The organism is Nocardiopsis eucommiae (genome assembly GCF_965344335.1).
In the GTDB taxonomy this organism is placed as follows: Bacteria; Actinomycetota; Actinomycetes; order Streptosporangiales; family Streptosporangiaceae; genus Nocardiopsis; species Nocardiopsis eucommiae.
This window is the reverse complement of sequence record NZ_CBDRIY010000019.1, coordinates 1-106,186: the sequence shown is the minus strand read 5'-3', so window position 1 is coordinate 106,186 and position 106,186 is coordinate 1. Positions and strand designations below refer to the sequence as shown.

Below are 106,186 nucleotides of genomic sequence, written 5' to 3'. Positions count from 1 at the left end.
TCGCGGCTGGCCCACAGGAAGACCGCGAGGACCAGTTGGTGCGCGAGATCGACGAGACCGGCCAGGACTGGAACCGAGCCGCGCAGGAGGGCGAGAAGTGAACCCCCGATCTCCCATTGAGTCAGCCATCATCGACCGTCGCTTGGCTCTACACCTCACATGGATGGACATCGCCGCCGCGTCGTTCATCTCCCACGAGACCCTGCGCCAGCTGCGCATCGGGAAGCCCGTCAGCGACCTGACCAAAGCTGCCGTCGAGCGGACCCTCGGATGGTCCCGAGGGTCCATTGACGCCGTCGCCGCTGGTGGAGAACCGACTCTGGCTCCCGTCACGGATCCGTGGAAGGTCGCGGTCAACGCCGAGGACATCATGACCGTTCTTGGTGGCCCGATCAGAGACCCCGAGGCCTACATGGCCTCAGCGAAGCGCCTTCACCTCGCTTGCCTCGTAGACGCCGAAATCGTCGAGGAGGACGACCAGTGACCGCCATCGACGAGCGCACCCACAAGTCCGTCACCGGCGCCGGGATCTACGCGGACATGCCCGAGGCCGTCTACCACGCCGACCCCGTCCCCGGCGGGTCCCTCTCCTCCAGCGGCGCCCGGAAGCTCCTCGCGCCGTCCTGCCCGGCCCTGTTCAAGTACGACCAGGACCACAAGCAGCCCCACAAGAAGGCGTTCGACCTCGGCCGCGCCGCCCACGAGGAAGTCCTCGGCGTCGGCTCGGGCATCGAGGTCGTCGACGTTCCCGACTTCCGCACCAAGGCCGCCCGTGAGCAGCGGGACGCCGTGTACGCCGAGGGCAAGACCCCTCTCCTGCCCGCTGAGTACCGGCAGGTCCAGGAGATGGCCGCTGCGGTGAAGGCGCACCCGATCGCCAGTCACATCTTCAAGCCGGGCGAGGGGCTCGCGGAGCAGTCGATGTTCTGGAGGGACCCCAGCTCGGGTGTCGTGTGCCGTGCCCGCATGGACTGGCTGCCGACCCCACGTAAGGGCAAGCGGCTGATCGTCGCGGACCTCAAGTCCGCCCGATCGGTGGCCCCGCACGATCTCGCGAAGTCGATCCACGAGTACGGGCTGCACCAGCAGGACGACTTCTACCGGCGAGGTTGCCGGGAGCTGGGGATCGGTGACGAGAAAACGAGCTTCGTGTTCGTGTTCGTCGCCAAGACCCCGCCCTACCTCGTGACCGTGGTCGAGCTGGATCACGAGGCCCGCCGGATCGGCAAGGAGCGCAACGACCGCGCGCTGAAGGTCTACGCCCGCTGCCGCGAGACCGGCGTGTGGCCCGGTTTCTCCGACGACATCACGATGCTCTCCCTGCCCGTGTGGGCGGAACGTGCGCACGACGAACAGGAGTTCATGGCATGACCGAGATCGACACGTACCAGCAGAACACCGACGTCGCGCCGGTGCAGGACCAGAACTCCTTCGAGGGTGACGCCCTCGTTCAGTGGGCGATGGCCGCCGAGCGGGCGTACCAGATCGCGACGAAGCTCGCGAAGACCGCGTTCGTGCCTTCCACGATGAAGGGCAACGCCGACAACATCACCGCCGCGATCCTCGCCGGGTCGGAGCTGGGCCTCCCTCCGATGGCGGCGCTGCGGTCCATCGACGTCATCCACGGAACCCCGGGGTTGCGGGCGCACGCGATGCGTGGGCTGGTGCAGTCCAAGGGGCACCAGGTGCAGCTCATAGAGTCCACGCCGGAGAAGTGCGTGATGCGTGGCCGCCGGAAGGGCGACGAGGAGTGGCAGGAGGTCGTCTGGGAGATCGGGCGTGCGCAGCAGCTCGGGGTGCTCGGTAAGAACGCCGAGTGGAAGAAGCAGCCGCAGACGATGCTGGTCGCCCGCGCGACCGGTGAGATCTGCCGTCTGATCGCCTCGGACGTCCTGCACGCGATGCCTTACGCCTCGGAGGAGCTGGACGGGTTCGGTAACTCGGATGGCGGCGCGCAGGTTCCTCGGGTGACGGTGCGGGAGATCGTTCCGGACGCTCCGGCGGTCGCGGATGACGACCCGTGGAACGCGAAGAACGCGGTCGGCGTCGCCCCGCAGGTCGAGGAGCCCGAGGTCGACGACGAGGACCAGGCGCTGTTCGAGGAGTACGCGGGCGGTGCCGCATGAGCCGCGCGAGGGCTGACCTGATCGCCCGTGTCGGTGTCCGTGAGATCCCGGACTGCCGCGCGGCGCTGGAGGACATCGCTGCTGACGAGGCCGCGCACCACGGCGAGTGGGCACGTGGCCTCACCCCTGATGAGTACCTGCTGTCGCTGGTCGACCGCGCGCAGGCCCGAAAGAACATCGCGAAGGAGCAGACCCATGGCTGAGAACGAGAACGACTTCAGCTACGCGATGAGGGTTGTTGAGCTCGTCGGTGAGGTCGACAGGCTCCGCAAGGACGTCGAGGTGCTCACCGCCGACCGGGACGCTGCCTACGACAAGGGGTTCTCCGACGGCCTCCGCATGGGGGACGCCCGCGCCACGGACGTCGAGTCCCGGCTCGCTGCCTTGGAGAAGCTCACCTCGGACCAGGCGGACGCGATCGAGGCCCAGTCGCGACTGATCGACACCCTCCAAAAGGACGTTCAGGCGCCTAAGGCGGAGGACATCCCGACCCGCCCGTACAACGCGTGGACAGACGGATGACCACCCAGGCGCAGTGCCCCGTGTGCGGTCGGCAGATGACCGTCCGCGCCGACGAGAAGCTGCCCGTGCACTGGTGGTCCGAGCTGGAGAAACGCCACCGCGAGGCCCCCTGCGAAGGGTCGCGGATGGGCACCCGGTACTGGCCTGAGGCCAGCGGCATCCGCCACCAGCGCGACAAGCGCACCTAATCCACCCCCACGGGGCCTCCGCTGCGGGGGCACGGAGGCCCCACCCACACCCCCAGGAGCACACCTCATGGACACCGCCACCGGCAGGACCGTCACCGTCAACCTCCCCCACATGCCCTACCTCAACAGCAACCAGCGTCTGCACTGGGCAACCAAGGCCCGAAAGACCAAGGCCATCCGCGATGCCGCCGCATGGGCCACCAAGGCGCTCAACCAGACCCCCATGGCCGCCGTGGAGATCACCGCCGTCATCCACCCCAAGACCAACCGCCGCTTCGACCCCCACAACTTCCAGCCCACCGTGAAGGCCGCGATCGACGGCATCGTCGACGCCCAGCTCATCGCTGACGACGACGCCACCCGCCTCGTCTCCGTGGCCTTCCGCGCAGGAGAGAAGGACCCGACCGGGACCCGCATCGAACTGATCGTCAAGGAGGTCGCCCGATGAGCCGCTTCATCGTCCGCCCCGGCACCGACTACGAAGCCGTAGGCGACCAAACCTGGCGACGATCCGCCGCGTGCGGAGGCGATGACCTCGCCCTGTTCTACGGACCCGACGGAGAGCGCGCCGCGGACCGTGAAACCCGTGAAGCACGAGCGATCGACCGGTGCTGGTCGTGCCCCGTCCGCACCGAATGCCTCGAAGACGCCCTCATCCCCGCCAACACCAAGCAGTACGGGGTGAGGGGCGGCATGACCGCTGAGGAACGCATCGTCGTCCGCCGCAACAGGATGCGACGCGCGAAAGCACAACTCGGGAGGGCCGCGTGATGAACCCACCAGACATCGTCTCCCAACTCCGACAGGCCCGACGCGCCGCCGGACTCACGCAAGCGCAGGTCGCTGACCAAGCCGGGTACAGCCGGTGGATCCTCCAACGCTGGGAAACCGGGGCGCACAGCCCCAGCGTCGACGCCGTCGCCGCATACGCCGGCGCCCTGGGGCTCGAACTCCACATCGGGTCACCCGAGCACACCGCCGCTCTGGTCTCTAAGTCGCTGCTCAACCTCGACGCGTACATCGAGGCCCGCGCAACCGAACTCGCCAAGGCCCACATCTCTGGCCTCCACCGGAAAGGGGCGGCAGCATGAGCCGATCTCACGGGACCGTGTCCTGCTACAAGCGGGGATGCCGCTGCTCAGACTGCGTCGGTGCGGAGCGCGCCTACTGCAGCGAACGCCGGCGCCGGATCGCCTACGGGCGCCCCACCACCGACCTCATCGACGCCACCCCGGCACGAGCCCACGCTTTCCGGCTCCTGGACCTGGGATGGGGACGACGGGAGATTGAAGCGGTCACCGGTGGTGACATCTCCGCTGTTCTCTACGGCCGCCCCAGCGAGGGTCTTCCTCCGCTGCGCCGCATCAGCGAGCTGACGTCGCGACGCATCCAGCAGATCCCGTTGGAGCTCATCGCCTCCGACAAGCGGATCCCGGCAGACGGGTCCCGGCGTCGCGCACAAGCTCTTTGCCTGCTCGGGCACACGGTGACGTGGCAGGCCGAGGAGGCCGGGGTGCGGCGGATGGTGGTGTCGCTGCTCGTCAACGGCGATTCGGGGTCGATTCAGGCCCGTCATGCGGTGGCGATCAGGGATCTGCACGCGAAGTGGTGGAGCCGTCCTGCGGCGGCTGGGCGTGCAACAACTCGGGTCCGGAATCTTGCGGTGAAGAAGGGGTTCCTGCCGACGCTGGCCTGGGATGACGACCTGATCGATCTCCCGGAAGCCGACCTTGATGCGGAGCTGGGTCGTCGTGTCGAGGCGATGGATCTGGCGGAGCTGTCGCGTTGCTACCGCGCCCACTTTGAACAGGGCGACCGGTCGCCGTTGATCGTCGCGGGCGCGAAGGCGCTCTCTGATCGTCGTCGTGTCCGCGCTCGTGAGCTCGAAGCCGCCGCCTGACCTGTTCTGCCCGCCGTGCGTGTGCGCGGCGGGCCCAACCCCCAGGAGGGGACATGACCACCCAGATGACCCTCGCGGACGCGCTCGCCGTCGACGGCATGGCCCGCGCGACCGCCGCCTCCAGCCCGGACGCCATCACCCAGCTCGACCAGCTCATCGCCCGGTACGCGGCCACGGGGGAGGAGTTCTCCGCGAACACCATCCGCAAAGAGCTCCCCGAGGGCATCCGACCGAACGCGATCGGTGGCCGGTTCCGCAGGGCGGCCGAGCGCGGGCTGATCCGACCGGTCGGCTACGTGGCCTCCACCGACCCCAGGACGCACGGGCACGCCGTGCGGGTGTGGCAGGGGGTCCGGCGATGACCCACGACTACGACGTGTTCACGGCTCCCGCCACCACCGACCAGACCGACCCCGAAAGTGCCCACGACCAGAAGGTCCGCACGCAGTTCGCCCGTGAGCTCGCGGTGATGCTCGACGGCGAAGGCCAGGATCACGCGGCGGACCTAGTGAGGCACGCGCCCACGGACGGCCAGTGGCCATGACGCACGCCGAAAAGCCCGCACGCAGGCGGGCTGATTCACGCAGGTTGACCTACTCGGTGACCTTGCCGTCGCGGATCTTGCCGATGTACTGCGGCGTCCAGTCGACGGACCGCGCGATGACGTTCAGGCCCTTGCCGTCGCGCTCGTTGAGCTCGTCGCGGATGCCCTTCATGAGGGCTTCGCGGGCGCGGTCGAAGTCGTCGCGTAGTGCGCGCAGGTGTGGGATCTCCTTCTCAGCCATGCCTTACATAGTTGCACAACTCGTGAGCGAAACAAAGATGCGAAACAGAGTTGACAGTCTCGCACTGCCCGCCTAGTGTCATCAGTGTTGCGAAACAAAGTTTCACTTCTGGCAAGGAGGACTCGTGGCCATCTACACGCTCACCCGAGAACCCGGAGGCCGTCAGTGGGCAGGCGGGCTCACCATGCCACCCCGGGTGAAGGACGCCGTCCCGGGCGACATGCCCGCCCCCGACTACCCCATCCCCACCCACGCCCGCCGCCTCGTCGAAGCCCTCCAAGGGGCGGGGGAGAAGTGGGAGCTGAAGGTCCTCGAACTCGAAGACCGCGTGACCGTCATCCACTGGCACCCCGACGAGGACCCCATGCACACCCACTGGGAGTGGCAGAACGGACGCCGCCGCACCGGCCCCGCCGTCCGCGACACCCTCACCGCACTCGACGACCGCGCCAGGCCCTGACACACAGGCGGGCCCCGGATGGAGAAAGCACCCGGGGCCCGCGACCACCGTACCGACCAAGGAGCCCCCGTGCACTGCGACCACTGCGGCCTCGAGGGCCACACCCGCGAAGCCCACGACCTGACCGACCTCGAAGGACGCACAGCATGAGCACCCAGAGCGCCATGACCGCCAACCTCGAAGCCATTCGTGAACGCGCCACCAGCTTCGGCCCCGACTCCGTGATGTACGGCCCCGACGACCGCGAGGCACTGCTCGCCATGGTCGACCACCTCATGGCCAAGCACGCCGAGGTTCAGGCCCTGTCCATGCGCCGAGGCGAGGAGATCAGCCGCCTGCACGGCGAGCTGAGCGCCAAGGCCTGAACCTCGCGGCCGTGACCCTGCCGCAGCCCGCCGGATCCAGCCGGACACCGCGTGCAAGGCGCGGGCGGGCGCCAACACCGACCAGACCGAGACCCCCGAAGGAGATCGAGTGAGCAAGCTGGCCCTCTACCGCTTCTACAACGACAGCGGACAGCTCCTCTACACCGGCATCACCAACGACCCCAGCCGACGGTTCACCGAGCACGCCAAAGAAAAGCACTGGTGGACCGACATCCGCGGTATCTCTCTCGACTGGTACGACGACCGCGACAGCGTGCTCGCCGCCGAGAAGCGCGCCATCCGCGTCGAAAGCCCCCAGCACAACATCCGCAACAAGCGCGTCCGCGACGTTGACGAGGACGAATGCACCTACGAGGACCGCGTCCACATGGGAGCGGCCATCGCCGCGTCCGGGGACCGAGAGGTGTCGCGCGAGTTTTTCGAGGACCTTCGCAAGCAGGTCGACGCGGCCATCGAGCGGGGATACAGCTACATCGAGATCGTGGAGGCATCCGAAGGGCTCGGATGGGTTGAGGACTCCACGGTCGCTGACCACCTTCCTGCCGTTCCCGGCCGCATGCATGCGCAAGGCCTCGAAGACCTGAACGACGCGAACGTCTACCTGGCCTCCTTCATCCCCTCCGAGGTCGAGCAGTTCACGTCGAAGGCCCGGTCCGAGCCGGAGATGGCCCGCGCCCACGCCCACGAGATCACCGTCCGCGCGCACCAGCTCGCCAAAGAGCTCATGTCCACCAAGCAGCGCGACCTGGAAGCCCTGACCGACTTTCTGGCGTCCTCCCCGGACGGACAGAAGTGCCTTGCATGGGCTCAGGACAGGTCCGGCATGGACGCGATCTTCCCCCTCCCCGCTGACTGCCGCGAGGTGATCGAGGCCGCCGTTGGGTGGCTGCTCGGCACCTGGACGCCAGCAGAAGCGCCGACCACCGAGTACCGCTGGCGCGAACTCCTTTCCCGCTAACCCATTCGAACGAGCCGACCACCGGGGGGCGCATCAGATGCCGCGCATCCGCACCATCAAGCCTGACTTCTTCACCAGCCTCACCATCGCTGACCTCACCAAGGAGGCCCGGCTGACCTTCATCGGGCTGTGGACCCACGTCGACGACGAGGGGCGGTGCGTTGACGACGCCCGCCTCGTCAAGGCCGCGGTATGGCCGCTCGACGACCGCACCGCGAAGGACGTTGACGTCGACCTGTGGGAGATCAGCGACGCCGGTCTCGTCCTGCGGTACGCGGTCGACGGCAAGAAGTTCATCGCGGTCTCTGGGTGGCAGGAGCACCAGCGGATCAATCGTCCGACGCCGTCGAAGTTCCCGGCGCCGGAGAAGGGGGAGCGGACCCCAAAAGGGCTCACTGATAGCTCAGTGAGTGCTCACGGAGGGCTCACTGAGGGCTCATGCGAGCTTCGCGAGGGGGCGGATGAGGGCTCATTCACGCCTCACATCGCGCCTGAAATGCCCGAATCGGTGAATGAGGAGCCCGAGGATGTCCAGCCTTACCCCGGGGCGGTCGTTCTCCCCATGTTCACCAGCGAAAACACCACCTCAGATGGCACTCACGGAGAGCTCAGTGAGTCCTCACTGAAGGCTCACGACCGGAAAGGAAAGGAACAGGGAACAGGGAAAGGAAAGGAAACTACATCCCCTCGCTCCGCTCGGATGGCTGATCCAGATGCCTCCGAGGCCGAGTTCACCGAGTGGTACAGCAGCTACCCGCTGAAGAAGGAGCCAGGCGCCGCCCGAAACGCCTACAAGAAGGCTCGTAAGAAGGCCACGGCGCAAGAGCTACTCGATGGCCGGGATCGCTACATCGCTTACGACCCCAACGTCGCCCGCGGCTTCGTCAAGTACCCGGCGACGTGGCTGAACAAGGAGTGCTGGCTCGACGAGTACGGCAACCAGCTTCAGCGTGCCTCAGGCGACGGCTACCAGCCTTACCAGAACCCGACCAACCAAGACGTCTACGACGAGGACCTTCTCTGATGGCTGACAACCTCGACCTCATCACCCGAGCGCGGGCCGCGTTCCCCCACATCACCCCTGCGATCCCGGACTTCAACGCCCTCGACGACAAGGGCGGCGACAGCTTCACCGCGATCCGTGACACCGCGTCGATCCTGTCCATGACCAACGACCTCATCCCGCCCCTGTACCAGCGTGCCGACGCCACTGACGAGCGCGTCCTCGCGTGGGTGGATGCCCTCGTGGGGTTGGCGAAGCCCAACCAGTTCTCCCGGGTGCCGTACCTGAAGGGCGGCCCGTCGCTGCTGCTCCTCGGCGCGACGGGGGTCGGAAAGACCCACCAGGCCTACGGGGCGCTCCGGCGACTGTCGATCGTCGGTATCGGGTGTGGCCCGGTGGCGGCGTCGATCACGGACGTGTTCGCGAAGATGCGACCCCGGCCCGGTGTCGACTCTGAGGCGGTGTTCGAGTCCTATGCGTCCGCGCCGCTGGCGTTCATCGACGACCTTGGTGCCGCGAAGGTCACCGAGTGGACCGAAGAGGTCACCTACCGGCTGGTGAACCACCGGTATGAGCACCAGCTCCCGACGATCTTCACGTCGAACGCGGCCCCGAAGGACTTGGGCGAGCGGGTGGGTGAGCGAGTTGCGTCTCGGCTGATGGAGATGGCTCAGCGGGTTGCGATCAAGGGTGACGACCGCCGCCGCCAGGGTCGTGCGGCGTGATGTTCCGTGGCCGGGGGGAGCCCGGCATCCCGCAGGACGTCAAGGTCATGCAGCAGCTGGCCATGCACGCGTCGAAGCGGGGTGTGGAGATCGACGTGACCACCAACAAGGACAGGCAGCGGATCGTGTTCGCGCACCAGGACCTCGCGGACAGGCTCATGGAGCACCCGCTGAACTACCGGTTTCCGTCGCAGTGGACGGGCTACATCCCGCCCGCCATGTGGCAGGGGCTCCCGAACCGGTCGCCGCGCCGGGAAGCCCTGGTCGCCATCTACGAAGAAGCGCTGTCCCGCAGCGCCCACGGGCAGGTGGCGGCATGATCGACGACGAACGCGCCGCGTGCCACGGCCTCGACTCGTCCATGTTCCGCACTACGACCGTGACAGGACGACGGAAAGCTCTGGCCGTGTGCAAGCACTGCCCGATCGTGGATGCCTGCCTCGACGCGGCACTCGCGGACCCCACCGGCTCCTACGGGCGAATCGCCGGACGTGCGACCACGGAGGAGCGGGCGCACATCGCCGCTGTCCGCGACCGCGCCAGCCTCCGCAGTCGGCGCCCGAAGGTCGCCTCCGCGTACCGGGACCTGTGGGACGGCCACATGGGTGAGACCGCGGACCCGGCCCGTCGTCAGGCGGCTCGGCACATGGTCCAGGACCAGGCGGCGGTCAAGGCGTTGGGGGAGCAGCGGTTCCTTGCGGAGTCGGTGCGGTGCTTCGGCACGGCGCTGCGAGCCGCGGTCGCTGACGGGGACCGTGCGGGGGTTAAGCACGTGCTGCGTGGACTCCCTGCCGAGCATCGGGCCGCGCTGCTGGTCGCGTTCGCGACCGAGCTGGGGGTGGCGTGATGTCCCCGGAGATTGCTCGTTGGGACCGCGAGGTCATCCGTGAGCCGGACGGCACGGTGTTCGTGTGCTGTGTCGGTGAGGGCGGACACCCGATCGCGCTGGAGCTCGGGCCGGAGTGCCCGGAAGCGCTCGGGCTGCTGTTGATCGACCCGGACGGCGCATGAGTGCGCCCCGCCTGTTCGTACCAGGCGGGGCGCGCCCCCAATCGTCTCATACGACTTTGAGGAGCCCCATGAAACCCCCGATCGCCTACTACGGCAGCAAGCTGTCGATCGCCTCCGACATCGTCCGCGTGCTCCCGGCGCACGACCACTACGTCGAGCCCTACGCCGGGTCGCTGGCTGTCCTGCTCGCGAAGCCGCGGGCGAAGATGGAGACCGTCAACGACTTGGACGGCAGGTTGATGTCGTTCTGGCGGGTGCTGCGTGACCGCGGCGACGAGCTCGCCCGCGCCTGCGCTCTCACCCCGCACGCCCGCGCCGAACTCGCGGCCGCGCACGAACCCGCGGCCGACGAGTTGGAGGACGCCCGACGCCTGTGGGTCCTGCTCACCCAGTCCCGCACCGGCACGACCCGCAAGGTCGGGTGGCGTCAGTACGTCAACCCCAAAGGTTCCGGCATGGGCATGCCGCGGTACCTGTCCACCTACGTCGACCGCATCGCCCCCGTGGTCGAACGCCTGCACGACGTGAGCCTGGAAGCCCGCCCCGCCCTGGACATCATCGCCTCCTACGGCAAGCACCCCGGCGTGCTCTTGTACGTGGATCCGCCGTACTTCGGGGCTCGTGCGAAGAACTACGGGCTGGAGCAGCAGGGTGAACAGGACCACCGGGAGTTGGCGGCCGCGCTCACCGCGGCTCGCGCGTCTGTTGTCATCAGCGGTTACGACTCCCCGCTCTACGCAGACCTGTACGCGGGGTGGCACCGGTACGAGATCCACGCCCACACCACGCAGGGAACGGGCCCGTCGTCGCGCACGGAGGTGCTGTGGTCCAACCGGCCGCTCGCGTCTCAGGAGGCGTTGTTCGACGGGGAAGTGGCCTAAGCGGCTCTCAGGGTGACGCTGCCGCCCGTTCACGGTTTGTCGGTGGCGTCACCCACACTCAAGAACCATGAGCGTCTGACGCTCACTACAGCCCCAGGAGGGGACATGACCGACACCGACCGGCAGATCGACGCTCTGCACGCAGAGCTCGCCATCGCGGTCAAGGCGCGGCGTCGCGTCGAGGGATACCTGGAAGACGCCGGACGCACCAACGACCAGCTACGCGCCAACAACCGGCGGCTGCGCCAGGAGAACGACCGGCTGCTCACCGAGATCGCTGAACTCAAGAAGGAGTCGACCGATGTCTGACCAGGACCCGCCCCGCAGGGAAGAGCGCAGGACCTGCCCCACCTGCGGACTCAAGCCAGCCGACCAGGAGTACGGCCCCGACGGTAGGTGCCGTCATAGCCGCGCCACCCGGCCCGGTCGCCGCCGCGACAAGTGGACCGTCGGCCCTATCGAACCCGAGGAGAACTGATGGACACCGAGGACATCAGCGGCAAGGTCGCATGGGCTACTCGCATGCACGGTGCCGAGATCACCCTGACCGACGACCAAGCCGATCGCATGGCCAAGGCCATCACCACTGCGCTCCGGCAGTTCGAGGAGGACGTCCCTGCCCCCGACGACCTGGAAGAGCACATCTGGAGTGCTGCCGCTGATGTTGGCGTCAGCGGCCCTGCTCTTGCTCAGCTCATCTCCGACATCCGCGCTGACCTGTAAGGAGCCCCACCATGGCTGGAGAAACCCAGATTTGCCTCGTTGGCAACCTCGTCGACGACCCTGAGCTCAGGTTCACCCCGAGCGGAGCCGCAGTCGCCAACTTCCGTGTGGCCTCGACGCCCCGCACCTTCGACCGCGCGTCGGGGGAGTGGAAGGACGGAGAGTCCATGTTCCTCTCCTGCACCGTCTGGCGTCAGTACGCGGAGAACGCGGCCGAGTCCCTGACACGGGGGATGCGCGTGATCGTGCAGGGCCGGTTGAAGCAGCGGTCGTTCGAGACAAAGGAGGGTGAGAAGCGGACTGTGTTCGAGATCGACGTCGAAGAGGTCGGCCCGGCCCTGCGCAGCGCCACCGCCAAGGTGACGAAGACGCAGCGCCAGGGTGGCGGCGGCTTCGGCGGCGGCCAGCAGCAGGGGTACGCGGCGAACGGCAGCTTCGGCCAGCCGCAGGGTTCCGCGCCCGCTGGCGACCCGTGGGGGCAGGGAGGACGACCGGGCTTCGGTGACGACGCCCCGCCGTTCTGACCGACGACTGCCCGGGGCGGCCCGCTCCCGCCCCACCAACCCCTTGGAGGACACGTGAAGGACCTCGTCCGCGCCGCGCTAGCCCTACTCAGCATCCGAAGCCCAACCGCCGCCCCGTCCGGCGGGCACATTCGTCCGCGCGAGGTCGGAGACGACATCCCCGTGATGCTCTCGCCAGGCGGGCCCGTGCAACCCAACCTCGAAGAGGCGTACATGAGCGTCGGCGCACCTCGACCCGACTGGTGCCCGCGCTGCCTCAAGACCACCCTGTCCCGGTCCAGCATCTACGCGGTTGCGTCCATCGGCCCGATCCGAGTCGGAGAGTGGGCCATCTGCGAGGAATGCGGGCACAGCCCCTATCAGGAGGACCAGTGAACCTGCGAGACGCCATCGTTGATGCGCTGTACACCGTGCCTGCCGATCCCTCCGAGGCCTCTGAACGTGTAGCTCGACGGGCGGCTGGACACGACGCCGACGCTGTTATGCCCGCACTGCACGCTTACCTGCACCGTCTGGAGCGCGCCATCCGTGAATCCGCCCGCCTCGCGGACGACGACGAACGCGCCCTCGGGATGATGGACGCCGCCGACATGATCAAGCAGGCGCGCACGTCGTGACTAGTCGCCGGCCCCGGGCATAATCCACACAACCAAGGAGGTCACGTGACCTACAGACCCCAGACATGAGTGTGGGGCTCGCATCCCCCGATGGCGAGCCCCACGCAACCCCCGTAGAAGCTTCGCTCCCACTGGCAGCACCATACGCCTACCGGGGGAGTGCTCATGACCTTGCTTCACCTGCTGTGCCGCCTCTGCTCCAGCGAGATGGACTCGGGCACCGTCTGCCCGCCTTGCGTCGGCGCTCTAGCCGCCGACATGCGCGCCCTCTGGGCATCGGGGCCGCTTCACGGCCTGGACGTCGACCTCGACATCGCCATCGCGCGCCAGTCCGTGTTCGCCCCCTCGGGTGGCGGTGGACGGCCCACTGAGGCACCGCTCCCGCTCAACTTGGACGCGTCCGACGTCCGCGCTGACCTGCACTCCACCCTCGCCACCTGGTGCCGGATCATCCTCGACACCCACGGCGGCACCACCCCAGCCGACACCATCCCCGCCATGGCCCGCTACCTGCACGGGCAGACCGCCATCATCCGCACCAGCGAGTGGGGCGACGAAGCGGTGGACGAACTCCGGGAAGCTGTCCGACGGACCCGGCGTGCGATCGACCGGCCCGTGGAGCGCGTGTTCGCGGGGACGTGCCCCACCTGCGAGATGCCCGTCTACGGGATGGCCGACCGGGAAAGCGCGAGGTGCCGCACCGCCGACTGCGGGGGAGTCGTCGAGGACATCGCAGAACGGCGTGAAGCGTCCGTCCAGGCCGCCAAGGACGCAGCGCCCGGACGCCAGCTGACCGTGGCGGAAGCCGCGATGGCAGCGCGCGCGCTCGGCAGGGGGATCACCGACCGGGGGATCCGGAAAGCCGTCGCGGAAGGCAGGCTGACGCCGGTCGCGGTCAAGCCGAAGCTCCTCGTCCGCCTGGGGGACGTCCTCGACATGACCGCCCGGAAGACGCAGGTCGCATGAGGAACCCCCGCCACTCGGGCGGGGGCTGAATCTACGGAGCCTTTGCTTCGCTTCTGCATGCCAGCTCGAATTTTCTTACTGCGGCGAGGGCTGACGCTTCTACGCCGAGCTCCATGCGCCTGAAGTGTCCCGCCTTGGCCAAGGCCATCCTGTACATGCGAACAGCAGTTCTGGCTTCCTCGGCTGCTTCGCTCGCACCGGGGGAACCGATGGTCATCACGCGGGAGCAGGAAGACTCCATCGGTGCCATATCTGGCAGGGCAACTTTGCCCGAAGCCGGAGACCTGTCGAATGCGACAAGAGCCTGGAACTCATTGGCGAGATGGGCATAGGCGTTTCTCCGCTCGGCAGAAATCCGGTACTGCTCCTCTCGTTCCTGCCGTCGGCTCTCCACGCAAGCAGTGATGATGCTTCCCAGTAGGCCCCCGACGATGGCTGCGAGTCCGCCAACGACCGCGGCCCAAAGCACCGCGTCGGCGTCAGTCATTTGCCCCCCAAATCGGTCCGGGCGCCCTTGCCGGGGCGCTGGAACTCCAGGATCGTTCTCGGCTTCCAGGCGGGGGTGCGCCCGAACTTCGCGTCCTCGGGGGGAAGTTCGCCGCGCCCCCTCGACCGGTAGGAGCGGATGGTCTGTGGGCTGATCCCCCAGTGTTCCGCTATGTCGGGGATGGTCCAGTACTCGGCGTTGGGGTCTGCCATGGCTCGTCTCGTTGTCCGTTTGGTGTGGACAAAGTCTATCGGTGTCATGTGGCTTCCTTTCGTAGGCAACTTCGCAACTTGGTGTTGACAAGGTTGCTTGACTCTGCCTAACCTTGTCAATGTCAGCAAGGCAAGGTTCTAGGAGGACCCCCGATGCGCCCCACCGTCACCGAAGCCCGGATCAAGCGCCACATGCGCCGCCTCCAGCGCCAGGCCGACACCGCGACCCGCAACGCCGCTCGTGCCGCGCACCGGGCTGAGCGCCACACCATCGCGGCGCACCTGCGGAACATGGGCGTCGACGAGGCCACCGCTACCGGGATGGCGGCGACCCTGCGCAAGAAGGCGACCGGGGGAGTGAAGGGGTTCGTGAAGAAGAACGGCATCCGCCGCGACTGCACCCGTTACACCCGGGGCCAGGTCCTCGCCCTGCTCGACGCCTACAAGCCCCGCAAGGAAGCCTTCAAGGTCGCCCGCCAGAACCTGCTCGCCCTCGCCGCATAGGAGAACCCGATGAACCTCACGACCTGGGACCGCTACCACACGTACTACATGCCGCCCGAGCTGTTCGACGCCGAAGACACCTGCGTGTACGAGGTCGGGGACAGCAACTGCGGAGAGCCCTCACAGGGACTGTTCTGCGACCGGCATGAGGAGGTGGTCAGCGCCGAGGAGAGCAGCGCGTACCAGTGGCACTACGCGGCCGAATGAAGAAGGCCCGCCAGGAGGTGGAAGCTCCGGCGGGCCCGATGGAACCCCAACCCTCAAAGGAAGAAGGAACCATGCTCGACACTATCGCCCCCGCCCCACCCGCACGCGCCGGGACAGGCCACGTCAACCAGGCCCTCGACGAGATCATCGGTGAAGCGTTCTGGCTCACCACCACCCAGCTCGCCGGACTTATCGCGGCTAGGGGCATCATCGGGCACGCCGACAGCGTGGACGCCAGCCCCGTCGGACTGTGGGTCCTCGACCGCCTCCAGGACAGGGGGATCCCTGCGGTCGCGTACTCGTGGGTGACGACCCTCGCCGTGCTCGACCCGGGCAGGGCGCTGATCGGTGAGGTGCGCGTGCCGGTCAAGAACACCCTGTACGACCTGGAGCGGGAAGTGAACGACCTCGACCACCCGGGCATCACGTGGCAGGGAGAGGCGGACCCGCGATGATCCGGCTCGCACTGATCCTGACCGCGCTCATCCCGTGCCGTAAGGGCCACGGCATGTTCGACTCCCGCTTGGGTCCGTGCCCCACCCGCCAGACCCCCGTTTACCAGCCGCGCGCCTAATCAGTTGCGCACAACCAATCGGTTCCGCTATTCTCCTATAAGGTCTTGAATTACCCATAAGCAACTGAGCCCGGAGCGCATGCCGCCCCGGGCTCTTTGCGTGCCTGAAGGCGCCTTGGCAGACGAGTTCGAGACTCCCTGATAGACCGTCCGGCTGCGTGCGCACCCCGGAGGCGACCGTGACTGACACCATCACCCTCTTCTCGTCGGGGCTGCTCTCCAAGTGGGGGTTCGGAGACGGCGCGACACCCGACGAGTGGATGGACTACCTCGAAGAGCACGGCCTCGAAAGCGAAGGCCTGGACTTCCCCCTGGCGGCACTTGTCCGCAAGCACCTGCTTCCCGAGCTGCGCAAGCACCACCAGATCAATCTCGTGGACATCGAGACGAGCCACAATCCGATTCGCGCGGAGTACGTCGACGGCATTGAGATCGACTGGTACGCCGATGGCCAGGTGACGCTTAATCCCGAGTGGGTGGACGTGCCGCTCTCCGAAGCGCTGAAGATCGCGCGCCCCACCCCTTAGACCGTCCAGCCGGGAACACACCCACACGCTTCGGCGCACAGCCCGAGACTGGACAACCTCGTCCCGGCCGCTCCGTCTGGGGTGGCGTAGCAGCGGCCGGGACGCCGTCACCACTCCTTGCAGTCGTCGTACTCCAAGAAGTCCCGCCCCTCGCAGAGCGACTGCATGTACGTCGGCTCGACCGCAGGCTCCGGATCTGACGGCGCCGGATACGGATTCACCTGAGAAGCAGGCAGACGCGCACGCCCCGAAGAGGACGCCTCCTCGTCCTCCTGGACATCGCCCCCTCCCAAGGGACGGACCAGAACCAACACCAGAAGCGCCAAAGTGACAACGAGAGCCCCTGAGGCGCAGACAATCAACGTCTTCTCAGAGGGCATCAGTCGCGCTCCCAGATGACCTGCACGGAGCCCTTCTTCTTCGAAGCAGCCCCCAGGGCGCCACCGATCAGCGCTCCGAATCCGCCCGTCAGGACGCCGCCGACCACGACGCCCGCGCCTACCCGGCCCACCGTCGTATGGTTGTTCTCGTTGTTCGACCCCTGGACGCGCCACCCCTTCGCCAGCATCTTCGGGGCCTCAGCCTCGAACTCAGCGGCGTTCTTGTACGTGACGATCTTCTGCTTCGCTCCCGCAGCCTCGATCTCACCCATGGCGAGCTCGGCGGCCTCCAGCGAACCGTGCTCCGCGACCATCTTGACGAGCTTGCGCCCGGCGATCGCGGTTGCGGCTGTAGCCATCTGGGTCACGGCCGCGGACTCCTTCAGCCCCGGCCTGGCGGTGGGGTTCTCCACGAGTGGCTTCCACTTCACGCCGCCGTGCCACCACTCGCCGTTGTCGGAGACGATGGCGCCGTTTGCTGTCAGACGAGGCATGGGGAGTCCTTCCGGGGGTTCGCGCGGTTGCTCACCTAAGACGCTCGTACACGGGCGCCGGTTGCCTAAGGAGACTGATGTCCACAGACGACGCCATAGCCAACGCCGCCCGCCTCCTGCGAGCAGCTGAGATGGAGATGGACCTCGCGAAGATGAAGGCCTACACGAACCTCGCTGACTCATGGCTCGGGATGGCGTCCCTCCTTATTGAGCAGGGCGCCCCCTAGCCACCCCGGGGTGCACCCACCTCACCCAGTGGCGTGGCCCGCCCCGCAGGCTCTATGCGTCCCCCGCCCTACACCGCCTGCCCCCGGGCTAGCCCGCCCCTAGGCCCACAAGGGCACACGCATGCAGGGGTGCACGCACCCACCACCCACGAGCCACGTGTCGAGCACATGCACAGCGACAGGTGAGCATGCTCCCCGCCATGGGGCGGGCGCTCACGGCTCACGTGCCCACAAGGACACGCTCATGGTCAGCATCACGACGTGCGTGCGCTCATGCGGATGAGGAGCTGATCATCGTGGTTCGTCGCTACAGCAGCGCGTGGACGAACAGCGATCGCAAGTCAAGGCTTCCTCGTGACTGGCAGCAGCGACGCAAGAAGATCATCGCTCGCGCCTCACGAGGACAAGACTTCGCCCGCTGCGAAAACATCGACGACGAACTTCAACGATGCGCGAACATCGGGCGCGACGTGGACCACATCACCGCAGGGGACGACCACAACCTCACCAACCTCAGGCTCCTGTGCGTCGGGTGCCACCGGGCCAAGACCACCCAAGAGGGAGTCCAGGCCAGGGCAGCCCACCGGGCGCGCAGGTACCGTCCGGCCGAACCACACCCCGGTGCACACAAAGAGTCAGATATACCCCCGTACTGATCGCGCAGAGTCACGGGGGGTGGGGGGATGCCCCTCCCCCCGGGGGGAAAGCTCCTCGGTCGGCATAGCAGCTCAAATCCTGTACGGGTTCTGAGGTCCGCGAAAGGGGGTGAATGGGATGCCGGGTCCGATCCCGAAGCGCTCAGATCAACGCAGACGCCGAAACAAAGAGAACGGCGAGGCAACTAAGGCTGCGGGGGGTGCTCGCGTCAGCGCCGCTCCTGAGGCTGATGAGGAGTGGCATCCCATCGCTCGGGAGTGGTTCGAGTCCCTCGCGCAGTCCGGGCAGTCCCAGTTCTACGAACCCTCCGACTGGGCTACCGCCCGCGTGTGGGCGCACCTGCTCTCGCAGACGCTGGAGTCCGGGCGCCCCTCCGCGCAGATGATCCAGTCCTGGTCCAGTGGCGCAACCGAACTCCTCACCACCGAAGGCGCTCGACGGCGGGCACGCGTGGAACTGGAGCAGCAGGCCGAAGAAGACCCTGCCGCCGCGGCGAAGGTCGCCAAGATGAGCGCTTACCGGAAGGCCGCGAAGAGCGGCTGAGGGGGTGGGCATGGGTCCCATTCGCTCGTGGCCAGACACGGTCCCGCCGGATAACCGAACTCTCGGGTGGTCGGTTCTCGAATGGGTGACGGACTACGTTCTCCAGCCCGATGGGCCGGACGCCGGCGATCCGTTCACGTTCACCCCTGAGCAGGTCAGGATCGTGCTCCGCTGGTTCGAGATCGACGACCGCGGCGCCTTCAAGCGACGGTCGGGGACGGTGCGCCGCCTGAAGGGCTGGGGCAAGGACCCCTTCTTGGCTGTGCTCTCCCTCGTGGAGTTCGTCGGACCGTGCCGGTTCGGCGGGTGGGACGCAGATGGCGAGCCGATCGCGGTCCCGCACAAGTCGCCGTGGGTGCAGATCGCTGCGGTGTCCTTGACTCAAACCCGGAACACGATGCGCCTGATGCCGGGTCTGATGTCGGCGCGGATGATCGAGGAGTTCGGGATCGACCCGGGCAAGGAGATCATCTACAGCCGCGCCGGCGGCGTCCTCGAAGCGGTTACTTCGTCGCCGCGTGCTCTTGAGGGCGGCCGCGCCACGTTCGTCGTCATGAACGAAACCCAGCACTGGCTGGCGAACAACTCCGGCCATGACATGGCGATGACGATCGCGGGCAACATCGGCAAGTCCCGCGGTGGTGGCGCCAGGAGCATGCAGATCACCAACGCCCCACTGCCCGGCGAGGACTCCGTCGCGGAGCAGACGTGGGATGCGTGGGCGAAGGTCCAGGCGGGCGAGCTCGTCGACGCGGGCATGTACTACGACTCCATCGAGGCTCCGGCGACGGTCGACCTCGGAGACGAAGCGTCCCTCCGTGAGGGGATTCTGGCGGCGCGCGGGGACGCGACGTGGTTGGACATCGACTGGATCATCTCGACGATCTACCAGGGCACGTACCCGCCGTGGCAGTCCCGCCGCATGTTCCTCAACCAGCTCACGGCGCCGGACGATGCTCTCGTCGCGGTGCACGAGTGGGACGCGTGCGCGACCGCTGACCGTTTGGAGCCCGGTGACGACATCGTGCTTGGCTTCGACGGTGGGCGTCGCGATGACGCGACAGCGCTGGTCGCGATCCGTATCAACGACCGCCTGGTGCAGCCCCTCGGTATCTGGGAGGCCCCGGACGGCCCGGCCGGTCAGGACTGGGAAGTCGACCGGGAAGCCGTCGACGGCATGGTCCGGCACGCGTTCGAGGTGTACAAGGTGCGTGCGTTCTTCGCGGACGTCGCCTTGTGGGAGTCCTACGTCGACCAGTGGTCGCAGGACTTCCGTCGCAAGCTCAAGATCAAAGCGTCCGCCCGGTCGGCGGTCGGTAGGGACATGCGTGGTGGCCTCAAGGAGCTCACCGAAGCCAACGAGCGCCTTGTCGCCGCGATCGTCGACGGCAAGCTCAAGCAGACCGGCCACCCCGCCCTGCGCCGCCACGTGCTGAACGCGCGCCGCCGCCTGAACGCCTACGGGGTCAGCTTCGGCAAGGAGCACCGTGAGTCCAAGCGCAAGGTCGATGGCTACGCCGCGACGATGCTCGCTGACTTGGCCCGTCGGGTGCTGCTGGAGTCCCCGAAGTACCGGAAGCGCCGCATGGACGGCAAGAGCGCGAGGGCGGTGGTGCTGGGATGACGCAGATTTCCGCGACCGGGCTCACCAACTCTGAGCAGGCGACGCTGACCACGATCGTGGATCAGATCGAGTCCCACCGCGAGTACAACGAGCGCCGCGAGGCGTATTACGAAGGGTCGAAGCGGGTCCGCCAGCTGGGGATCGCGATTCCGCCGAAGCTCGCGGACGTAGCGACTGTCGTGGGCTGGCCGGGCATGGCCGTGGACGTCCTGGAGGAGCGCCTCGACCTCGAAAGCTTCTCTCTCCCGGATGGTGATGTCGCTGATCTCGGCCTCGACCAGGTGTGGTCTGACAACCATCTGGAGACCGAGTCCGGGCAGGCTCATCTGCCGACGCTGATGCACGGCATCAGCTTCGTTACCGTGTCGGCTGGCGTAGAGGCTGACGGCGAACCTCCGGTGTTGGTGACCGTGGAGCCCCCGACGCGCATGTCCGGGGTCTGGGACACGCGCGCTCGCCGCCTGTCCTCGGCCGCGTCGGTCCAGTGGGACAAAGAGGCAGGTCGATACACCGCCGCGACGCTCTACCTCGCGGACCAGACGATCTTCCTGGAGGCCCCGGCTGGTGGCGGCATGCTGCGGGTGGTGCACAGGGCTCGGCACGGCCTGGGGCGCCCGCTCGTGGTGCCCTTGGTGAACCGGCCGCGCGTCGGCCGCCCGTGGGGGCGTTCGGAGATCTCGCGGGCGATCATGTCCTACACCGACTCTGCGGTGCGGACCCTGCTGGGCATGGAGATCCACCGCGAGTACTACTCGTCTCCGCAGTTGGCTCTGATGGGTGTCGCTGAGGAAGCGTTCGTCAACTCGGATGGTTCCGCGAAGACGGCGTGGGAGGTGTACCTCGGTCGTGTGCTCGCGCTGACGCGTGACGAGGACGGTGAGCTTCCGCAGGTGCAGCAGCTCTCGGCTGGGTCTCCGGCCCCGTATCTGGAGCAGGTGCGCGGGCTGGCGAACCTCGTCGCTGGTGAAGCCGCGATCCCCGCGTCCTACCTCGGGTTCGTCACTGACAACCCCAGCTCGGCGGACGCCATCCGCGTATCCGAGGCGCGGCTCGTGAAGCGTGCCGAACGCCGACAGCGGATTTTCGGGTCCGCGTGGTGCGAGGTTATGCGCATGGCCCTGCTCGTCCGCGACGGCACCGTCCCGCCCGAGGCCCGTTCCTTGGTGGCCCGGTGGCGCGACGCCGCCACACCGACCCGCGCCGCTCAGGCCGACGCCGTCATGAAACTCGTGTCCGCTGGCGTCCTGCCCGCGAACAGCGAGGTCACCTACGAACTGCTCGGCTACGACCGCACCACCATCAACCGACTCTCGGCCGAGGCCCGCAAGATCCGCACAGAGCAGATGCTCAACGGCCTCCTGTCCCAGCCGGGCCCGGATGGCCAGGTGTCGGCCCTGACCGCGCGGGGTGCTGCTGATGTCGACGACGCTGAATAGGCAGCACCTGCAACTGCTGGACCGCACTGCGGAGCTCGCTGTCGCTGACCTCACCCGGCTGTGGCGGGCTCTACCGCGCACGGACATCGACCGGCTCGTCGATGCCCTGGTGGAACTTGTTCCCGGGCTTGCTGCCAGGTGGGGGGACGTCGCGTCGGTGGGCGCCAGCGACTACTTCGACGCCGTCCGGGAGTTCTACAACCCGGGCGGCTCCTACTTGGCTCGCCCGGGTGCGCCCGCGCCCGTGGAGCAGGTGCAGGCGTCCACCCGGTGGGCCGTCGGGCCCCTGTTCCAAGCGTCCCCGGACGAGGCTGCGACGTTGGCTCGTCTGGCTTCGTCGCTGGACCGGCTGGTGCGTGGCGCCGACCGGGACACCATCGCGGGCAATGCCACCCGAGACCGTCGCGCGCTCGGGTATCGACGTGTGGCGCGTCCGGGTGCGTGCGCGTTCTGTCTGATGCTCGCCACCCGCGACGACTACTCCTCCCAGGCCGCCGCCAGCGCGGTCGGCGCGGGGCAGCGTGGCCGCATCCGAGGCAACCAGTCCGCAGGCAGCCGCTACCACGACAACTGTCGGTGCTTCGCGGCCCCGGTGTACGCCGGGTGGGAGCCCGACGCTGACGTGCAACGCGCCCTCGACCTCTACGACCGCGCTGGCGGCGACATCAAGCAGATGCGTCGCCTTCTCGCTGAGACCTGATCTTCCCCGACCCGCACGGAGTCGGGGTTTCGCGTGTGCCGCATGGCCTCGCACCTCCACCTGACCATCCCGCCTCTTCGCCGCATGGCCGCAGGGGCTATCCCGCACGGGAGATCCACATGTCTGAGAGCAGCACCGAGACCAGCACCGCTGAGGCCGCCGTCGTAGCGGACCCGCTCGCGGATACCAGCGTCCAGTTCCAGGAAGCGCCCGAGCGCGACGACCAGGAGCAGGGCATCGACTGGAAGTCCAAGTCCCGCGAGTGGGAGAAGCGCGCGAAGGCCAACGCGAGCGCGGCCAAGAAGCTCGAAGAGCTCGAAGACGCCAAGAAATCCGAGGTCGAACGCGTCACCGGCCGCCTCACGAAGGCCGAGGCCGAGCGCGACGACGCCGTAGCCAAGCTGCTGCGCTACGAGGTTGCCGCTGCCACGGGGATTCCCCCGACGGCGGCTCACCGCCTTCAGGGGTCCTCTCGCGAGGAGCTGGAGGCCGACGCGCGCGAGCTGGCGAAGCTGCTCGCCGACAAGAAGGAAGCCGAGCGCAAGGAGAACCTTGTCGACCCGTCCGCGGGCCGAGGATCCAGCGCTGGCAGCTCTACCGCGGAGCAGTTCGCGGCCATGTTCAGCAAGTAGACCAACCTGAGGAGTCGCCGCTATGGCGGGTATCGACATCAACAGGACGACCGACGGTGTGTACCTTCCGCCTGCGGTGTCCTCCGAGATCTGGGCCGATGCCCAGGAGCAGTCCATCGTCATGCAGCTGGCTCGGCAGATCAACCTGCCCGCCAGTGGGATGACGATCCCGATGATCACTGGGGACCCGGAGGCTGAGTGGGTCGCGGAGACCGACGAGAAGCCCATCAGCCGTGGGACGTTCGACCACCGGACCCTGACCCCGTACAAGCTCGCGGTGATCGAGCCGTTCTCCATGGAGTTCCGGCGTGACATCCCGGCCCTGTACAGCGCGGTGCGGTCCCGTCTGGCGAACGCCATTGCGAGGAAGTTCGACGAGGCGGTCCTGTTCGGCCCCAGCCCGGGTACCGGGTTCGACAACCTGTCCGACGCCCCGACGGTGGACATCGTCAACACCGACGACGCCACCATGTACGACGGTTTGGTCGAGGCGATCTCCGTGGTGTCGGACGCCGACGGTGAGCTGTCTTCGTGGGTGTTCAACGGCTCCGGGGAGGCGCTCGCCCTCCAGGCCAAGGACGGCATGGGTCGGCCGCTGTTCATCAACAACCTCCAGACCGAAGGCCGCTCCATCGGCACGTTCCTGGGGCGCCCGGCCTACAAGTCCAAGCACGTCCGCCGCGACGACGACACCATCGGTTTCGCTGGTGACTGGTCGACGGCCATGTACGGCGTGGTCGCTGGGATCAGCGTGACCGAGTCGGACCAGGCCACCCTGACTGACGGCGACACCACGCTCAACCTGTGGCAGCGCAACATGTTCGCCTTGAGGTGTGAGGCCGAGATCGGGTTCGCGGTGCGCCACAGCGACCGGTTCGTGCGTCTCACCAACGGCTCGGGCTCCTGATGTCGTGGGCCGACCCGCAGGACGTCATCGACCGGTGGGTCGGCCCCGGAGCGCCCACCGACGAGGACATGATCCAGCGGTGGATCGACGACGCTGAGACCGTTCTCCGCTACGAGGTGCCCGACATCGAGTCCCGTCTCGACGAGGGCACTCTCACCATGGACACCGTCGTGTTCGTGGTGTGCCGCATGGTCATCCGGGTCCTGCGCAACCCGCGCGGGGTCCGACAGGAGGGCGTCGGCCCGTTCAACGTCACCTACACCGGAGACAAGCCGGGCGACTTGTGGCTGACCGACGACGAGCGCGCCATGCTCGAAGGCCAACCCCGCAGGCGACAGACGGCGTTCACGATCGACCCCACGCCTGCGGGTTCGTGGACGCCGCGTCCGCCGGACCCGTGGGGGTCACCTCATGGATAACGCCACCGTGGTACTGCTACGCAGGGTCGGCGGGGGCCGTGACCAGTACGGCGACCCGATCCCTGTCACATGGGAGCGGGTTGCTCTTCCGTCTTCGGCAGTAGCCCCGCGCATGGCCTCGAACGACGTCAGCGCGGACGTGGACTACTCCTACGGGCGCATCAGCCTCGTCACCGGCCTGATCCTGTACGTCGCCTCCCAGGAAACGATCCGCCCGGTGGACCGTGTCGAGGTCAACGGGATCGAGTACTCGATCGAGGGCGAGATCGGCCAATGGGTCAGCCCGTTCTCGACGTGGGCTCCTGGCCAGCAGATGGCTCTTCGCAGATCGGAGGCGCTATGAGCGGTTTTGGTCGTGTCCGCCTGGATCACCGGGGAGTCAGCGAGGTCATGCGCTCCGAACCGGTGCGCACCGCCGTGACCTTCGCGGCCGAGCAGGTCGGGGCAGCCGTGCGCGTCTCGGGGCGCCCGGTGGAGGTGCTGGTCGAACCAGCCGCGTCCGGGTCGGGCATTCGGGACGCTCGCCCGGTCGGGCGGGTCACCGTCATGTCCGTGGACGCACTCCCTCGCGAGCTCAAGCACGGCCACATGGCGCGTGCTGCCGCTGCCCTCGGACTGGAGGTGGGGGAGGGGTGATCGGCCCGGAGTACTCCGACCTGGAACGCGACATGGTCGACTACCTCACCGCCCTCCGCTCGGAGTTCCCAGAGCAGTACCGCCAGGCCACCATCGGCGTGGGCCTGCCGGAGGGGTGGACACCTTCGGGTGAGCACCTGTCCGTGAGGGAGGACGGATCCTCGGAGCTGCGCGCCTGGTCGGAGGCCGGGGCGCTGCTGGAGACAGCGACGGTGCGGGTGGTGGCGTGGGCCTCCACCTACACGCGGGTGAAGGAGCTCGCCAGGGTGGCTCGCGCTGCTGCGCTGAGGTACCCGTCGTCCCCTGCTCTGGGGGTGCGTGCGTCGATCGACGACGACACCCGCTCGCCGATCGCGTCCTTCACCGTCACGGTGCGGCGACGCCCCATCTAGCTCTCCTGAACCGCGCGAACCATCTTTCACTCAGGAGAAACAGGAGGTCAGCTGATGGCTGGCAACCCGAATAACGCCTCTGTGTGGGCGTATGCCGATGTGCTCATCGGTGGCCTCGACGCTGAAATCCCCTCTGATGGCGATGACTTCGGCCCGGACTGGGACTACGTCGGCCTTCTCAACGGAGACGACGGCTTCTCGGAGACCATGGACGTCGACAGCTCCGACCACTTCGCGTGGGGCGGCATCCTCGTCGCGACGACCCGGTCGAACTTCAAGCTGACCAGGAGTTTCACGGCGTTCGAGGACAACGAGACCGTGTACGACCTCGTCTACGCGGGCCACGACGTGTCCTTCGCGGGCGACGGCACCTACTCCGGGGATGTGCACGTCCCCGACCTCCAGGCTCGGTTCAAGATCGCGTTCGTGACCCGTTCCGGGACCGGCGCTGACGCGCAGGTCAAGCGCGTCATCTCGAAGAACTACGCGCAGGTCGAGGAGCGCGGCGACGCCCAGGAGTCCGAGACCGAGATCAGCTCCCGCGCGATCACCGTGGCGATCTACCCGACCGAGGAAGACCCCGACACCGGAAAGAGCACGCTCTTCTCCGTCTACAAGGGCCCACTCACCAACGGCTCCTGACCCAGACCCCGGGCCGGGGTCGTTCGCGCGGTTCAGCCCCGGCCCGGCCCACACCTGAACCGCGAGGAGGTGCGTGTGCAGATCCCCAGCCGCGACGAGATCGCAGACAAGATCGAGCAACTCGGTCTCGACCCGCTCGAACCCTCGTCACGAGCTCAGGCTGTCAACGCGATCCTCACTGATCGCGCGCCCACCCCTCCACCCTTCGGGACACTGCTGTCCCGCACCACGGTCGCTGTCGCTGACGGCTACCTGGAAATCACCGTCACCCACCACACGAGCGAAGGAACCGCGCCATGACCGCTCCCAAGAAGACCACCACCCGCAAGACCACCCCGAAGACCGACAAGCCCAAGGTCATCAGCTTCCGAGGTGAACGCTTCCGCCTCCCCGAACTGGAAGGCGGAAGCCTCGACATCGACGTCATCGAAGCGTTCGAGGACGGCAAGGTCGTCACCGCCGTCCGTAGCCTCCTCGGCATGCAGCAGTGGGCCACCGTCAAGGCCATGACCCCCAAGCCGACCATGGCCGACCTCGAAGACATCGCGGACAAGATCGCCAAGGTGTACGGGATGGGGTCGGCGGGGGAATCCGACGCCTCCTCCGACTGATCCGCGACCACGCGGACGCGGTGGAGGCCGACCTGGCCCGCTACTACCACTCCAGCATCTACGACTACTGGGACGGCCAGCTGTCCATGTGGCAGCTGGCTGCTCGCATCCGACACCTGCCCGTGGAGTCGGCCTGCAACGCGGCGCTTGGCGGGGACGAGCTCACCGTTGGCGAGTACCTGCTGTACGACCTGGTGCACATCCACACCGAGAAGCCCCACCCGCAGGACCCGCGTGTTAAGCGCGCGGAGAAGGTCAAGAACGCGCAGCTCAAGGCTGCCCACGAGCGGGCGCGTGATCGTCGTGACCGGCTCGGCATGAGGGGCTCCGTGCTCCGCAAATGAACCTGAGGGGGTGAACCCCCTTGGCTTCAGTCGGGTACGCGACCCTGTCCATCGTTCCGTCCATTCGCGGCCTCGCGGGTGAGCTGAACAGGCAGCTCGGCGCATCGGCCCGTCCGGCGCAGCGCGCGGGCGAGCAGATCGGCACGTCCGTGTCCGCGGGCGCTTCCAAGGGGCTGGGGCGCCTCCAGCGTTCCATCGAGACGGTCACCTCAGGTGCCGGACGGGCGTTCTCCGGCGTCGCCACGACCGTGGGACGCCTGGCCCCCGCCCTGAACAACGCGAACCGGGGCACGTCCCAGCTGGGGCAGGGATTCCGTGGCGTGTACACGCAGGCGTCCGGCCTCGGTGGAGCCCTCAACAACATCGGCCTCGCCGCGAACACAGCATTCACGGTGGGGCGTGACGGTGCTGGCCTGCTCGCCGCTGGCATGCAGCGGACCGGTGTGTCCGCGTCCGCCGCGAACTCCATCTTCTACCGGATGGGTGGCACCCTCAGCTCGATCGGCAGCACCGCAGGCAGTGCCCTGTCCACCGTCGGAGCTGCGGCCACTTCGGCCGCGACGTCCCTGCGCACGAGCTTCTCGAACGCAGCAGAATCCGCTGGTGAGACCATCCGCAACACCCTTGGTGGTGCGGTCGCGAGGGTCGGTGCGCTCATCGCTGGCCTCGGCCTGGGCGCGTTCGCCGCTGAGGTCGCTCGGGTGGCGTCCGGGGCGTCCACCACCCAGGCGCAGATCGAGGCCCTGTACGGGGCGGCCGGTGGTGGCGCTGCTGAGGTCGCCGCCCTCATGGACGGCATGGCCGAGCGCTTCCGTGGGCTGGACATGGCCGCGATGCGCGAAGGCGCCGTCTCCCTGGCCTACATGGGCTTGCAGGGCGAAGAAGCCGTCGGTGTCCTGGAGCGCCTGGAGAAGGCCACCACGGTCACCGGATCCGGCACCGTGGGGCTCCAGCGCGCCATGGCTGGCCTCACCAAAGGCGTGAACGCGGGCAAGTTCATGATGGGCGAGCTCAACCAGATCTCGGATGCAGGCATCCCGATCTATGACTCGCTCGCTGACGTCCTCGGGGTGTCCATCCCCGAAGCCCAAGCGATGGCATCGGCTGGTGCCATCGGCCTGTCCGACGTCCTCGACGCGCTGTCCGGTGACTACGGAACCTGGTTCCCGGCCCTTCTTGAAGGCGCGGACAACGTCGGCAAAACCTTCTCCGGCGCGTGGTCGACCGTCAAGAACACCCTGGTCAACGGGTTCGCGGAGCAGCTTGTCCCGCTCATCGACCGAGCCGCGCCGCTCATGCTCGGACTGGCCACCAGCGTCGAATCCGGGTTCTCGGCCCTTCCCGGTGTCCTCGGGCGTCTCCGCGACGCGCTCAGTGGCACGGGGATCGTCGACGGCATCAAGACCATGGTCCAGGGCGTCAAGGACTTCGGCGCTTCAGCGATGCCCGCGCTCGCGCCCTTCGTTGACGCCGTCAAGTACGGGCTCGCGGTGTCGCTGGAGATCGCCCGCCAAGCCATCGACCGTGTCGGTGCCGCTTTCTCTGCCATGGGCGCGTGGATGCGTGAGAACCGTGGCGCGGTGGAGCTCCTCGGAGCGGTGATCGGGTCGATGGTCGCCGGCCTCACGATCTACGCGACCGTCAGCGGCATCGCGCGGATCGCCACGATGACGTGGGCTGCCGCTCAGTGGGCGCTGAACACGGCTCTTTCTGCGAATCCGATCGGCCTGATCGTCGCCGCGGTCGCCGCCCTCGTGGGTGGCGTCATCTACGCGTACCGGAACTTCGAAGGGTTCCGCAAGGTCGTCGACTCGGTGTGGAAGACCATCAAGACCGCTGCCCTGTGGATCTGGGACAAGGGCCTGAAGCCCGCCTTCGACGGCATCATGGCCGGCGTCCGTTGGGTTGGCGACGCCGTCATGTGGCTGTGGAACAGCGCCATCAAGCCAGCGTGGAACGCCATCGTCGGCGCTTTCAACGCCAGCAAGAACACCGCTGGTGGCGTCCTCGATGGCATCTCGAATGCGTTCACCTCTCTCGGTCAGGCCGCGATGGGCCTGTGGACCGACTACATCAAGCCCGCCTTCGATTGGATCTGGGGCCTCCTCAAGAACGTCGCGACACTCATCATCGTGGTCGTGATCGCCCCGCTCGTGATCGCTTTCAAGACGATGGGCGCCATCGTCACGTGGCTGTGGTCTGCGGCCATCAAGCCCGCATTCAACTTCATCGCCGCCGGAGCGCTGTGGCTGTGGCAGAACGCTCTGAAACCGGCCTGGGATGGGATCATCGGCGGCCTCAAAACCGTCGCGACCTGGTTCGCGTGGCTGTGGGCGAGCGCCATCAAACCCGCCATCGACCTCATCGCTGCGGGCGCCCTGTGGCTGTGGAACCAGGGCATCAAACCCGCGTGGGACATGGTCGTCGCGGGCGCGAAATGGGTCGCCAGCGGCTTCACGTGGCTATGGAACCGCATCAAAGCGATCTTCAACTTCATCGCCGGCCACGTCAGGGCATGGTGGACCCGAACCCGAGCCATCTTCGCGCTCGTGGTCTTCTACGTGCGCTCGACCCTGGGGGCCGCGTTCACGTGGTTCCGCGACAAGGTCATCAAGCCGGTGTGGGACTGGATCTCCGGGCACATCAACCGGATCTGGAACAACGGCATCAAGCCAGCGTTCGACAAGGTCAAAGAGGGCGTCCAAGCGATGCGGGACGCCTTCGACGCTGGGAAGAAAGCGATCGGGAAAGCCTGGGAAGGCATCCGCGATTCCGCGAAGAAGCCCGTCAATTTCCTCATCGACACGGTCTACAACCGCGGCATCATGCCCTTGTGGAACAAGGTCGCTGGGGTTGTCGGAGCGACGAAGCTCAAGGAAGTCAAGGCGTTCGCGACCGGCGGCTCGGTGTACGGGCCGGGAACCGGCACTTCTGACTCCATCCCCGCGCTGCTGTCCCACGGGGAGCATGTGTGGACGGCACGAGAGGTGCGGTCCGCGGGCGGGCACGGTGCGGTGGAGCAGATCCGAGCCCAGGCCCTCGCAGGGGGCACGACCTACGCCCGTGGTGGCGCGGTGGGTTTCCCGAACGCGCCGCGCATCCCTTCAGGGAAGCGCATGCTGGACGCCCTCGCGGACTTCGTGTCGCCTTCGGGCCTGTTCGGCGCGGGCGTTGACCTGATCACGGGCAACTACAAGGCCGCGATCGACAAGGTCCTCAAGCCCGCGCGGGACATCACGGCTGAGATCGGCACCAAGGGTTTCCCTGGGGTGCCGCACCAGATCGTGAAGACCGGCGGCGACAAGATCAAGGACAAGATCACGTCCCTGGTCGAGTCGTACAACTCCGCGCTGTCTGCCGCTGGCGGTGGCGCGGACTCGTGGGTGGGCCTCGGGTCGGCTTCGGAGCGTCTCCAGAGGGCCGCGTCGTGGGCTCGCACCCAGCATGGCCTGCCGTACCAGTGGGGTGGCGCGGGCAACCCGTCGTGGGACTGCTCGGGGTTCATGGCGGCGATCGAGAACGTGATTCGAGGCCTGCGCCCTGGACGCCGGTACACGACTCACAGCTTCGCGGGGACTCCGCCTGCCGGTTGGCAGAAGGGCCTCAAGAGCCCGTTCACGGTCGGTGTACAGCACGGCGGTCGCGGCGGAGGCCACATGGCCGGAACGCTCATGGGCGTCAACGTCGAATCCGGCGGCCGTGGTGTTCAGGTCGGCTCCGGAGCCCGCGGCACGCGTTCGTTCCCGCACCAGTTCGGGTTCAAGCCCGTCGCGGGTGACCGGGTCGCTGGGTCGATCACTGCTGACGAACCGATGCTGTACGACCAGGGAGGCATGCTCAAGCCGGGCCTCCAGTTGGTCTACAACGGCACCGGCAAGCCCGAGACAGTGCGCACGGCTGCTCAGGAGGCACGCGTGGAGCGTCTCCTGGAGGCCATGGAGCGCGGTGGGACTGGGAACGTCATCCACATCCAACCACCCCCGGCAACGGTGTCCGAGCTGGTCGACGGAGTCTCCTACGCGCTGCGCCGGTCTCGGCGCGGCGGTGTGCATGCGGGGGTGAGGTGATGCCCTTGCGGGAACAGCGGTGGGAACTCGACGGCGTAGCCTTCGGCCGTGGCACTGGCATCGAAGTCCGTGAGTTCGAGGTCGGCCCGCCCGACATCGAAACCGGGGACCTCCAGCTCCCAGGGCAGGATGGGACGGTGTTCGGCCGTGACACCCACAGCGGCCGGACGCTGACTTGGGAGTTGTTCACGGCCCGCCAGTGGTCCGCGGCGGAGGCTCGGGATCGCTGGTCGGAACTCCAGGCGAAGTGGATCAACCCTGCTCGACGCCTGCGTCCGCGCACGGTCATGCCGTTGCGGATGCGACTCCCTGGGGGTCGGGCGGTGGTTGTCTACGGGCGGCCGCGTCGCTTCGAGGCCCCGGACGCCGGGATGATCCGGCAAGGCCACGTGGAGATGATCGCGGACTTCAAGTGCGCCGACGGCCTGTTCTACAGCGACAACGGCGACGAGGGCGGGGCGCGCAGTATCACGCTCACCCTCGTCGCTTCTGCTGGCAGCGGGATCGTGTGGCCGGTCACCTGGCCCCTCACGTGGGGCGCTCAGGGTGTCCGCCAGGACGCGGTCGTCAACTCCGGCGACTCGCCGTCATGGCCGGTGATCACGTTCCACGGGCCGGTCGCGAACCCGTCGATCGAGCTCGTGGGGACCGGGAGGCGTCTGACTCTGGACACCACGCTGGCGTTCGACAGGTCGATCACCATCGACACCCGCCCGTGGGCACGCACGATCCTGCGTGACGACGGAGCATCGTTCGCCGGTGTGGCGCGCGGCGCCGCGCTCTCCGAATTCGTGTTGCCGGTCGGTCAGACGGTGCTCGCTTATCGGGGCACGGACCTGTCCGGCCAGTCCCGGTGCGTCATCTCCTGGCGCGACGCCTACAGCACTCCTTAGGAGGACATTGTGGCTCTTGAAATGGACTCTTGGGCGGTCACTGGCGCTCAGTCGTCGGCTCGTATTGCGCGGCTGATGCACCAGTCGGGTACGTCGTCTGGGAACGGAGTGGTGGATGTCGGGCACCTCCAGGTGCTGCCGCTGGAGGTGCCGGGCGGGGGTGTCCGCATCCTCGCGGGCGGCGCGACGATCCTCGGCCGCGAGCAGCAGTTCCAGGGCTCCTACTTCGCATACAACGTCGGTACCGACACCATCGACATCTCACCGACCGGGTCGGGCAGCGGCCGGTCCGACATGGTCGTCCTCCAGGTTGAGGACCCCAACATCGACGGCACCCCGTGGTCGCATGACGTCACCACCGACCCTGTCTACTACTTCCGGGTCATTGAGGGTGTCAGTAGCACTGCCACCGAGCCTCCCGCAGGCCTGACAGCGATCCCGCTCGCGCGCATCACCCTGCCCGCTTCCACGGGCACGGTCACGGCCGCGCGCATCACGGACCTTCGCCGGTCCGCGAACCCCAAGTCGCAACGGGTCCTGCGGGTGCAGCGTGGTGGCACCCAGACGGACGGGTCGTGGGACGAAGCCGGGAACATCCAGAACCCGAACTTCGAGCGATGGCCGCAGCACGACTGGACAGTGACGATCCCCGAGTGGGCGACGCAGGTGCAGGTGCTCGCGGACTGGACGAACGTGTTCCTCAAGCCCTTGACCCCGAGTGGCGCGAACGACGCGATCGGGCAGCTGTTCGTGGGCCTGGTGGGCGGTCCAGACGGGCCGCTGTACACCACCTCCTCGGCGTACAACTTCAACCAGTTCAGCGCCACCAACGGATACAGGTGCTCGGCCGCGAACAAGGACCAGATCCCGATCCCGCCCGCATGGCGTGGCCTGACGGTCCAGGTGCGCATGTACGTCATGGGTAGCGCCGGACAGAACGGCCGCCTGGTCGCGGACAACTGGGCGAACTTCTCCTGCGACCTGGAGTTCCTGGAGATCCCGGCGCCCGAGGCTCAGCTGTGAGCTGGCGGTACTACGCGCTCCGGTGGACCGGCACGTGGGTGCACCGCGAGCTCCCTCTGCGAGACGTGTCGATCACGCACACCCTGTCCGGGCCAGGTGACCTGACCGCGAGCATCGAACCCACCTACGCCGACCTGGTCGGCCCGGACGGGCAGCTGGTGCTGCGGGAGTGGGACACGATCATCGTCGCGGAGGCGTCCGGCCAGCTGCGAGGCGGCGGCATCCTGGTGTCCACCGAGATCACCGGGGACAGCCTCAGCCTCGACTGCGTCGGCTTCTCCGGGTACGCGGCGGGCATGCCGCTCACGTCGACCCTGTCCTGGGGCGGATCCAGCGCCGGCACGACCGGGCAGGGCGTGGACGCGGCGACCGTGGTCCGTGCCCTGTGGGGGCACCTCCAAGGCCAACCAGACGGGAACCTCGGCGTGAACGTCGACAACCTGGCGACGCCGTACCGGCTGGGGGCGTGGCACAACGCCCGCAAGCTCCCCACCGACGACCAGCCGAATCCGCCTGCCACTGAGGTCGAGGACCCACCGATCCCGATCGACCGGGTGTGGACCAACGCCGACCGCAAACCGGCCGCAGCCACCGGGAAAACGGTCTACTGGCAGTACAGCCTGCCCTGGTACGAGGACGTCGAGGTGGGCGCGAAGGTCGACGAGATCTGCCAGCAAGCCCGGATCGAGTACCGGGAGCAGTGGTCATGGGGGCCCGGTCGTGAGTCCGTCGTGATGCGGCTCCAGCTCGGCTACCCGCGCCTCGGGCGACGCGCCAGCGACTTGCGCTTCGTCGAGGGCGAGAACATCTCGGAACTCGTCACCCTCCAACGCTCCGGAGATGACTTCGCGAACGTCGTCGCAGCCTACGGAGCAGGGGAGGGATCCAAGCAACGGCGCGCGACCGCCAGCCAGCGAGACGGCCGTCTACGGCGGGTGCAGATCGTGGACGCCGAAGACGTTGACAACGCCGCGTCTCTGGCGACGATCGCACGTGACCACCTAGCACGCACGAGGCAGATCACCGACATCACGTCGTTCGTCGTGCGCGACCACCCCAATGCTGAGCTCGGCAGCTTCAGTGCGGGTGATGACGTGCTGGTGCAGACCACTATCGGGTGGCAGCCCACCTCCATGTGGGTGCGCATCCTCAGCTACACGTACTCCCCGGACGGCGACACCGTCTCCGTGACGTGCACCCGATCCGATTCCTTCGACTACTCCGGGAGGTAGATGTGGACGCAGCCACGAGGCGCGCCATCGAGGGGCTCACTCGGGAGCTTCAGCGCACTCAGGCGGAGCTGGCCACTGTGAAGCGCGCGTCGCGCCGACCGCAGCTGGGGTTCTCTTCGATAGAGTCCGGCAGCCTCGACGTGGTCGACCCCGAGACCGGACGTGTACGGCTTCGTCTCGGCTACCAGCCGGACGGCAGCGTGGGTGTGGTCCCCGAGGGCGGCGATCCACCTCCGGCCCCATCCGCTCCGATCGTCGCCCCGGCCCCTGTGGGTTTGATGGTGCAGTGGGACGGCCGACTCGCGCATGATCTCGCGCTCCCTGCTGACTTCGACCACGTGTCAGCGCACGTCAGCGCCACCTCGGGGTTCACTCCGGGCGCGGCCACGTTCCAGGGCACGATCCCGCGCGCAGGTGGCCTCTTCCCCGTGGTGCCGCTGGAGGTTGGTACGACCTACTACGTCCAGCTCGTCGGGGTCGGTACTGGCGGGGTCGAGGGTGCCCCGTCCGTGGAGGCTTCCGGGATCCCGGAAGCTGTCGGTGGGGTTCCCGCCCCCGGTTCGATCACGGAGACGGAAATCGCGGATGACGCGGTCACGTCACCGAAGATCCGCGCGCTCGCGGTTGAAGCCCACCACATCGTTGCTGAAGCCATCGAGGCTGGCCACATCACCGCTGGCGCCGTCACCGCATCCAAGCTGGCCGCTGAGATCGTCCTCGCGTCCCGACTGATCGCGGGCAACCCTGGCGCTGACCGGGCGGAGATCGACAACCACGGCATCAAGGTCTACAACGCCGATGGCGAGCTGATCCTCACCACGGAGGGCGGCAACCTCACCCTGACCGGCAACATCGTTGGCTCGGAGATCACGGGTTCCCGTTTCACCATCGGGGCGGCACCCGGAAATGTGGGCTCGATCGAGGACGCCTCAGGGGTGGTCCGCACCCGGGTCATCTCCTCTACCGGGCAGCGAGCGCAGCTCGCAGCGACTACCGGGCAGGCGGAGTTCACGGCATGGGCCAACCCCGCGACGCCTTCGCCGATCGGCGGGGTGGTCGCGCAGGACGGCCTGGTCGGCCTCACCCTGCAGTCGGTGTCGGGTGACGGTTCAGCGCCCCTATCCCAGCAGATGGTCTCTGATGGCCAAGCCACGGGCCTGTGGCGAGCAGGGAACGGCTCTGACATCTCCATCCAGGCAAGCCAAGGGTGGTCAGCGATCGGAGCGATGCCGCCACCGCCCACCGCAGGGGAGCCCGAGGCGCTGGGTGGCGCGATCTACGCGCTTCGGCGCACGGCATCGGATGCGCCGGCCTTGTCGATCCAGTCACCGATGTCCGCTGACGGTCCCGGGGCGACCCGCAGGTCGTACATGCACGTGGAGGGCGCGGTCACGTCTCGGCCGACCACGATCATCACTCAGGCGGCTCAGCGGTTTTACATCCAGGGCGAGCTTGTGGGGTCGTCCACGGACGCCACCACAGACGGTGTTGTGCAGCTAGCGGGCACTCACACTCTCCTCGTTCCTCGGCACGCCCCCGTGACCGGTGAGCTCCAGGCCCAGTTGACGGGCTACTCCACGGGCACGGACTTCTACGACTTCCCGGCCGGGACGTTCGCGCCGTTCACCTTCAAAACCGGTTGGTCGGGGCGGGTGCGCTTCACCATCAACATGTGCGGCCTGAACCCGGCGTCCGCGGCGTCATCGCTCGCGCTCGGCTTCCGCCTGACCGGCGCTGGGACGCTCGGCGCTCACTTGTCTCGGTGCGCGTTCGTGCGGTCTATCGGGGCGGCCACAGGCTCCACGCGCCAGTCCCATTGGTCCAAGCCCGTGAGTCTGCTCGGCAACGCCGAGTACACGCTCACGCCGTGCTACCGCATCACTTCAGGGACCACATCGACCTTCGACCTGGCCCTGGACAACTCCATCACCGTCGAACCACTCATGTGAGGACTTGTATGACTGACCCGACCCAGGCCCCGACGCAGGACGAGGACCACACGGACACCCCGCTCACGCCGGTCCCTGTGGAACCTCCGGGGTACACCCCTCCGCCGGGAACAGACCCTGACGAGCTTCTGCCCCCTGGGGTTCCGGGCGACTACCCGGAGGACCCCCCTCCTCCACTGGCGGATGACGAGTAGGAGGAACCTGTGCCCGACGAGCCCACCATGTGGGAGCTCAAGCGTGCGATTGAGTCGGGCTACCGGGAGCTCAGCGGCGACATCGCGCAACTGGATCAGCGCCTGTCCATGTACGTCCTCAAAGAGGTGTACGAGGCGCACAGGGCCAGCGATCAACAGCGCATCGGCAGACTCGAAGCGCAGGTCGTTGACCTGCGGGAGCAGATCCGTAGGGCGGTTTGGACAGCGGTCTCTTCGTTCTTGTCTCCGATCGTGGTGGGCGTGGTGCTCGCGCTGATTCTTCGGGGCGGGTGAGCGGCCGTGGCCATGCAGAGACCCAGTGTCCGCGGTACGGCTTTTGTCTTCGTGCTCCTCGCTATCGCTGCTGCGGTCGCGATCCTCATCGGGTCGGTAGCCCGCCAAGGGGAACGCCTTTCGGACGCTGAGCAGCACCGCGAGGAGCTGTCCCGCCAGGTCGAGGAACTCGGGGGCACTCCGGTGCCACCACCAACAGGGAGCCCGCACCCAGGCCCGCCTGGACCATCCGGAGCCCCAGGACGCCCTGGCCCCGAAGGTCCCCACGGACAGACCGGCAGTCCCGGTCCGCCTGGCGAGGACGGGAGCTCGGGAGACCGTGGCGAACCAGGATCCGACGGTGCTGATGGCGTCGACGGCGAGCAAGGACCGCAGGGACCCACAGGAGAGCAGGGCGAACGTGGCTCTCCGGGTCCTGCTGGCCCCTCCGGCCCTCCGGGTCCTCCAGGTCCACCGGGGCCCGTTGTGACGCTCCCACCAGACCCACAATGACCCGCCACGCGTGGCGGGTTTTCTCATGCCAGGAGGCGCCCATGACCATGCCTGACCCCGTGCCCGCGCACGACCCCGCCGAGGACATCGAAGTGACCCCTGTAGGCGACGAGGACCAGCCCGTAGACGACCCCGGCACCGATCCGGCCGACACCTATGTTGAAGGGGTGGACCGTGAAGCTTGAGCGACGCAGCGTCTTCGGATGGGGCGCCACCGCAGCCGGATCCGCGCCCTGCGCGAGCGGACTCGTCATCCACTACGACTCCGGGAACCTGGGCCTGCACACCAAGGCCCACAGTGCGTGCCGCACCTACTGGAAGAACACCCGCTCGTTCCACATGGGCCCTCGGCGCAGATGGGCGGACATCGGCTACTCCTTCGGGGTGTGCCCGCACGGCATCGTCATGGAGGGCCGTGGCGCACGCCGAGCGCAGGCCGCGCAACCGGGCGGCAACACCACCTGGACCAGCTGCACGCTGATGACCGGCCCAGCGGAGTCCATCACCCCCGCCGCGATCGAGGGTGTTCGGCAGCTGCGGGCATGGCTGCGCAAGAACCATGGCTTGGGCGCCGGGATCCGTGGCCACCGCGACTTCGTCGCCACGTCCTGCCCCGGCGACCGCGCCTTTGCGCTGGTGCGGAACGGCACCTTCACGGGCGCCCCTTCGAGCGGCACCACGCCCACCACTCCGCCTCCCTCCTCGGGCGGCGGTAGCACCTCACCCACAGGAGCGGAGACAGACATGGTCGGACTCAAGCAGGGAGACAAGGGCGAGCGCGTCAAGTACCTCCAGGAGCTCCTGGTGGGCGGCGGGTTCTCTGTCGGAAGCCACGGGATCGATGGTGACTACGGCCCCGCCACGTCGCGTGCGGTGCTCGCTGCCCGCAAGTCGCAGGGGTCCAAGCAGGACTTCGGTGACCGAATCACTGGAGCCGCCGGAAAGCAGATCCTGACCGCGTTCATCCAGAAGGTCGCGAAGTGACTCCCCGACACCGAAGAGAAGAGGTCCCCATGTCCAAGATCGAAACGAAGGTCACCGTGGCGTCGCTGGGCAGTCTCGCCGCGGGTGTGGCGCTCGCTGTCATCACTGCGTTCCTCGCGGAACCCGGAGCGTTCGGCCCGCTCCCCGAACCGGTTGTGTTCCTGCTCGTCGCTGCGCTACCCCCGGTGGCGGCGTTCCTCGCCGGGTACACGGCCCCGCACACCGACCGGCCCGCTCCCGGTGACGGGGCCTGAGCACGACTGGCGGCACCCGGTCCGCGCGCACGTAGAGGTACTGCCGGACCGGGTGATCAAGCGCTACCCGCCCGGTGGCGAAGCCGCGCTGGCGCGTGAGGTGGCCGCCTACGAGCGCCTGCCGTGGGCGGCCCCCGCGCTCCTCGCCGTGGACGCGCACACGCTGGAGATCGAGCGGTGCACACCCATCCTCGACACGCCACCCGACCCCGCCCACGCCGGACGACTCCGGGCCCTGCTGGAGCGTGTGCACGACGCGGGGTGGGTGCACGGCGACGTGTCCCTCATCAACGTTGTGCTCCACGAAGAGCGCGGCCCGTTGCTCATCGACTGGGAAACCTCCGGCCCTGCCCACCCTGGCCTGCCGTCCTACGACCTGTTCGGCGGCGAAGCCTCCCACTGCCCACCCGAGCGAATCCCGCCCCACCAGCGCCCCCACGGCGTGTGGTGGGGCGGCCCCTCACTCCAAGCGCCCGCCCACCACTGGAGAACCATGCGCATCGTCGCCCTGGTGCACTACTACGTGCCGCACTACATGGCCGGGTCCGAGACGATGCTGCACGCCATGCTCCGCGCCCTCGCGGCCCGCGGGCACCACGTCGAAGTCATCGTCACCAGCCACGAACGGGGGCCATCTGAGTACCAGCATGAGGGCATCCGGGTTCGGTGCGCAGGCCGGAAGGCGGTGGTGGAGATGCTGGATGAGGTGGGCGCGGACGTGATCGTGTCCCACCACCAGGAGGCACCGAACGCCTCCCACTACGCGGCTGGGTGCTCACGCCGAAAGATGAAGAAGCCCCGCGTGGTGGACATCTTCCACAACACGTTCCCGGGGGCCATGCAGGTGTGCCGCCGGTGGAAACCGGACCTGGCGGTTTTCAACACGGCGTGGGTGGAGGAGCACTACCGGCGTCGGCGCATGATCATGCCGCGCACCCGAACCCTGGTGGTGCATCCGCCGATCGACGGGGCCCGCCACCGCACTCGCCCGGGTAAGCACGTCACCCTCGTGAACCTCAACCGGGACAAGGGCGGCGAGATCCTCTACGAGCTCGCGGAGAGGATGCCGGATGTGCAGTTCCTCGGGGTGGTCGGTGGGCACGGGGAGCAGATCATCCGCACCGATGTGCCGAACGTGCGCATCCAGCAGCACACCGCGAACCCGCGGAGGGACATCTGGGGCAAGACCCGGGTCCTGCTGATGCCGAGTGTCTACGAGTCCTACGGGATGGTGTCGATCGAGGCGGCGCATTCGGGGATCCCCACGATCGCGAACCCCACGCCGGGGCTCAAGGAGGCGTTGGGGGATGCGGGGGTGTGGGCTGATCGGAGGCGCCTCGACGAGTGGGAAGCCCATATCCGGCGCCTGATGGAAACTGCTGAGTGGCGCCTGGCTGCGAAGAAGGCACGCGCACGCGCGGCCGAGTTGGACCCGGGGGAGGAGCTGTCAGCGTGGGTGGACGCGATCGAGTCTCTGTGATCATCCCGTGGTCGCCCGACACCGCATGCCGGCACCGTGAAGCAGCTTTGGCGTGGACGGTGTCACGGTGGGCGGCCACCGGACACGAAGTCGTGGTCGGAGAACGCGAGGGCCCGTGGTGCAAAGCTTTGGCTGTGGAAGACGGTCTCGCGCGTGCCCGCGGTGACGTCTTGGTCGTGGCGGACGCTGACGTGTGGTCACCGGGCTGGGAGACCGCCGTCGACCAGGTGCAGGCGGGTGTGGCGTGGGCGATGCCGCACGGCCCGGTCTGGCGGCTCACGCATGCCGCCACGCAGGATGTCCTCGACGGGCACGACCCGCATGTCGGCATGGATCTGACCCAGCGCCCGTATGAGGGGTGGCCGGGCGGCGGCATGGTCGTACTTCGACGTGAGACCTACGAGGAAGCACCGCTCGATCCCCGGTTCGTCGGATGGTCCGGGGAGGACGAGTCGTGGGCGCACGCCCTCCGGGCCCTGGCCGGGGAGGGGTGGCGCGGGTCGGCGCCGCTGTGGCATCTGTGGCATCCACCGCAGGAGCGGATGTCGCGTCGGTGGGGGAGTGCTGCGGCGCGTGCCCTGGCGTTCCGGTACGCGCGAGCGCGCAGCCCTGAGCGGATGAGCGCCCTGCTTGATGAAGCACGTCAGACTGCATGAAGCCCCGCCCGGTTAAGGGCGGGGCTTCATTCGTGTCTAGACCCCGTGTTGGTCTCCTGCCGAGCTGGTGCCGGGTAGGGGCCGATCGTGGAACCGATGCTCGCAACCGCCGTCGATCAACTCCCCACAGGGGAGAGCCTGCTCTACGAACCCAAGTGGGACGGCTTCCGGTGCCTGGCTGAGACGGGGCCCGTGAGGATGTCGTCCAAGCAGGACCGGCCGCTCCGCCAGAAGTTCCCGGAGATCGCTGACGCCCTGGCGACGCTCCCGGAGGGCGTCCTCCTAGACGGGGAGATCATCCGGTGGGCGGACGACGGAAGGTTGGACTTCGGGGCACTCCTGAGGCGGAACAGTGCGGCGGTCCGCCGCGCCCGAGCGCTGTCGCGTTCCGACCCGTGTCACCTCGTGGTGTTCGATCTGTTGAGGATCGGTGGCCGCGACCTCACACACCGGGCGCTCGCCCACCGGCGCGGGGAACTGGAGCGTCTGATGGGCCTGGTCGAACAGCCCTCACCGCTCACGCTCGGCTGGCAGACCGACAACCCCGACGTCGCCATGCAGTGGTGGGAGGAGATGCCCGCCGTGGGTGTGGAAGGGGTGATGATCAAGGACGGCCGCCGTTCGTACAGGCCCGGGAGCCGGGGGTGGCGGAAGTGGAAGCACCGGGTCACCACCGAGGCGATCGTGGGCGGGGTGGTGGGTCACGCGCGTGCACCCCGGGCTCTGATCCTGGGGCGGGTGGATTCGGTGACCGGGGAGTTGCGGGTGGCGGGCCGGACGACGGACCTGTCCCCGGACGAGTCTGAGGAGTTGGCGGGGCACATGGTGAAGACGGATGACCACCCCTGGCCCCGCACCCTCGCCGCGACGTGGGGGAGCGAAGGCCGCCAGCACTACACCCAGGTGGAGCCGCACGTCGTGGTCGAGGTGTCGCCCGACTCGGCGGAGGTGGCGGGCCGGTGGCGGCACGTCGTCCGGTACGTCCGCGTGCGCCCCGACCTGACACCTGAGGACGTCCCGAAGGATCTGGACACCGAGACGTAGCCCTACCTCGGAACCTCGACAGGCAGGTCCGGCCCGACCGCCCGCAGGTACTCAAGCCGTTCTTCGAGAACGAAGTCCGGCGCGGTCATCTTCGACAGCGCCTGGAGCCCGCGCACGTGCCGGATCGTGTCCAGCCTCAGCAGGCCCTCCACGTCCTCGAACGGGATCGTCCAGCTGAGCGCGAGCGGCGCCGGTTCCCCACCTCGGCTTCGCGCCCGCAGCATGGCCACGGCGATCCGCCAACCGATCCTCGCGGCAGCGCGCGGCCGGTCCCTCAGCTCCGGAACGGCCGTGAGGAGCCACGGGTCGAGGGCCCTCTCGACGTCCCACTCAGGTGTGCGCATACACCCATGGTGCCTGACGTGCGCAAACGCCTTCCGGGAAAGAAAGTTCAAAAGAATCGCGGTTGCACGCCGCATACGCCCGATAGTGTGCCCGTGAACTCCCGAAGCACCCGCTCCCTCTGGTGGACCGCGCCTCGTCTAGTACGGGTTCCGGTCCACCAGAGGGAGAGGCGTCATCCCTTTGGTCCGTGTACCCGACGGGCGCCAGGAGGCGAAGTTGAAGGAGTTCGAAAGCGGAGGGGACCGCCCGCTCTGGCACGAGATCGTGATGATCAGTCTCGTGTCAGGCGCCTCAAGCGGCGCTGGGCAGGCGATCCTCACCGCGATCATCCAGTGGATGTCCTGAGCAGCTAAAGCTTTGCAGGGCCGCTAGCTGCTCGATCTGGCTCGCTCCTCGGTCGGGGGGCGGGCCAGCACACACAACAGTACATCGCCATCTGTTGTGTGCGCAGAAGTTGTGCAGTACTGCGCAACCCTTTTTACTCGGAGTGAAACGCTCTACCTTGCGCACACTGGAGTCTCTGGCTCCTCAAAGGCCCGTATCGCCGTCCAGGTCGATGCCCAGAAGCTCTGCGACCTTGTATGCGCCTTCGGGTCCGACTTCGTCGAGCAGGCCTGCGAGCCACGCGCGCTCTTCGCTCGTGAGCGGGGGCTCTTCGGGCTCCGGGGGCAAGGGAGTGTCCATGCAGGTGGTGTACCCGCGTGGCCGGTCTGGGCCACCTCCTGCGCCTGTCGGTGTGGGGTGGGATCCTCGGCTCATGAACGACATGGTGAATGTTCAGTTGGTCGGCGGGCCGATGGATGGAGGGGTGCTGCCGGTGGACCGTGAAGCACTCGACGACCCGGAGCCCGGGATGGACTTCGTCCCGGAGGACTCCAGTGGCGCCCCGGACGATGATCAGGGGCTCCCGCTGAGCAGGGTGCTGTACACGGCTGCTCCGGGCGGTCCGCCGGATGTGTGGCACTGGCGGTCGTGGGTGCCTTGACGCGAGAAAACCCCACCCGTAGGTGGGGTTCTCGATCCCCGCGTGCGCGGGGAGCACTCATCGCGGTTGAGTGGACCACCCCCGCAATAGCGGGGAGCAGGAGACCAATCTAGCGCGACGCGGTTGCTGTGTCTGGGAGTTGCTGCTCGACACGCGAAAACCCCCGCCACCTGGATTGGTAGCGGGGGCCGGTCCGGCTCACCTTTGCGGCGCTCTTCCCCGCCGGACCGTCCTGCTGCGCGTATCACCTAATGCGGCGGAGGGGGCGCGCTGTCCCCTGTGGTGTCGCCGGGCGTCACCCCGGGGTCCGGTCACCACCCGGACCACCAGCCCGAAGGCCGGAAGCGAAGCTTGGTGGGGTCGGGAGTTGCACCTCCCGACCCCCGCCGCCACTCCCCCTCATGGATGTCGTGTCGGCGTCTGGTCCCGCACGCCCGCCTCGGGGCCCGGACGTGCGGAAGTCTCTACTGGTCGTCGGGGTGAGTGAGGCCCGTGGAACCGAACGGTCCGCCGCCGAGATGGGGAGCAGGCCCGAGCTTCTCTTCCTCCGCGAGCTCCTGCTTGACGCGCACGCCCTGGAGGCGGTGCAGCTCCTCCTCGCGAGGGGTGAGATCGTCGGTCACAGCGGCCTCCTCGGGCCGGGCAACCGGCCACCCCACAGGCGAGGGTTCGCCATCGCGGCCTCCAGCTCCTCAGCGGTGTCCCGGACGAGGGTCGGCTCGGTGCCGTCGTCCTGGCGGAGCGTCGCCATCCACAACGCCCCGACCCGGCTGATGAAGTACCGGTCGCCGTGCGCCGCCCTCAACGCGACCACCTCGGGGTCGTCGGTGACCTGCTCGTCCGTCATCATCTGCTCACCTCGCGTGTCTCAGTGATCACGAAGGTACGGACAGCAGAAGGGCCTGATGTTCCAAGATTTGGAACAATCAGGCCCCACGAGCTTCGCGCTACCCAGTCAGGCGGTCGCCTTCGCGACAGCCTCCGCCACCTCTCCCCACGACGGCAGACTTCCCGTCTCACTACGCAGCACCGACACCGAAGGCATAGCCTCCAGCTCCCGCAGACTCCGCCCGAAAGCTGGATGACCCGCGAGCGCGTCACCGGCCTTGGGCACGACCACCGTGGGCACGCCGCGGCCGATCATCTCGCAGGCAAGGGCGATCGCGAAGTTGTCGGCCAGGCCGAGCGCGGTCTTGTTCGTGGAGTTGAACGACCATGGGCACGCCACCACGGCCGCGCCAGGCGGCATGCTGCGCCCCGTGCCGGGCAGCCGGAACTCGGTCCGCACAGGTTCTCCCGTGAGGTCAGCGATGGCGTCCAGGTCGTGGAACCTCGTCCCCGCAGGGGTGGAGAGAACCGTGACGGTGCTGGCCTGCTCCTGGAGGAGCTTCACGAGACCCGTGACGGGTCCGCTGCTGCTGGTGGACGCTCCGGACAGGAGCAGGTAGAGAGGACGCTGATCAGTCATGGGGACAGTCTCGGGGGTCACAGGTGCATCCTCGACATCAGCCCCCGCAGAGGCTCGGGCAGGTCCCGGTACAGGGGCACGAGACGGGCCGCGACCATGCGCGCGCTGGGGTGGAACCGGGTCATCTGCGGTGCTCCTCGCTCTGCGCGCACGAGCTTCTCCAGGGCCTTCTGCTTCTGCCCGGTCTCCAGGTGAACACGCGACATGTCAATGCTGTGGTGGGCTTGGCGTTCCGCGAGCAGTGTCTGGAGGTCGTGGCTGGGGATCATCTCGTCGCGGCGGACAGCTTCGTCGTAGTCTCCGAGCTCTGTTGCGACGGCGGCTCCGTGGATGGCGACGTTCGCGCCGACGAAGTAGGTGCTGTACGTGTCCAGCTTCCTACCGTCGACCCGGTCAGAGACTTCCCGAGCTTCCCCGTAGTGGCCCCACGCCCGGCTGGCCTGCCCGGACCTGCCGGAGATGATCGCTGCCCGCAGGTGCAGCGCCCCGATGACCTCGTCCGCTCCGGGGTGGTCACGGTCGACGCGGGAGATCGCGTGCTCCAGGAGCTTGGTCCCCGCCCCGAGCGCGCTGTGCTGAATGAGAACGAGAGACCGCCGCCACGTGATGATCAACGGCAAGTGCGGATCTTCCGACAGGCCGGCCGCCCGCCCGGCCTCCTTGAACATCGAGTCCGCGAGGTCCGTGTACCCGAGCCTCCTCGTGAGCTCGCCAGCCGCAGCGTAGGCGTCAGTGAGGAGCTCCCACGCCTGCGGGGTGTCGCTGGTGTGGGCGTGGTGGGACAGCTCCTCGATGACGGCGGGAAGCATTCCACCGAGCTGACCGTGTCGGGCGATCCTGCGTAGGTGCTGGGCTCTGACGAGCTCGGTAGCGAGGGTGTCGAGTGGCCGGGGTGGGCCGTCGAGGTCGGGTGGGAGGTCCGACCACGCGAGTGCGCGGCGCAGGTGCGGGATGGAGGTGTGCATTCGGTCGCTGGTGTCGGTGACGCTGGGGGAGGGGGCGGAGAGCGCGTCGGGGTCTTCGCGGAGTGTGTTGGCCACGGCCACTACGAAAGCGGGCGTGGGTTCTTTGTGGCCTTTTTCGACTTGGGCGATATGTGACCTGCTGTACCGGGTGCGGTCGGCAAGTCCTTGTTGGGTGAGCCCTCGTTGTTTTCTCGCTCGGGCGATTCGTTGACCGGTGGTGTCGGGGGTATCGTGGGTCATGGTGGCCCTGCCGTTCCTGATGCTTAGACACCCTCAGGATATGGTGGGGCCTTTTCGTTTTTCAGGCCCGTGCCTGACCTGTGACAACGGGCCCCGCCGTGTGGTGGGGCCCGAAGTGTTCAGGGCCGGACTGGTCCAGCGTGGCCATGGCCATCCCACGCCATGGTGCCGTCGGTGTGCCATCCGTCGTGCCCGTGGGGTTCGCGGCATCGCCGGGGTTCGGTGGCGGTGCTGGGGAGTGCGTTCCAGGCGGTGCTGTCGCAGGGGTCGGTGTTCACGGTGTCTCCTCGGTAGTCTTCTGTCGGGCCGCCCCTGATTGGTGCAGGGGCGGCCTTCTGCGTGCAGGGGTCAGAATCGCTCCGCCATCTGCATGAGCCGCTCAGGGTCCGTGGTGCGGATCTCCTCCACCCGGGCCTGGGCCTGCCGGATCTCCAGGTCGCGGACACGCTCGACTGCGGTGGGGGTGCCGGACACGCCGATCGTCCCGCCTCCGTGCGACGTGACCGTGTATCCGAAGTCCTCCATGTGGCGGGCCAGCAGGTCACCGTTGGGTCCGGCGTACATGAGCCATTCGGTGGGGTGGGTGTCGCCGTGCGGGGTGTACGGGGCTCCGACGAGGTCGTGGCCGAGAAAGTCGCGGGCGACGTACTTCATGTAGTTGACGGTGTTGTGGGCGAGCATCGGGGGCTCCTTCGTTCAGCTGGTGATGCTGGCGGGCCTGTGCTCCAGGCGGAGCGGGCCCCATTGGGTGGCCACGGTCTTGATGGGCTGTCCGGTCTGCCCGGGGTCGTAGCTGGCGTTGATGCCGTAGAGGTGGGTGGGGTGCGCCTCGGACGCGTAGACGAACCAGATCTCGTCGTCGGCGTCGCGGACGAGGTCGCCAGCGCGCGGGGTGTAGGTGGGCACGGGGGTTCCTCGGGGGTTCGTTGTTCCTATTTTACCCGATCACAGGTGGTTAACCACCTGTGACTTGACCTCAGTATGCCCCAGCTAGACAAGGTGGTCAACCACCCTCACAATGGGCCCATGGCCAACCAGCACAAGCACAAACTCCGGGGAGTCCGGAACACCCCCGACTACCTGTGGGACGACCTCGACACAGGCGCGAAGTCCATCGGGGAAGACCGCAGCTCGATCACCCGGCAGCTCTGGGAAGCATGGCTCGGGTACCCCGGCGCGCAGTGGCCGCCAGCGCCCTCGAAGGGCGGGGAGAGAGAAGAGAAGTAGCCCCGGAAGCCCCTGCTCGCACCGTTTTCTGGTCCTCTGGAACTGGTGCGAAGCAGGTAAACTGGGGGCACATTTACATAAAGCGAGCCCGCCGGGTGCTGGTAACACCACGACGGGCTCTGACCACCTCACCTGTTCAGACCAGGAAAGGCGGCTAGGCATGAAGCTTAGCTACATGGTAGCTCGTACCCGAAACCGGGTCGCTACCCCGCGAGTCACAACGTCGTACCTCCCCCACGGAGGTGCGCGATGAGCACCGACGCCTTCGAGATCGAAGCGCTCGACCAGCCCACCTTCACACAGGTCGGCCACTGGGTCGCCTTCCGATCCGACCTCTCACCAACCGCTCGGCACCTCTACACCGTGCTCGCCACGTTCGTGAACCAAGGCCGCCGCGCCAACGGTGACACCAGCGTGTGGCCATCCCTCAACCTCCTCGCCGTCACCCTCGGGGTATCCAAGGGCGACTCGGTCACGCCCTACATCGACGAACTGATCCAGGCGAACATCGTCGTGAAGACCTCCAACACGATCGGCGGCATGAAGTCCCGCAACACCTACGCGATCCGCTTCAACCCGCCGCCCGAAACCAAGGTCGTCACGAGCTTCGTGGAACTCCTCGAACCCCTCAAAGCCATCGCCGGCGACCCCAAGGCCATGAGCAAGGCCGCGAAGGCCACCCGAGCCCTCATCAAGGAGCGCCGCGAGCGGGAAAGCGCCCCTCGGTCGACAGGGAAAACCGAGGCCGGCCCCGTACCCCGCAATACCGGGGTACGTGCCCCCGAATCCCGGGGTGCGCACCCCGCAATACCGGGGTCTAACAAGACGCAGGGCGAACTAGATGGAGGTCGAACTACACCTTCTTCCTCTTCCGCTGGCGCTCCCGCTGAGCCCCGACAGGGTGAAGGCGCACCGAAGAAGACGAGGAAGACTGAGTCTCCAGAACAGATCATCGAACGCCGTCTCGGCTGCACCCCCGAGGAAGCCGGCAAGGTCGCGACCCTCATTAACCAGCAAGGCGACGGGAAGGGCGGCCGTATCCGCTCGCTGTCGTGGTGGGTGGAGAACCGGGATCTTCACACCCTCCGCCAGGACCTCGCCATCGTGCGCGGCTCCCAGAGCCCCGCAGGCGTACCGAAACCCCTCGACGAAGGGGAACGCATCAGGCGCATGCAGAAGGGCGGCTACCAGCCGTACAAGAACCCCGTGGACCAGGACGTGTACGACGAACCGTTGCTGCCCGTCCCCGAGAAGGCCCACACCGGAGCGCGCGCACCCGTCCCCGACAACGAGTACTGGGACACCGTCAGCGACGAAGACCTGAAAAACAGCTTCCTCTGACCCAACCGGGCGTCGACCGCTAAAGTCGGCGCCCAACCCCCGAAAGGACCCCCATGACCGACCTCATCCGCCAGCACATCCGAGCCGCACACGAACACGAACGAGACTTCGACCGCCGCCGCGAAGAACTCCTCGCAAGTTATGAAGCCAAAGGCCACCGCATCATCGACGGTGGACAAACCCACCGATTCCACGAGAAGCACGGCTACGTCGACGCGTGGGAGATCATCGACTACCGCACCGGCAAGATCATGTTCGAAGGACTCGGTGGCTTCGAGGGATACGGCGAGGCTGTGGAGAAGCACGGCTCCATGTGGCTGCACGTCGACCCTCTCGAAGACGAACTGCTGACCGAAGACGATCCGTTCACTGAGGGGCTCCCCGAGTCGTTGTGCGAGGCACTGATGGCGTGGGTGCGCGAAGCCGACGATGAGGACATCGACCAGGTACTGAGCGAAGACTGATCTCGCGCGGTTGCCCCAGGGGCGTACCCGCTGGCGCCCCCACATCATGGCTGACCCCATCCCCTAGGAGAGTTCATGCAAGACCTCATCACTTGGCTCCGCAGTGTCCTGCGCGAAGACGAAATCATGGCGCGAGCAGTCCCGGTCAACGCGCGATGTGTGCCGCCAGCCCACTGGTCAGTGAGCACCTACGGCCCAGATAAAGGCCGCGTGGTCATGGGAACCGCAGACGACTTCGCGCTTCCCACCCCAGAGCACGCGCAGTACGTGGCGCGATTCGACCCGGCGACGGTCCTAGCAGACGTGAGGGCGAAGGGAGAGCTGCTTTCCGTCTACGAGATGTGGTTCATGGGGTCGTCCATGCCTGACTCTGGCGAGCGCTACAAGGGAGCAGTGGAAGGGATGGAGAAAGCGATCCGTACCTTCGCGTCCGCGTACCGGCACAGGCCCGGGTGGAACACGGACTGGGAGAAGTGACAGGGCGCCCGACATGCGCGGGCGCCAACACAGAAGGCCCCGCACGAGGTGGGGCCATAGCTCAGAACAACGAGAGCCTCTGCCCACGCTTCGGCGCCACCACATCAGGGTTCAGCCTCTGCAGCTCTTCCAGAGCAGGCGCCAGAGGAGGAACACCGAGCGACGCAAACAACTCCCGCGTGGCAGCGTCCGTCGAATACAACACCATGCCGTCCCTACCGCGAGTCGCTAGCACCCGGTAGATGTTGCGCACCATGGCGTGGAGCTTCTCCCCCCAGATGGTACTGTCATTGCCCTTCTGCGCCTTCCAGCCGGAGCCAGTCCAGGTGAAATCACGGCCCATGATGACGCCGGAGTACCCCCATTCGAGGCCCTGGGCCGTGTAGATGCACCCCACCTGGTCCAATCCGCGAGAGTCAGTCGCCCACATGGCAGTACCCGGGATGCCGTTGCGGGTATCGGCGAAGGGGGAATTCCAGGCGCATGCCCAGTCACCGATCTGGACATCCTCGATGAGGCCCCCGCCAGGAGCGGTCTTCTTCGTCCAAGGCCAGCAGTACCCCGCCGTCAGGCGTGCAGTGCTGCCCAACGCTGCCTGGAGGCGGAGGTAGGTCTCCATCTCGGCGGGGTTCGCAGCCGCTAGAAGCTGGTAGGGGCCCTGGTAGGTCCATGGTTGCGGCTGGGCATCCCGGTAACCGAGTAGAGCCTCAAGCCAATCAAGATAATCGGGACAAGAATACTGTCGGAACTGCGTTTTGAGGTCGATCTCGTGGATGTTCTCCGGACGAATACCCAGGTCGATCGCCGCATCACGGATGTTCTCCGGGGTGCCGACTTCATCGCGCCGGACCACCTGGTACGGATCTAGGAAAAACACCGGAACGCGTGCCGCGTCGATGAGTTCGTGCACTTGTGGCGTGTCCTGGCGGTGCTCCTTGGGCATGTACTGGCGGTTGGAGTTCTTGCGCAACCGGTGGGCCTCATCGCACAACAACACGTTGAGTTGATTTCGCGCTCGATGCCGGTGCTGGTCGAAGTAGGTGAACATCTCCTCAACATCCTCCGGATCACCTACGACATGGTGACGGAGGGCCTTCGCGAAAGATGTGCTTCCCGAGGCGTGCACCGCAGTACTGCCGATCCCGCCGCAATTACCGTAGAGCTCCAGGGCAAGGACGCTCTTCCCCGTGCCTGGACCACCGACGATGATGAAGACGTTCTTGTCGTTCTCGGAGAACTTCTGGTCCAGGGCATGGGAGATCTTCCGAAAGGCCGTCCGCTGCTCCTCGAGCAAGGGAAAGAAGCTTCCCCTCTCACGCACGCACTTGTTGACAGCGCGCATCACCTCATCAGAAGGCCGGACGTGGGCGGCGTTCAGCAGCCGCAGATGGGCGGGCGCTCCTTCAGCCGAGAGCACCGTCGTCAGGAACTCCGCGAAGTCCTGCCTCTCCTCACGCCCAGCCCCGAACAACTTGGCCCGTTCTGGGTCGACCATGGTCGGCAAAGAGGCTGGATGTTCGACCTGGTCGGAGGCCGCGTTGTGGAGGTTGGCAACACACGCCCAGTTCCCTCCAAGCATGGGAAGGTTCTTCTCAAGAGTCCGACCGTAACCCCATGCTTGGTCGAGGGGGTGCAGGCTGCCCTCGTTGGGAGCGCCCGGATGATCCACGAGCTCTGTTCCAGCGATTGGTCGCATGTACGACCACTGCTTGTTCTCCACGATCACCATCGACATGTCCCCAGTCGCCGGGTGAGAACCGAGCAAGACCATGTCGATGCGCTTGTTGCTGACCAGTGTGCTCATCTCCAGCAGCACCAGTACGTCGCCCAAGCCAGCATTCATCAGCACGGCGGTGACCGTCTTGATGCTGGCCGCCCACGACTTCCGTTCGGCGCTGCCCGAGTTGGTCTGATACAGGGTCTTCGCTCGGTACTCAAGGGTCATGACCAAGTCGTGGGTATCCATGGCGTGGAGATCGGAAGCCTTCTCAACCAGGAGATACCGCGGCCTCTGTTTAGCCACTGCTGGGATCCCGCTGCGATCGCCTGTGGCTGGGGGAGTGCGGGGGAGGTTGCCGTCGGCTGAATCAAGCATGGGCTCACTCTGCCACGGGGTGCTGACGCTTCGGAGTTCGCGCGGTGCTCACGGACTTCACTGCTCGAGGTCGGTGTACTTCGCAGCCGTGCCGTAGGCCTTCTCGACTGGGTACTTCTCCGCGTTGAGAGCGATCTTGTCCTCGAGTGCCTGCTCGAGGTCTACCCCCAGGACGTCCGCCAGGCGTAGTAGGTAGGCGAACACATCAGCCATCTCTTGGCGCACGGCCTCAGCCTTGAGTGGGTCGTCCATGACTGCTTGGGACTGCTCCGCGGACAGCCATTGGAACTCAGCGGTGAGCTCGCCAGCCTCGCCCGCTAGGGCCATGACGAGGTTTTTCGGGTTGTGGAACTGCTCCCAATCCCGCTGGTGAGCGAAGGCGGCCAAGGCTGACTGAAGTGAGGTGATGGGCATGGTTGTTGGATATCACGGGCGACCAGGAGCTTCGTCCGCTTCACTGATCAAGTAGTCGGCGCGCTCCCGACCCGCCTCAGTCAAACCGCCCACACTCACCACCATCTCCGACGAACCCATTCGCGGCGGCGAAACCAGCCCCTGAACGTGCAGGTCCACCAGTGTGTCCACCACGAGGTCACGTGCGAGCACCGTGCCGCCGAAGTCGTACACCCGCATCAGAACCGTGGCAGGAGTGATCCGAGGAACCTCACCGGGCCGAAGGCTGCGCTCGTGCAGGCGGGTGCCTACCAGCACAAGCTCCTCGATGGTCATGGCTCATTCTCCCGTGCCTAGGTGAACATGCACGCACGACGTTGGCCAGAAGCGGACACCTCCACCCACGGGCCTGCTGCGCACCCCTACGCTCCCCGCGTGGACCTCACCCTCATCGAAGCCTGGAACCTCTGGTGGTCCGGCAAGCAGCTCACCGACCACTCGATCCACGGGATGCCCGTGCTCTGGGCATCCCGTCTTGGAAAGATTATGGCTTTCCTCGCTGGCACGACGATCGTCATCGATGTATTGGGGGTAGATCGCATTAATCGCTGGGCATCAAGGAGGGGGGAGTTCCCTGAAATCCAAAGCGACCACGCTTGGGTGAGGTCCCTTAGGTTTATCCTTTCAGTCGTTATTGGGTGCTCGGTAGTTATACTTCTCGCAAAGCCCCTGGTGGTTTGGCTGGGGTCACTCTGGTGGGGAAAGGTTCTTCTGGGCGGAGCCTGTATGGTGGTGCTTGTCCAGTCGCCGTATTGGGCTGCCACCTTCTACCTCCCAGCGGGGAGGTTCGAATCCCCAATTTGGATGAAGTTATTCAAACTCATTGGCGTGCTGGCGGCGTCATCGGCTTTGGTCTATTTTCTCATTTCCGGACTGCCGGGCAGTGACTGGTCCGTGCTATTTGTGGCAGCATTGGTCGCGTTCGTTCCGGGCCTCATAGTGGGCGGGATTATCATGTCTCCGATTGTGGTTGTTGAATATTTTGCCTATGCACTATTTTCCAGCCCTCGAGTGGAGAAGGTTATTCGGGGCATCGCAATCCCTGCGTTCTTTGCTGGCTTTGGTCTTGACTACCTGGCGTCCTGAAGTGCAAACCTGAACGGCGGTTCCATGTCGCTCAAACCATGGCCTGAGGCCCGAGACGCCGCTGCCCGCGCGTGGCGTGCCGGGCGCATCGCTCGCGACTCCATGTCGCCCCGTGCCGCCGCAGAGGCCGCATACTCACCGGGTGGACTCTCCGTCGACGCCCTAGAGCAGCCAATCATCCAGGAAAGGAAGGAGGCGCGAGCGGAGTTGCAAGCGAAGCGGGCAGACTAGGTCCACCGCCCCATCGCGGGCCATTCCTCGTCGGGGTCGACCACCGCCTCGAACCCGTCCAACAGCATGCGACCGGCCCCCAGACGCCGCCACGCCGGGTCCACCACGATCCCCAGCACGTACCCGTGCGGCGGGGGAGTCGGCGCCCCAGGGCCCGTGTACGCCCCATCCAGGACACCCTCAACCCAGCCCACAAGATGCCCGTCCGAGATGGCCACCAGGACCTCGATACCGTCCGGCCACAACCCGAGCGGATAGTCCTTCACCTCAAACCGGGCCGCGGCACGCATCAGCAGCCCCGCGATCGCGGGGCCATCATCAGCGACAGCGCGACGGACGAACATGGCAGCAACTTACCCACTGGCCAGGTTCGGCCACCGCGGGAACACCGGGAGCGGGTACGAAGCAAGGATGAGCGAACCCCACTTCTTCAAGTCCAGTTACAGCAACGCCGCAGAGAACTGCGTCGAGGTCGCGTTCCGCAAGAGCAGCTACAGCGGAGGCAACGGCGGCGACTGCGTCGAGGTCGCTGGCACCCCCACTGCCACCCTCATCCGCGACACCCAGAACCGGGACGCCGGGCACATCGACATCACCCCCGGCGAATGGGCAGCGCTCATCCGCACCTGCTGACACAACAAAGGCCCCACCCGAAGGTGGGGCCAAGGACTCAGTCCCACTCAGGCTCAGGCACATGCCCCGGGCACAGCACCTCGTCGCCCTTCACGTGCCAACCCTCCATTGAAGCCCAGTTCCTCAGGGCGTCCACAGCATCGTCATCCGCGATCTCCGAGCGCTCCTTCTTGAACACCACCGGGCAGGCGACCGGCTCGTAGTGCCCGTTCACCTTCGTCTCAGCGGACCAGGTGCATTCGATCTCGACCGTAGGGGGTTGGGTCATGTCTCCTCCGTTTCGTAGAGGTCCATGATGCCGAGGGAGGGTGTGCGGCGGGCGTAAAGTCCCCCGGGACGTGCCCGGGACGGCTCACCGTCCCCTCTCGCGTCCCCCTGCGTCCCGCCCCCGTCCCGCCTACCATCGAAAGGGAACCCCAAGCCCCCCGAGGAGGAGCCATGGCCGACAAGATCCGCTGGGACTATCGCATCGAAGAGATCATCGGAGGACCGCACGCCGGCCAGCTCCACAACTGGGGCGCCGACGGGTGGGAACTCGTCTCCGAGGTCGTGCTGTCCGAAGACCGCGGGCAGAAGACAATCCGGTCGGTTTTCAAGCGACCACGGGACTAGACGACCAAAGCCGTCCCGGGGACGTCCCCGGGACGGCTTCGTGCTTTCTGTTCGGGTCACAGCCTTGGCTGCTTCGGTTCCCATGGCATGTCCGAGCCGGTGCACGACCACACGTGGGCGTGCAGGTGCGAGACGGGCTGGCCGGCGGCGGCGCCGATGTTCAAGGACGCGTGCTGGCCGAGGGATGCGAACTCGGCGGGCCGCCGCATGGTCACCGCGGACACCTCGGGGTCGGTCGTGAAGTCGGAGGCGTGGTCGCGCACCCGAGCGTCGAGGCCCGTCAGTTCGATCATGCGAGGGTCATCGGCAGGGTTCCGGAGGGCGACCGTGAGGTCGACGCGGACAGAGTTCGGGGCGGCCGGCGGAGAGCCGCGCAGGATGCCGTGAGTGGTGATGTTGATGGCCATGAGGGGGAGCTCCTTTGGTTGCTGAGAGTGAGAAGACGCGGATAGACGCCTGCGAGCGTCTGAGGTGTCGCCTGCGGGCAGAAAGTGCGTCTGATCTGGGAAGGTTGCTCTAGTGACGCTCGCCCGCCAGGAGGCGTCTAGGGCGCCTAGGAAACGTCGAAACCCTTACAGGGGCGGGGTTTGAGCGTGTCTAGAGGGGGTGTCTGCACTCCGACAGCGCAGACACCCCCAAGACACTCACACCGAGTAACGAGACGCCGCTTCCTCAAGGGCCACGCGCTCGTACCCGCGCACCTGCGTACCCGACCCGTTCGTGAACCGGCCAGCCTTCACCCCAGCAGCACGGAGCGCCTTCTGGGTGTCCAGCAAGTCCAACCCGCACGCCGCCGCGACGTCATGCCCAGTGACCCCGTCAGCCCCCTCCGACAGCAGCAGCGCCGCAGCGAGAACCGGCGGCAACTCACCCTCAGGAGCCTGTCCCTGCTCCACCTCGGGCGCCTGCGGGTCAGGCGCGTAAGCCCACGCCGGACGCACTGGCAGTGCCGTCACCTGGTCGTCATCAGAGAGGTCCCACACCTGCACTGGAGCCTGCTCCTCACCCCGGCCCGTGCCCTTCACATACGCGTGCCCGAACTCCGGCAACTCGTGGGCGGTCCACTTGGACGCCAACACCTGCCTCGTCTCGGTAGCACCCGCCGTCCGCAACACCGCGCGCACGTCCATGACCCCGTTGATCTGCGAGTCGATACCCGCGCCGATCGTCGGCTTCTGGGTTGCCCACACCAGATCGATGCACCTTGACCGGCCCGTCCGGCCCAAGGAACGCAGCGGCGCCATGATGTCCAGGCCGTCCTCCGGGTCGTCCAAGGCCATGACCTCCGCGCCCTCGTCGACCACCACCACGATCCGCGGCCGAGACTTGGTCGGCACCCACGTCGCGATCTGCTTGTCCTGCATGATCCGGCGGCGGTCCAGGGACTCTCGGGCCAGCTCAGATAGCACCTGGTGAATGTCCTCTGGCTCCACGGCGATGCGCATCTTGCCTCGCCACAGCGCCGACTCTTCACCCTTGCCGTCGATGTAGATGACCACGGTCGGCTCCCCGGAGTGCAGCGCGTTGGCCATCACTACGCGCAGCAGCACCGACTTACCGGACCCGCTCGTGCCTGCGATCAGCTTTCGGCCCTTCGGAAGGACAACCGGCTGGCCGGTGTCCGAGTCCACGCCGATTCCGGCTCGCCGGGGGGACCACGTCAGGTCACGCTCGGGGGACCGGGTCCGGATCCGGAGCACTGCCTGGTCGCCGACCTCGCCCGAGGACAAGTCTGTGCGCACGTCCCGGGGGACGGAAAGGGCAGCCCGGATCGCAGGGAGCTTCTTCTTCAGGGACTCGGGCGTGTGCTTGCCCGACACCTTGAGCACCACCCGGATTCCGAGGGCGTCCACCGTCGGCGTCCCGGGGACGACCCCCTCCAGCCCCCGGCCCTCGGTGCGCGTCTCCCACTCGGCGAGATGCTTGAGAATCAGGTTCTCCGACTCCGTCGCACCCACCATGACCGTGGAAGCGGTGGCCTCCGGGGCGTCCCCCGGGACGCTGGACTGTCCGGCCAGCTCACGAGCCCTCTCGGTAGGGACCTCGGACACGGTCACCGTCCCGTCCGAGACGGCCATGGCGTGCCCCTGTGCAGCCAGCCACCCCCATGCGATCGGGTAGGCGAGCAGCGCCCACCATGCCCCCACACCAACCCCAGCCGCGATCGGACCGACCAGCACAGCCACAGGTACTGCCAGCTGACGGGCCAGGCGACCACCGCGGGCCTTCAGGGTGAGCGCGTCCATCTTCATCGCCGATGGGGCGCGCTTCTTCAGCTCGTCCAGCTCCTCGGACAGCACCTCGATCTGAGCGTGGTCCTTGCGGATCTTCGCCTTGTCGAGTCGCTTCGCCACCGCGGCCTTCTCGCGGCGGATCTCCGCGCGCGCTTCGGTGACGATCTCCTCGTACAGGTCGGGGTCCTGGACGTAGGCCTCGATGGTCTGCCACCGCTTGTGACAGGCCAGCAGCGCGTAGGTGTGCCACGCGGCCAGGCTCGCGCCGAGCTTGGTGTTGACGTCCTGGAGGAGGGCCTTCTTCGGGGACACGGCATCGTCCCGAGTGCCCTTGGGGACGATGACACCCTCGGTGGGCATCCCCTCCGTCTCGCCCTCTGGCCTGCTGGTGTTCTCCTCGGGCTGCTCGCCTGCGTCCCGGGGGACGGCACTGTGGGTCTCGTGTGTGGTCCCCTGCGTCCCGGGGTCGTCCCTCTCCCACACGGCCCCCATGGGGATACCGTCGGTATGTGGGTCCATCTCGTCAACCTGCTTCTTCTGTGCCATGCTCTTCTCGTCTCTCCTTGTTCGGCAAACAGCATTGAGGGGCAGGGCCGCCCGGGGTCGCAGTCCCCGAGGCGGCCCAACTGCGTTCAGCCGACCGCGCCACCCACAGCCCACGCGGCCACGCCGGCGCCCATGGTGTGGATCCAGTCGATGAATCCAGTGATGACACCGCCCGCCGAGCCACGTGCGGCGATCGGGGTGATGATCAGCGCGACGATCGCGACGGGGTTGTAGTTGTGGTCGTAGCGCAGGTCGATACAGGTCGCGATGAATCCTCCGATGCACACCACCGACCAGACCGTCGCCACGGGCAGGGACTCTCCGGTCCAAGACCCCCACGTCGCGGCCAGCGGCCCCATGAACGTCGAGTTCGCCCACTGGACGGCCGCCATGGACGCCCCGGACCGGTACAGCAGCATCGACCCGGCCAAACCCACCACGAGAGCGATGAGGCCCTTCTTCGTGTGCCGTAGCTTTTTGGTGAGGTACGAGGCGAGCAGGAACATGCACAAGGCGAGGAACCCGAACACGTCAGGCCTCCTTGCGCATGTGGTTGCGGATGACGGCGAACCCGACCCACCCGACGGTGAACACCGAGATCGGGATCGTGATCAGGTCAGGGGCGCCGAACAGGGCCAGCAGAGCGACAACGACGCTCGCGAACCCGATCGACACCAGCTCACTGGTGGACAGGAACGGCTTCTTCTCGGACATTGGTCCTTCTTCCTGGAGTAGCGGTAGGGGAGTGGCGGGCTTCGGCACGCTCACCTTGCGGTGCTCGTCGGCCTGTCCCGGCCTTGGCTGGTGTGCGCACCCACCCCGCAAGGTCAAGGCGGGGGAGGCGGGCACACCCCCCAAGGGGGCGGCCCCGGGACGCGCACGGCGTCCCGGGGATCGGGACTACTTCGACCGGCGGCGCAGAGCAGACATGTCCAGGCCCTGCCCCTCGGCCTTCTCGCGCCAGCGGCGGATCGTCGGCGGGGTAACGTTCAGCTCAGCGGCGGCTCCTCGCACGGAAGCCTTCTCGCCAGCGGACGCGATGTACGTCATCAGCTCCCGCAACTCCGGGTCGATCCCAGACGGGACGCTCCCGGGACGTCCCCGGGACGTGCCCAGGTCAGCGGTCATCACGGACCCGAACCCCATCAACGACGCAGAGGGGGACGCGACTGCGGGATTCCTGGCGTCCCCGCCTGAGCCGATCGCGAGACCCCGGCCCGCCTCAATCTCCCGGACGAGCGCGACCCGCTGCTTGATGGTCTCGGCGTCCTCGCGCTCCATCTCCCGGGCCTCCTGCGCAGCCCGACGGATCGCGGCGAGCTTCAGCTTGTGGTCCCGCTCCGCGCGGGCGTTGTCGAAATCAACCTCGGCCTCAGCGAGCTCCCTCTCATGCGCGGCGTCACGGCGCTTCTGCGCAACAAGACGCTTCTGCTCGTGGCTCGGGTCCGTGGACAGCTCCGCCTCGCGGTCCAACTTCTCGGCGGCCTCCTTGAGGGCGGCCTCCTTCTCAGCTTCTTCAGCGGCGGCGCGCGCCAGCCGGGTGTTCAGCGCGATGTGCCACAAGCCCTTCGCGACCAGCGGGACAATACCCAGGACCGCGAGGACCGGGAGCATCTCGAACGCGTGCCACCCCACCAGGACAGCCGCGATGGAAGCGACGAACCAACCGAACTTCTTCGCGCCGCGGGCGGAGCCGGGGTTGATCCACGCGATCGCGACCGCGGACACCAGGGCGATGTCCAGGACCACGCCGACCGCGAGACCAACCGGCCACGGGGTCGGGAGCATGTCCATGAGCGACCACGCGGTCCACACGAGGGACGCGATGGACGGTACTGCGGCGATCGCAACCGTGGCTTTCGCTGACTGGGGGGACGCGGCCAGCGGGACGGGGGGGACGTCCCGGGGGGCCTCCGACTCCGCCGCCGCGGCGACAACAGGCTGGGCCGGACTAGCGGGCGTGGACGCGGCGAGCCGCTGGATCAGCAAGTCGCGGGCCCATGCCACAACGGCCCTGGCGGCCCGCTGTGGCACACCGGTCCGGAGCAGGGGAGGAAGGCCCCACCAAGCCGCAGCCGCGATCAGGGCCACGCCAACGGCCCACGGGGCCCAAGACGGGACCCAGGAAAGGATCATGCCGAGGGTGCTGACCTCGGGTTCCTGCGTTGGTACGGTGTTCATTGCCGGTCTCCTAGGGATCGGATGTCCCGCCAGCGCTCGATTCGCTGAGCGGGACGCTTCATGTCTGGGGTCAGCTGGCCCGGTGCCCGGACCAGGCGAGGTACACGCCGAGGGGCAGAAGGACGAAAACGGCGATCAAGGCGAACATGGGGTCTCCTCTGGGGTGGGGCAGTAGCTTGTATGGCTATGACGATAGGCCTACGATGATAGTCATGTCAACGCACCTCCTCCACCTGCGCCCACACCGCAGGCACAATGAACACATGAACCCCGACACCCTGCGCGCCGCCATCACCCAGTACGAACAGGCACTCGACGACGCCAAAGACAAACGCGACGCCGCGATCCGCCAAGCCAAAACCGACGGCATGTCGCAAAAGGAGATCGTCGAAGCCACCGGGTACACCCGCGAAACCATCCGCCGGATCCTGAACCCGGACGCTGCAGAGGCCGTCAAGCAGGCAGCCGCGGAACGACGACAGCAACGTCGGCAAGCTTCCTGACGGCACGCAGAAACGCCCCCATCCACTGGGATGGGGGCTTTGTTGTCTTGCTGCTGCCGCCGGCGCGGTAGCCATGCGGGGCTCCTTGGTCTGTGAACCGTGTGGTCCCGGCACCGCCCCGAAGGGCGGCACCGCCATCACACGGCGCTGAGTGGGGATTAGGGGTAGTAGGTGTGGCAGACGTGCGCGTCCAGCGCCTCCTGGGAGCGGAACTTGTAGTTGCACTTACTGCAGAAGTACTTATCGGAGTACGCGGTGATCAGCGCGGCGATGAACGACTTCATGTGAGACCTTTCGTTGATTCGTGTTGGTCCCCTTGCCGCCCGATCTCTCGGGCGACGCGGGCACCACACGGTGCGGTCAGGAGCAACCTTCGGAGTCGAGCAGTAGAGCCTCGGGCGCCACCGACACCTGGCCCGACGACCACGCATCCACCAGCACCGACGCCACCCGAGCCACCTGCTCCCACTGAGTCACGACAATCTCGTCAGCGCGAGCACACAGCCACATCCAGTCGCTCGGCTCCAAGCTCTGGCCGAACGTGAGGGGAGTTCCGAAGCACTGGCGGATCACCTCGTCCGCGGCTACCCGGTCACCATCGGAGTGCATCTCCGCCGCCCACTCCCGGGTGGGAGTGAGCAGGCCGGTGCGGCGCATCCACTCGATCTCGGCACGGTGTCCAGCCGCTGCGCCGATCGCGTACCCCTCCCACGGCCCGGATGACTGGGGCAGGTGCAGGCTGGCCCGTCCAGGACCCTGGGGGCCGTGCCCGTGAAACGTGATCGGGCCGATTGTGAGTCCGTGGTGGGCGTAGGCAACGGCGTGCCCAGCCTCGTGGTGCGCGGACCCGTGGAGTTGCTGCTCGTGGGTCATGTCGAGAGCGGTCCGGGTGTCGGTCCACTCGGCCGGAGCGGGGACACGCGTGTAGGGGTCAACCGGGCCAGAGGCGCTCATCGCCGGACCCCCGCTTCGAGCTGGTCGCACAGAGAGTCGATGCTGCCGGGGAGGCTGCGCTGCATCGTCACGATGATCTGCGCGGTCTGCACCAGCATCCCCATCGTCTGCTCAGGGGAGAGGGTGCCGAGGATGTGCGCGGCCTCGATCTCGTCACCCGTGCCCAGAGCACGCACAAGAGCGATGGACTTCAGCGACAGGTCAATGGTCGGGGCGCTCATCGCTGAACCTCCACGCTCGTGTCAGCGACGTGCGTGTCGAGGGTCGTGATCGGGGTGCGCTGCCGGGTCAGACGCGCAGCCACCGCCAGGACGACGACGGCGAGAGCCACCCACATCCACGACTCGTGGGGAAGGGCGGCCAAGAGGCTCAGGACGTTCGGGGGTGCCGCCAGCGGGGCGGCGAGGGATACGCTGTTCACAGCTCGACTCCTGCTCAGATCAGTGAGGCGGGTCAGCCCTCGGAGTGGTGGTGCAACACCGCCCGGGGGCGTTTTTCGTTTTCGACCCTGGAGCCATCTGGAGTGGATCTGGAGCGGACTACCTCCACTCGCCTACATCCGACTCCATCCAGTGACACTCAAGAGTGCCTCTGAACTGGGGTTTCGCTGATTAGCTGGGGTGTGCTGTCTGTCAATCTCTTCTTCGGCCAGAGTGAGATCGGTCCGCTGGCCACGGTGCTGCGCCCCGAGGACCACGCCGACCGGCCCGCGTCGGCCGGACGCTCCACCCTGTTCGTCGAGCTCCGTGTGGTGGACGAGCACGGCGCGCAGGTCGCGCCGGGCGAGCTCGGTGAGGTGGTCTACCGGTCGCCGCAGCTGTGCCTCGGGTACTGGGACAAGCCCGAGGAGACCGAGGAGGCCTTCCGTGACGGGTGGTTCCACTCCGGCGACCTGGTGCGTGCGGACGCCGAGGGGTACATCGAGGTCGTGGACCGGATCAAGGACGTCATCAACACCGGCGGGGTGCTGGTGGCCTCGCGCGAGATCGAGGACGTGCTGTTCGCGCACCCGGGGGTGGCCGAGGCCGCCGTGGTCGGTGTGGCCGACGCGAAGTGGATCGAGGCGGTGACGGCCTACGTCGTGCCCTCGGCGGACACAGACAGCGAGGCACTGCCCGATCTCCTGGTGAAGCACGTGCGCGAGCATCTGGCACCGTTCAAGGTGCCCAAAGCGGTGCGCCTGGTGGAGGAGCTGCCGCGCAACGCCTCGGGCAAGATCCTCAAGCGCGAACTCCGCGACCGCCCGGCCTCGACCGCCTAGGCCCCCGGTCACCGCACTCCGGGTCTCGGGCGATCGACACGGCGGCGACCCTCGGACACCACTCACGTCGCCCGAGCAGTAAAGGAGGACGCGGTCTCCAGGGGCGTGTTCGCCGGTGCGGGGGGCGCGGTGCGCGTCGGAACCTCCGGGGGCCGCGGGGCCAGGGGGACGGAACCGGGCACCCGCGGCCCCGCGGTCACCCCTCCGTGACCGCTCCCTGGAGGGCCTTCCACGCCTCGACCACGTGGTGGTCGCGGGTGAACGTCCCTCCCGTCGCGAACCGGAGGAACACGCGCCCGTCCGCTTCGGAGTGGGTCAGGAACGTCGTCCCCTCGGCGTTGACGGTCTCCATGAGCCGGTGCTGCGCCTCGCTGGTCCCGCCGTCCGCCGTCAGACGGAAGCACACGAGCCCCAGGCACGGATCCCGGGTCAGCTCGAACCGGTCGTCGGCGCGGACCAGGTCCGCGAACAGCCGGGCGTGCTCGACGCCGACGCGCACGTGGTCGCGCAGGCCCGCGACGCCGTACCAGCGCAGGACCGACCACAGCTTCAGGGCGCGGAAGCGCCGCCCCAGCGGGATCTGCCAGTGCCGGAAGTCGGTCACCCTCCCGGAATCGGACGCGCTGTTGCGCAGGTACTCGGGCAGCACGCTCAGCGCTCCCGTGAGGGCCTCGCGGTCGGCCACCCAGAACAGGTCGCAGTCGAAGTTGGTCAGCAGCCACTTGTGCGGGTTCGTACAGTACGAGTCCGCGTACCCGACCCCGTCGTTGACCCAGCGCAGTTCCTCGCACACCGCGGCCACACCGGCGTACGCGGCGTCGACGTGCAGCCACACGCCGTGGCTCCGGCAGACGGCTCCGACCTCCTCCAGCGGGTCGAAGGCCAGGGCGGAGGTCGTCCCGCGTGTGGCCACGACCATCAGTGGCGTGACGCCGTCGCCCCGGTCCGCCTCGATCCGGGCGCGCAGCTCCTCCGGGAGCATGGAGCCGTCCGACCCGGTGGCGACGGTGCGGACCGACCCCAGGCCCAGTCCCGCGATGACGGCGGCCTTCGTGGCGGCGGAGTGGGTCTCGCTGGTGAGGTACACCGCGTAGCGCCGACCGCCGGTCCCGGTCTCGCGGCTGCGCCCCTCGGTGGCCCTCTGCAACGCGGCCAGGACCGCCACCAGGACGGCGCTGGAGGCGGTGTCCTGGATGACGCCGCCGTCGCGGAACCGTTCCGGCAGTCCGAGGGCCCGCCGCGTCCACTCCAGCATCTGCTGCTCGACCTCGGTGCACGCCGGGCTGGTGTTCCAGTTCATGCCCTGGACACCGAGCCCCGAGGCGAGGAGGTCCCCCAGGACGGCGGGGCCGGAGGCGTTGGCCGGGAAGTAGCCGAAGAAGCGCGGGTGCTGCCAGTGCAGGAGCGCCGGGGCGACCACGTCCTCCATGTCCTGGAGGAGACGTTCGAAGGGCTCGCCGGACTCCGGTGGGTCCTGGGGAAGCCGCGCGCGCACGGAACCCGGCTCCACCGGACCGGCGACGGGACGGCTCTCCAGGCTCTCCCAGTAGTCGGCGATCCAGTCGATCGTCCGGTACCCGTGCTCCCGGAACTCCTGCGGGCTCATGTGGGTGTCGTTCACAGCAGCGGCTCCTTGAGATGGCGGGCGAGGTAGCGCACCCCGTCGGTGCCTCCCGTACCGGGCACGTCACCGATGATCCTCTTAGCGACTCCGTAGTGGGTGTGCTTCCACCTGGCCCACTGCTCGTTGACGGCCTCGACGCCGCGTCGCCTCCGTTCGTCGGGCGGGGCCGCGCGGAGTGTGTCCCCCAGGGAGGGTGCGGGTGCCGGGACCGTGTCCAGACCGACCGCACCGACGGTCTCCGCGCGCACTCCGGCCGTGCCCCGGCAACGGCGCTCCAGGCGGGCGAACCCCTCCGACTGCAACGCGCCGGTACCGGCGGTGGCCGCGCGGATGGCCGCGAACTGGCCGGGGTCGATCAGCGCGACCAGGCGGAAGCAGCGACGGGCGTGGGCGAGGGCGTCGGTGATTCCCGCGAGCGATGCCTCCAGGGCGTGAGGATCCGGCTCGCTCGCCAGCGCCGCCTCGTGGGCCGCTGCGGCGTACTCGGCAGCCAGGACGGCGAGCAGCTCCATGACCTGGACCGAGCGGAGGAACAGCGGCTCGTCCGGCTCCAGGGTCGCCACCGGAACGGTCCCCTCCACCAGGAGGGCGAGCGTGGGCGGCAGGCCCGCACCGTCGCCGGACAACAACCGGTTGCACCGCCGCACGGCCTCCGGGGGCGACTCCGGGGACACGTCGTCGCGGGCACCGGTCCAGCCGGGGGCCGGGGTGAGCCCCCGCGCGAACCTCGTCGCGGCGACCAGGAGCGAACGCCGTCGGCCGTCGTCGCCCTCGCGCAGGCCGCGCCGCAGTTCGTGACGGATCATGTCCGCGGCCAGCAACGCGGAGATCCTGGTCAGGCGGTCGGGAAGGTCGCCCAGACGGCACCACCGCTCGAGCAGGGTCGTCATCGTGTAGGTGCCGTAGGAGGGTGCCCCGCGTGCCCGGCTGGTCAGGCACTCCAGCCACAGGGTGGTCACCCACTCCGCGCCACCCGGCTCGGGGTCCCTCTTGCGTGCCTGCTCCCAGGTGTGGACCAGCAGGTCGTTCAGTGCGTGGGGGAGTCGGTTGATCCCGTGTGCGCGGACCGCCCCGACGACGGCCCGGTGGGGGAACTCGTACGACGCGGACGGGCGGTCCCGGAGCACCCAGGCCTCCAGGGCACGCCGCGCGCTCTCACTGACGGTGGTCATGGTTGGGGATCTCTCCAGCCGGGGTGCGGCTCCGGTTCCTCCGGAGGCCGCACCCGATCACGTGGTCGGAATCCGTGACGGAGCCGCACGCCCCGCCACGTACTGGCTTCGGCGTCGCCGCCCGGTCCCGGTGCCGTCGTCGCTCACGCCGGTTGGTAGAGGCGGCCGTCGGACCAGATCGCCCCGACACCGCCCCACGCGGCCGCCGAGGCCACGTCGGGGAAGAAGCCCCGCCCCTTGTGGTTGGCGCTGGTGTTGCAGAGCAGGGGGATGCCCGACAGGCGCTCGTACGCGGTCAGCAACCGGTGCACCAGCGGAGACTGCCGCTCGTTGACGGTCTGAAGGCGGGCGGTGCCGTCCAGGTGCACGATCGCGGGGACCTTGTCCGCCCAGCCGGGGCGGGTGCCGTGGTCGAAGATCATGTACGGGTCCGGTGTCCCGGGCGAGAACACCTCCGGCGCCCGGTGCTCCAGGCAGACGGGGGCGACGGGTCGGTAGTCCTCACGGTCCTTGATCCGGTTGAGCACCTTCTTCATCGACGCGTCCGTGGCGGGGGCGAGGATGCTGCGGTGCCCCAGGGCCCGGGGGCCCAGCTCGGCCCGTCCGCTGAGCACGATCACCGGGTCACCGTGTTCGTGCAGGATCCGGGCGAGCTCGTCGACGTCGCAGGGGCGGGAGACGTATCCCGGGGGGTCGGCCTCCGCAGGTCGCACACGTGGCCCCTGGTAGACGCCCCACTCCAGGGCCGGGCGGCCGCTGTGCAGCGCCCACTCCACGCTCGCGGCCCCCAGGGCCGCGCCGGAGTCGTTGGGGAAGGGTGGGACCCACACGTGCTCGAACAGGCCGCAGGAGCGCAACAGGCTGTTCCACTTGATGTTCAGCGCGCACCCTCCGGCCAGGACGAGGCGCGGCGGCAGGGCGGCCCCGTCCATCCTGGCGGTGAGCGCCCCGCGGAGCCGACGCCCGAGGTAGCCCTGGAAGGTGGCGATCAGGTCGGCGTCGCTCGCGCCGTTCCAACGCGCGCCGCCCTCCCGTGTGAGGGCTCGGGCCAGGTCGTCCCCGTTGGTGAAGGACAGGTCGAGTCCGCCGAGGATCCGGTCCAGCACGGCGTCGTACCCGGGTTCGTCGGTGCCGAGGGCGGCGTAGGCCATGGCCTTCCCGGCCACGTCCAGGTTGCGGGGCATGGCGTGCCGTGCCGCGTCGGTGCGGTCGTCGGGCGAGTGGAACGGCGGCAGGGCGGCGCAGAAGTCCGCGAACGCGGAACCGTAGAGCGGGAACAGCTCGCCCAGGCGGGTGACGCGCAGGGGAACGGGCTCCACGTGGTAGAGCACCGGGGTCATACCGCCGTCCCAGACCAGCACCAGGGAGTCCTCCCCCCGGCCGGGGAAGGGGCTCGCGGCGTAGGCGCCCATGAGGTGCTGCGCCGAGTGGTGGTAGCTGGTGTAGTCGTGCTCGCGTCCGCCCAGGGGCAGGCCCCGGAACCGGTGGACGTCGAGCACGTGCGTGTCGGGACCCTCGATGTAGGGGGCGACGGGCAGTCGCAGGGCGCGGCCGTGGTCGGTCACGTGCTCCAGGACGGGGGAGTCCTGGTCCTGGCCGAGGGGGGCGAACCAGCCGTCCACGACGAACCGGTCGACGTCCGTGACGGCCACGCCCTCCGCGGCGAGGACGTCCGCCACCGTCTCCAGCCGGTCCAGGGGCTGGAAGCGCCGGTTGTTGTCCAGCTTCTCGGCCTCCACCGACGTGACGAGCCTGCCGTCCTCGATCAGCGCCAGACCGCCGTCGTGGGTGAGTTTCAGTCCGCAGACGAGCATCGGATCACTCCTCTCCCGCGCGGGTGAGCACCCAGGTCGCGTAGCGGGTGGACTCGCTGACCGGTCGGGGCGAGTAGTTCTCGTAGACCCGGGCGTCGGGGAACCCGGCGGCGTGGGCCTGGGCGCGGATGTCGTCGTCCTCGATCGCGTAGAGCCGGTGCACCTCACGGGTCCCCGTGTAGGTGCCGTCGCCCTCCCGGGTGAACTGCGTGTAGTGTAGATCGCAGTAGGTGGTGTCGGGCTCGCTGGTGAAGTCCCAGATGAACGCCAGGTCACCCTGGTCCCCGGCCCACATGCGGTTGCCCCAGTGCCCCTTGAGGAGGGCGGCGGTCTCGATGTCGAAGACGAAGACCCCGCCGGGCGGCAGCACCGCCGCCACGGCGCGGAAGGTCGCGCCGAGGGTCTCCGGGTCGGGCTGGTAGTTGAAGGCCGCGGCGGTGCACACCACCGCGTCGGCCCCCTCGGGCAGCGCGTCCGGCAGTTCGATCCGCCGGAAGTCGGCCCGGTCGCCCAGGCGCTCCCTGGCCAGGGCCAGCATGGTCTCGGACCGGTCCACGGCGGTCACCTCGTAGCCGCGCTCGACGAGCTGCCGTGTCATGAGACCCGTGCCGCAGCACAGCTCCAGCACGCGGCGGACCCTCTGCGCGCGTTCGACCCACACGTCCTCGACGAAGTCGGCCATCTGCTGCCGGGGTGACTCGCCCCACTGCGTGATGGCGTAGTCGACGAGACGGTCGTACACGTCGGCCGTCGCCGCGTACGGCTCCGGAAGGTCCAGTTGCGGTTGTCCCTGCATCACATAACTCCCCTGGTGTCCGGTCAGTCGCGGAGGAAGGCCCACGTCTCGTACAGAGTCCGTTCGTGCGCGGGCGCGTTGGTGTAGTTGTCCAACGTGCCCGTGTGGGTGAGGCCCGCCCGCCGTGCGCTGCGGCGCACCACGTCCGGGTCGAGCACGTACAGACGGTGTCTCTCCCGGGTGCGCACGTAGGTGTCGGACCCGGGGCCGCCCTGGCGCAGGAACTGGGTGTAGTAGGCGTCGCTGTACTCGTCGGTGGGGTTGGTGAACTCCCAGACGAAGGCGAAGTCGTCCTGGTCCTCCGCCCAGACCTGCCGCCCGGCGTGCTCGGTGATCATGTGTCGGGAGAGGATGTCGAAGACGAAGGTGCCGCCCGGGCGCAGCACTCGGTGGACCCCCGCGAAGACGGCGCTCAGGTCCTCCTCGCTGGCCGTGTAGTTGAGGGCCGCCCCCGTGGAGCAGACCGCGTCCATGCTGGCGGGCCGCAGCGGGATGTCCGGCAGCGCGGCCCGCACCAGCTGGGCCTCGTCCGCCAGCCGCTGGCGCGCGTAGCCGAGCATCTCGGGGGACTGGTCGAGCCCGGTGACCGTGTGGCCCGCGCGGGCGAGCTCGGCGAGGACGCTGCCGGTACCGCAGCAGAGGTCGAGGACGTGTCGGACCTCTCCTCCCTGCTTCGCCCACCAGTCCCGGAGGAAGTCCACCCGTTGGGTGACCGGTTTCTCGTGCCAGTTGTCGACGATCCAGTCGTCCAGGCGGTCGTAGATGTCGGCGATGGACCCGTACATGGGTGCGTGGTCGTGTGGTGGAGTCATGAGGTGTGGTCCTCTCTGCGTGCTCAGACGAAGGCCGCCTGGAGCGCGCGAACGGCGTGGCCCCGCAGGTCAGCGGCGCGTGGAGCGATCCCGTCCAGGTGCATGGCGCAGTGGATCAGGCCCGGACAGCGAACGAGCGTGGTCGGCACCCCGGCGGCGGCCGTGCGCGCCGCGAACTGCTCGCCCTCGTCCCTGAGCGGGTCGTACTCGACGGTGATGACTGTGGTCGGCGGTGCCCCGGACAGATCGTCGGCGAACGCGGGGGCGGCCTGCCAGGGCACCTCGTGCAGGGAGCCCTCCGGCCGGTCGAGGTAGGTGCGCCAGCAGCGCTCCATCATCGAGGCGGTGTTCTGGTGGCCCACGGAGAACTCCCGATAGGACGCGCTGTCCATCCGGGGGTCGATCGCCGGGTTGATCAGCAACTGGTGCCCGACCCGCGTACCGGAGCTCCGGAGGGTCAGGGCGACGACCGCGGCGAGGTTGGCCCCCGCGCTGTCACCCGCGACCACCAGCCGATCCCGGTCCGCGCCGAGCGCCGTGGCGTTCTCGTACATCCAGGTGGTCACGGCCTCGGCGTCGCGAGGGGCCGCGGGGTAGGGGTGCTCCGGGGCGAGCCGGTAGCCCACGTTCGCCACCACGACACCCGCTTCGACGGCGAGGGAGCGCAGTGGGGGCTCCATGTAGTCGATGCCGCCCGACATCCAGCCGCCCCCGTGGAAGTACACCACCAGCGGCAGGGGGGTCCCGGGTTCCGGGTGGTAGGCGCGGAAGGGCACCGGTCCCTGGGAGGAGGGGGCGGCTCCGTCCCGAGTGTGGAGGACCCGCTTGTCCGGAGCGCAGAAGGAGGTCATGGCCTCCACCGCCGCTCGGAACTCCGCCAGGGAGAGGTCGTCGGGCGGCGGGGAGTCGTTGACGGGGTCGAGAAAGAACTGTTTCACCTGGGGGTCGAGCGCCACCGATCCCTCTTTTCCTGTTTCGGGTGAAAGAATGGGACGCACGTCACCTGGGCGGACGCGGAAATCGCGTCAGAAGGTTGCCGCGCACGCGCCGCGTGGGTTTGTCCCAACTGTTTCCGCGTCCCGCCAGGACCCGGAATCCGGTGGGCCGCAGGGACAGTTCCACGGCGCGTGCCCGCTCCGCGATCGGAAGGCCCGAGATTCGTCGGCGCAGCTCCGGGTCGTCGAAGAGTTCCTCGGGCCGTACCGTCTCGACCCGACCGGCGGGTATATCGTTCGTGCCGTCGAGGTCCAGGTACGGGGCTCCGCGTGGACCGTAAACACGATCAGCGGCCACCCATTCCATTCCGAGTCCGTCGAGGAGTTCCGGAAGGTCGCCGAAACGCAGGGTGTGCACCACGGGATTGAGATAGGCGTCCGCGTCGAAGACGTCCTGTTCCTCGGGGTCCAGGGCGGCACCCGCCCACGCCCCCGGCATGCCGTAGGCGTCGAGGGACAGCGAGAGGCCGAGGGCGCGCACCACCCTCAGTCCCAAGGCGGCCCCTTCGTCGGCGGGGGAGAGGAGCTGGACGAGCTCGCGGTCCCGCATGCGCCGCGCCTCACCGACGTCGTTGTACAACCACAGGTGCAGCAGCCCGTCCTCGGCGAGGTGGCGGCACAGCCACTCCAGGCCCGCGCGGGGGTCGGGCAGGTGGTGGACGACACCGTAGCTGTAGACGAGGTCGAAGCGCTGGTCGAGCTCGGTGTGGGGCATGGCTCCGTCGACGATGTCGAGGTTGGTCACGCCGTGGTCGTCGGCCAGGCGGCGGGCGATGGCGCGCGAGGCCCCGGAGGGCTCCAGACCCACGAAGCGCACCTTCGGATGGGCCTTGGCGAGGCCGACGAGCGTGTGCCCCGTGCCGCAGCCGGCGTCGAGGACGCGCCATCCGTCCCGGAGTCCGCCCTCGACCACGAGGGGGAGCTCGTCCGCGACGACACTGATCAGGGGCCGGTCCGCCCCCGGTGAGGGGAAGGGGAAGTCTTCGTAAAGGCGCTGCGTCGCACTCGTCACCACAAAGTTCTCCTGGAATAGACGGCAACAAACACCCGCACGTCCTGTGTGGGGACGGCGGGGACGAACTCATTGCGCAGCTCCGTGGGCCTTCCCGGTGGCCTGGAGTGGGAAACTCGTTGAGTGTCCTTTGTTGAAATCACCCGAGGGCGCGGTGCCCCCGAAGAGTCATTCACGAGCCTCGCGAGGGAAGGGGTGTACGCGAACGACTTTCGTCGAAAGTGAACTCCCACTGTGCGCGGTGTGACACTCGGTGAGTGGTCTTCAGTTAAACCAACTACTCAGCGCGTGTCAAGGTGCTCACGGAAAGTGCCAGTTGAAGGCGTCAATGGAGTCATGATTTGCGGATCCACGGAAGTGATCAAGGGGTCGGGGTCGAGAATGTGCGCTTCTTGCAGGGGAAATGTGACGCGGGTTCCTGTTCATTTCGGGGCCCGTGTTGCTGGGGGTGAGAATGATTGGGGAATGTGTGCGAGTTCGGTTCTGATTCGTGAGCGGGAATTGGGGTGAATATCGATCAGTGAGGAGAGTGGTGATGGTGTGACGGAGCCGCGTCCGGTGCCGTCAGAACCGAGCGGTGGGCGCGGGACGTGGAACCACGGGGAGCACATACCTCTCATACGCCCCTACGAGGCGATGTCCCCTAGGGTTGGGACGAACGGCCTCCGGCTGGGAGCGATCGCCGTCCCGAGACGGTCGGAGACCGCCCGGCCCCACGGCGCGACCCCCTGCTTGTAGAGGTAGATGCCCCATGTCCGACGCACCCTCCCCGTCCACCTCCGACGGCTTCGGCAGCCCTTCCCCCATCGACACCACCCGGACCCACTCGGCCCGGATCTGGAACTACTGGATGGGAGGCAAGGACCACTACCCGATCGACCGTGTCGCGGGCGACCAGGTGGCCGAGTCCTTCCCGGAGATCGTGGACCTGGCCCGTACCAGCCGGGAGTTCCTCAACCGCGTGGTCACCCACCTGACGGAGGAGGCGGGGATCCGCCAGTTCCTCGACATCGGTACCGGGATGCCCACCGCCAACAACACCCACGAGGTCGCCCAGGGGATCGCCCCCGAGTGCCGCGTCGTGTACGTGGACAACGACCCCCTCGTGCTCGCGCACGCGCGCGCCCTCCTCGTGGGCACCCCCGAGGGCGCCACCGACTACGTCGACGCCGACCTGCGCGACCCGGAGGCGATCCTGGAACGGGCCGCCGCCACCCTCGACTTCGACCGGCCCGTCGCGCTCATGCTGATGGGCGTGCTCGGCCACATCCCGGACGAGGACCTCCAGCCGATCGTCCGGACACTGGTGGACGCGCTGCCCTCCGGCAGCTACCTGGCCAGCTACGACGGCACCAACACCAGCGAGGCCTACAACCAGGCCATCGAGGAGGGCAACAAGCACGGGGACGACCCCTACCTCCTGCGCAGCCCGGAGGAGCTCGCCGCCCGGTTCGAGGGGCTGGACCTGCTGGAGCCCGGTGTGGTCCCGTGCCCCCGCTGGCGTCCGCTGGAGGGAGAACTCAGCGCGCGCCGCGGCCTGGACCAGTACGGCGGAGTGGCCCGCAAGCCCTGAGGGGCCGCGTGGGTCCCCGAGTCCGGCGCCCCCGGGGCCGCCCTCCTCGGGGCGGCCCCGGGCCGGGGTCAGCGGTCCAGGTGCCGCCAGCGGACCGGGTCGTGCTGGTCGCGGGAGCCCGCCCTCCGGGGCAGGTCCCCGCGGTCGGCGCACTCCAGGACCAGCATCTCCTCGTCCCCGGGGTCGAACGCGTACTCCACCCGCTCCACCCGCGAGGGCACCCCGCAGTCGGCCAGGAACTCCCGTGTCCGGTCCAGCCACGGGTAACGCGTGAAGTCGGTGTGCTGGAACAGCGGATACAGCCGCACCTCCCGGCGGGACAGCCGCACCAGTTCCAGCAGCGCCTCCCGGTGGAACTCCTCGTCCAGCTGTCGTCCGTAGGAGAACAGCAGGTGCGAGCTGAGCACGAGGTCGAAGGAACGGTCAGGAAAGGGCAGGTCGGGCAGGGAGCCCTCGACGTAGCGCTCGGGGCGCGCGGTGAGGTCCGCGCCGAACCGGCGGGCCGACTCCGACCGCAGCCGCGTGAACTGCCCGGGATCCTCGAACCACGTCCACACGAAGTCCGACGCGCGTTCGACGAGGTTCGCGTGTTTGTGTTCGTTCTCCGACAGGGCCAGCTCGGCCAGTTTCCCCCGGTCGACGCCGTACTCGGGGTCCACCGCCGTGACGTCGAAGCCCCGGGCCCCGGCCTCGGCCGTGAAGCTCGCGGCGCCGCCCGGACAGTCGAGGATCCGCGACGTCAGATCGTGGTCCGAGAGCGCGAACATGGAACGGTACTCGGCGAAGCTCCGCGCGCTGACGAACACCGCTCACCCCCGCCCGACGAAGGGCATCGACGTGGGCAGGACCGTCAGGTACTGCACGTTGGTCCCCGGGGGCATCGACGCCATGAGGAGCACCGCCTCCACGAAGCGCTCCAGGGGGATCGTCCGCTCCACCGCCGTACTACCGTCGGCCTGCCTGGCGGGGGGCTGGGCGCCTCCGTCCGCTGGCTCCACGTTGCCCACGTCGATCTGCCCGCAGGCGATGTCGTACTCGCGCCCGTCCAGGGACAGCGACTTGGTCAGACCGAGGACCGCGTGCTTGGCCGTGGTGTAGGCGACGGCGTTGGGCCGGGGCGCGTGCGCGGATGGAGCCCCGTTGTTGATGATCCGCCCGCCTCGCGGCGACTGCTCCCGCATCACGCGGAACGCCTCCTGGGCACACAGGAACGTGCCGGTCACAGTGGTGTCCATGATCCGGGTCCAGTCCTCGAACCGGACGTCCGCCACCGGCACCCGGGGGACGGCCGCGCCCGCGTTGTTGAACAGCAGGTCCACCCGGCCGAACCGCTCCCGCACGGCGGCGAACAGCGCGGTCACCTCCTGCGGTCGCCCGATGTCGGTGGGCACGGCCAGCATGCGGTGCCCGTTCTCCCCGGCCTGGGAGACCGTCTCCTTCAACGCCTCCTCGCGGCGACCCGCGATCGCCACGGACCAGCCGTCCGAGAGCAGGGCGAGGGCCGCCGCGCGGCCCAGCCCGCTGCCGCCGCCGGTGACCACGGCGACCCCGCGCTCCGTCCTCCCCCCGCTCACCGGGCACCCGTGCTCATCCAGGCGCGCAGCACGCGACGGCTGCCCGGGCCGGGCACGTCCACGTAGGGCGACCGCCCGTGCAGGACCCGCGAGTTGCGGATGACCAGGAGGTCACCGGCGTCGAGCAGGAGCTGGAAGGCGATCTCCGGCCGGTACAGGACCTCGTCGAGGACGTCCAGCGCCTCCCACTGGCGGTCACTCAGCGGCGGCCCGCCCCGTTCCGGCGAGGTGCGCACTGTGCGGGTCTGGTAGTAGCAGCCCGTGCTTCCGTCCTCCTGGGTGAACAGGATGGGGGAGACGATCACCTGCTGTCCGGCCCGGCCGGTGCGGTCGAAGGTCCAGTCCTCCTCCAGCGTGGCGAGCACGTCCGGGCGCTCCTGGCCGATGATGCTCCGCACGTGGCGGGCGCTGGCGAGCTTCGTGTACCCGCCGCCCCGGACAGCGGGCTGGAGACACAACAGCACCAGGAGGTCACAGGTGTCGCAGTGGAACCCGAGCTCGGTGTTCCCGTCACCGTCCTGGTCCCGCAGCACCCGCCACAGGGCGCCCTCGGCGTTCTGCGGGATGATCTCACCGAAGTCCCGCAGCACGAAGGAGAGGGCACCGATGATGTCGTCCTCGTCCGCCGACGGGTCGATCAGGTTCGGCACGTGGGTGAAACCCACCGAGCGGACGCTCTCCGCGCTGAACGAGCGCAGCCGCTCGCGCAGCGGGGAGGCCGCCTCCCACCGCTCCGCCCGGGCGTCCCGCCACAGCAGGTCGCGCTCCTCGTCGGTGATCGCCATCGACCACAGGTCGCGACGGGTGTCCAGGGTGGTGCTTCCCCAACCGATCTCGGTCGTGGTGTTCTCGGTCATCTGGTGGTCCGTTCCCTTCGTCGTGGGATTCACTGGGGCGGTGCGGGGAGGAAGCCGACCTCCGTGGCCCAGGCCATGGCCGCCGCCCACCACTCGCGGGTCGGCGGCGCGAAGCGCACGCCGACGCGGTCGAGCGCGGACGTCGTGTGTGAGCTGTCGACCACCACGTTGCGCGATCCCAGCCCGGACCAGGCGGAGGCCAGCCGCGCGGCGGTCGGATGCCTCCGCTCCACCCGGGACAGCGCCGCGCCGAACGCGTGGTCGTCGGTGAGGTCGACGGGGTGACCGAGGGAGACCAGCCAGGCCACCAGTTCGTCGTGCGGCACCGTGTACGGGGACTCCACGTGGTACACGCCCGGTGCCGCGTGCGCGTGGGTCACCATCGCCGCGATCCCCGCCGCCACCGTGTCCACGTGGGAGAAGGCGAACGACTCCGAGGGGCGGCTCGGCGCGGCCCCGGCCAGCACGTAGCCGCGCACGAGCTGGTAGATCCGGTTGTCCTCCACGTTGCGCTGGAAGACCCCCGTCCGGCTGTGCGCCGCGACGTGGCCGCTGCGGTGGACGTAGCACTGGCGCCCCGAGGCGGCCCAGGCGCGGACCTCCTCCTCCGCCGCGAACTTCGTCCGCTCGTAGGGGGTGCGGAAGCGCTGACCGATCCGCAGATCGGCCTCGCTGAACCGGCGCGGGACCCCGTCGACGCCCCCCGCGACCGCGAGCGTCGACAGGTGGTGCAGGCGGGCGCCGGGCACCTCCGCGTCGATCCACCCGAGCAGGCGGCGGACCCCCGCGACGTTGGTGCGTTCCAGGTCGGCGGGGGGAGCGACCAACCGGACGTCCGCCGCCGCGTGCACCACCGCCTGGGTGTCCCGGACCCGTTCCAGGCCCGCCGGTGTCAGCCCCAGACCGTCGCGGTCGATGTCTCCGGCGACCACGTCGAACCCGCCGACCCGAGGGTCCGGGCCGTCGGTCGCCGAGACCAGCCGTCGGGCCGCGTGGGCGTCGTCGTCCCCCCTCACCAGGCACGTCACCCGGGCGTCGCGTTCCAGTAGCGCGGTCAGCAGGTGTCGGCCGAGGTAACCGGTGGCACCGGTGAGCAGGACACGGACCGGCTCCCGCACGCTCAGGCTGGCGGTCCGGGGCGCCGGAGCGCCGGTGAGCAGCAGTTGACCCGAGGTGGAGACGGCGCTCCTGACCGGCGGAGGGGGAGCGCTCCCGACCTCGGCGGCGACCGCACCGGCGAAGGCGGAGACGACGGCGTCGGCGTCCTCGTGGGACGGCCACGGCCGGGCGTGCACGAGGTCGGCCACCAGCCTGCCCTCGACGATGCGGGTGGTGAGCCTCAGGGGGTGGTGCGGGTCCGCGCTCGGACAGCGCGCCGCCCCGCCCGTCTCCGGGGCGACGGACCAGGCCAGGGACGGCTCGTCCGGCAGCTCGAAGGTGCCCAGGAAGTTGAATCCGGCCTCGGGACGCGGCAGGTCGGCGTCCATCGGCAGCTGAGGGGCCTCCCGAACCAGGCGCTCGACCCGCGCGGTGGTCTCGGCGGAGGCGGAGCGGACCACGGTCCGCACGTCCACGCCGCCTCCGGAGTCGGTGGCGGACTCCGTGTCGGTGCCGGGAGCCGCCACGGTGACGTGCTTGACCGCCGTGAACCAGCCGACGGTGTCCATGTACGCGTCGCCCCGGCTCGTCGTGTCGCGGCCGTGGGTCTCCACCTCGACGGTGATCCGGGGCCGACCGTTCCAGCGCAGGACCGCCTCGGTGAAGGCCGACAGGAGGAAGGCCTCCAGCCGCTGGGAACGACCGTGACGGCGGACCAGCCGGGCGGTGGAGTCCTCGTCCAGGGCCCAGGTCAGGGCGGCCGGTTCCAGGGCGGGGTCGGTCGGCGTCCACGTGGGGGGCGGTGTCGGGCGTTCCGGTGCGGGCGGTGCGGCGGTCGCCGCCCACCGGTAGAAGTCGGCGGTCACGGGCATGGGGCCCGGGCTCCCCGTGAGCGCGGCCCGGTAGGCGTGGGCGAGGTCGTCGAAGAGGACGCGCCAGGAGAGGCCGTCGATGGCCAGGTGGTGCACGATCACCGCGAGCCGGTCGTCGGTCCCGGCCCCGCCGGAGAACAGGTGGACGCGGACCAGGCGGCCGGACTCCGGGTCCAGCGACCGGTGCAGCTCCGAGCAGGTGGCCTCGACCGTCTCCGACACCGCCCCGGGGTCGTCGGGCAGCCGGGAGAAGGTCACGGCGCCCACCTCTCCGGAGGGGCGCGGGGCTCCCGGCCCGCCCGCCGCCACGGGCTGGCGCAGGGCGGTGTGGCGGTGCAGCACCCCCACGACGGCGGACGAGAGGGCGACCGGGTCCACCGGCACCCCGCACCGCAGGACCGCCGACTGGTTCCAGTGCCGGGGGTCGCGCACCCGCTGCCGGAAGAGCCAGCGCTGGGCCGGTGCGAGCCTCCCGGTCCCGGCCGCGTCCGCGTCCCCGCTGAGGAGCGGGCCGGTGGTCTCCTCCGTCCACGGAGCGGCGGCCGCCGCCAGGAGTACGGGGGTGGGGTTCAGGTAGAAGTCCTCGAACGTGATCCGGTACCCGGACCGGCGCAGCGCCGTGACCGTGCGCATGGCCAGGATCGAGTCGCCGCCCAGCTCCAGCACGTCGGCGTGCGGGGCGACCAGGGGCAGGCCGAGAGCGCCCGCCCACAGGTCCGCGATGGTCGTCACGAGCGGGTCCGGGGCCCGGCCGTCGCCCCTGTCCGGGGGAGCGGCACCGTCACCGCCGGGGTGCCTCCCGTCGTGTTCCAGGACCCGGTCCACCAGGGCGGAGAGGGCCTCTCGGTCGAGCTTGCCATTCGGTCCGGTCGGGAACTCCGGCACCACGACCACCGGTTGGGGCACCGCGTACGCGGGCAGCCGGTCCAGCAGGTGGGAGCGCAGGGAGGCCGCGAGGGCGGCCCCGTCACCGGGGTCGCCACCCGCCGGTCGCACCGCCGCCAGGATCTGGGCGCCCGCCGGGTTGTGGCGCACGACGACCGAGGAGCGCGCCACTCCGGGGAAGTCGTCCATCACGCGTTCCACGTCGTCCGGATCGACCCGGTAGCCCCGGATCTTGACCTGTCGGTCGGTCCGTCCCGTGAAGACCAGGGCACCGTCCGGCCGGCGGCGGCACCGGTCGCCGGTCCGGTACCTCGGACCGTCGTCGTGCGGGACGAAGCGGCGGGCGGTCTCCTCGGGGCGCCCGAAGTACCCGGCCGCCACGCCGGGGCCACCGATCAGCAGTTCGCCGTCCGCGCCGTCCGGCACCGGACCCCCCTCCGCGTCGGTCAGGTGGAGGGTGTTCCGGCCGATCGCCGTGCCGATGGGCACCGTGGCCTCGTCCTCGGGCAGGTCGGCGGGGGAGGAGGCGACGAAGCAGCTCGCGCCGATGGTGGCCTCGGTCGGGCCGTAGTGGTTGACCACCCGACCGGCGACACCGGAGTCGAGGAGCGTAGTGGCCAGGGGACGGGGCAGCGCCTCGCCTCCCAGCAGCAGGGTGTGCAGCCTCGGAGCCCGCGGCGGCCGCCCCTCCAACAGGGCGGTCAGGTGGGAGGGGGTCGTCTTCAGTACCGACACCCCCGCCTCGGCCAGGCAGGACCAGAAGGCCTCCGGGTCGCGGGTCCGCTCGTCGGGCACCACGTGGACCGACCCGCCCGTCGCGAGCGCGAGCAGCCAGGAGGTGTGGCCCAGGTCGGCGGCGAGCGTGGTGACGTGCGCGACGCAGGGCGCGTCGGCGCGGGTGAGGCCGAGGCGATCGCGGAGGGAGAGGGCGTAGTGCACGGTGTTGGCGTGGGTGACCGTGACCGCCTTGGGTTCGCCGCTGGACCCCGAGGTGAAGGAGAGGTAGGCGGGGTCCGAGGCGCGCACCCGTGGCGGGAACGCTCCGGACGGGACGGGGTCACCGGCCCACGCGGTCGGGTCCACCACCTCGGTGTGTCGGTCCCCGGGCGCGGTGTGACCGGCGTCGGAGCTCAGCACGTGGCGCACGTCGACCGCCTCCAGGCGCCTGCGTACGTCGGGGCCGCTCCACGCGGGGTCGACGACCACGGCGGCCGCCCCCGAGCGCAGCACCCCGTACATCAGGGCGCACACCCGGATGTCGCGCGGACCCAGCACCGCGACCCGGTCACCCCGTCCGACGCCGCGTGCGCCGAGCCGGGCCGCCACCCGGTCGGCGGCGGCGAGCAACCCGGCGTGGTCCAGGGAGCGGGCCCCGTCGGAGAGCGCGGGGCGGTCCGGGTGGGAGCGCGCGCCGCGCGCCAACAGGTCGGAGAGCGAGAGTTCCGGGATCGTCGTACCTGTCAAGGGGATGGGTCTCCAGTTCAGGCGGTGTCTGCTTGGGACGGCCCGGCACCTGTCCCCCCGGGGCCGGAGGACAGGACCCGTTTCACCCGGCCGGTGCGGTGTCCGGGGTGCCCGCCACGAACGCCTCGGTCTCCTCATCGAGGGAGAGGCGCCCGGACACGGCCCAGGCGACGGTCCGGTGCAGGCCGTCCAGGTGGATGAGCCCGGTCCGTACCCTCAGGTCCGCGTAGTCGGAGTGGGGCACCGGGACGGTGCTCAGGTAGACGGGGGTCAGGGGTGCCTCCCGGAACAGGTCCAGCTTCCGTGAGCAGACCGGGTTGGCCTCGGCCATCTCCGCGCCGCCCGAGCGCACCAGGTCCGCCGCCTCGCCCACCGTCCGGCCCGACCGGGGGACGAGCTCACGCCCGCCGCCCTCGCTGAGGTGCCAGGGCAGGACGACGCCGAGGACCTCGTCCCTGGACAGCAGGACACGGTGCCAGACGCCGAGGAGGTCGTCGGCCATGTGCAGGACGTCCTCCCCGTCCTGGTTGGTGTTGGACTCGTGGGGGCGGTCGACAGGGTGATCGGCCCGGTAGACCTCCAGGACCCGTGAGAACGGCACCGTGCCGATCAGTTTCATGTGATGGAGCCTCGTCCCGTCGTCGTGTACTCGGTGAAGTGCCGCTCCGCGAACAGCTCCGGCCAGCGTCCGCCGCCGAGGTCGAGCTCGCGTGCCCGGGAGAGCATATGCCGCCAGTACGGCTTCACCGGGTGCCACCGGGCGCTGGTCTGACAGTAGGAGGCGTCCACGAAGTAGCGGGGGCCCGGGTCGTCCACCCCTTCGGACGCGGGCCTGCGTGCGTGGAACAGGGCGGAGTTCATCAGGACGGTCGAGCCCGGGGGGAGCCGGTCGATGACGGCCTCGCCGGGGAGTTCCTTGGTGCCCAGGTGCGCGCGGGCCTGCTTGGCGGCGTGCTCCAGGTGGGATCCGGGCAGGACCGCGAGGTGTCCGACGCTCGGATCGAGGCCGCCGAGGTAGTGCAGCGCGTGGACCATGAGGAGGCTCGGGTCCTCACGGTCGTTCGGCTCGTGGTCGTGGTGCCAGGCCTTGCCGCCGGTCGCCTCGCCGTGTCGGTCGCTGTGCAGGTGGTGGAAGACGAAGGAGGGCCCCATGAGGTCGGAGATCATCGCCAACAGGGGCTCGTGGGTGAGGAGTTCGCCGTGCGCGGGCAGCTCCAGCTCCAGGACCGGGGGCGTGCCGTGTGCCTCCGGCTCGAGGCAGGCGGCGATGGAGCGCTCACGCAGCCCCTCGTCCACCCAGCGGTCCACCTCGGGCAGGAGGCGGCCGACGAGGGGTGCGGGCAGGAAACCGGGGAGGACCAGGTAGCCGGACTCCGTGAACTGTCTCCGCCGCTCGGTGGCGTCGTCGATTTCCGGGGGAATCGTGTGCGTCAAGTCTTCGCCCCTTGCTCGTGCTCGGGTGTCGGTCGTTCTCCGGGGCGTGACGGATTCCCTCCCGGGGGAATCCGTCGGGGAAAAGGCGGGGGACCCGGGTGCGGAGGGCCGTGCGCTGGACAGGAGGTGTGGGGCCATTGGTGTGGCTGTCCGTGGCCCCGTGTGGTGGAGGTGCCCGGAGGGTCGACAGTATTAGTTTCACTTTGTCCGGATCGTTGTCAAGGGAATCGGAAGAACACGATGCTGGCCTGGAACTACGCTCGGGGCGGTCCGGGATCGGTGAATGCGTGGCAAGTGCGGAGTATGAATTCGACGGAGGCGGGGTAAGGGAGGGTGCGGTGGCCATGTGCCCGGTGGGGGTCGTGTTCTGCCAGCTCAGGGCGCATGTGATGCCCGAGTTCCCTTCGTGCACCCGAAGCCGGGGTGCGTCGTCGAACCCGTGGGACCCGGGGTGTTTGAGGGGCGGGTTCCGCTTTTCGCAGGTCAATTCGGGCATTTGGGGCGTACGATGAATGCGGTCACAGATATGGGACGCGGTCTCTCCGTGGCGTGCTGAAGATCGTTACTCCGTTTCTGCGCGTGGCCGATTCCGGACGCCTGAATGGTCCCGGCGGGTGCTGCCCCCGAGCGTTCCCGCGTGATATCGAGAACGCTCCGCTTTATCCGAGTGCTCCGAGAGAACGGGTCTGGTCCCGTGGTCACCGGTCTCAGTCGACGGGCAGCGGTGAACTGGGCTTGGTGACGCTGATGGCGAAGGTCGTCTCGATCGAGGAGACGGCCGGGATGGCGCGCAGCTTGGCGCGCATCAGCTCCTCGTAGGCGGGGAAGGAACGGGCCGCCACCTTGAGCAGGTAGTCGTGGTCTCCCGCCAGGAGGAAGGCCTCGGTGACCTCCGGGATCCTCCGGATGGCCTCCTCCACCCGCTCCACCACGCCCGTGCCGTGGGAGTCCAGGCGCAGCCGCACGAACGCCGTGATGTCCAGCCCCACCGACGCCGGGTCGACCATCGCCGTGTATCCGGCGACCACGCCGGACTCCTCCAGCCTGCGCACCCTGCGCAGGCAGGGGGAGGGGGACAACCCCACCCGGTCGGCCAGCTCCTGGTTGCTGATCCGCCCGTCCACCTGGAGTTCGTGCAGGATGCGCAGATCGATCTCGTCCAAGCGATGCATAAGGCAGATTCTGCCAAAACGACGCCTATTCGGGCAATAATGCGCAATCGGTGGTCCCGTCGATCGCCGTACCTTCACTCCCATGAACAGACCTACCGGTGCGACCCCCTCGCTCACCGTCGGCCTGGCCGCGATGGCCGCGACCGTGGTGCTGTGGGCGGGGTTCGCCCTGAGCATCCGTGGGATCGGCGCCTCCGACCTGACCGCCCTGGACGCCGCCCTCCTCCGGTTCCTCACCCCGCTGGTGGTGCTGGCGCCGTGGATCCCCCGGGCCGTGCGGCGCGTGCGGCACGAACGCCCCGGTGTCCTGCTGGCGCTCTGCGCCGGCGCCGGACTCCCGTACTTCCTCCTCGCCGCCTGGGGCGGCTCCCTCACCAGCGCCGCCCTCGTGGGGATCGTGATCCCCGGGACCGTGCCCCTGTTCGTCACCGTGCTCGCGTTCGCGCTCTGGCGCACCCGGGCCCGGCCCGCGCAGCTCGGCGCGCTCGTGCTCATCGTCCTGGGCGCGGCGGTGTCCGTGACAGCCGCCGTCACACCGGACCAGGCCGCCGGGGTCGTGATCCTGCTCTGCGCCGGACTGGTGTGGTCGGTGTACACGCTCGCGCTCCGGGAGACCACGCTCGACCCGGTCAGCGCCGCGCTCGTGCTCTGCGCCCCCTCCGCCCTGCTGGCCGGGGTGCCCGTGCTGCTGGGCCTGGCCCCCTCCGCGCTGGTCGGGGGCGCAGCGCCCGGAGACGTCCTGGTCTACGTCGCCGTCCAGGGCGTCGGCGTGGGTGTGCTCGCCGCCCTGTGCTACGCGACCGCCATCCGCGGCCTCGGCGGCCCGGTCGCCGCCACGCTGGGAGCGCTCAGCCCGGTCGTCACCCTGGTCGTGGCGGTCCCGCTGTTCGGCGAACCGGTCACCCCCGCGACGACGGTCACGCTGTTGCTGGTCCTCACCGGCGTGGTCGCCTTCAACCTCCTCGGCGTCCGGCGGCCCCGGCCCGCCGAGCCCAGCCCTGCCGAGCCGGGCCCCGCTGTTCCTCGCCCTGCCGAGCCGACTCCCACCGAAGCCGGGAACCGCCGTCCCGAACTGGAGACCTCATGCTGATGCCGACCATGCTCCCGCCGCGCACCGATCCCCTCTGGCGGCTCACCGCGGCCTGTGACACCGACCCGCGCCCCGAGCGGCTCGACCTCCTCGTCGGCGTCTACCGCGACGACACCGGCTCCTCCCCGGTCCTCGGCGCCGTGGCCGAGGCCGAACGGAACCTCGCCGCGCGCTCAGAATCCAAGGAGTACCTGGGCCCCGCCGGGAACCGCGACTTCACCGACGCGCTCACCCGCATGCTGTTCCCCTCGGACGACGTCCGCTCCCGCACTCTGGCGGTGCAGTCGGTCGCGGGGACCGGGGCGCTGCGGCTCCTGTCCGAGCTCCTCGCCGCCACCGGACCCGACCGGACCGTGCACCTGGGCACGCCGGCCTACCTCAACCACCGCACCATCCTCAGCACCGCCGGGCTGCGCGTGCGCGAGTACCCGATGCTGCTCCCGGACGGGCCCCCGGACCCGGACGCCGCCCTCGCGGCCGTCGCCACGGCCGCACCCGGCGACGTGCTCCTGCTCCAGGGGTGCTGCCACAACCCCACCGGCGCCGCGATGCCCACCCGGGACTGGGACGCGCTCGCCCACGCGATGGCCGAGCGAGGTGTGGTGCCCTTCGTCGACCACGCCTACTTCGGTCTGGGAGACGGGCTCGACGCGGACCTGGAGGGCATGCGCCGCATGCTGGAGGTCCTGCCCGAGGCGGTGGTCGCGGTCAGCGCCTCCAAGGCGTGGGGTCTGTACAACGAACGCACCGGATGCGCGATCGTGGTCTCCGACGACCCCGCCCGCCGCGCCCTCGCCTACGGCGTCCTGGAGACCACCGCCCGCGCCGGGTACTCGCAGCCGCCGGACCACGGAGCCCGGATCGTCCACGAGATCCTCACCCGGGACGAACTGCGCACGCGCTGGACGGACGAACTCGACTCCATGCGCCGACGCCTGGGGCTCCTCCGCGACGGGCTCACCGACGCCCTGGACCTGCGGGCCCCCGCCCCGGAGTTCGCGGCGCTTCGGGAGCAGAGGGGCATGTTCCTGCGTCTGCCCCTCACCGCGGACCAGATGGGGCGGCTCCGCGACGAGCACGCGATCCACGGCCTGCCCTCGGGACGGATCAACCTCGCCGGGGTCCCCGTCCACCTCCTCGACCGCGTCGCCGACGCGATCGCCCGGGTCCACGGCGGGACCGCGTCGGCTCGGCCGGAGCGCCTGGCGGCCCGGGGGTGAGAGCGGGGTGTCAGGAGGTGGACCCGGCTTCCCCGGAACCGTCGTGCGCGGGCTCCGCCTCCGCCACGGAGGGCTCGGGGGAGGCCGCCCGGTTGCGCAGCAGCGCCGCGAGGACCGCCGCGATCGGGGTGGCCAGGAACAGGCCCGCGATCCCGCCGAGGATGCCGCCGACCGTGACCACGATCAGGACCACGGCGGAGGGCAGCTCCAACGCGCGGCCGTAGATGCGCGGCGCGAACACGTTGCTCTCCAACTGCTGCACGAGGATCACCGCGCCGAGCACGATCAGCGCCACCACCCAGTTCTCCGTCACCAGGGCCACGAGGACCGCCAGCAGCCCGCTCAGGAACGCGCCGATGATCGGCAGGAACGCACCCACGAAGGTGAGCACGATCAGCGGGATGGCCAGGCTCGTGTCGATGAGCAGGAGCAGCGCGATACCGATGCCGATCGCGTCGATCACGCCCACCAGCGCCACCCCGCGCACGTAGTTGCCCATCACGTCGTAGGAGACCCGGGCCGAGTGGCGCAGGACCGGGCGGGACCTGACCGGCAGCAGGCTGGCGATCCAGTCCATCAGCTTGTCACCCGAGTGCACGAAGTAGATGGTCAGGACGATGACCAGCACGATCCCCAGAACGACCCGCGTCACGGCGGTGGTCGCCGTCCACGCGCCGCTCAGGACCTGGTTGCTGTTCTCGGTGATCAGCGACTGGACCTGCACCCAGGCGTTGTCGATCGCCTCCGTGAGCAGCGCCGGGTCCAGGCCGAAGGGCAGGGCCATGTTCTGGAGTTGGACGACGGCGCTGTTGACGCTGGCCACGAGGTCGTCGAAGCTCGCGATGGCGGGGGTCACGATCAGGGTGACCACACCGCTGTAGACCGCGACCGCGATCAGCATGGTGATCGTCGTGGACGCCCCCCGGCCGAACCCCCGCCGTCTGACCGGGTTGGGACGGCGCAGCCAGTTCGCCAGGGGCATCAGCAGCGCCGTGAGGAACACCGCGATGATCAGCGGGAGCGTGACCACGGACAGGCGGGTGAGGGCGTAGATCAGCAGACCCGCCACCACACCGATCACCAGGACGCGCCAGGAGGCGTCGGCGGCCACCCGCAGGAGGTCGCCGGCGCGCCTGCCGTCGTCCGGGTCCTGGGGGCCGGAATCCGCGTCCTCGGCCTCGAACCGCTCCCGTTCCCGCTCGATACGGGCCCTGCGAGTGGCGTTCCACTTGTTCACGAGGGCCCCGACGCCCGGCCACTGGGCTTGCACATGCGCTCCGTTCTCCGGTCGGCGCGGACCGTCGTCACGCGCCACGAACCGCGTCGACCAGCCCTCCGGAACCAGCCATGAGTGCGATGTGACGCGGGGTGACACCGAGTCTGGCCTCCGCACGCGTCACGGGCGGGGAGGCGCGTACCGGATCACCGGATGGGCGTGTCGCCCGGAGTGCCCCACTCACCCGCACCGGGAGTACGTGGGGACGTCGGCCGCCGCCGTTCAGCTCAGGGACACCCCCGGCCGGGTCCGGAACGGCCGCCTGCCACTCCGGACCGGGCCCGTGACGGTGGGTTCCGGGTCACTCGGAGGGTTCGGGCAGCTCCGGGCACTCGATGATCGGGTTGACGCCGACGTAGTTCAGGGGGCCGACGAAGATGGTGACCGCGACACTGCCCAGGGAGGAACAGGACGCCTCCGAGGTGCTGAAGTAGCCGCGTTGCACGGCCGCCGTCACTCCGATGGCGAGCCAGACGAGAACGAGTACCGCGAGGGTCGAGCTGATGCGCACTGCTGCCTCCAAGGGGGGTGGGGCCAACGGCTCCCTCACGGACCTACCCGCACCAGGTGCCCCTCCACCCCACCCGGGCCCCGATTCCGCGAGGAAAACCCGTGGCGGCGCCGTCTCCCGCTCAGTAGGCTTCGCGTCCATGACAGACACATCCCCCACCACCACGCGCCTGGTGGAGATCACCGACGACAACCTCGACGCCGCCACGGGGATCAAGGTGAGCGAGGCGCAGGAGCGGTTCGTCGCCCCGGTCCTGTACTCCCTGGCCCAGGCGTACACGAACCGCGACACCGCCTGGCCCCGACTGCTCATGGACGGAGACGAGGCGGTCGGCTTCGTCATGGCGAGCTTCGCCCCCGAGGACGAGGACCCCGACTGCCGTGCCGACCTCTGGCGCCTCAACGTCGGGGAGAAGCAGCAGGGCCAGGGGTACGGCCGCGTGGCGGTGGAGGGTGTGTTCGACGAGGCACGGCGGCGCGGCTTCTCCCGGGTCACGGTCTCCTGGGTGCCGGGAGAGGGGAGCCCGGAGGGCTTCTACCTGCGTCTGGGCTTCCGTCCGACCGGACGGGTGGAGGACGGGGAGATCGTCGCCGCAATCGAGCTCGACTGACCCCGGCTCCGGAGCCCCGAGTGAGGCGGGATTTCCCCGGGGACAACAGAACCAGACACGGGTGTCGGCGCATCCGAAGAAGCATGGCCCGGACCGTGCCCGGGTGCGTTGACGCCCTCCCCCTTGTCTGATTTCGTTCAGATGCCCGAGTCCCCAAGCCCCCCACATCCAGCGACCCCTGGTCCCACCTCCCCTCCCGCCGGAGGCCGGACACGTCCGCGGTAGCCGAAGGAGTACGTGGATAGTGAGCCGCAAGACGGCGCCCACCGACGCCACCCCCCAGGAGCGGGGACGATCCCGGCGCCTGCTCGGCACCCTTGCCGAACGCACCCGAGCCGGGTCCTCCGGACTGGTGCTCAGCCTCATGGCCACCGCGCTGGTGAGCACCGCCTTCGGAGTCGGCGCCCTGGGCCGGTCCGACGACATGTCCGACGGCGCCGCCTGGCTGTGGAACGCCGTCACCAAGGAAGCGGTCCACGTCAACGGCGGCAACGCCGAGATCGACCTGGTGGCCTCCCTGCCCGAGGCGGGTGACGGCCCCGTCGAGGTCGAGCAGAACGACGACCACCTCCTGCTCACCGACCCCCGGACCGGCAAGGTCACCTCCGTCGACCTCAACGACCTCGGGTTCTCCGGCAGACTCGAACTGGGCTCCGGAGACTACGGTGTGGTGCTCGGACGTGAGAGCGCCGTGGTCATCGACCGCGCGGGCGGCGAGATCAAGGCCGTCGACCCCGCCACCCTCCAGGCCACCGGACCCGCCCTCACCCTGGAGGGGCCGCTGGTCGGAGGCGCCTTCGACGACTCCGACACCCTGTGGGTGGGCGCGCCCACCCAGGGCCACGCTGTCGGGGTCCAGGTGTCCGAGGGCGAGGCGACCGTCACACAGACCGTCGCGGTCTCCTCCCCAGGCGCCGACATCGGCGTCACCGTCTTCGACGACGGTGCGCTCGCCGTCGACCGGGGCGGAGATCAGGTCGTGGCGATGCGCGAGGGTGACGACCCCGTGATGGTCACCATGCCCGCGCCGATGGCGGACTCCGCCATGCCCGCGCGCACGCGCGGCGAGATGGCCGCCGTCACCAAGACCGAGGACGACGAGATCGTCACCCTGCTGCACCCCTACGGCGCGGCCGAGACCACCCTCTTCCCGGTGGGTAGACCCGGCAGCGGCCTGGCCGTCCCGTTCGCCGGACGCGTCTACGTCCCCTTCGACGACGAGGGCGTCGTCCGCTCCTACGCCCCGAACGGGCGCGAACTGGACACCGTCACCCTGCCCGGCGCCGAGGGGGCCCTGGAACTCCAGGTCCGCGAGGGCAGCCTGTTCGTCAACGCCCCGGAGACCGGGGTGGCCGCCGTGGTGGACGACACCGGCCAGGCCACCCTGGTGGACACCGACGAGGCCCCGCCGGGCCCCGGGGAGGTCCGGGGCGACACTCCCGCCCCCGACCCCGTGGCGCCCGCGCCACCCGCTCCGCCCACCACCCCCGCGACCGAGGAGGGCACCGGTGGCCCCGGGGAGGCGGCCAGTCCCGAGGGCGGGGGCACACCGGAGAACGAGGCCACCAGCGAACCCTCCACCGGTCCGCCCGGTGCGCCCACCCCCGTCACGGCCGAGGCCGGGGACGCCAGTGTCGAACTGAGCTGGCCCGGGGCCTACTCGCCGGACGCCCCCGTGGAGTCCTACGACATCACCTGGGAGGGCGGCCAGACCACCGTCGAGGGCTCGGAGCTGCACACCGTCGTCACCGGCCTGGAGAACGGCACGGCCTACCGGTTCCGGGTGAGCGCCACCAACGCGCACGGCACCGGGCCAGCGGCACAGTCGCCGCAGGTCACGCCGGGCGGGGAGCCCCCGGGGTCGCCGGGGGACGTCTCCGCCGAGGTGACCGGCAACGAGACCGTGACCGTGTCCTGGACCGGCGCGGAGAACGCCGTGGACTACCTGGTGTCCGCGGCGGCCGAGGGCGGAGCCGCCGCCCCGAGCAACCGCACCACTGGGGAGACCTCGCTGGAGTTCGCCGGTCTGGAGCCGGGAGCCACCTACACGTTCACGGTCACCTCACGGGGCGAGGGCGGGGTCACGGGAGAGGCCGCCACCAGCCCGTCGGTGACCATGCCGGAGATCCAGGTGGGAACCCCGGGCGAGGTCGCGCACAGTGTCTCGGGCACCACGGTGACCGTCACCTGGACGGCGGCGGAGAACGCCGAGGGATACCGGATCACCCCGCACGGCGACGGTGTGGAGATCGGCTCGGAGACCTCGGTGGAGGGCGGGGCCACCTCGCACACCTTCACCCGAGCCGGTCAGCGGTGCTTCTCGTTCACGGTCGCCGCCCTCGGGTCGGGGACCACGGAGGGCGGCTCCGCCCGGAGCACCCCCGCGTGTCTGGCCCCGTTCCAGTGACCGACAGCGACCAGCCCAGGAAGGGACCGAAGCGATGACCGCGAGGACGAGTCCGCGGAGGTGGACGGTGTGGTCCGCCGCCTGCGCGCTGGGTGTGACCGGCCTGCTCCTCAGCGGAGCCACCGCCGCGCAGAGCCAGACCCCCCAGGAGGCGTGCAGCGACGCCCACCCCAACGTCGGGGAGGCCCCTCGTTACACCCGGAACGTGGAGGGCGGTTGGCCGAAGACGATCCCGGGGAGCCCGGGGGGACAGGTCCACCTCTTCTACGAGCGCACGTTCGGATACAACTGCGCCGTGGTGGTCTCCAACGGCGGCGACACCTACCTGGACGTCGGTATCCGCACCGAGGACGGCACTCCGCAGACGACGATCGTGCGGTCCGGACGGGCCACGCAACCGGTCCTGATCGAAGCGCAGGGGGTGTGCGTCCAGGTCACGGCGGCCGCCGGAGAGCGCTCGATGATCTCGGAGTACGCGAACTGCGGCTCCTGACCGCCAGACGTCCCGGCCGGGCCCGGCACGAGTCGGCACGACGGCGTCGTGCGCTCGGCCCCGGCCGGAGGGGCGCCGACGGCGGGGCGCGCCGCCCTGACGGCGTGCCCGTGGCCCGCGAACGGACCACGGGTCCAGCGGGGCCCGCCGGACCAGACGGGCCCCACGTTCCCGGACCTCACTCCACCGGTTCGGACCAGGCCACCTGTACCTGCTCCGGCGGGCGCCCACGGTGGGCCAGCAGGGCGCGGCCCTGGGGCAGACGACGGGAGACCACCCCGTTGGCCAGGCGCCCCTCCATCCGGTCCCCGGAGAACAGCACCCCGGGGGTGGCCATGTCCGTGAGGGTTTGCGAGACCGCGTCGAACATGGACCTGGACGCGCCGCCGGTCCGTCTGGCCGTCACCAGGTGCAGTCCCAGGTCGGCCCCCTGGGTGAGCAGGTCGGCCAGCGGGGTCAGGGGGTTGGTCCGTCCCGCCACCAAGTCGAGGTCGTCCACGAAGACGAATACCTCCAGCCCCTCCCACCAGCTGCGCTCACGGAGCTGCCTGGGTGTGACGTCCGGCCCCGGCAGACGCTTGCGTACCAGCCCGGCCAGCTCTCCGGCGACCCCCTCGGTCTGCTGCGGGCTGGTGCTGTAGGCCAGCAGGTAATCCTCGGGAACCAGCCCCAGGTGCGCGCGCCGGTAGTCGACCATCACCACGCCCACCTCACTGGCCGGGCGCGCGATCACCTGCCGGGCCAGGGCCCGGATCAGCGTGCTCTTGCCGGTCTGCGGGTCTCCGAAGACCATCAGGTGCGGGTCCTCGCGCGGACGGTACAGCGCCGGTCCCAGGTCGCTCTCGGCCATGCCCAGGACCAGGTCCGTCCCCACCCGCCCGGGCAGGAGCTCCTCCAAGGTGACCTTGGCAGGCAGTACCCGCACCCGGCGCACGGGGAGGTCGGGCCATCGGTCCGAGAGCCGGGCCACCGCGTCACGCACCCCGACCCCGAGATCCGTGTCGTCGGCGACCCCGTCCAGACGCGGTAGCGGCACCTGCACGAACGACTCGTCCGATCTCAGGCCCCGCCCAGGCAGGTCCTTGGGCAGGCGTTCGGCCACCTTGCGTCCCAGCTGGGAGTCGAAGGGGTCGGTCAGGCGCAGCTCGAAGCGCCCGCCGAACAGCGACTGCAACTTCGTACGGACCTGGTTGGACGCGGAACTGGTCAGCACCGTGTGCACGCCCAGGGAGGGCCCGCGCGAGACGATGTCGGTGAGGACGTCGTCCACGTCCGGGTAGGCCTCACGCAGCCCCGCCCAGCCGTCGATGAACAGGAACACGTCCCCGTGGGTACCGGCGGGGACGTTCCCCTCGGTCCGCGCCCGGCGCAGCGCGGCGGGCGAGTCCAACCGGCCCTGGCGGAAGACCCGCTCCCGCTGGTCCAGCTGGCCGCGCACCTCCGCGAGGATGCGCTGGGCGAGCTCCAGCTCGGAGCGGCCCGCCACACCGGCCACGTGCGGCAGCTCGGCGAACGGTCCGAGCGAGCCCCCGCCGAAGTCGATGGCGTACATCGCGACCCGGCCGGGCGGGTACCGCCAGGCCAGACTGGAGATCAGGGTTCTGATCAGGGTCGACTTCCCGGTCTGGGGGCCGCCCAGGACCACGATGTTGCTCTCCCCGCCGGTGAAGTCGAGGTCGGCGGAGCACTGGCGCTGCTCGCGGGGCAGGTCGGCCAGCCCGATGATCGCCCGGACCTCCTCGGGTGCGGGCTCGACCGGGGTCCCGTCCGGTCGCGTCCCGGTCTCGCCCAGGCGTTCCAGCAGCTGGTCGAGGGTGAGGACGTCGGGGAGCGGCGGGACCCACACTGGGCGGACGCGCTCTCGTCCGGAGCCCACGATCCGGTCCACCGCCACCTGGAGCGTGGTGGGTGCTTCCTCCACCGGAGCGTCCTCGTCTCTCGCCCCCCGCTCGGCGGGCCGCACCAGCGACGCCAGCCCGTTGAACGAGATCAGCGGGAGGACCTGGGGCACCTCACGCGCGTCCTGCCGGGTGGGCGGCGCGTACGGCTGCGAGACCATGGCCGCCTTGAAGCGCTCGAACACCGTGGTGTCGACCTTCAGATAGCCGGAACCGGGCTCGGGCGGCAGGTGGTAGGCGTCTCCGACACCGATCGCCTCACGGCTCTCCGCTTCGGAGAAGGTCCGCAGCCCGATCCGGTAGGACAGGTGCGACTCCAGCCCCTTGATTCGGCCCGAGTCCAGCCGTTGCGTGGCCAGCAGCAGGTGGACGCCGATGGACCGGCCGATCCTGCCGATGGCCACGAACAGCTCCGCGAAGTCCGGGTGCGCGGTGAGTAGCTCGGAGAACTCGTCGATGATCACCAGGAGGTGGGGGAGCGGCTCCAGCTCGGGGCGGCGGGCACGCGCCGCCTCGTAGGCGTGCAGGTTGGGCAGGTTGCCCGCGTCCTTGAGTACCTGCTGGCGCCGGTTCAGCTCACCGAACATCGCCTCGCGGAAGCGCTCCACCAGACCGTCGTCGTCGGCGAGGTTGGTGATGAGCCCGGCGCTGTGCGGGAGCCGGTCGGTGTCGGCGAAGGTCGCGCCGCCCTTGAAGTCCACCAGCAGCAGGGCGAGCTGGTCCGGCGGGTGGTTGATCACCAGGGAGGCCACCAGGGTGCGGAGCATCTCCGACTTGCCCGAACCGGTGGCGCCCACCACCAGCCCGTGGGGGCCCATACCGCCGAACGCCGACTCCTTGAGGTCCAGCAGGACGGTGTTGGCCTCGGGGCCCACCCCGATCGGCACCCGCAGGAAGTCCCCGGTGCCCCGGGGGCGCCAGGCGCGCTCGGTGTCCAGCCGGGCGACGTCGTGCACTCCCAGGATCTCGGGCAGGCCCACCGTGGCGTGCATGGAGTCCGAGCTGTCGCTGGCCGCCAGCCGCAGCGGGGCCAGGCCGCGGGCCAGCGTGGTGAGCAGTTCCGTGCCGACCCGGTCGAACGTGCCCGCCAGGGGCGGGTCGTCCTCCGGTTCGGGGCCCTGACCGGGCCGCGCCGATCTCGGCTCGCGGTCCTCCCGCAGGGACCCGTCGGCCGATACGTACAGCCGGGTGTCCACGTGTCCGGGCTCCTCCCGGCGGTCACCGACCAGGAAGACCAGGTGGACGCCGATGTCGGCCAGCGAGGTGACCGGCGGCTCGGCGGCCAGACCGGACAGGGTCGCCTGGAACTCGCCGTCCACCAGCACCACCAGCCGCTGTGTGCCCGGTCCGGGAGGCGCTCCCCGGCGGCGCTGCATGTCGATGGTGCGCTGCTCGATCTCGGCCGTCAGCAGCTCGGTCATCTCCACGGTGCTGGCCGCCACCAGCCGCGCGGGCAGCGGACCGTCCCGGAACCCGTCGAACGCGTTGTGGGGCAGCCACTTGGTCCAGTCCCACTCGGCCGTCAGCCGCTGGTGCCGCACCACACCCAGCCGCACGTCCTCGGCGGCGGAGAAGGTCACCAGCTGGGCCGCCAGCGCCCGGGCCACCTCCCGGCCCGCCGCCCGGTCACCGACCACCGACACCACCCCGCACTCACGCAGGCGCAGGACGAGTGGCTGCTCGGACACGTCCGAGTACAGGTCGACGATCTGCTCGGCGATGCCCTGGCAGACCGGGTCGTAGACGATCAGCGGGTTGGTGCGGTCGATGTTCAGGTGGAGACGTCGGGCCAGCGGCCGCGACCCCTCGCCGATCCTCAGGTCAAGGAAGTCGGGATCCGCGGGCCGACGCTCCCAGCGCCGCGCGGTGAGCCGGGCGGTCTCCTCCAGCAGGTACGGCTCCGGATGCCGGAACAGCGACGCGGCGCGTTGCAGCCCCGCCACCTCCCGCACCGTCTCGCGCAGGTGGTCCAGGTAGTCCAGGTACCGTTCGCGCTGTTCCCGGATGCGCTTGCGCGGTCCGTTGCGCTGGGCGACGAACATGACGATGCCGACCGCGACGCTGGCCAGCATGATCATGGCCCCGGCCACCGCGAACAGCGGGCGGTTGCCCAGGGTGATGGTCATCATCAGCGAACCGGAGCCGGTGATGATCGGCATGATGATCATCGCGGAGGAACTGGCGGCCGGGGGGTTCTCCGGCAGCTGTGGCGGGGTCGCGATCACCAGGGGTGCCCTGCCGGGGTCGGGGACCGCGGTGCGCGCGGGTCGATGAACCAGTGTCGTTGTCACTGGCGCCTCTCCTGTCGCGTGCGCCCGGATCGCCCGGTACGCACTCTTGCTACCTTGATGATCCCGCGACCCGGCCGTGCCGGACAAGCGGTGACCACGGGCCTGTGGACAACCGGACCACTGACCGGTGTGATCCTCGCTCGGGTCCATCGGTTCGCGCTCGCCCGGACGGTCGTGCGCCCTCCACAACTGACGACGAACACGGGGAGCCCCAGTGAGCGGATACTGCCGGGTCACGGTGACCGGACCGGATCGGTGGGCCGACCTCCTCCTGCCCGGCGGCGTGTCGGTGGCGGCGCTGATGCCGCAGGTCGTGCGCGTGTGCTCCCCGTCCGACGACGGGCTCCAGTCCGCCCGCTGGAACCTGGTCGCGGTGGACGGCACCCCGATCCCCTCCGCCGGTTCCCTGACCGACGCCGGAGTCCGCGACGGGGACGTCCTGCTCTTGGACCGGGTCACCGGCCCGGACCGCCCGTCCTTCGTGGACGACGTGCGAGGCACGGTCGAGGACCGCGTCGACGAGCGCGCCTGGTTGTGGAAGCCCTCCACCACGTTCGGGTTCGGCCTGGCCCTGGCCGCGCTGGGCCCGCTGGCGCTCATGGTGGCCATGGTCCTGGTCCGCACGTCCGCCCTCGACCTCGCCGTGTCGGTACTGGGGCTCCTGACCGCGCTCGGAGTCCTGTGGCTCGCGGGGAGCAGGTCCCTCACCGGGGTGGCCCACGCCGCGCAGGTCGCCGCCTGCGGCTGGGGCGCCCTGACCACCGTGCTCGCCGTCCTGGGGGTGGGCGCCGTCGCGCCCGCGCCCATCGTGCTGGTGCTGTTCGCCTGTTTCGGGGCACTGGCCGCGTCGGTCGGCGGCTGGGCGCTGGCCCACTTCCTGCTGCCCCACCTGGCCGGGCTCGCCGTGGTCACGGCGGCCATGGTGCTGCTCGTCGGCTTCGGCCTGTTCACGGACGGACCCATGGCGGTACGCCTCCTCGCCGTCCTGCTGGCCCTGGGCATCGGCGCCGTGCCGAGGATGGCCCTGGCCCTGGGCGGACTGTCCGGCCTGGACTACGAGGTGCGCCAGGTGGGCCGCACCGACAACGAGCGTTTCGAGGAGAGCCTGGCCAACAGCGACCGCATGCTCACGGGCACCATCCTGGGGGTCTCGGCCACCGTGACGATATCCGTCGGCCTGCTGGCGTTCACCGGCGACGCGCGCCGCGACCTGGTCCTGGCCGCCCTGGTCTCGCTCGCCCTGCTGATGCGGTCCCGCCTGTTCGACCGCGTCTCCCACGTGCTGCCGGTTCGTCTGACCGGTGCGCTGGGCCTGGCCGTGACCGGGGTGGCGGCCGCCGACGCCCATCCCTGGCTGTCGGAAGCGCTTCCGGCCCTGGCACTGGTGCTGTGCGTGGCCGTGGCGGCCCTGAGCGCGATCCGCCTGACCGACGTGCCCCGGGCCTCGCTGCGCCGCGTCCTCAACGGGGTGGAGATCGCTGTCGTCGCCGGTATGTGCGTGGCCGCCGTCTGGGCCCTGGGTGTGTACGAGGTGGTCTCCACCATCCGGATCGGCGGCTGAATCGGCCCCCGGGTTCGCTCCGCAGGGGAACCGGTGACCTGTGGGACGCGCGCCGGAGCCGTTTGGATCCGTCCGGATCGGAAGATGTCCTGCTTCGGCCAATCGGCGGCCCCGGTGCCCCCAACGCGTTGACAGCGCACCCCGTCTTCACTACTTTCCGGTTCGAGTCGTCATCTGTGGCCGCTAACAGAGCTCCCCCGAACTCACAGACCGAACGCGCCCCTGAGGCCGGCGTCGAGTGCTGGCCAAGGGGAGAACGAGGGGAGAGGACGGGACACATGAGCAACAACGAGGTCGGGACCCAGAACAACGCCATGGCGCGGGGCGGAAACCGCCTTGACGAGCAGAGCCGTGGCCTCAGTGACCGCATGCAGTCCCTGATCGACGTCCTGGAACAGGACGGTCGGGCCCTCCAGGGCAACGCACTTCGGGCCTACCGCGAAGGGCAGGCCCAGATGGTGGCTGGATTCGAGACCCTGATCCAGTGGTGCAGTGACAACGGCGTCAAGCTCAATCTCGGCCAGGAGAAGATCAACGCGGCCGACGCCGACAGCGAAGAGGACTTCGCCAAGGCCCAGAGCGAACTCAACTACCTGAGTCGGAAGATCTGAACGGGCGCTCCGGTCCGAAAACGAGAACGATCGCGGGGGAGTGGTAGGTCATGGCCGTGCACGAGCACGACGTCGGTGGGGACATCGACGCGCTTGATCAGTTGAGTCTCGACCAGCGGCAGTACCTGGCCTATTTCAGGGCCATCATGCAGGAGCTCGACAACCAGACCAGGGACACTCTCGACAGGTTCAAGGGTGGTGACGACGAACTCAGGTCCAGTGCCGCCGATTTCCAGCAGGCCTTCCAGATGACCAACGATGGCTTCTCCAAGATCATCAACGCCGTCGAGAACACGAGGGACAGCTACGCGGACACGAGGAGCTACCTCAGAACGCTGTTCGAGTGAGCCACCCCCACGGGGCACAGGGTGGTGCGGGGGCCCCACCACAACAACAGTGGCCCCCGGCCCCGGGCCCGGGGAGCCCCGAACCGCCTGGCCCCACCCCGCTCCCCGAAGCGTTCCAGACCACGCCGCACACCGAGCGCTACGTCCTCCAGGCCGACGCCCTGCGGCGTCAGCAGCTGCGTGCCGCCCTCCTGTACGGTTCCAGCCGCTACTGGCGCCAGCGCCACCACGTGTGGCCCTCGGTCGTCGTCGGTCTGATCGCCGCCGCCGTGCTGGCCGCCGGCATCGTGGTCTGGGGCGCCTTCCAGACACAGCGCGAGATCAACGAGGAACGCCGGCAGGAGACCCAGACCCAGGAACCGACCACCCCGCTCGTCCCCCAGGAGCGGAACCCGGCGAGTCCGGGCCAGACGCCCTGACCCGGCTTTGGTAACCCGAAGGACACCCCCGTGACCCTGCACGCTCCCTCCGTGCCGCTCTCGACGGACGAGGCGGCGGTCCATACGGACGCCTTCGACGCGATGGCCTCCTCCGTCGAGTCGGCGCTCCTGGGCAAGACCGAGGTGGTGCGGCTCGCCCTGGTCGCCCTGCTCTCCCAGGGACACCTCCTGTTGGAGGACGTCCCCGGAACCGGCAAGACGACCCTGGCGCGCGCCATCGCCTCCACCGTGGACGGAATCTGGCGGAGGGTGCAGTTCACCCCCGACCTCCTACCCTCCGACGTGAGCGGCGTGACCGTCTTCAACCAGGCCACGCGCGAGTTCGAGTTCCACCCCGGACCGGTCTTCGCCAACGTCGTCATCGCCGACGAGATCAACCGGGCCTCGCCCAAGACCCAGTCGGCGCTGCTGGAGGTCATGGAGGAAGGCGCTGTCACGGTGGACGGGGTCCGCCACACGGTCCCCGCCCCCTTCCTGGTGGTCGCCACCCAGAACCCTGTGGAGATGTCGGGCACCTATCGGCTCCCCGAGGCCCAGCTGGACCGGTTCCTGATGCGCCTGACCGTGGGCTACGCGGACCCGGCCGCCGAGCTGGCCATCATCCGGGGGGACCGCCTCGTCTCCCCGGAGGCGCTGCCACCGTCCACCGACGCCACCCGGATGGAGCAGGTCCGGCAGGCGGCCCGCCGCGTGTACGTCGACGACGCCGTGTACGAGTACGTGCTGCGGGTGGCCCGCGCCACCCGCGACCACCCGGCGCTCAGCGTGGGACTGTCCACCCGCGCGACCGTCGCCATGGCCCACACGGCGCGCACGCTCGCCCTGGTCTCCGGGCGCCCCTACGCCACCCCGGAGGACGTCAAGACCCTCGCCCAGCCGGTGTGGGCGCACCGCCTGGTGCTCTCCCCGGAGGCCTCCGTCGGCGGCCGTACCGGCGTGGACGTGCTCGCGGAGATCCTGTCGGCCACCCCGGCCCCCCAACCGGGACACCCAGGGGCGACGGCGACTCGCTGATGCCGACCACGAGGGGATGGCTGGTGGCCGTCACGGGGGCGCTGCTGCTCACCGCGGGCACCCTGTCCCAGTACCAGGAACTCGCCCTGCTCGGCGCGCTGGCGGTACTCGCGGTGGCCGCGTCCGCCGTGTTCGTGGGCGGTCCCGCCGACGTGATCATGACCCGCTCCCTGCCCGGCGGCACCCGCACCACCCCCGGACACTCGGTGCGGGTGCACATGAGCGCGCGCAACACCGGGCGCCGGGGCCTGCGGATCAGCGAACGCGTGGTGGGCCCCGACGGCGAACACGACGTGCCCCTGGCCCCGCTGCCCGGTGGCGGCACGGGAGGATCGGACTACTGGCTGCAACCGCTGCGGCGCGGACTCATCGAACTCGGCCCCCTGCGCGCGGGCCGCTCCGACCCCCTGGGCCTGGCCAGGAGCGGCCGTGAGCACGGCGCCACCGACCGTGTGTGGGTCCACCCGCCCTGGCAGTACCTGCGGGCCATCCCCGTGGGCAACGTGGCCGACCCGGACGGCGAGGTTGACGGCGCCAGGGCCGGAACGCTCACCTTCCACACACTGCGGGACTACGCGCCCGGCGACGACCTGCGCCACGTCCACTGGCGCAGCTCCGCCCGCCTGGACCGCCTGGTGGTACGCGAGTACGTGGACACCTCCCAGACCCGCGTGTGCGTGATCGTCGACGACCGCGACACCGCCTCCGCGCACCTGGACGACGCCGCCGGCGCGGCCGCCTCACTGCTCGCCACCGGGGTGCGGGCCGCGCTCCACTGCGAACTGCGGCTCGTCAGCGGACGCGGCAGGGACAGCGGCGGCGGTTTGCCGTCCCTGCTCGACCTGCTGGCCGAGGCGGCGCCCACCGCCGGACCCGGCCTGGCCGACGCCCTCCACCTCGCCCGCACCCAGAGCCAGGGAGACACCGCCATCCTGGTCAGCGGGGCTCTGGACGCCACCGACCTGCGCCTGTTCGGCCAGCTCGCCGACCGCTACTCCGGACTCATCGCCGTGGTCGTCGGCCAGCAGGAGCCGCCCACGGCGCCCGACTCCGTCACGCTCATCGCCGCGGGGGACGCCGCGTCGTTCGCGGACCGCTGGAACGAGGCACCATGGCCACGATGACGGCGCCCGCCCCCGAACGGTCCGAGCCCGCCCGCCCGGCGGGGCCCGGCCCCAGCGCGCTTCCGGCCCGCGCGGGGCTGGTCCTGTCCACGGCGGCGGGCGGGGTCGTGGTGTCGGCCTCCTACGCGTCGACCGGCACCCTCCTCGCGGTCCTCGCCGCCTGCTCCGTGGTGTCCGTCGCGGTCGCGCTGCTCCTGCGCTCCCGGTACGACGCACTGCGGGCAGTGCTCACCGGTGTCCCGCTGCCGCTCGTCTGCGTGGTGGCCGCCTCCGCGTGGGTGCCGGGCCAGGGGGACGGTGTACTGCTCGGCGCGGGTGAGGCCCTGCTCCACTCCGGGGCGCGCATCCTCACCAGCACGGCGCCCACACCGCTCACCGTCGACACTCTCGCCCTGCCGCTCCTGGCGACCTGGCTCACGGGCACCGCCACGGCGCTGGCCTGGCGCGCCGAACGCCGCGCGTTGGCGCTGCTCCCCGGCCTCGTGCTGCTCGTGGGAGCCGTCGTCCTCAACGGCCCGGTCGCCCCGCCCGGTTTCACCGCGATCGGCCTGCTCGGTGTGGCCGCCGTCCTCGTCATGTCCGGGCGCGCGGCCACGGGGGCCCCGAGCACCACCGGGTCCCCGTCGCTGGGCATCCAGGTGGACCATCGCCCCTCGGGGCCCTCCCCGGTCCGAGACGCGGTCGTCACCGGACTCATCTGCGTCATCACCGCGACCCTGGCCGTGCTCGGCGGCCCGGCGCTGCTCGCTGGCTGGACCACCGAACCGGGTGATCCCCGGGCCGTGCTGACCCCGCCGATGGACCCGCAGCAGGCCCTCAACCCGCTCAGCCACCTGCCCGCGTGGGCGGCCGAACCAGAGGAGCACCTGCTCACCGTGGAGTCCGACCGGCCCCTGGAACTGCGCTGGGTCGCCCTCGCCGACTTCACCGGCACCACCTGGCTGCCCGAGAGCGGGTACCGCAACGCGGACCAGGTCCTGCCCGCGCCGGTCCCGCCGCCCCCCGGGGCCGACGGCGACGTCACCGCCCGGATCAGCGTGAGCGAGGATCTCCCGGGCAGTTGGGCGCCGGTCGTGGGGGCGCCCCGCCGGGTGGGCCTGGACTCCCTCGGCTACGACGCGCTCACCGGCACCGTCGTCACCAGGGACGGCGCCGTGGCCGGACGAGACTACGAGGTGGTCGGCACGGTCGCCGACTGGTCCGGAGTCGACCTGTCTCGGTCGGCCCCGCCGGTGGGGGACGTGTACGAGCTCTACCGGGAGCTCCCGCCGGGCGCGCCGCCCATCCTCGACGAGGTCGTCGCCGCCATCGCCGCCGAGGGCGACTACCACCACCGGGCCAGGGCCATCGCGGACTACCTGCGCGACTCCCACACCTTCGACCCCGAGACCCCCGGCGGACACGGATACGCACAGGTCGACGCGCTCCTGGCCGCACCCGGGGGCCAGGGCGGCTCGGGCACCTCGGAACAGTTCGCCAGCGCCTTCGCCCTGCTCGCGCGCGCCGCCGGTCTGCCCAGCCGGGTGGCCGTGGGGTTCGCCCCCGGAACCGAGCGGGGCGAGGGAGAGTACGAGGTCCGCACCGGCGACGCCCACGCCTGGGGCGAGGTGTATTTCGACGGAGTGGGCTGGGTGCCCTACCACGTCACCCCCGGAGGGCAGGACGACGGCGGTGCCGACGACAGCCCGGAGAACGAGGACGCCCCTGAGGAACCCGAGGCCGGGGACCTCGACGCCACCTCCGAACCCGAGGACGAGGGGCGGCCCTCGGACGACCGGGAGGGAACCGGCGCGGGTCTCTGGGCGGCTGCCGCCGCCGGGGGACTGCTCGCCGTGATCCTCCTGGTCCCCGCCGCGCGCCTCGCTCGCAGGGCCCGACGCCTGGGTGCGGGAACCCCCGCCGAGCGTGTTCTGGGGGCCTGGCGCGAACTGCGCGACGCCCTCCGGATGGGCGCCGCCGACGTGAACGCGGGCGCCACCGTCACCGAGACCGTGGCGGTCGCCCGCGCGCTCGTGCCCGCTGCCGCTCCGGAGAGCCTGGACCGCGTGGCCCGGGCCGTCAACAGCACCGGGTTCGGCGGCGGGATCGACGTCGACGCCCCAGCGGCCGACGCGGTCGCCCGAGCGGTACGCGACCACCAACGCGCCGTGCGCAGGGCACGCCCCCGGTTCAGGAGGTTGACCTGGTGGTTCGACCCCCGACCCCTGTTCTGGCGGAACGGTCCGGTCCGCCAACCGAGAGGACGCCGATGAGCGGCGAGAAACAACGAGACCGACTCGCCCCGGGGTTCCACTCCCCGGAGGTCCTGCACCGGGGGACGGCCTCGACCGTCTACCGGGCCCGGCGCGACGGGGACGACACCCCGGTCGCGCTCAAGGTCATGCGCGACGACGCGGGCGCCGCCGAGGTGGACCGGATGGTCGAGCTCGCCGGTGTCCCGGGCCTGGTCCACGTCGTCGGCGGCGGCCGCACCTCGTCCGGCCGTTCCTTCGTCGCCATGGAGCTGCACCCGGGGGACTACGCGTCCGCGCTGGAGGATGGGGGACCGCTGCCGCTCGGGGAGGTCCTGGCCGTGGGCCGGGCCGTCGCCGGGGCGCTCGACGCCCTGCACGGTCGCGGTCTGCTCCACCACCGGATCGAACCCGGCAACATCCTGCGCGCCCCGGAGGGTGCCGTCCTCGCGGACATGGGCGGCGTGACCCCCGTGGAAGGACGGCCCGCACCGGTGGGCCTGGACCCGCTGGCGGTCGCGTACGCCTCGCCGGAGGCGCTGAGCGGCCAGCACCCGTTGACCCCCGCGTCCGACGTCTATCGGCTCGCGACGGTGCTCTGGGCACTCCTGGCCGGGTATCCGCCCTTCGCGCGGGGACCCGGCGCGATCGGGGACCCGTTCACCTACCGGGAACGGGCCCTCTCCGAGAACCCGCCCCGGCTGCCCCGCGCCGACCTGCCCGTCCGGCTGCGTGCGGTCCTCGACCGGGCGCTGTCCAGGGAACCCGGCCGTCGCCAGGACGCCGCCGAGTTCGCCCGCGACCTCGCCCCGGGCGAGGCCCCTGCGGGCGCGCTGGAGCCCGTTCCCGGCGCCAACGACGCCTGGGGGGTCCCCGGCGCGGCGCCCGGGCTCGACGGGCGGGCCGTGGACGCCTGGCGTGCCCCCGACGCCGCCCGGGACCCTGTGGGGTCTGGGTCTTCTGGACCCGGGGTGACTCCGGATGCGGCGAATCCTTGGGGAGTGCCCGGCGCGGTTCCTGGGCCCGGTCAGGGTGCAGGGCCGCGGTTCGCTCCCGGAGGCGGTGTGTCTGACCAGCGGGTCTCGGGAGCCGCGCATCGTCGGGAATCCGGACCGGGTCGTGCCGGAGCCTCCCCTGAGCCCGTTCGGGAGCCCGCGAACCCGCGTGCGCCTGGGCCGGGTCAGGGCATCGAAGGGGAGCGATCCATCCCTGGAGACGGAGGTTCGGGTTCACGGACCCCCGAGCAGGGGAGTTCGGAGACGGCGGCTGCCCCCGGTACGAACGGCTGGGGAGCGCTCGGTGGCGCGGAGGCCTCCGCCGAGCCCGGGGTCTCCGACGCCGGAGGGGTTCCGGGGGCCGCCGAGCCGCAGGGCGCGGGGGAGAGCGGGGGTAACGCACCGGCTTCGGCGGCGGGCATCCTGGCCGACCACCCCGAGACCGCCTGGGCCGCCTTGCCTGGGTGGGCGGGGACCGCCACCCCCGAACGACCGGCGACCGATCCGGGGCCGCCGGATCAGGCGCCGACGCCTCCCGAACCTCCCCAGCCTCCCGAGGGACGACCCCAGGGGCCGAGCACCCGGCGGCCGCTGTTCATCGGTGTCACCGTCGTGGCCATCGCCTTCGTCGCCATCACCCTCGGCGCGGTGGCGATCCTGCGCCCCGGGGCCGGTAGCGATCTCCTGGGGCAGCTCCGCCCGGAGACGGTGGCCTCGCCCGAACCGCAGGTGGAGAAGGCGGGACCTTCCGACGAACCGGTACCCACGGCGGGACTGGTCGAGGACTCCGCGCCCGGAGACGTCACCCTGGAGGACGCGGGGCACACGGTGACGGTGAGCTGGACGGACCACACCGACCCCGCCGCCGCCCACCAGGTGATCGGCGGCCCCGAGGGGGAGACCCCGGGCAACCTCGCCGACGCGGAGCCGGGCTCCGCGTCGGCGAGGGTCAGCGGACTCGAACCGGGCCGGGAGTACTGCTTCGTCGTCATCGCCGTGCTCAGCGTCGACGAGATCGCTCCGTCGGAACAGGTGTGCACGGAGCGGGGCACCGCCTCCTGACGTGGTGCCCCGCCCCCCGAGCCGCTCAGTGGCCCCGGTCCAGCCACTCCTGGAGGTGTGGCGCCTCCGCGCCGATGGTCGTGGAGTCACCGTGCCCGGTGTTGACGACCGTTTCCTCGGGCAGCGCCAGGAGGCGGGTGCGGATCGAGTCCACGATGGTCGGGAAGTCCGAGTAGGACCTCCCTGTCGCCCCCGGGCCGCCCTGGAACAGGGTGTCGCCACTGAACAGGACGCTCAGTTCCGGGGCGTACAGGCACACCGCCCCCGGAGCGTGGCCCGGGGTGTGCAGCACGATGAGGTCGGCGCCCGCGACTCTGATGGAGTCGCCGTCGGCCAGGTCCCCGTCCGGGGCCCGGTCCGGGTGGGTCATGTCCCACAGCACCCGGTCGTCGGGGTGCAGCAGGATCGGCGCCCCGGTCGCGTCGGCCACCGCGGGGGCGGCGTTCACGTGGTCGTTGTGGCCGTGCGTGCACAGCACCGCCACGACCCGGCGCCCGCCCACCGCCTCGATGATCGCCTCGGCGTCGTGCGGGGCGTCGACGACCACGACCTCCTCGTCGTCACCCACCAGCCAGACGTTGTTGTCCACCTCCCAGGAACCGCCGTCCAGGGTGAAGACCCCGGACGTGGTCAGGTGTTCCACTCGCGCTTCACTCACAGTCGCACCACCGATCGCAGTACCTCGCCGCGCTCCATGCGGGCGAACGCCTCCTCGACGTCACCGAGCCCGATCTCCTCGGTGACGAATCCGTCCAGGTCCAGCCTGCCCTGTGTGTACAGGTCGACGAGCATCGGGAAGTCCCGCGAGGGCAGGCAGTCCCCGTACCAGCTGGACTTCAGGGCCCCGCCCCGGCCGAACACGTCCAGCAGGGGCAGGTCCAGACGCATGTCCGGGGTGGGCACGCCCACCAGCACCACGGTGCCCGCCAGGTCGCGGGCGTAGAAGGCCTGTTCGTAGGTCTGGGGGACCCCCACCGCGTCGATGACCACGTCGGCGCCGAAGCCGTCGGTCAGCGCGCGGATCGCCTCGACCGTGTCGGCCTCCCGGGCGTTCACGGTGTGCGTGGCGCCGAACCCCCGGGCCCACTCCAGCTTGCGGTCCTCCAGGTCCACGGCGATGATCCGACCGGCACCGGCCAGACGGGCTCCGGCGACGGCGGCGCTGCCGACCCCTCCGCAGCCGATCACCGCGACGGAGTCGCCCCGGGAGACCCCTCCGGTGTTGATGGCGGCGCCGATCCCGGCCATGATCCCGCACCCGAGCAGTCCGGCGGCGGCGGGCGAGGCGGCCGGATCGACCTTGGTGCACTGTCCCGCCGCGACCAGCGTCTTCTCGGCGAACGCTCCGATGCCCAGGGCGGGGGAGAGTTCCGTGCCGTCCTCCAGGGTCATTTTCTGGTCGGCGTTGTGGGTGTCGAAACAGTACTGGGGCCGTCCGCGCCGACAGGCGCGACAGGCGCCGCACACCGCCCGCCAGTTGAGGATCACGTAGTCGCCCGGTTCGAGGTGGGTGACGTCCGCGCCGACGGACTCGACCACGCCCGCTGCCTCGTGACCGAGCAGGAAGGGGTACTCGTCGTTGATCCCGCCCTCGCGGTAGTGCAGGTCCGTGTGGCAGACCCCGCACGCCTGGACCCGGACCACGGCCTCGCCGGGGCCGGGGTCCGGGACGACGATGGTGGTGAGTTCCACGGGTGCGCCCTTCGCACGCGAGATCACACCCTGCACCTGTTGGGACATGAGAAGACTCCCTGCACTTCGTGGCCGTCAGTACCGGTGGGCACCGTCAGGGGTCACCCTGCCGCACCGCCCGGACACGTGTCCATCATCCGGGCGCGGCTTTGGGGGTTGACAGTCCGCGATTGTGAGTGTGTACTCACATACATTAAGCGTAGGGATGCTTAGACGTCCTCTGGGCGGCGCTCAACTGGGCTGTTTCTCGGGGATAATGCATCTCTGTGGCCGTGGATGTGAGTGAGTGCTCACAAATCTGAGGAGTCTGTCATGCGTCAGTACGAACCGAGCGGGTCCACCGCCCAGGACATCACCGAGGTCCTGCTCCCCGGGCCCGTCGCCCCCGAGGGGCTGGTGGTCCGCCGCCGTAGCCTCGATCCGCCGGGGCCCGGCCGGGTCACGCTCCGGATGGAGGCCACCGGGGTCTCCTTCGCGGAACAGCAGATGCGCCGGGACAAGTACTTCGACCAGCCGCCCTACCCGTTCGTGCCCGGCTACGACCTCGTCGGCACCGTCACTCGGGTCGGCCCCGGGGCGGACCCCGCCATGGTGGGCCACCGCTACGCCGCCCTCACCAAGGTGGGCGCCTGGAGCAGCCACGTGGACCTGCCCGCCGCCGCCCTCGTCCCCGTCCCCGAGGGGATCGATCCCGGGGCGGCCGAGGCCCTGGTGGTCAACGGGGTGACCGCCCACCGCATGCTCCACCGGCTCGCCCGGGTCCGGCCGGGCGACACGGTGCTGGTCCACGGCGCCAACGGCGGGATCGGCTCACTGCTGGTCCAGCTGGCCCGCCACGTCGGGGCCACGGTCATCGGCACGGCCTCGGCCCGCAACGCCGAGGCCGTCCGCGCGCTCGGCGCCCTCCCCCTCGACTACCGGGCACCGGACCTCCCCGGCCGGGTCCGCGCCCTGGCCCCGGGCGGCGTGAACGCGGTCTTCGACCACGTCGGAGGCGCCGGACTGACCGACTCCTTCCGTCTCCTCGCCCGCGGGGGGACCCTGGTCTCCTACGGCACCGCCGCCACCCGGGACGTGGACGGCGACGCGATGCTCCCCGTCCTGCTGCTGTTCGCCCGGCTCCTGTGGTGGAACGCGCTGCCCAACGGGCGCGGCGCGCACTTCTTCAACCTCTGGAGCGGTCACCGCAGGGCGACGGACTTCCGCCGGAGGTTCGCGCGCGACCTCGGAGAGGTCCTCTCCCTGCACGCCGAGGGGGTCCTCATCCCGCCCGTGGCCGCCCGGGTGCCTCTCTCCGAGGCGGCCTCGGCACTGGCGCTCGCGGAGTCGGGCACGGTGGTCGGCAAGGTCCTCCTGGTCCCCGACCACCCCTGACGGGCGCTCACCCCTGGAGGAAGGGCACCAGAGCGGCGGTCAGCTGGGCGGGGGCGTCCAGCTGGACGAGGTGCCCGGCGCCCTCGATCGGGTGGGTGGCCAGGCCGGGGATCAGCGCCGCCAGGGCCCGGGTGCGCTCCGGTGGAATCCAGGCGTCCTGCTCGCCCCAGGCCAGCAGCACCGGGAGATCGATCCCCGGATACAGGTCCTGGACCTCGTCGGTGTACGCCTGGTCGGCCTGCTGGATCTGGCGGTAGAACGCCGCCTGACCCTCCGCACCGGTCCACGGCTCCACCAGTCGGTCCAGGACCGGGGGCAGCAGTCCCGGTGCGCTGGCCGAACGCACGTACTCGGCCACCAGGGCCCGGTGCAGTGCCGGAGGCAGCCGCTCGAACACCTCGGCGTGCTCGCCCACCAACCGGAAGAACGGCGAACCCCACGGCGCCATCGCCACGGGGGAGACCAGGGCCAGCCGCGCGTAGGAGGCCCCGTGCAGGAGGTGCGCCCGCAGCGCCACCGCGCCGCCGAAGTCGTGCGCCACCACGCTCGGGGACTCCAGGCCCCAGTGCGCGAGGAGTTCGGTGAACACCCGCCCCTGGGCGGCCAGGGACACGTCCTGGCCCGCCCTCATCTCGGACGTCCCGTACCCCGGCATGTCCCAGAAGTACACGCGGTGGCGGGGGGCCAGCGCGGCGGCCACGTCCCGCCACACGTAGGACGAGAAGGGCGTTCCGTGCAGCAGGACCACCGGATCCCCCGCACCGACGGCGCCCCAGCGCACCGTGCCCGCGCTCGACGCGTACGTCTCCGTCGTCGCCTGGTCGCCCATGCTCGTCCCTCCGTCTTGGTCCCGTGGCCCCGGCCGAAGCCGCGGCGATCCTATCCGGAGGGTCGGACGGTCCGGAGCGGACGAGCTCGGGGAAAGCGGGAGGGGGGGGGGGGGGGGGGGGGGGGGGGGGGGGGGGGGGGGGGGGGGGGGGGGGGGGGGGGGG

General features: G+C 69.4%; 131 protein-coding genes and 1 pseudogene (1 of these 132 cut by a window edge). 85 read left to right on the top strand and 47 right to left on the bottom strand.

Translation table 11 applies throughout. The features are described 5' to 3' along the window. The 13 genes from ACRWK8_RS14615 to ACRWK8_RS14555 form a co-directional block, all read left to right on the top strand. Positions 1 to 101: the 3' end of a hypothetical protein gene (locus ACRWK8_RS14615; protein ID WP_431870894.1), read on the top strand. It extends 259 nt beyond the left edge of the window; 101 of the gene's 360 nt are visible here — the last part of the coding sequence; its start codon lies beyond the left edge, outside the window; its stop codon occupies positions 99 to 101. A 62-nt stretch (positions 102 to 163) separates the two neighbouring features. Further along, entirely contained in the window at positions 164 to 484 is a 321-nt protein-coding gene (locus ACRWK8_RS14610) for a hypothetical protein (protein ID WP_431870892.1), read from the top strand. Then, a complete protein-coding gene (locus tag ACRWK8_RS14605; RefSeq protein WP_431870890.1) occupies positions 481 to 1,371 on the top strand; it encodes a PD-(D/E)XK nuclease-like domain-containing protein in 891 nt (296 codons plus the stop codon). Before ACRWK8_RS14610 ends, ACRWK8_RS14605 begins: the two co-directional genes overlap by 4 nt. Continuing rightward, positions 1,368 to 2,126 (top strand): hypothetical protein, encoded by a 759-nt coding sequence (locus ACRWK8_RS14600; RefSeq protein WP_431870888.1) that lies wholly within the window; start codon positions 1,368 to 1,370, stop codon positions 2,124 to 2,126. The genes ACRWK8_RS14605 and ACRWK8_RS14600 overlap by 4 nt, the downstream gene beginning before the upstream one ends. Next, on the top strand, positions 2,123 to 2,329 hold the full coding sequence (locus tag ACRWK8_RS14595) for a hypothetical protein (protein WP_431870886.1): 207 nt from the start codon (positions 2,123 to 2,125) through the stop codon (positions 2,327 to 2,329). The genes ACRWK8_RS14600 and ACRWK8_RS14595 overlap by 4 nt, the downstream gene beginning before the upstream one ends. Further along, positions 2,322 to 2,648, top strand: coding sequence for a hypothetical protein (locus tag ACRWK8_RS14590; RefSeq protein WP_431870884.1), 327 nt, complete (start codon positions 2,322 to 2,324; stop codon positions 2,646 to 2,648). Before ACRWK8_RS14595 ends, ACRWK8_RS14590 begins: the two co-directional genes overlap by 8 nt. Continuing rightward, on the top strand, positions 2,645 to 2,836 hold the full coding sequence (locus ACRWK8_RS14585) for a hypothetical protein (RefSeq protein ID WP_431870882.1): 192 nt from the start codon (positions 2,645 to 2,647) through the stop codon (positions 2,834 to 2,836). Before ACRWK8_RS14590 ends, ACRWK8_RS14585 begins: the two co-directional genes overlap by 4 nt. A gap of 67 nt (positions 2,837 to 2,903) precedes the next feature. Further along, a complete protein-coding gene (locus tag ACRWK8_RS14580) occupies positions 2,904 to 3,284 on the top strand; it encodes a hypothetical protein (RefSeq protein ID WP_431870880.1) in 381 nt (126 codons plus the stop codon). Continuing rightward, on the top strand, positions 3,281 to 3,607 hold the full coding sequence (locus tag ACRWK8_RS14575) for a WhiB family transcriptional regulator (RefSeq protein WP_431870878.1): 327 nt from the start codon (positions 3,281 to 3,283) through the stop codon (positions 3,605 to 3,607). The genes ACRWK8_RS14580 and ACRWK8_RS14575 overlap by 4 nt, the downstream gene beginning before the upstream one ends. Continuing rightward, positions 3,607 to 3,927 carry a helix-turn-helix transcriptional regulator gene (locus tag ACRWK8_RS14570; RefSeq protein WP_431870876.1) on the top strand — a complete coding sequence of 107 codons (321 nt, stop codon included), beginning with the start codon at positions 3,607 to 3,609 and terminating at the stop codon, positions 3,925 to 3,927. Before ACRWK8_RS14575 ends, ACRWK8_RS14570 begins: the two co-directional genes overlap by 1 nt. After that, entirely contained in the window at positions 3,924 to 4,736 is an 813-nt protein-coding gene (locus ACRWK8_RS14565; protein ID WP_431870874.1) for a hypothetical protein, read from the top strand. The genes ACRWK8_RS14570 and ACRWK8_RS14565 overlap by 4 nt, the downstream gene beginning before the upstream one ends. 53 nt (positions 4,737 to 4,789) lie before the next feature. Then, complete coding sequence (locus tag ACRWK8_RS14560) at positions 4,790 to 5,098, top strand: hypothetical protein (protein WP_431870872.1); 309 nt, start codon at positions 4,790 to 4,792, stop codon at positions 5,096 to 5,098. After that, positions 5,095 to 5,280, top strand: coding sequence for a hypothetical protein (locus ACRWK8_RS14555; RefSeq protein WP_431870870.1), 186 nt, complete (start codon positions 5,095 to 5,097; stop codon positions 5,278 to 5,280). The genes ACRWK8_RS14560 and ACRWK8_RS14555 overlap by 4 nt, the downstream gene beginning before the upstream one ends. 49 nt (positions 5,281 to 5,329) lie before the next feature. On the opposite strand, the gene ACRWK8_RS14550 is transcribed toward ACRWK8_RS14555, so the two are convergent. Further along, the gene (locus ACRWK8_RS14550; protein WP_431870868.1) at positions 5,330 to 5,521 is read right to left on the bottom strand and encodes a hypothetical protein; all 192 of its coding nucleotides are present in this window, start codon (positions 5,519 to 5,521) and stop codon (positions 5,330 to 5,332) included. A gap of 124 nt (positions 5,522 to 5,645) precedes the next feature. On the opposite strand from ACRWK8_RS14550, the gene ACRWK8_RS14545 reads away from it, so the two are divergent. The 14 genes from ACRWK8_RS14545 (at position 5,646) to ACRWK8_RS14480 (ending at position 13,775) form a co-directional block, all read left to right on the top strand. Continuing rightward, on the top strand, positions 5,646 to 5,981 hold the full coding sequence (locus tag ACRWK8_RS14545; RefSeq protein ID WP_431870866.1) for a hypothetical protein: 336 nt from the start codon (positions 5,646 to 5,648) through the stop codon (positions 5,979 to 5,981). 146 nt (positions 5,982 to 6,127) lie between these two features. Then, entirely contained in the window at positions 6,128 to 6,346 is a 219-nt protein-coding gene (locus ACRWK8_RS14540) for a hypothetical protein (RefSeq protein ID WP_431870864.1), read from the top strand. A gap of 109 nt (positions 6,347 to 6,455) precedes the next feature. Further along, positions 6,456 to 7,325 carry a GIY-YIG nuclease family protein gene (locus ACRWK8_RS14535; RefSeq protein ID WP_431870862.1) on the top strand — a complete coding sequence of 290 codons (870 nt, stop codon included), beginning with the start codon at positions 6,456 to 6,458 and terminating at the stop codon, positions 7,323 to 7,325. A 37-nt stretch (positions 7,326 to 7,362) separates the two neighbouring features. Continuing rightward, entirely contained in the window at positions 7,363 to 8,349 is a 987-nt protein-coding gene (locus tag ACRWK8_RS14530) for an LvrA C-terminal domain-related protein (RefSeq protein ID WP_431870860.1), read from the top strand. Further along, the gene (locus ACRWK8_RS14525) at positions 8,349 to 9,053 is read left to right on the top strand and encodes an ATP-binding protein (protein WP_431870859.1); all 705 of its coding nucleotides are present in this window, start codon (positions 8,349 to 8,351) and stop codon (positions 9,051 to 9,053) included. The genes ACRWK8_RS14530 and ACRWK8_RS14525 overlap by 1 nt, the downstream gene beginning before the upstream one ends. Next, complete coding sequence (locus ACRWK8_RS14520; protein WP_431870912.1) at positions 9,053 to 9,373, top strand: hypothetical protein; 321 nt, start codon at positions 9,053 to 9,055, stop codon at positions 9,371 to 9,373. Before ACRWK8_RS14525 ends, ACRWK8_RS14520 begins: the two co-directional genes overlap by 1 nt. Beyond that, on the top strand, positions 9,370 to 9,900 hold the full coding sequence (locus ACRWK8_RS14515) for a WhiB family transcriptional regulator (protein WP_431870857.1): 531 nt from the start codon (positions 9,370 to 9,372) through the stop codon (positions 9,898 to 9,900). The genes ACRWK8_RS14520 and ACRWK8_RS14515 overlap by 4 nt, the downstream gene beginning before the upstream one ends. Further along, entirely contained in the window at positions 9,900 to 10,064 is a 165-nt protein-coding gene (locus ACRWK8_RS14510) for a hypothetical protein (protein ID WP_431870855.1), read from the top strand. Before ACRWK8_RS14515 ends, ACRWK8_RS14510 begins: the two co-directional genes overlap by 1 nt. Positions 10,065 to 10,132: 68 nt before the next feature. Then, complete coding sequence (locus tag ACRWK8_RS14505) at positions 10,133 to 10,945, top strand: DNA adenine methylase (RefSeq protein WP_431870853.1); 813 nt, start codon at positions 10,133 to 10,135, stop codon at positions 10,943 to 10,945. 105 nt (positions 10,946 to 11,050) lie between these two features. After that, complete coding sequence (locus tag ACRWK8_RS14500) at positions 11,051 to 11,254, top strand: hypothetical protein (protein ID WP_431870851.1); 204 nt, start codon at positions 11,051 to 11,053, stop codon at positions 11,252 to 11,254. Positions 11,255 to 11,422: 168 nt separating this feature from the next. After that, entirely contained in the window at positions 11,423 to 11,668 is a 246-nt protein-coding gene (locus ACRWK8_RS14495; protein ID WP_431870849.1) for a hypothetical protein, read from the top strand. Between the two features lie 11 nt (positions 11,669 to 11,679). Beyond that, positions 11,680 to 12,192 (top strand): single-stranded DNA-binding protein, encoded by a 513-nt coding sequence (locus tag ACRWK8_RS14490; RefSeq protein ID WP_431870847.1) that lies wholly within the window; start codon positions 11,680 to 11,682, stop codon positions 12,190 to 12,192. Between the two features lie 371 nt (positions 12,193 to 12,563). Beyond that, complete coding sequence (locus tag ACRWK8_RS14485) at positions 12,564 to 12,809, top strand: hypothetical protein (protein WP_431870845.1); 246 nt, start codon at positions 12,564 to 12,566, stop codon at positions 12,807 to 12,809. A 165-nt stretch (positions 12,810 to 12,974) separates the two neighbouring features. Next, positions 12,975 to 13,775 carry a hypothetical protein gene (locus tag ACRWK8_RS14480; protein WP_431870843.1) on the top strand — a complete coding sequence of 267 codons (801 nt, stop codon included), beginning with the start codon at positions 12,975 to 12,977 and terminating at the stop codon, positions 13,773 to 13,775. 31 nt (positions 13,776 to 13,806) lie between these two features. Here the strand turns inward: ACRWK8_RS14480 and ACRWK8_RS14475 are convergent, their stop codons facing one another. Together ACRWK8_RS14475 and ACRWK8_RS14470 are read right to left on the bottom strand one after the other, a co-directional pair. Further along, a complete protein-coding gene (locus ACRWK8_RS14475; protein ID WP_431870841.1) occupies positions 13,807 to 14,262 on the bottom strand; it encodes a hypothetical protein in 456 nt (151 codons plus the stop codon). Continuing rightward, complete coding sequence (locus ACRWK8_RS14470; RefSeq protein WP_431870839.1) at positions 14,259 to 14,474, bottom strand: helix-turn-helix transcriptional regulator; 216 nt, start codon at positions 14,472 to 14,474, stop codon at positions 14,259 to 14,261. Before ACRWK8_RS14470 ends, ACRWK8_RS14475 begins: the two co-directional genes overlap by 4 nt. A gap of 153 nt (positions 14,475 to 14,627) precedes the next feature. Here ACRWK8_RS14470 and ACRWK8_RS14465 point away from each other — a divergent pair, with 153 nt between their 5' ends. The 4 genes from ACRWK8_RS14465 to ACRWK8_RS14450 all read left to right on the top strand — a co-directional run bounded on the left by ACRWK8_RS14465 (position 14,628) and on the right by ACRWK8_RS14450 (position 16,286). Beyond that, positions 14,628 to 14,978 carry a hypothetical protein gene (locus ACRWK8_RS14465; protein WP_431870837.1) on the top strand — a complete coding sequence of 117 codons (351 nt, stop codon included), beginning with the start codon at positions 14,628 to 14,630 and terminating at the stop codon, positions 14,976 to 14,978. 9 nt (positions 14,979 to 14,987) lie between these two features. Next, positions 14,988 to 15,185, top strand: a complete 198-nt coding sequence (locus ACRWK8_RS14460; protein ID WP_431870835.1) for a hypothetical protein — start codon at positions 14,988 to 14,990, stop codon at positions 15,183 to 15,185. Between the two features lie 71 nt (positions 15,186 to 15,256). Continuing rightward, positions 15,257 to 15,640 carry a hypothetical protein gene (locus ACRWK8_RS14455; RefSeq protein ID WP_431870833.1) on the top strand — a complete coding sequence of 128 codons (384 nt, stop codon included), beginning with the start codon at positions 15,257 to 15,259 and terminating at the stop codon, positions 15,638 to 15,640. A 298-nt stretch (positions 15,641 to 15,938) separates the two neighbouring features. After that, positions 15,939 to 16,286 (top strand): hypothetical protein, encoded by a 348-nt coding sequence (locus ACRWK8_RS14450; RefSeq protein WP_431870831.1) that lies wholly within the window; start codon positions 15,939 to 15,941, stop codon positions 16,284 to 16,286. 107 nt (positions 16,287 to 16,393) lie between these two features. Here the strand turns inward: ACRWK8_RS14450 and ACRWK8_RS14445 are convergent, their stop codons facing one another. Together ACRWK8_RS14445 and ACRWK8_RS14440 are read right to left on the bottom strand one after the other, a co-directional pair. Then, the gene (locus ACRWK8_RS14445; protein ID WP_431870829.1) at positions 16,394 to 16,666 is read right to left on the bottom strand and encodes a hypothetical protein; all 273 of its coding nucleotides are present in this window, start codon (positions 16,664 to 16,666) and stop codon (positions 16,394 to 16,396) included. Further along, positions 16,666 to 17,160 carry a hypothetical protein gene (locus ACRWK8_RS14440; RefSeq protein WP_378746709.1) on the bottom strand — a complete coding sequence of 165 codons (495 nt, stop codon included), beginning with the start codon at positions 17,158 to 17,160 and terminating at the stop codon, positions 16,666 to 16,668. The genes ACRWK8_RS14445 and ACRWK8_RS14440 overlap by 1 nt, the downstream gene beginning before the upstream one ends. Before the next feature lie 77 nt (positions 17,161 to 17,237). Between ACRWK8_RS14440 and ACRWK8_RS14435 the strand changes: the two genes are divergently transcribed. The 28 genes from ACRWK8_RS14435 (at position 17,238) to ACRWK8_RS14300 (ending at position 41,492) form a co-directional block, all read left to right on the top strand. Beyond that, on the top strand, positions 17,238 to 17,387 hold the full coding sequence (locus ACRWK8_RS14435) for a hypothetical protein (RefSeq protein ID WP_431870827.1): 150 nt from the start codon (positions 17,238 to 17,240) through the stop codon (positions 17,385 to 17,387). 774 nt (positions 17,388 to 18,161) lie between these two features. Beyond that, positions 18,162 to 18,587, top strand: coding sequence for a phage terminase small subunit (locus ACRWK8_RS14430; RefSeq protein WP_431870825.1), 426 nt, complete (start codon positions 18,162 to 18,164; stop codon positions 18,585 to 18,587). An 85-nt stretch (positions 18,588 to 18,672) separates the two neighbouring features. Then, the gene (locus tag ACRWK8_RS14425; RefSeq protein ID WP_431870823.1) at positions 18,673 to 20,211 is read left to right on the top strand and encodes a terminase; all 1,539 of its coding nucleotides are present in this window, start codon (positions 18,673 to 18,675) and stop codon (positions 20,209 to 20,211) included. After that, the gene (locus ACRWK8_RS14420) at positions 20,208 to 21,647 is read left to right on the top strand and encodes a phage portal protein (protein WP_431870821.1); all 1,440 of its coding nucleotides are present in this window, start codon (positions 20,208 to 20,210) and stop codon (positions 21,645 to 21,647) included. The genes ACRWK8_RS14425 and ACRWK8_RS14420 overlap by 4 nt, the downstream gene beginning before the upstream one ends. Further along, positions 21,628 to 22,347 (top strand): VG15 protein, encoded by a 720-nt coding sequence (locus ACRWK8_RS14415; RefSeq protein WP_431870819.1) that lies wholly within the window; start codon positions 21,628 to 21,630, stop codon positions 22,345 to 22,347. The genes ACRWK8_RS14420 and ACRWK8_RS14415 overlap by 20 nt, the downstream gene beginning before the upstream one ends. A 119-nt stretch (positions 22,348 to 22,466) precedes the next feature. Then, complete coding sequence (locus ACRWK8_RS14410; RefSeq protein ID WP_431870817.1) at positions 22,467 to 22,979, top strand: hypothetical protein; 513 nt, start codon at positions 22,467 to 22,469, stop codon at positions 22,977 to 22,979. Between the two features lie 22 nt (positions 22,980 to 23,001). Next, a complete protein-coding gene (locus ACRWK8_RS14405; protein ID WP_431870815.1) occupies positions 23,002 to 23,886 on the top strand; it encodes a phage major capsid protein in 885 nt (294 codons plus the stop codon). Beyond that, positions 23,886 to 24,305 (top strand): hypothetical protein, encoded by a 420-nt coding sequence (locus ACRWK8_RS14400; RefSeq protein ID WP_431870813.1) that lies wholly within the window; start codon positions 23,886 to 23,888, stop codon positions 24,303 to 24,305. The genes ACRWK8_RS14405 and ACRWK8_RS14400 overlap by 1 nt, the downstream gene beginning before the upstream one ends. A gap of 112 nt (positions 24,306 to 24,417) precedes the next feature. Further along, entirely contained in the window at positions 24,418 to 24,648 is a 231-nt protein-coding gene (locus tag ACRWK8_RS14395; protein ID WP_431870811.1) for a hypothetical protein, read from the top strand. Continuing rightward, positions 24,645 to 24,941 (top strand): hypothetical protein, encoded by a 297-nt coding sequence (locus tag ACRWK8_RS14390; RefSeq protein ID WP_431870809.1) that lies wholly within the window; start codon positions 24,645 to 24,647, stop codon positions 24,939 to 24,941. Before ACRWK8_RS14395 ends, ACRWK8_RS14390 begins: the two co-directional genes overlap by 4 nt. Then, the gene (locus tag ACRWK8_RS14385; RefSeq protein ID WP_431870807.1) at positions 24,938 to 25,333 is read left to right on the top strand and encodes a hypothetical protein; all 396 of its coding nucleotides are present in this window, start codon (positions 24,938 to 24,940) and stop codon (positions 25,331 to 25,333) included. The genes ACRWK8_RS14390 and ACRWK8_RS14385 overlap by 4 nt, the downstream gene beginning before the upstream one ends. A gap of 54 nt (positions 25,334 to 25,387) precedes the next feature. Beyond that, positions 25,388 to 25,975 carry a hypothetical protein gene (locus ACRWK8_RS14380; protein ID WP_431870805.1) on the top strand — a complete coding sequence of 196 codons (588 nt, stop codon included), beginning with the start codon at positions 25,388 to 25,390 and terminating at the stop codon, positions 25,973 to 25,975. Between the two features lie 75 nt (positions 25,976 to 26,050). Then, complete coding sequence (locus ACRWK8_RS14375; RefSeq protein WP_431870803.1) at positions 26,051 to 26,275, top strand: hypothetical protein; 225 nt, start codon at positions 26,051 to 26,053, stop codon at positions 26,273 to 26,275. Next, positions 26,272 to 26,586 (top strand): hypothetical protein, encoded by a 315-nt coding sequence (locus ACRWK8_RS14370; protein WP_431870801.1) that lies wholly within the window; start codon positions 26,272 to 26,274, stop codon positions 26,584 to 26,586. Before ACRWK8_RS14375 ends, ACRWK8_RS14370 begins: the two co-directional genes overlap by 4 nt. 20 nt (positions 26,587 to 26,606) lie before the next feature. Continuing rightward, complete coding sequence (locus ACRWK8_RS14365) at positions 26,607 to 26,930, top strand: hypothetical protein (protein ID WP_378746782.1); 324 nt, start codon at positions 26,607 to 26,609, stop codon at positions 26,928 to 26,930. A gap of 20 nt (positions 26,931 to 26,950) precedes the next feature. Beyond that, positions 26,951 to 30,997 carry a tape measure protein gene (locus ACRWK8_RS14360; protein ID WP_431870799.1) on the top strand — a complete coding sequence of 1,349 codons (4,047 nt, stop codon included), beginning with the start codon at positions 26,951 to 26,953 and terminating at the stop codon, positions 30,995 to 30,997. Between the two features lie 137 nt (positions 30,998 to 31,134). After that, positions 31,135 to 31,890 (top strand): phage tail family protein, encoded by a 756-nt coding sequence (locus ACRWK8_RS14355; protein WP_431870797.1) that lies wholly within the window; start codon positions 31,135 to 31,137, stop codon positions 31,888 to 31,890. A gap of 111 nt (positions 31,891 to 32,001) precedes the next feature. After that, positions 32,002 to 32,913: a hypothetical protein gene (locus tag ACRWK8_RS14350; RefSeq protein ID WP_431870795.1), complete on the top strand. Its 912-nt coding sequence runs from the start codon at positions 32,002 to 32,004 to the stop codon at positions 32,911 to 32,913. A 65-nt stretch (positions 32,914 to 32,978) separates the two neighbouring features. Then, positions 32,979 to 34,145: a Gp37-like protein gene (locus tag ACRWK8_RS14345; protein WP_431870793.1), complete on the top strand. Its 1,167-nt coding sequence runs from the start codon at positions 32,979 to 32,981 to the stop codon at positions 34,143 to 34,145. A gap of 2 nt (positions 34,146 to 34,147) precedes the next feature. After that, positions 34,148 to 36,094 (top strand): DUF4097 family beta strand repeat-containing protein, encoded by a 1,947-nt coding sequence (locus ACRWK8_RS14340; RefSeq protein WP_431870791.1) that lies wholly within the window; start codon positions 34,148 to 34,150, stop codon positions 36,092 to 36,094. Between the two features lie 203 nt (positions 36,095 to 36,297). Further along, entirely contained in the window at positions 36,298 to 36,582 is a 285-nt protein-coding gene (locus tag ACRWK8_RS14335) for a hypothetical protein (protein WP_378746809.1), read from the top strand. A 319-nt stretch (positions 36,583 to 36,901) separates the two neighbouring features. After that, on the top strand, positions 36,902 to 37,051 hold the full coding sequence (locus ACRWK8_RS14330) for a hypothetical protein (RefSeq protein ID WP_431870789.1): 150 nt from the start codon (positions 36,902 to 36,904) through the stop codon (positions 37,049 to 37,051). A gap of 64 nt (positions 37,052 to 37,115) precedes the next feature. Continuing rightward, positions 37,116 to 37,259 carry a hypothetical protein gene (locus tag ACRWK8_RS14325; RefSeq protein WP_378746811.1) on the top strand — a complete coding sequence of 48 codons (144 nt, stop codon included), beginning with the start codon at positions 37,116 to 37,118 and terminating at the stop codon, positions 37,257 to 37,259. Further along, positions 37,249 to 38,058, top strand: a complete 810-nt coding sequence (locus ACRWK8_RS14320; RefSeq protein ID WP_431870787.1) for a peptidoglycan recognition protein family protein — start codon at positions 37,249 to 37,251, stop codon at positions 38,056 to 38,058. Before ACRWK8_RS14325 ends, ACRWK8_RS14320 begins: the two co-directional genes overlap by 11 nt. A 29-nt stretch (positions 38,059 to 38,087) precedes the next feature. Next, entirely contained in the window at positions 38,088 to 38,312 is a 225-nt protein-coding gene (locus ACRWK8_RS14315) for a hypothetical protein (protein WP_431870785.1), read from the top strand. Further along, a complete protein-coding gene (locus ACRWK8_RS14310; RefSeq protein ID WP_431870783.1) occupies positions 38,299 to 39,792 on the top strand; it encodes a glycosyltransferase in 1,494 nt (497 codons plus the stop codon). Before ACRWK8_RS14315 ends, ACRWK8_RS14310 begins: the two co-directional genes overlap by 14 nt. Positions 39,793 to 39,968: 176 nt before the next feature. Continuing rightward, entirely contained in the window at positions 39,969 to 40,448 is a 480-nt protein-coding gene (locus tag ACRWK8_RS14305) for a hypothetical protein (protein ID WP_431870781.1), read from the top strand. A gap of 96 nt (positions 40,449 to 40,544) precedes the next feature. Continuing rightward, complete coding sequence (locus ACRWK8_RS14300; RefSeq protein WP_431870779.1) at positions 40,545 to 41,492, top strand: ATP-dependent DNA ligase; 948 nt, start codon at positions 40,545 to 40,547, stop codon at positions 41,490 to 41,492. Between the two features lie 2 nt (positions 41,493 to 41,494). On the opposite strand, the gene ACRWK8_RS14295 is transcribed toward ACRWK8_RS14300, so the two are convergent. Further along, positions 41,495 to 41,836, bottom strand: coding sequence for a hypothetical protein (locus ACRWK8_RS14295; RefSeq protein ID WP_431870777.1), 342 nt, complete (start codon positions 41,834 to 41,836; stop codon positions 41,495 to 41,497). 217 nt (positions 41,837 to 42,053) lie between these two features. Between ACRWK8_RS14295 and ACRWK8_RS14290 the strand changes: the two genes are divergently transcribed. After that, a complete protein-coding gene (locus tag ACRWK8_RS14290) occupies positions 42,054 to 42,182 on the top strand; it encodes a hypothetical protein (protein WP_431870775.1) in 129 nt (42 codons plus the stop codon). 183 nt (positions 42,183 to 42,365) lie between these two features. On the opposite strand, the gene ACRWK8_RS14285 is transcribed toward ACRWK8_RS14290, so the two are convergent. Then, positions 42,366 to 42,521: a hypothetical protein gene (locus ACRWK8_RS14285; protein WP_431870773.1), complete on the bottom strand. Its 156-nt coding sequence runs from the start codon at positions 42,519 to 42,521 to the stop codon at positions 42,366 to 42,368. Positions 42,522 to 42,594: 73 nt separating this feature from the next. Between ACRWK8_RS14285 and ACRWK8_RS14280 the strand changes: the two genes are divergently transcribed. Next, positions 42,595 to 42,822: a hypothetical protein gene (locus tag ACRWK8_RS14280; RefSeq protein WP_431870771.1), complete on the top strand. Its 228-nt coding sequence runs from the start codon at positions 42,595 to 42,597 to the stop codon at positions 42,820 to 42,822. A 464-nt stretch (positions 42,823 to 43,286) separates the two neighbouring features. On the opposite strand, the gene ACRWK8_RS14275 is transcribed toward ACRWK8_RS14280, so the two are convergent. The 6 genes from ACRWK8_RS14275 to ACRWK8_RS14250 all read right to left on the bottom strand — a co-directional run bounded on the left by ACRWK8_RS14275 (position 43,287) and on the right by ACRWK8_RS14250 (position 46,401). After that, complete coding sequence (locus tag ACRWK8_RS14275; RefSeq protein WP_431870769.1) at positions 43,287 to 43,445, bottom strand: hypothetical protein; 159 nt, start codon at positions 43,443 to 43,445, stop codon at positions 43,287 to 43,289. Continuing rightward, positions 43,442 to 43,672, bottom strand: coding sequence for a hypothetical protein (locus tag ACRWK8_RS14270; RefSeq protein ID WP_431870767.1), 231 nt, complete (start codon positions 43,670 to 43,672; stop codon positions 43,442 to 43,444). Before ACRWK8_RS14270 ends, ACRWK8_RS14275 begins: the two co-directional genes overlap by 4 nt. A 105-nt stretch (positions 43,673 to 43,777) precedes the next feature. Beyond that, positions 43,778 to 44,290 carry a flavoprotein gene (locus ACRWK8_RS14265; RefSeq protein ID WP_431870765.1) on the bottom strand — a complete coding sequence of 171 codons (513 nt, stop codon included), beginning with the start codon at positions 44,288 to 44,290 and terminating at the stop codon, positions 43,778 to 43,780. A 17-nt stretch (positions 44,291 to 44,307) separates the two neighbouring features. Further along, positions 44,308 to 45,495, bottom strand: coding sequence for a helix-turn-helix domain-containing protein (locus ACRWK8_RS14260; protein WP_431870763.1), 1,188 nt, complete (start codon positions 45,493 to 45,495; stop codon positions 44,308 to 44,310). Between the two features lie 348 nt (positions 45,496 to 45,843). Next, positions 45,844 to 46,176 carry a hypothetical protein gene (locus ACRWK8_RS14255; RefSeq protein WP_431870761.1) on the bottom strand — a complete coding sequence of 111 codons (333 nt, stop codon included), beginning with the start codon at positions 46,174 to 46,176 and terminating at the stop codon, positions 45,844 to 45,846. 15 nt (positions 46,177 to 46,191) lie between these two features. Then, on the bottom strand, positions 46,192 to 46,401 hold the full coding sequence (locus ACRWK8_RS14250; RefSeq protein ID WP_431870759.1) for a hypothetical protein: 210 nt from the start codon (positions 46,399 to 46,401) through the stop codon (positions 46,192 to 46,194). A gap of 120 nt (positions 46,402 to 46,521) precedes the next feature. Here ACRWK8_RS14250 and ACRWK8_RS14245 point away from each other — a divergent pair, with 120 nt between their 5' ends. The 4 genes from ACRWK8_RS14245 (at position 46,522) to ACRWK8_RS14230 (ending at position 49,004) form a co-directional block, all read left to right on the top strand. Continuing rightward, positions 46,522 to 46,722 (top strand): hypothetical protein, encoded by a 201-nt coding sequence (locus tag ACRWK8_RS14245; protein ID WP_431870757.1) that lies wholly within the window; start codon positions 46,522 to 46,524, stop codon positions 46,720 to 46,722. A 249-nt stretch (positions 46,723 to 46,971) separates the two neighbouring features. Continuing rightward, positions 46,972 to 48,063, top strand: a complete 1,092-nt coding sequence (locus ACRWK8_RS14240; RefSeq protein WP_431870755.1) for a hypothetical protein — start codon at positions 46,972 to 46,974, stop codon at positions 48,061 to 48,063. A gap of 53 nt (positions 48,064 to 48,116) precedes the next feature. Beyond that, positions 48,117 to 48,527 carry a hypothetical protein gene (locus tag ACRWK8_RS14235; RefSeq protein WP_431870753.1) on the top strand — a complete coding sequence of 137 codons (411 nt, stop codon included), beginning with the start codon at positions 48,117 to 48,119 and terminating at the stop codon, positions 48,525 to 48,527. A gap of 75 nt (positions 48,528 to 48,602) precedes the next feature. Further along, a complete protein-coding gene (locus ACRWK8_RS14230) occupies positions 48,603 to 49,004 on the top strand; it encodes a DUF6221 family protein (RefSeq protein WP_431870751.1) in 402 nt (133 codons plus the stop codon). A gap of 61 nt (positions 49,005 to 49,065) precedes the next feature. Here ACRWK8_RS14230 and ACRWK8_RS14225 read toward each other — a convergent pair whose 3' ends face one another. Genes ACRWK8_RS14225 through ACRWK8_RS14215 form a run of 3 tightly spaced genes read right to left on the bottom strand, consistent with a single transcriptional unit; the run spans position 49,066 to position 51,828 of the window. Next, the gene (locus ACRWK8_RS14225) at positions 49,066 to 51,099 is read right to left on the bottom strand and encodes a DNA/RNA helicase domain-containing protein (RefSeq protein ID WP_431870749.1); all 2,034 of its coding nucleotides are present in this window, start codon (positions 51,097 to 51,099) and stop codon (positions 49,066 to 49,068) included. 57 nt (positions 51,100 to 51,156) lie between these two features. Further along, complete coding sequence (locus tag ACRWK8_RS14220) at positions 51,157 to 51,513, bottom strand: nucleotide pyrophosphohydrolase (RefSeq protein WP_431870747.1); 357 nt, start codon at positions 51,511 to 51,513, stop codon at positions 51,157 to 51,159. A gap of 12 nt (positions 51,514 to 51,525) precedes the next feature. Further along, complete coding sequence (locus ACRWK8_RS14215; RefSeq protein ID WP_431870745.1) at positions 51,526 to 51,828, bottom strand: hypothetical protein; 303 nt, start codon at positions 51,826 to 51,828, stop codon at positions 51,526 to 51,528. 99 nt (positions 51,829 to 51,927) lie between these two features. Between ACRWK8_RS14215 and ACRWK8_RS14210 the strand changes: the two genes are divergently transcribed. Beyond that, positions 51,928 to 52,638, top strand: coding sequence for a hypothetical protein (locus ACRWK8_RS14210; protein ID WP_431870743.1), 711 nt, complete (start codon positions 51,928 to 51,930; stop codon positions 52,636 to 52,638). Positions 52,639 to 52,865: 227 nt separating this feature from the next. Here ACRWK8_RS14210 and ACRWK8_RS14205 read toward each other — a convergent pair whose 3' ends face one another. Next, positions 52,866 to 53,213 carry a GNAT family N-acetyltransferase gene (locus ACRWK8_RS14205; protein WP_431870741.1) on the bottom strand — a complete coding sequence of 116 codons (348 nt, stop codon included), beginning with the start codon at positions 53,211 to 53,213 and terminating at the stop codon, positions 52,866 to 52,868. A 67-nt stretch (positions 53,214 to 53,280) separates the two neighbouring features. On the opposite strand from ACRWK8_RS14205, the gene ACRWK8_RS14200 reads away from it, so the two are divergent. Then, a complete protein-coding gene (locus tag ACRWK8_RS14200; protein WP_431870739.1) occupies positions 53,281 to 53,502 on the top strand; it encodes a DUF397 domain-containing protein in 222 nt (73 codons plus the stop codon). A 37-nt stretch (positions 53,503 to 53,539) separates the two neighbouring features. Here the strand turns inward: ACRWK8_RS14200 and ACRWK8_RS14195 are convergent, their stop codons facing one another. Beyond that, a complete protein-coding gene (locus ACRWK8_RS14195) occupies positions 53,540 to 53,770 on the bottom strand; it encodes a hypothetical protein (RefSeq protein WP_431870737.1) in 231 nt (76 codons plus the stop codon). Positions 53,771 to 53,940: 170 nt separating this feature from the next. On the opposite strand from ACRWK8_RS14195, the gene ACRWK8_RS14190 reads away from it, so the two are divergent. After that, positions 53,941 to 54,114 (top strand): DUF4177 domain-containing protein, encoded by a 174-nt coding sequence (locus tag ACRWK8_RS14190; protein ID WP_431870735.1) that lies wholly within the window; start codon positions 53,941 to 53,943, stop codon positions 54,112 to 54,114. Between the two features lie 56 nt (positions 54,115 to 54,170). Here the strand turns inward: ACRWK8_RS14190 and ACRWK8_RS14185 are convergent, their stop codons facing one another. From ACRWK8_RS14185 to ACRWK8_RS14165, 5 genes are all read right to left on the bottom strand, one after another. Further along, positions 54,171 to 54,521: a hypothetical protein gene (locus tag ACRWK8_RS14185; RefSeq protein ID WP_431870733.1), complete on the bottom strand. Its 351-nt coding sequence runs from the start codon at positions 54,519 to 54,521 to the stop codon at positions 54,171 to 54,173. Between the two features lie 237 nt (positions 54,522 to 54,758). Beyond that, positions 54,759 to 56,894, bottom strand: a complete 2,136-nt coding sequence (locus ACRWK8_RS14180) for an FtsK/SpoIIIE domain-containing protein (RefSeq protein ID WP_431870731.1) — start codon at positions 56,892 to 56,894, stop codon at positions 54,759 to 54,761. Positions 56,895 to 56,980: 86 nt separating this feature from the next. Next, on the bottom strand, positions 56,981 to 57,424 hold the full coding sequence (locus ACRWK8_RS14175; RefSeq protein WP_378746933.1) for a hypothetical protein: 444 nt from the start codon (positions 57,422 to 57,424) through the stop codon (positions 56,981 to 56,983). A gap of 1 nt (position 57,425) precedes the next feature. Further along, positions 57,426 to 57,608: a hypothetical protein gene (locus ACRWK8_RS14170; RefSeq protein ID WP_378746937.1), complete on the bottom strand. Its 183-nt coding sequence runs from the start codon at positions 57,606 to 57,608 to the stop codon at positions 57,426 to 57,428. A gap of 186 nt (positions 57,609 to 57,794) precedes the next feature. Next, on the bottom strand, positions 57,795 to 58,688 hold the full coding sequence (locus tag ACRWK8_RS14165) for a hypothetical protein (protein ID WP_378746942.1): 894 nt from the start codon (positions 58,686 to 58,688) through the stop codon (positions 57,795 to 57,797). A 650-nt stretch (positions 58,689 to 59,338) separates the two neighbouring features. Here ACRWK8_RS14165 and ACRWK8_RS14160 point away from each other — a divergent pair. Next, a complete protein-coding gene (locus ACRWK8_RS14160) occupies positions 59,339 to 59,578 on the top strand; it encodes a hypothetical protein (RefSeq protein ID WP_378746946.1) in 240 nt (79 codons plus the stop codon). Between the two features lie 158 nt (positions 59,579 to 59,736). Here ACRWK8_RS14160 and ACRWK8_RS14155 read toward each other — a convergent pair whose 3' ends face one another. The 4 genes from ACRWK8_RS14155 to ACRWK8_RS14140 form a co-directional block, all read right to left on the bottom strand. After that, positions 59,737 to 59,862 carry a hypothetical protein gene (locus tag ACRWK8_RS14155; RefSeq protein ID WP_431870728.1) on the bottom strand — a complete coding sequence of 42 codons (126 nt, stop codon included), beginning with the start codon at positions 59,860 to 59,862 and terminating at the stop codon, positions 59,737 to 59,739. Positions 59,863 to 59,938: 76 nt separating this feature from the next. Continuing rightward, complete coding sequence (locus tag ACRWK8_RS14150; RefSeq protein ID WP_431870726.1) at positions 59,939 to 60,451, bottom strand: hypothetical protein; 513 nt, start codon at positions 60,449 to 60,451, stop codon at positions 59,939 to 59,941. A 77-nt stretch (positions 60,452 to 60,528) separates the two neighbouring features. Next, entirely contained in the window at positions 60,529 to 60,753 is a 225-nt protein-coding gene (locus ACRWK8_RS14145) for a hypothetical protein (RefSeq protein ID WP_431870724.1), read from the bottom strand. Next, complete coding sequence (locus ACRWK8_RS14140) at positions 60,750 to 60,953, bottom strand: hypothetical protein (protein WP_431870722.1); 204 nt, start codon at positions 60,951 to 60,953, stop codon at positions 60,750 to 60,752. Before ACRWK8_RS14140 ends, ACRWK8_RS14145 begins: the two co-directional genes overlap by 4 nt. Positions 60,954 to 61,175: 222 nt before the next feature. Between ACRWK8_RS14140 and ACRWK8_RS14135 the strand changes: the two are divergent. Beyond that, positions 61,176 to 61,793, top strand: a pseudogene (locus ACRWK8_RS14135) (AMP-binding enzyme); the annotation flags it as partial. A 196-nt stretch (positions 61,794 to 61,989) separates the two neighbouring features. On the opposite strand, the gene ACRWK8_RS14130 reads toward ACRWK8_RS14135, so the two are convergent. The 7 genes from ACRWK8_RS14130 to ACRWK8_RS14100 form a co-directional block, all read right to left on the bottom strand. Next, positions 61,990 to 63,414, bottom strand: a complete 1,425-nt coding sequence (locus tag ACRWK8_RS14130; RefSeq protein WP_378745816.1) for a pyridoxal phosphate-dependent decarboxylase family protein — start codon at positions 63,412 to 63,414, stop codon at positions 61,990 to 61,992. Beyond that, positions 63,411 to 64,589 carry a hypothetical protein gene (locus ACRWK8_RS14125; protein ID WP_431870720.1) on the bottom strand — a complete coding sequence of 393 codons (1,179 nt, stop codon included), beginning with the start codon at positions 64,587 to 64,589 and terminating at the stop codon, positions 63,411 to 63,413. Before ACRWK8_RS14125 ends, ACRWK8_RS14130 begins: the two co-directional genes overlap by 4 nt. A gap of 143 nt (positions 64,590 to 64,732) precedes the next feature. Then, positions 64,733 to 66,403: a carbamoyltransferase N-terminal domain-containing protein gene (locus ACRWK8_RS14120; RefSeq protein WP_431870718.1), complete on the bottom strand. Its 1,671-nt coding sequence runs from the start codon at positions 66,401 to 66,403 to the stop codon at positions 64,733 to 64,735. A 4-nt stretch (positions 66,404 to 66,407) separates the two neighbouring features. Beyond that, positions 66,408 to 67,199, bottom strand: coding sequence for a class I SAM-dependent DNA methyltransferase (locus ACRWK8_RS14115; protein WP_378745799.1), 792 nt, complete (start codon positions 67,197 to 67,199; stop codon positions 66,408 to 66,410). A 23-nt stretch (positions 67,200 to 67,222) separates the two neighbouring features. Beyond that, a complete protein-coding gene (locus ACRWK8_RS14110) occupies positions 67,223 to 68,011 on the bottom strand; it encodes a class I SAM-dependent methyltransferase (RefSeq protein WP_378745792.1) in 789 nt (262 codons plus the stop codon). 23 nt (positions 68,012 to 68,034) lie between these two features. After that, positions 68,035 to 68,967 carry an alpha/beta hydrolase gene (locus tag ACRWK8_RS14105; RefSeq protein WP_431870715.1) on the bottom strand — a complete coding sequence of 311 codons (933 nt, stop codon included), beginning with the start codon at positions 68,965 to 68,967 and terminating at the stop codon, positions 68,035 to 68,037. A 43-nt stretch (positions 68,968 to 69,010) separates the two neighbouring features. Continuing rightward, positions 69,011 to 70,018 (bottom strand): class I SAM-dependent methyltransferase, encoded by a 1,008-nt coding sequence (locus ACRWK8_RS14100; RefSeq protein WP_431870713.1) that lies wholly within the window; start codon positions 70,016 to 70,018, stop codon positions 69,011 to 69,013. A gap of 751 nt (positions 70,019 to 70,769) precedes the next feature. Between ACRWK8_RS14100 and ACRWK8_RS14095 the strand changes: the two genes are divergently transcribed. Then, complete coding sequence (locus tag ACRWK8_RS14095) at positions 70,770 to 71,591, top strand: SAM-dependent methyltransferase (RefSeq protein ID WP_378745768.1); 822 nt, start codon at positions 70,770 to 70,772, stop codon at positions 71,589 to 71,591. Positions 71,592 to 71,659: 68 nt separating this feature from the next. On the opposite strand, the gene ACRWK8_RS14090 is transcribed toward ACRWK8_RS14095, so the two are convergent. From ACRWK8_RS14090 to ACRWK8_RS14060, 7 genes are all read right to left on the bottom strand, one after another. Beyond that, complete coding sequence (locus ACRWK8_RS14090; RefSeq protein ID WP_378745759.1) at positions 71,660 to 72,397, bottom strand: class I SAM-dependent methyltransferase; 738 nt, start codon at positions 72,395 to 72,397, stop codon at positions 71,660 to 71,662. Between the two features lie 3 nt (positions 72,398 to 72,400). Further along, positions 72,401 to 73,165, bottom strand: coding sequence for an SDR family oxidoreductase (locus ACRWK8_RS14085; protein ID WP_378745753.1), 765 nt, complete (start codon positions 73,163 to 73,165; stop codon positions 72,401 to 72,403). After that, on the bottom strand, positions 73,162 to 74,022 hold the full coding sequence (locus tag ACRWK8_RS14080) for a TauD/TfdA family dioxygenase (protein WP_431870710.1): 861 nt from the start codon (positions 74,020 to 74,022) through the stop codon (positions 73,162 to 73,164). Before ACRWK8_RS14080 ends, ACRWK8_RS14085 begins: the two co-directional genes overlap by 4 nt. A gap of 29 nt (positions 74,023 to 74,051) precedes the next feature. Continuing rightward, on the bottom strand, positions 74,052 to 78,341 hold the full coding sequence (locus ACRWK8_RS14075; RefSeq protein WP_431870708.1) for an SDR family oxidoreductase: 4,290 nt from the start codon (positions 78,339 to 78,341) through the stop codon (positions 74,052 to 74,054). Positions 78,342 to 78,423: 82 nt separating this feature from the next. Then, positions 78,424 to 78,960 carry a DUF6309 family protein gene (locus tag ACRWK8_RS14070; RefSeq protein ID WP_352388208.1) on the bottom strand — a complete coding sequence of 179 codons (537 nt, stop codon included), beginning with the start codon at positions 78,958 to 78,960 and terminating at the stop codon, positions 78,424 to 78,426. Continuing rightward, positions 78,957 to 79,775, bottom strand: coding sequence for a phytanoyl-CoA dioxygenase family protein (locus ACRWK8_RS14065; protein WP_431870706.1), 819 nt, complete (start codon positions 79,773 to 79,775; stop codon positions 78,957 to 78,959). Before ACRWK8_RS14065 ends, ACRWK8_RS14070 begins: the two co-directional genes overlap by 4 nt. Before the next feature lie 707 nt (positions 79,776 to 80,482). Further along, the gene (locus ACRWK8_RS14060) at positions 80,483 to 80,947 is read right to left on the bottom strand and encodes an Lrp/AsnC family transcriptional regulator (protein WP_431870704.1); all 465 of its coding nucleotides are present in this window, start codon (positions 80,945 to 80,947) and stop codon (positions 80,483 to 80,485) included. An 82-nt stretch (positions 80,948 to 81,029) separates the two neighbouring features. Here ACRWK8_RS14060 and ACRWK8_RS14055 point away from each other — a divergent pair, with 82 nt between their 5' ends. Together ACRWK8_RS14055 and ACRWK8_RS14050 are read left to right on the top strand one after the other, a co-directional pair. Continuing rightward, on the top strand, positions 81,030 to 82,037 hold the full coding sequence (locus ACRWK8_RS14055; protein ID WP_378745704.1) for a DMT family transporter: 1,008 nt from the start codon (positions 81,030 to 81,032) through the stop codon (positions 82,035 to 82,037). Beyond that, on the top strand, positions 82,031 to 83,257 hold the full coding sequence (locus ACRWK8_RS14050) for an aromatic amino acid transaminase (protein WP_431870701.1): 1,227 nt from the start codon (positions 82,031 to 82,033) through the stop codon (positions 83,255 to 83,257). Before ACRWK8_RS14055 ends, ACRWK8_RS14050 begins: the two co-directional genes overlap by 7 nt. 10 nt (positions 83,258 to 83,267) lie before the next feature. Here the strand turns inward: ACRWK8_RS14050 and ACRWK8_RS14045 are convergent, their stop codons facing one another. Next, positions 83,268 to 84,527 carry an AI-2E family transporter gene (locus tag ACRWK8_RS14045; RefSeq protein ID WP_378745689.1) on the bottom strand — a complete coding sequence of 420 codons (1,260 nt, stop codon included), beginning with the start codon at positions 84,525 to 84,527 and terminating at the stop codon, positions 83,268 to 83,270. 307 nt (positions 84,528 to 84,834) lie between these two features. Then, entirely contained in the window at positions 84,835 to 85,044 is a 210-nt protein-coding gene (locus tag ACRWK8_RS14040) for a hypothetical protein (RefSeq protein ID WP_378745681.1), read from the bottom strand. A gap of 139 nt (positions 85,045 to 85,183) precedes the next feature. Between ACRWK8_RS14040 and ACRWK8_RS14035 the strand changes: the two genes are divergently transcribed. The 3 genes from ACRWK8_RS14035 to ACRWK8_RS14025 all read left to right on the top strand — a co-directional run bounded on the left by ACRWK8_RS14035 (position 85,184) and on the right by ACRWK8_RS14025 (position 88,554). After that, positions 85,184 to 85,654 (top strand): GNAT family N-acetyltransferase, encoded by a 471-nt coding sequence (locus ACRWK8_RS14035; RefSeq protein WP_378745669.1) that lies wholly within the window; start codon positions 85,184 to 85,186, stop codon positions 85,652 to 85,654. A gap of 244 nt (positions 85,655 to 85,898) precedes the next feature. Continuing rightward, entirely contained in the window at positions 85,899 to 88,061 is a 2,163-nt protein-coding gene (locus ACRWK8_RS14030) for a fibronectin type III domain-containing protein (protein ID WP_431870698.1), read from the top strand. 34 nt (positions 88,062 to 88,095) lie between these two features. After that, a complete protein-coding gene (locus ACRWK8_RS14025; protein WP_431870696.1) occupies positions 88,096 to 88,554 on the top strand; it encodes a hypothetical protein in 459 nt (152 codons plus the stop codon). 178 nt (positions 88,555 to 88,732) lie between these two features. Here the strand turns inward: ACRWK8_RS14025 and eccCa are convergent, their stop codons facing one another. Continuing rightward, positions 88,733 to 92,677: a type VII secretion protein EccCa gene (eccCa, locus tag ACRWK8_RS14020; RefSeq protein ID WP_431870910.1), complete on the bottom strand. Its 3,945-nt coding sequence runs from the start codon at positions 92,675 to 92,677 to the stop codon at positions 88,733 to 88,735. Positions 92,678 to 92,957: 280 nt separating this feature from the next. Here eccCa and eccD point away from each other — a divergent pair, with 280 nt between their 5' ends. The 8 genes from eccD (at position 92,958) to ACRWK8_RS13980 (ending at position 102,128) form a co-directional block, all read left to right on the top strand. Beyond that, positions 92,958 to 94,304 (top strand): type VII secretion integral membrane protein EccD, encoded by a 1,347-nt coding sequence (eccD, locus tag ACRWK8_RS14015; protein ID WP_431870694.1) that lies wholly within the window; start codon positions 92,958 to 92,960, stop codon positions 94,302 to 94,304. Between the two features lie 278 nt (positions 94,305 to 94,582). Then, positions 94,583 to 94,915 (top strand): hypothetical protein, encoded by a 333-nt coding sequence (locus ACRWK8_RS14010; protein ID WP_431870692.1) that lies wholly within the window; start codon positions 94,583 to 94,585, stop codon positions 94,913 to 94,915. A 50-nt stretch (positions 94,916 to 94,965) separates the two neighbouring features. Then, the gene (locus tag ACRWK8_RS14005; RefSeq protein WP_431870690.1) at positions 94,966 to 95,262 is read left to right on the top strand and encodes a WXG100 family type VII secretion target; all 297 of its coding nucleotides are present in this window, start codon (positions 94,966 to 94,968) and stop codon (positions 95,260 to 95,262) included. Next, positions 95,259 to 95,681, top strand: coding sequence for an ABC transporter permease (locus tag ACRWK8_RS14000; protein ID WP_431870688.1), 423 nt, complete (start codon positions 95,259 to 95,261; stop codon positions 95,679 to 95,681). The genes ACRWK8_RS14005 and ACRWK8_RS14000 overlap by 4 nt, the downstream gene beginning before the upstream one ends. 30 nt (positions 95,682 to 95,711) lie before the next feature. After that, a complete protein-coding gene (locus ACRWK8_RS13995; protein WP_431870686.1) occupies positions 95,712 to 96,716 on the top strand; it encodes an AAA family ATPase in 1,005 nt (334 codons plus the stop codon). Beyond that, positions 96,716 to 97,840 (top strand): DUF58 domain-containing protein, encoded by a 1,125-nt coding sequence (locus tag ACRWK8_RS13990; protein WP_431870684.1) that lies wholly within the window; start codon positions 96,716 to 96,718, stop codon positions 97,838 to 97,840. The genes ACRWK8_RS13995 and ACRWK8_RS13990 overlap by 1 nt, the downstream gene beginning before the upstream one ends. Then, positions 97,828 to 100,092 (top strand): transglutaminase TgpA family protein, encoded by a 2,265-nt coding sequence (locus ACRWK8_RS13985; RefSeq protein WP_431870682.1) that lies wholly within the window; start codon positions 97,828 to 97,830, stop codon positions 100,090 to 100,092. The genes ACRWK8_RS13990 and ACRWK8_RS13985 overlap by 13 nt, the downstream gene beginning before the upstream one ends. Beyond that, the gene (locus ACRWK8_RS13980; protein WP_431870680.1) at positions 100,089 to 102,128 is read left to right on the top strand and encodes a protein kinase domain-containing protein; all 2,040 of its coding nucleotides are present in this window, start codon (positions 100,089 to 100,091) and stop codon (positions 102,126 to 102,128) included. The genes ACRWK8_RS13985 and ACRWK8_RS13980 overlap by 4 nt, the downstream gene beginning before the upstream one ends. 25 nt (positions 102,129 to 102,153) lie before the next feature. Here the strand turns inward: ACRWK8_RS13980 and ACRWK8_RS13975 are convergent, their stop codons facing one another. Next, on the bottom strand, positions 102,154 to 102,786 hold the full coding sequence (locus ACRWK8_RS13975; RefSeq protein ID WP_378745654.1) for an MBL fold metallo-hydrolase: 633 nt from the start codon (positions 102,784 to 102,786) through the stop codon (positions 102,154 to 102,156). Then, positions 102,783 to 103,868, bottom strand: coding sequence for an S-(hydroxymethyl)mycothiol dehydrogenase (locus ACRWK8_RS13970; protein WP_431870678.1), 1,086 nt, complete (start codon positions 103,866 to 103,868; stop codon positions 102,783 to 102,785). Before ACRWK8_RS13970 ends, ACRWK8_RS13975 begins: the two co-directional genes overlap by 4 nt. A 264-nt stretch (positions 103,869 to 104,132) precedes the next feature. On the opposite strand from ACRWK8_RS13970, the gene ACRWK8_RS13965 reads away from it, so the two are divergent. Further along, entirely contained in the window at positions 104,133 to 105,194 is a 1,062-nt protein-coding gene (locus ACRWK8_RS13965; RefSeq protein ID WP_431870676.1) for a medium chain dehydrogenase/reductase family protein, read from the top strand. Positions 105,195 to 105,201: 7 nt separating this feature from the next. On the opposite strand, the gene ACRWK8_RS13960 is transcribed toward ACRWK8_RS13965, so the two are convergent. Next, positions 105,202 to 106,023 (bottom strand): alpha/beta fold hydrolase, encoded by an 822-nt coding sequence (locus ACRWK8_RS13960; RefSeq protein ID WP_431870674.1) that lies wholly within the window; start codon positions 106,021 to 106,023, stop codon positions 105,202 to 105,204. Positions 106,024 to 106,186: the final 163 nt, after the last annotated feature.

Excerpts from the sequence above, each read along its gene's own strand:
- ACRWK8_RS14050 (WP_431870701.1), top strand. The coding sequence starts at position 82,031 with ATGCTGATGCCGACCATGCTCCCGCCGCGCACCGATCCCCTCTGGCGG.
- ACRWK8_RS14270 (WP_431870767.1), bottom strand. The coding sequence starts at position 43,672 with ATGATGACGGACGAGCAGGTCACCGACGACCCCGAGGTGGTCGCGTTG.
- ACRWK8_RS14240 (WP_431870755.1), top strand. The coding sequence starts at position 46,972 with ATGAGCACCGACGCCTTCGAGATCGAAGCGCTCGACCAGCCCACCTTC.
- ACRWK8_RS14120 (WP_431870718.1), bottom strand. The coding sequence starts at position 66,403 with ATGCTCGTCTGCGGACTGAAACTCACCCACGACGGCGGTCTGGCGCTG.
- ACRWK8_RS14260 (WP_431870763.1), bottom strand. The coding sequence starts at position 45,495 with ATGACCCACGATACCCCCGACACCACCGGTCAACGAATCGCCCGAGCG.
- ACRWK8_RS14115 (WP_378745799.1), bottom strand. The coding sequence starts at position 67,199 with ATGCAGGGACAACCGCAACTGGACCTTCCGGAGCCGTACGCGGCGACG.
- ACRWK8_RS14440 (WP_378746709.1), bottom strand. The coding sequence starts at position 17,160 with ATGCCTCGTCTGACAGCAAACGGCGCCATCGTCTCCGACAACGGCGAG.
- ACRWK8_RS14035 (WP_378745669.1), top strand. The coding sequence starts at position 85,184 with ATGACAGACACATCCCCCACCACCACGCGCCTGGTGGAGATCACCGAC.
- ACRWK8_RS14390 (WP_431870809.1), top strand. The coding sequence starts at position 24,645 with ATGAGCGGTTTTGGTCGTGTCCGCCTGGATCACCGGGGAGTCAGCGAG.
- ACRWK8_RS14420 (WP_431870821.1), top strand. The coding sequence starts at position 20,208 with ATGACGCAGATTTCCGCGACCGGGCTCACCAACTCTGAGCAGGCGACG.
- ACRWK8_RS14265 (WP_431870765.1), bottom strand. The coding sequence starts at position 44,290 with ATGACTGATCAGCGTCCTCTCTACCTGCTCCTGTCCGGAGCGTCCACC.
- ACRWK8_RS14445 (WP_431870829.1), bottom strand. The coding sequence starts at position 16,666 with ATGCCCTCTGAGAAGACGTTGATTGTCTGCGCCTCAGGGGCTCTCGTT.
- ACRWK8_RS14200 (WP_431870739.1), top strand. The coding sequence starts at position 53,281 with ATGAGCGAACCCCACTTCTTCAAGTCCAGTTACAGCAACGCCGCAGAG.
- ACRWK8_RS14230 (WP_431870751.1), top strand. The coding sequence starts at position 48,603 with ATGCAAGACCTCATCACTTGGCTCCGCAGTGTCCTGCGCGAAGACGAA.
- ACRWK8_RS13980 (WP_431870680.1), top strand. The coding sequence starts at position 100,089 with ATGAGCGGCGAGAAACAACGAGACCGACTCGCCCCGGGGTTCCACTCC.
- ACRWK8_RS14580 (WP_431870880.1), top strand. The coding sequence starts at position 2,904 with ATGGACACCGCCACCGGCAGGACCGTCACCGTCAACCTCCCCCACATG.
- ACRWK8_RS14525 (WP_431870859.1), top strand. The coding sequence starts at position 8,349 with ATGGCTGACAACCTCGACCTCATCACCCGAGCGCGGGCCGCGTTCCCC.
- ACRWK8_RS14570 (WP_431870876.1), top strand. The coding sequence starts at position 3,607 with ATGAACCCACCAGACATCGTCTCCCAACTCCGACAGGCCCGACGCGCC.
- ACRWK8_RS14180 (WP_431870731.1), bottom strand. The coding sequence starts at position 56,894 with ATGGCACAGAAGAAGCAGGTTGACGAGATGGACCCACATACCGACGGT.
- ACRWK8_RS14370 (WP_431870801.1), top strand. The coding sequence starts at position 26,272 with ATGACCGCTCCCAAGAAGACCACCACCCGCAAGACCACCCCGAAGACC.
- ACRWK8_RS14110 (WP_378745792.1), bottom strand. The coding sequence starts at position 68,011 with ATGACTCCACCACACGACCACGCACCCATGTACGGGTCCATCGCCGAC.
- ACRWK8_RS14170 (WP_378746937.1), bottom strand. The coding sequence starts at position 57,608 with ATGTCCGAGAAGAAGCCGTTCCTGTCCACCAGTGAGCTGGTGTCGATC.
- ACRWK8_RS14245 (WP_431870757.1), top strand. The coding sequence starts at position 46,522 with ATGGCCAACCAGCACAAGCACAAACTCCGGGGAGTCCGGAACACCCCC.
- ACRWK8_RS14585 (WP_431870882.1), top strand. The coding sequence starts at position 2,645 with ATGACCACCCAGGCGCAGTGCCCCGTGTGCGGTCGGCAGATGACCGTC.
- ACRWK8_RS14520 (WP_431870912.1), top strand. The coding sequence starts at position 9,053 with ATGTTCCGTGGCCGGGGGGAGCCCGGCATCCCGCAGGACGTCAAGGTC.
- ACRWK8_RS14300 (WP_431870779.1), top strand. The coding sequence starts at position 40,545 with ATGCTCGCAACCGCCGTCGATCAACTCCCCACAGGGGAGAGCCTGCTC.
- ACRWK8_RS14155 (WP_431870728.1), bottom strand. The coding sequence starts at position 59,862 with ATGAAGTCGTTCATCGCCGCGCTGATCACCGCGTACTCCGATAAGTAC.
- ACRWK8_RS14315 (WP_431870785.1), top strand. The coding sequence starts at position 38,088 with ATGTCCAAGATCGAAACGAAGGTCACCGTGGCGTCGCTGGGCAGTCTC.
- ACRWK8_RS14325 (WP_378746811.1), top strand. The coding sequence starts at position 37,116 with ATGACCATGCCTGACCCCGTGCCCGCGCACGACCCCGCCGAGGACATC.
- ACRWK8_RS14515 (WP_431870857.1), top strand. The coding sequence starts at position 9,370 with ATGATCGACGACGAACGCGCCGCGTGCCACGGCCTCGACTCGTCCATG.
- ACRWK8_RS14610 (WP_431870892.1), top strand. The coding sequence starts at position 164 with ATGGACATCGCCGCCGCGTCGTTCATCTCCCACGAGACCCTGCGCCAG.
- ACRWK8_RS14295 (WP_431870777.1), bottom strand. The coding sequence starts at position 41,836 with ATGCGCACACCTGAGTGGGACGTCGAGAGGGCCCTCGACCCGTGGCTC.
- ACRWK8_RS14190 (WP_431870735.1), top strand. The coding sequence starts at position 53,941 with ATGGCCGACAAGATCCGCTGGGACTATCGCATCGAAGAGATCATCGGA.
- ACRWK8_RS14555 (WP_431870870.1), top strand. The coding sequence starts at position 5,095 with ATGACCCACGACTACGACGTGTTCACGGCTCCCGCCACCACCGACCAG.
- ACRWK8_RS14395 (WP_431870811.1), top strand. The coding sequence starts at position 24,418 with ATGGCCTCGAACGACGTCAGCGCGGACGTGGACTACTCCTACGGGCGC.
- ACRWK8_RS13965 (WP_431870676.1), top strand. The coding sequence starts at position 104,133 with ATGCGTCAGTACGAACCGAGCGGGTCCACCGCCCAGGACATCACCGAG.
- ACRWK8_RS14460 (WP_431870835.1), top strand. The coding sequence starts at position 14,988 with ATGAACCTCACGACCTGGGACCGCTACCACACGTACTACATGCCGCCC.
- ACRWK8_RS14095 (WP_378745768.1), top strand. The coding sequence starts at position 70,770 with ATGTCCGACGCACCCTCCCCGTCCACCTCCGACGGCTTCGGCAGCCCT.
- ACRWK8_RS14225 (WP_431870749.1), bottom strand. The coding sequence starts at position 51,099 with ATGCTTGATTCAGCCGACGGCAACCTCCCCCGCACTCCCCCAGCCACA.
- ACRWK8_RS14480 (WP_431870843.1), top strand. The coding sequence starts at position 12,975 with ATGACCTTGCTTCACCTGCTGTGCCGCCTCTGCTCCAGCGAGATGGAC.
- ACRWK8_RS14055 (WP_378745704.1), top strand. The coding sequence starts at position 81,030 with ATGAACAGACCTACCGGTGCGACCCCCTCGCTCACCGTCGGCCTGGCC.
- ACRWK8_RS14205 (WP_431870741.1), bottom strand. The coding sequence starts at position 53,213 with ATGTTCGTCCGTCGCGCTGTCGCTGATGATGGCCCCGCGATCGCGGGG.
- ACRWK8_RS14400 (WP_431870813.1), top strand. The coding sequence starts at position 23,886 with ATGTCGTGGGCCGACCCGCAGGACGTCATCGACCGGTGGGTCGGCCCC.
- ACRWK8_RS14145 (WP_431870724.1), bottom strand. The coding sequence starts at position 60,753 with ATGAGCGCCCCGACCATTGACCTGTCGCTGAAGTCCATCGCTCTTGTG.
- ACRWK8_RS14215 (WP_431870745.1), bottom strand. The coding sequence starts at position 51,828 with ATGACCATCGAGGAGCTTGTGCTGGTAGGCACCCGCCTGCACGAGCGC.
- ACRWK8_RS13985 (WP_431870682.1), top strand. The coding sequence starts at position 97,828 with ATGGCCACGATGACGGCGCCCGCCCCCGAACGGTCCGAGCCCGCCCGC.
- ACRWK8_RS14195 (WP_431870737.1), bottom strand. The coding sequence starts at position 53,770 with ATGACCCAACCCCCTACGGTCGAGATCGAATGCACCTGGTCCGCTGAG.
- ACRWK8_RS14080 (WP_431870710.1), bottom strand. The coding sequence starts at position 74,022 with ATGACCGAGAACACCACGACCGAGATCGGTTGGGGAAGCACCACCCTG.
- ACRWK8_RS14495 (WP_431870849.1), top strand. The coding sequence starts at position 11,423 with ATGGACACCGAGGACATCAGCGGCAAGGTCGCATGGGCTACTCGCATG.
- ACRWK8_RS13970 (WP_431870678.1), bottom strand. The coding sequence starts at position 103,868 with ATGTCCCAACAGGTGCAGGGTGTGATCTCGCGTGCGAAGGGCGCACCC.
- ACRWK8_RS14590 (WP_431870884.1), top strand. The coding sequence starts at position 2,322 with ATGGCTGAGAACGAGAACGACTTCAGCTACGCGATGAGGGTTGTTGAG.
- ACRWK8_RS14415 (WP_431870819.1), top strand. The coding sequence starts at position 21,628 with ATGTCGACGACGCTGAATAGGCAGCACCTGCAACTGCTGGACCGCACT.
- ACRWK8_RS14595 (WP_431870886.1), top strand. The coding sequence starts at position 2,123 with ATGAGCCGCGCGAGGGCTGACCTGATCGCCCGTGTCGGTGTCCGTGAG.
- ACRWK8_RS14060 (WP_431870704.1), bottom strand. The coding sequence starts at position 80,947 with ATGCATCGCTTGGACGAGATCGATCTGCGCATCCTGCACGAACTCCAG.
- ACRWK8_RS14510 (WP_431870855.1), top strand. The coding sequence starts at position 9,900 with ATGTCCCCGGAGATTGCTCGTTGGGACCGCGAGGTCATCCGTGAGCCG.
- ACRWK8_RS14475 (WP_431870841.1), bottom strand. The coding sequence starts at position 14,262 with ATGACTGACGCCGACGCGGTGCTTTGGGCCGCGGTCGTTGGCGGACTC.
- ACRWK8_RS14150 (WP_431870726.1), bottom strand. The coding sequence starts at position 60,451 with ATGACCCACGAGCAGCAACTCCACGGGTCCGCGCACCACGAGGCTGGG.
- ACRWK8_RS14255 (WP_431870761.1), bottom strand. The coding sequence starts at position 46,176 with ATGCTCGCCCACAACACCGTCAACTACATGAAGTACGTCGCCCGCGAC.
- ACRWK8_RS14070 (WP_352388208.1), bottom strand. The coding sequence starts at position 78,960 with ATGAAACTGATCGGCACGGTGCCGTTCTCACGGGTCCTGGAGGTCTAC.
- ACRWK8_RS14470 (WP_431870839.1), bottom strand. The coding sequence starts at position 14,474 with ATGGCAGACCCCAACGCCGAGTACTGGACCATCCCCGACATAGCGGAA.
- ACRWK8_RS14025 (WP_431870696.1), top strand. The coding sequence starts at position 88,096 with ATGACCGCGAGGACGAGTCCGCGGAGGTGGACGGTGTGGTCCGCCGCC.
- ACRWK8_RS14505 (WP_431870853.1), top strand. The coding sequence starts at position 10,133 with ATGAAACCCCCGATCGCCTACTACGGCAGCAAGCTGTCGATCGCCTCC.
- ACRWK8_RS14185 (WP_431870733.1), bottom strand. The coding sequence starts at position 54,521 with ATGGCCATCAACATCACCACTCACGGCATCCTGCGCGGCTCTCCGCCG.
- ACRWK8_RS14530 (WP_431870860.1), top strand. The coding sequence starts at position 7,363 with ATGCCGCGCATCCGCACCATCAAGCCTGACTTCTTCACCAGCCTCACC.
- ACRWK8_RS13960 (WP_431870674.1), bottom strand. The coding sequence starts at position 106,023 with ATGGGCGACCAGGCGACGACGGAGACGTACGCGTCGAGCGCGGGCACG.
- ACRWK8_RS14565 (WP_431870874.1), top strand. The coding sequence starts at position 3,924 with ATGAGCCGATCTCACGGGACCGTGTCCTGCTACAAGCGGGGATGCCGC.
- ACRWK8_RS14010 (WP_431870692.1), top strand. The coding sequence starts at position 94,583 with ATGAGCAACAACGAGGTCGGGACCCAGAACAACGCCATGGCGCGGGGC.
- ACRWK8_RS14550 (WP_431870868.1), bottom strand. The coding sequence starts at position 5,521 with ATGGCTGAGAAGGAGATCCCACACCTGCGCGCACTACGCGACGACTTC.
- ACRWK8_RS14410 (WP_431870817.1), top strand. The coding sequence starts at position 22,467 with ATGTCTGAGAGCAGCACCGAGACCAGCACCGCTGAGGCCGCCGTCGTA.
- ACRWK8_RS14165 (WP_378746942.1), bottom strand. The coding sequence starts at position 58,688 with ATGGACATGCTCCCGACCCCGTGGCCGGTTGGTCTCGCGGTCGGCGTG.
- ACRWK8_RS13990 (WP_431870684.1), top strand. The coding sequence starts at position 96,716 with ATGCCGACCACGAGGGGATGGCTGGTGGCCGTCACGGGGGCGCTGCTG.
- ACRWK8_RS14280 (WP_431870771.1), top strand. The coding sequence starts at position 42,595 with ATGAACGACATGGTGAATGTTCAGTTGGTCGGCGGGCCGATGGATGGA.
- ACRWK8_RS14600 (WP_431870888.1), top strand. The coding sequence starts at position 1,368 with ATGACCGAGATCGACACGTACCAGCAGAACACCGACGTCGCGCCGGTG.
- ACRWK8_RS14160 (WP_378746946.1), top strand. The coding sequence starts at position 59,339 with ATGAACCCCGACACCCTGCGCGCCGCCATCACCCAGTACGAACAGGCA.
- ACRWK8_RS14560 (WP_431870872.1), top strand. The coding sequence starts at position 4,790 with ATGACCACCCAGATGACCCTCGCGGACGCGCTCGCCGTCGACGGCATG.
- ACRWK8_RS14405 (WP_431870815.1), top strand. The coding sequence starts at position 23,002 with ATGGCGGGTATCGACATCAACAGGACGACCGACGGTGTGTACCTTCCG.
- ACRWK8_RS14540 (WP_431870864.1), top strand. The coding sequence starts at position 6,128 with ATGAGCACCCAGAGCGCCATGACCGCCAACCTCGAAGCCATTCGTGAA.
- ACRWK8_RS14500 (WP_431870851.1), top strand. The coding sequence starts at position 11,051 with ATGACCGACACCGACCGGCAGATCGACGCTCTGCACGCAGAGCTCGCC.
- ACRWK8_RS14575 (WP_431870878.1), top strand. The coding sequence starts at position 3,281 with ATGAGCCGCTTCATCGTCCGCCCCGGCACCGACTACGAAGCCGTAGGC.
- ACRWK8_RS14465 (WP_431870837.1), top strand. The coding sequence starts at position 14,628 with ATGCGCCCCACCGTCACCGAAGCCCGGATCAAGCGCCACATGCGCCGC.
- ACRWK8_RS14125 (WP_431870720.1), bottom strand. The coding sequence starts at position 64,589 with ATGACCACCGTCAGTGAGAGCGCGCGGCGTGCCCTGGAGGCCTGGGTG.
- ACRWK8_RS14285 (WP_431870773.1), bottom strand. The coding sequence starts at position 42,521 with ATGGACACTCCCTTGCCCCCGGAGCCCGAAGAGCCCCCGCTCACGAGC.
- ACRWK8_RS14235 (WP_431870753.1), top strand. The coding sequence starts at position 48,117 with ATGACCGACCTCATCCGCCAGCACATCCGAGCCGCACACGAACACGAA.
- ACRWK8_RS14490 (WP_431870847.1), top strand. The coding sequence starts at position 11,680 with ATGGCTGGAGAAACCCAGATTTGCCTCGTTGGCAACCTCGTCGACGAC.
- ACRWK8_RS14380 (WP_431870805.1), top strand. The coding sequence starts at position 25,388 with ATGGCTGGCAACCCGAATAACGCCTCTGTGTGGGCGTATGCCGATGTG.
- ACRWK8_RS14430 (WP_431870825.1), top strand. The coding sequence starts at position 18,162 with ATGCCGGGTCCGATCCCGAAGCGCTCAGATCAACGCAGACGCCGAAAC.
- ACRWK8_RS14435 (WP_431870827.1), top strand. The coding sequence starts at position 17,238 with ATGTCCACAGACGACGCCATAGCCAACGCCGCCCGCCTCCTGCGAGCA.
- ACRWK8_RS14005 (WP_431870690.1), top strand. The coding sequence starts at position 94,966 with ATGGCCGTGCACGAGCACGACGTCGGTGGGGACATCGACGCGCTTGAT.
- ACRWK8_RS14220 (WP_431870747.1), bottom strand. The coding sequence starts at position 51,513 with ATGCCCATCACCTCACTTCAGTCAGCCTTGGCCGCCTTCGCTCACCAG.
- ACRWK8_RS14455 (WP_431870833.1), top strand. The coding sequence starts at position 15,257 with ATGCTCGACACTATCGCCCCCGCCCCACCCGCACGCGCCGGGACAGGC.